The following is an 84,492-nucleotide window of genomic DNA, read 5'->3' as shown; positions in this document are numbered from 1 at the left end:
CGCGCACCGTGTCATTCCACTCCGCCAGCACCCGACGCCGCTCCGCCGCGTCGAGAATGTCGATTGCGCCAATCGGCCGACTGGGATCGTGTGCGATTGCCTCGACCAACCTCACGAGACGTTGCTGGTGAAAGGCGAGATCGTTCGAGGTGTAAAGGGCGGGATTGGCGTCGAAATCAATTCGAAGCCCTTTTCCATCTCCACGGTCGTAGACGAAAATTGCGAGGTCGTCGGCCGAGCCATTGGAGAGGTTGTGAGTCGTTGCGGAATGGCCGCCGAACCGGAGGTCGTAGTCGAATGGCTCGATATTGATGACAGTGGTAAAAAGGTGCCCGTTGGTGGAAAGCAGGCTAAGGTCCCGCCTGAGGTCCTCGTATCTGTAGGACTGGTGTCGAATCGCTTCGCGGACCTGCCTTCCCACATCGCGAATGAGTGCCGTCGCGCTCATGCTCGGACTCATCGCCAAACGTAGCGGCACGGCGTTGGCAACCATGCCGGGAACACGCCGCAGCCGTCCCTTGGGCCGGGCGGCAACCGGCAGGCCAACGACCAAATCGTCAATACCTGTCACGCGATAGAGATAGGCTGCGATCGCGGCGATCATGATCTGTGGGAGACTTGCGCCGCTGGCCTGCGCCGTTGCGCGCATCGCCTTCACGCTTCCAGCACCGAGATGGGTCGTCTGGCGGAGAAGGCCACCGACATTTTGCCTTCGCTGATCGGCAAGACTAAACGCAACCGGGCGATCGGCGAAGTGCTTCAGCCAATACTCGCGGTCGCGTGCAAATCGTTCGGAGCTCCGATACGCGGTCTCTTCTTCGAGGAGAAGCGCCAAAGGACCGAAAGTACCTTGTTCGGGAGCGCGTCCCTCGGTGAGAGCCGTGTAGATCTCGGCGACGCGCCGGGCGAAGAGCCCGCCGGTGAAACCGTCCATGACGATGTGATGGCTGCGATGATACCAGAAATAGTGATCCGCCGCGGCCTTGAACAATGCGCAGGTCCAAAGCGGCCCTGTCAGCAGATCGACCGGTTGGGTCAACTCTGCCATCATCCAGCTTTCTGCTGCCGCCCGCGGGTCAGGTTCGGAGCTAACGTCGATGAATGGAAAGGTCGTATCCAATCTGCGGGGAATCATCTGGCGAATTCCATCACTTCGCTCGATGAACCGCACTCGCACGGTTTCCGCTTCCATCCCGGCTTGCCGCAAGGCCGCCTCGAACAGCGGGGGATCAATCGGACCGTGTATCTCTATGGACTCCGCAAGATTGAATATCGAGTCCGGCGAACTGAACTTCTGCGCAAACCACATGCCCGTCTGAGCCGCGGAGAGTGGCAATACCTGTGAAGGTTCGTTGATCGCGTTCACGGCTTCCCCAACCATGTATTATGCCTTAGACGGATGATCGAGTCTGCGGCTATGCCGGATGGCTATCAGCGCGGGCTCTCGGAAGCATGTCCGTCCAGTTTGTGTCGATGTAGTCGATGCAGGCCCGGCGGCTGTTCTGTGCGTAGACCACGGACCAGCCGGCCGGAATCTCCGCAGCTGCGAGCCAGAGCGAATGTTGACCTTGGTCATTGAGCAGGACGACGAAGGTGCCGCCCTGATCATCGAAAGGGTTACTCACGTCTCGTGCTCCGATCTCGACTAGGGGATGACTTCAGTCGTGCGCCCACGATCAGGCCGCGGCTGCGTGCGCGAGGCCCACACGCGCTTCAAGCTGTCGAAGGATTTGTGTAGACACGTCAAGCTGTCCGGCCATGGCGATGGTGTTGCCGACTCGGCGCGCGGGGCCGAGGCGCTCGAGTCGCCAGCCAGCCCGCCGCAGGACTCGCTCCATACGCACGTCGACGACACAAGCGATCGTGTTTATGCCGTTCGACAAACTGAATTTCAGAACTCCGATCAGCAGATCGTAGGTCGCTTGTGATATGCCCGATTGAGTGCCGCCGGTGTTCCCGCTCACTGCAAATCGGCTGGCTTCCCACACGCGTTCTCCGCGAGGCACGGCTGCCTTGGTCACAAGGGACGCAAAGATATCGCGAAGCATATTCGGACCGGTCGTCGGCAGGAGGCGGACGCAACCGTTCAGGATGCCGTGTCTGTCCATCGAGAGCAGATAGCGAGGCCGCAAGGCGTCGTATTCGTCAACCTCAAGTTCGCCGCTTACGATGACGTCCCAACCGAGCCGGTCCTTGAAGACCGCCTTCCGAAGACGATGCATTTGATACAAACCGCTACCGCTGATGTGGCGTTCTGCATTGTCCTTCGTGACAATTCGTATCATTGGCGTCCTCGTGCCGTCCGTCAGGCTGGAGTATGACCCGGCGCCAACATCAGCTCGAGCTGTCTACCTTTGCAGGTATCCCGTGTTTGGGGACTGCCCTAGAGTCGGCGTCGGTAGCTCGCGAACATGCTGCGCTATGCACCGACGCGGCCACAACGGGTGGTGCCGACACGATAGACGGATGCGACACCAAGTGACCTCGAAGAGCGACGCTACGGAGAGCGACGCTATCAAGACGCGCATCTGCAAGCCCAGGCGCGGCCACTCCAAGGTCGCGGCACTTCGGACCGCTCGACGAACGGCTACATGCTGATGATGTCGTACGCCAGTCCCTTGGCGACCGCCTGTTGCACGGTCGCAACTCCGAGCTTGCGCTTGGCATTCTGGGTGTGAAAGACAACCGTTCGTCGGCTGACGTTTATGATTTCCGCTGTGTCCAAAGCGCTCTTTCCGCGAGCTGCCCATTGCAGGCAGACCCTCTCGCGCTGTGTCAGGTATGGGCGAGGCGATGACGTGGGCGATGGCGTTACGTCACGCAATTGCGCATACAGGTAGATCGCAATGAGATGCAGCTGATGGCGGTATTTCTCGACTTGGGATTCGAACGCCGGACGGGAATTGCCAGCCGAGAGCGTGAGTGTGGCAACTTTACCCTGGCGATCATGGATCGGAATCGTGACACCACGTCGAATGTTGAACTCGCTGGCCTCTTTTAGAAGCCCCTTCTGCCTGTTGGTCAGCCCTGCATCAAATCGATCAGCCGACCAAGCGAAGGGAAGCGTCGTTGTAACCGAGCGGGCGATCACCGGATCGATCCTGTCGTACCGATTTGCACAGTACCGCTCCACCCAGGAACTCGGATACGTCGTCATTGCCAGTGTATCGTCTTCGTCACCTCGCGGCGTGAAGCTTAGATAAGCGAAACATGGAAAGCCGTACTGATCCAAGGTCTGTCGCAATAGACGCTCGATTTCATGCGCGTTGTCGCATGTCGTCAGATTTTGAACGAATTGTTCAAATACCCTCATGTCGCACCCCCTTGCCTACGACAGCCGCGCCTTTCTTCGAGCTGATCCATAGCCGATTTGGGGGATACGGCGACACTTCTGGTCCCTGTTGGTGATGTTGCCGTCGGACCATTGCGTTGGCGGTGAAGATCATCGTGACTATTGACCGTTGGTTACTTACTTGAATTCGTGCCTTCCTGAGCTGCCACCACAGCATTCATAATGGTTTATGAACGAGGATAGGCTGCATAACGACTCTCCAAGCTTCACATCCCCACCATCAGACGAATCCGAAGCTAAGGATTCCGCCGAGCTCACGAACGATGCCCTGAAGTTGATAGTACCTCGACGCATTCAGAGGTTGCAAATGAAAATTACACGACAATCAGATTTGGAACAGCATTGCTGCGAGTTCTCGTAGCTGCGTCGCGAAGCCGCAGCCTATCGAGCTGACGAAAATCCAATTTTCTTTTCCATGAGCAGATCAGGCATCAGTTTGGTGGTGCTGCTGTCGGTGCTAACGAGATGCCGCGCGCGGGCTCGGCCTTAAGCGCGCCGGGTCACTCGCGACTGGACGCGCCTTGCAAAGATGCGGCTTCCCGCTATTGTCGCGCGATCGGACGGAAGCTTCCTGGTGCTGGCACCTAATGAGCTTGGTGTGAAATGGATTTTCAGCATTTCGAAATCGATGGTCTTGTTCTCATCGTCCCCTCAAGGCGTGGTGACCATCGGGGTTTTTTTTCGGAGACCTTCCGCAAGGATGATCTGAGGGCACACGGCGTGATGGACGATCTGGTCCAGGAGAACCATGTCTTCTCCGCCGAACGCGGGGTGCTGCGCGGACTTCATTTTCAACTGCCTCCCAAAGCCCAAGGCAAGCTCGTTCGTTGCGTCGGAGGATCGATCTTGGACGTGGCCGTGGACATCCGGCGAGGATCTCCGACCTACGGACGTCATGTAGCGATCGAGCTGTCTGCGGCGAACTGGAAGCAATTATGGGTACCGTCAGGATTCGCTCATGGCTATGTGACCCTAGAAGCACCAGTCGAGGTTATTTATAAAGTGACCGACTATTGGGCCCCGGATCTTGAGCGAGGGATCGCCTGGGATGATCCAGATCTTGCAATCGATTGGCGATTAGCAGGCGAGCCCATTTTGTCTAAGAAGGATCAGCAGAATCCGCGGCTCAGTTCCGTTATCTCTCCCTTCAAGAATGCGCAGGGGAGCCACTGAACATGCACGTTCTCGTCACGGGCGGAGCAGGATTTATCGGCTCGGCGGTTTGTCGGCATTTTGTTTTTGACCTTGGCCTCAAGGTCGTTGTCGTCGACAAATTGACCTATGCCGGCAATTTGGCCTCGCTTGCGCTGGTTGCCGAGCATCCCAACTATGCGTTCGAGAGGGCCGACATCTGCGATGCAGATGCCCTGCAGAAGATTTTCATCAAGCATAGACCGACTGCCGTCGTTCATCTTGCAGCAGAAAGCCACGTTGACAGGTCGATCACCAGCGCAAATGCATTTGTCCAAACAAACGTTGTAGGCACCTTCACCCTGCTGGAGGCCACGCGCCGCCATCTCGACCATAATCCCATGCTCGCCGATCGATTTCGGTTCGTCCACGTTTCGACCGATGAAGTTTATGGCTCGTTGGGAGAGACCGGACTTTTCACCGAACTTACGCGATATGATCCGAGTTCCCCCTACTCAGCGACGAAGGCCGCGTCTGATCATCTTGCAAAGGCCTGGCACAGAACCTATGAGGTGCCCGTCATTGTATCCAATTGCTCAAACAATTATGGGCCCTATCAATTTCCTGAAAAGCTCATTCCGTTGATGGTCCTCAACGCTCTGCACGGGGAGCCGTTGCCGGTTTATGGAAATGGTCTCAATGTCCGGGATTGGCTGTTTGTTGAGGATCATGCGCGCGCACTGGGCTTGATCCTCGAGAAGGGAGTTCCAGGCGAGACCTATAATGTCGGCGGTCGCAACGAACGCTCCAACATCGAGGTGATAAGACAGATCTGCGCATGCCTTGACGAGCTGCGCGGGCCCGCACATTCGCATGACGGCTCGATCACCTATACCGAGGATCGTCCAGGTCACGATTTGCGCTACGCCATCGACGCAACAAAGCTCGAAACGGCTCTGGGTTGGCGCGCTGAGGAGACTCTGGAAAGCGGCATCAAAAAGACGGTCAGATGGTATCTTGAGCATCCCGCTTGGTGGAGGCCGCTGCGCGAAAACGTTTACCGTGGCGAGCGACTAGGTCTTGGTCGACATTGAGCAGAACGATGCGTCTATATGTTATTGGGAGCGAAGGTCAGGTCGCTCGATCATTGCGGGAAGCTGCCGCAGCGAACCCCGACATCACGATCAGATGCTCCACTCGCTCCGACCTCGACCTGTTGCGCATCGAACAGATTGAAAGGACTTTGGCGGAGTTCTCGCCAGACATCGTTGTAAATCCTGCCGCCTATACCGCTGTCGATCGTGCGGAGACGGAACCGGATCTGGCCTACTCGATCAATTCCAAGGCAGCTGGTGCGGTCGCATCAGCAGCAAGTCGACTGGATGTTCCCGTCATCCATCTGTCGACTGATTACGTTTTCGACGGCAAGAATCCGGCTCCTTACGTCGAAACCGACGCGACTTCGCCGCAGAGCGTATATGGTCGATCGAAGCTCGCCGGCGAAGTCGCGGTGGCGTCTGCCGCCGATCGTTACCTGATCTTGCGAACTTCATGGGTCTACGCGCCCTATGGCAACAATTTCGTAAGGACTGTCATGCGGCTCGCCCGGCAACGGGATCGATTGGGTATCGTCAACGACCAGATCGGCTGCCCCACTTACGCGCCCGACATCGCCGATGCCATCATTGCCGTCGCTCGGCAGATCGCGGGTTCGGGCTGGCAGTCTGGTCATGGCGGCGTCACGCATCTGGCGGGTCCTGACGAAATGAGCTGGTTCGAGTTCGCCAGACGCATCGTCCTCGACCTCGCAACGAGACGAGATTGTCCAGCCCGTGTTGAGGCGATCTCGACGAAGGACTATCCGACGGCCGCTGTTAGGCCGGCGAATTCCCGTCTGAACTGCGACAGATTGAACTCTGTCTTCGGGCTGCGCCTGCCTCACTCATCGCAATCCTTGCGAATCTGCCTCGATCGCCTGTGCGATCCCGCTCACGCCAATTTGGAGTAGATCTTGAAAGGCATCATTCTGGCTGGCGGAACCGGCACCCGCCTCTATCCCATGACGTTGGTGGTGTCCAAACAGCTCCTGCCGATTTACGACAAGCCAATGATCTACTACCCGCTAACGACATTGATGCTGGCGGGTATCAGGGACATACTGATTATATCGACACCGGGCGATCTTCCGCTATTTCAGTCCCTGCTGGGCGACGGCGGGCAATGGGGACTGACGCTATCCTATGCCGTGCAACCCAAACCTGAAGGCCTGGCTCAAGCCTACATTATCGGGGCGGATTTTGTGCGCGGCGAATCGTCAGCCTTAATCTTGGGCGACAACATCTATTTTGGCCATGGTCTGCCAGACATGCTTGTCAGGGCCGCTGGCCGCCGGTTCGGTGCGACGGTCTTTGCCTATCATGTCGCCGACCCCGAACGGTACGGCGTGGTTGGCTTCGACAGCACAGGACAAGCAACTTCGATAGAAGAGAAACCCGCAACTCCAAAATCGAACTTTGCCGTGACGGGGCTATATTTTTATGATCCCCAGGTGGTCGAAATTGCCGCCAGCATTGTTCCCTCCGCGCGAGGGGAGCTTGAGATTACCGACGTCAACAGGGTCTATTTGGAACGAGGGCTGCTCGCTGTTGAGCAAATGGGCCGCGGCTTCGCTTGGTTGGATACTGGAACACCCGACAGTCTCATGGCCGCCGCGGACTTCGTCGCGACCCTGGAGAAACGGCAAGGCTTTCGCATCGCCTGTCCGGAGGAGATCGCGTTCAAACAGGGTTTCATCGAGCAGAAGCAGCTGGAGCGGCTGGGGGCAGCGCTCGGCAAGAGCGACTACGCCAGATACGTGCAGGCTCTCGCCAAGGCAGCTACTCTCTGATACGCGCGCGTTCCGAGATTGACGTTCGACGATTCGCGTTGATTGATGGCGCGCGCCGTGTGTTCGACAGGCCTCGGCGAGCTAGAAACGTGCTTCGCCGCAAACGTCTTGTGTCAACTTGTCCCGGAAGAGCCGTTTTGCAATCACTAGACCAGGTGTGGTGCCCTGCTGTGCTCGTCCCTTCTCATCCATGCTCTCGACGGCCCGACCCGCGGCTCGCTTGAATTACGCAAATGCCCAGTTGTCGAAGCTACGGTCCCTCGCGTGCACCGTAGCTTTATAAGCCAAGGTTCGAAAACCGCTTACTATTCAATGCTCTTGACTGACACCCCTTCCTCCAACGACCCGACGAGCCTCGCCGAGAAGGTCCGCCGATCCGCCCACCATCTTCCGGGGTTTCTGCTTTTGGTCGTGGGCCGGAGACCTTCTTCGGAGGGACTATGGGTGTATTTCCATCTCATCGATGGCACCTGGCTCGAGGCTAAGAACGCCCACTTCTAGGCCAATATCGGATCATGATGGATGGCTCATCATGGCACGACAATCTTCGGATCGAGCGCTACGACCGCACCTTGAGTTTAGCCGGGTCGACGCTCTTCTCTTTCGCCCACGCGGCCACGGTTGATCAAGAAATGTTCGAATAACCGAGTCGTGGTTGACGCAAGTTGACTCGCAATCGGGAGGACGCTTGATGCGGGTGCGCGGGCTATACGTCGCAATCAGCTCGTCGCAGTTCGGTTCTCGGTCAGAGAGCGAGCGGCGCTTCCGGGGCCGCACTTGCGGCTCTATCGAGGGCCGACAAGGGTCCTCGGAGGAGGCGCAGCCCAGGGAATTGTTTGTTTCGTCGCCCAAAATGGGATATATGGACCCTAGCTGTTCAGGTCTCGCGCCGAGGCCGCTTAAAGCTGCTGAATTGGTCTGCGCGCCGCAGATCGCCTGATCGACGGGACCCCAGCGCGCCGCTTGGGAAGTTCGAACATCCGAAACCCAATCAGACGAGGCCACTATGTGCGGCTTCTGCGACAATTGGCGTGCGCGAATTTCCGATAGACGACGCCGGCTCGAAAGCCTGAAATCGGCGCCCTCCCTGTACCCGATGGGCGCCTCCATTGACGCAGTCGGGGAGCTGCGACGGAAAATCGGCGTGTACGAAACATTGCTCGATCGGCCGCCTTGCGGGCCAGCCAGGACGTGAAAAACACGGCCTCCGCCCCTTTGGGCGGTGGCCGTTGCGCCGAGAACCTCCCAAGAACGATGAATCCAAGTCTGGGACTTATTCTGGGACTTTTGGACCGGAAATCCCGGATTGTTCGGGTTTTTGTTCCATTTTTGCGCTCGGTCGAGAAGCCGGAGATGGACTAAAATTCCTTTAGCTTCAATTGAGTTACGGGACCATTTCGCTCTCAAGCCGAAGCCGAGCCCGATATCTGGAATACTAGACGCAGCTGATGCCCCAGGCCCGATGAAGACGCAAACCTCGACCCGCCTGCTATTGGGTTGCGGGTTTTTGAGATTTCGGCGCCATGCGACTCTAGGCCTTACTACTCTGGTGTGTCCATCTTCGCCCTTTGCGCGGCGGGTTTTGGCGATAGCGCTCGTCTTGTCGGAGCCGACTGGAATATCGGAGGCGAGATGGTGGCGTGATCGTCGTCTCGGCCTTTGAACCGCCAACCGTCGTTGCCGGTCTCGACGATGTCGCAGTGATGGGTCAGCCGGCCAAGCAGCGCGGTTATCATCTTGGCGTCGCCGAACACGCTGAGCCATTCGCCGAAAGCAAGATTGGTGGTGATAATTACGGAGGCGTGCTCGTAGCAGCGCCCGAGAAAGGGAGCAGCGTCAAGCCGAGACCTACTTACTGCTAATTGGCTCGTCGACCGACGTCGTGCGCCGCCCCTCAGAATTCGACCACCGCTACAGGGTGAACGAACGTGGAAGCTCGTGAGGCGACGCCACGAAAAACGTCAATGTTCTCCGAGACCTTCGAGCAAGCAGGCCCGCTCATAACGGTCTGGTTGCAGGTTCGAGTCCTGCCGGGCCCACCAGCGATCTCAATGAACGGCTTGTGTGATTTTGCCATTGCGGGCTCGGCGCACCAGATACGTCCACTTTTCGTTCGTGCGGAAACACTGCCAAGTTCGGCGTCCGATGGCTCACAACGGCGACGTGCTGCCGTGGAGCTGGAAGCCGGCCGATCATGTCAAGATCTGAGGCCATGTGCAGCGGCCGGACGCTTACATCGGGCGTCTCTTCGCCTTCTTATTCGACATGATCGTCTCCTCTGTTCGATACTACACGGCTGCACATGAGCGGTCGACAACATAGCATTGGTCCGGCTTCCGTCGTGATCTCGCGGTGATGACATCTGGTGGTCCATCCGGGAGTCCGTGCTCAGCCCCGCCTGCCAAGCGGGCGCACATGTCCTCGTCAGGATCGCGGGGCAACACAGACACAATAGCGCGCTCGACCTCTCAATCGAGTTGTCATCGCCGGCAAGATAGCGTGCTCTCCGCATCCGCTTCGATCCACCAAACGTCTCTCCGCCGATCTGCGGAAACTCAGCCAATCTTCTGTCGTCGCACTGTCTGCGAGACGGCGCTCGCCAGAGCGGCGAGCGCCGTCGGGTTGTTCAAATTCTGCTCAGCCGCGGGCTCGTCGCTCCGTGCGTCGCAGAAACATCGCGCGGCGAATCCACCCGCATCGCCACGCCCTTGGGAATCGGGGAGGTCTTCACTACAACCATTCTCGCCCGAAATCGAACACCCCACCCTTTGCAGATCAATTACTTAGCTCGCCAAAAAATCGCAAATCCCGATCTTCGAGCGCGAATCCGCGAACTCGGGCTAGCTGTTCGCAGCGCAGGTTGCTCGCGATGAATCGCATAGCGAAGCTGGACGACGCTGCGAGCGCGCGCCTCTCGCCCGCTCTGCCAAATCTTCGTTGTTCATCGCCGGCCGTGGCCGCCGCCAAGGCCGGGAGGACTGCCGCCGCCCAGGCCGGGAGGACCGCCGCCGCCAAGGCCGGGAGGACCGCCACCGCCAAGGCCGGGAGGACCGCCGCCGCCAAGGCCGGGAGGACCGCCGCCGCCAAGGCCGGGAGGACCGCCACCGCCAAGGCCGGGAGGACCGCCACCGCCCAGCCCGGGAGGACCGCCGCCCGGCACAGTAGCGCCACCGCCCGGGACGTCCGAGCCGCCGGGCGTCGCGCCCGGAGCTTGCTCGGATCTCGTACCTTGGATCGAGTCACCCGGAAATTTGTTGACGGATTGGATGGATTCAACCCGCAAGCCACGGGAACTGTCAAAGGTGGCGTTCACGACCACGCGGGCATTACCTGAGGATGCGAAGCGACTATTGTCATGCGCGACATAGCCCGAGCCGAATTGCAGATAGCTGCCGACGCGGCGGACATAGCCTTCGATCGACAGACGGTTCGCGCCGAAGAAATCAGAGAGGTCGTCAGCCCTTATGCGCGAGATCTGCATCACGCCTTGCGTAACGCGGCCCTCAGCCTGAACACGTTGTCCGACGAGTGCGGCATCGGCGCCGTTGAGTCGCAACCCGCCTATTCGCAGGCCGCCGCGATCGCGTTCGAGTGGTCCGGAAACCCGCGTTGTCGCGTTAAGGCGTTGCTCGACCAGGCTTGAGACGATCACGCCGTCGATGCGGCGCACCCCGAAGACCGCGACATTGGCGCCCGGATGGCGCCAGCTTTCGTGGCCGGCCGCTATGATCCGCTGGCCCAGCACGGTCATCTCGCCGTCCCTGACGCTTTCGATCGGCCCCATCACCTCACTGACCACGTTGACGCCGCGGGTGATCAGCGAACCGTTCGCCTGCGGCAGCGCCAGCACCCGGGCCAGATGTCCGATCTTGAGCGCCTTCGCCGATACCGGTTCGCCATCGATCCGCACCGGGACGTTCGGCGCATAGCTGATGCGTTGGCCGTTGACGAAAATGCTGCCGAAACGCTGAATGACGCCAACAATGCCGGTGCCGCCGATGCCCTGATCGTGGCCACGCGTGATACCGGTGCCGCCGATACCCTGATCGCTGCCGCGGCGCACCTGTGCCCAGGCGGAGGACGATCCGGCAAGCCAGAGTCCCATAAGCAACGAGCGGCGCGAGATGACGGGCTGCTTGGTCATGACGAGCCGCCTTCGTCAGCATCACCATTCGCCGCGTCGTCCGGACCTTCGCTGTAAATGTAGATGCCGAAATTCCAGCGGTGGTCGCCGCCCTTGTCCCTGGCGAGCGCGCGGTTTGCTTCCCGGTTGGCGATCTTCAGGGCGTCCATGGCCAGTTCGCGCGAACGCCCTTCGAGACGTTTTGCGAGCTTGGCCGAAAGGCCGTCATAGTGCACCGCGCGTTCGAGGAAACGGGGTGCTGGCCCGGATACGTTTTCGGCGGCTGCCGCGATATGATCATGCAGGTTACGGCCGAGATAGTGCCATTTGCGCTCGTCATCGCCGCGCGGAACGAAGCCAGTATCCACCAACACGATCTCTTCATCGCCGTTGATGGTCACGAGCTCGCGGTCCAGCCATTCATCCAGCACTGCGCGCGGGCGGACATCCTTCGTGATCGAACTGACGAGCTGCTCGAACGAGGGCGCATCGCCACTGGCCATGCGCGGCAAGGGCAGCGGATCGCCGTTCGCGTCCGTGAACTCCGGAGCGGCGAGCCAGCGTGCCATGATCGCGCTGGTCAGCGACAGAGTGGCAGGCGTTTCATTGACCGGCGCACCGGCGCCGCGCAGCCGCGCAACCTCCTTGCGGTGAATTCCGGTGAGCAGACTCACGCGGCTGTCGGTCTGCTCCTTTCCCTCCAGGGCAAAGTCGTGCTCGGCAACATTGACGAAGAGTTCTCGCAACAGCTGAGCCAGCTCAGGAAATGTCATTCCGCCGCGGATGCATAGCCGCACCAGCGGGCGCAGCAGGCGCGCCAAGGGCGCGCGCAGGCTCGCCGCCGCAATCGGCTGATGCGAAGCCGACTTCGATTTCCGGGATTTGGCGTTCATGGCGAAATTGTAGCGGCGAGTCCCGTGGGATACAATCCCACTTTTCCGTCGAGATCAATTGACGTGTGAAATTTTCCCACATATAAGGGAGGCGCTCAGTCATGGAGAGTTCGGCCATGCTCGCTCCCTCTCGGCGCCTCTCGGTGCTTCACATCTTCAATGACTGCTATCCCGACCTGTTCGGCGGAGCCCCGTCGGTGATCCGCGACATATGCGCAGGACTGAAAGACGCGTTCACCGCCTGCGTGCTGGTCTGCTCCAAGTCGAACGGGCAACGGCGCATCGTCGTGAACGGCGTAACGATCGAGCGCGTGCGCTCGTTCGGCGATGTAGGTTCGCTTCCGGCCGCGCCGACTTATCCGCTGCGGTTATGGCGCCAGGTCGCCGATCACGATCTGCTCGCGCTTCATGCACCGTTTTCGCTCGCCGATCTCATGCTCGCCCTGGGGTTGGGCCGCGATCGACCTTTGGTCGTGCACTACCATGCGGACATCGTTTCGCATGCCGGACTGAGGTGGTTTATGAAGCCGCTGTTGCGCCGGACGCTGCGGCAGGCGGACGCAATCATCGTGTCCAATGCCATTCTGCTGTACAGCAGCCCGCTGCTGCAGGAATTCGCTGAGAAATGTCACGTCGTTCCGTTCGGCGTCGATGCCTCGAAGTACGATTGGCCGGAGCCGCGCGACAATGACGCTGCCGAACGCGATCGTGGACGGCTCGTGCTGGCTTGCGGGCAACTCGTTCCCTACAAGGGCTTCGATGTGCTGGTGCGAGCGGCGGTCGGCCACCGCTTTGAGGTCTGGATCATCGGCGAGGGTCCAGAACGGGCGCGGCTTGAACGAATGATTCATAGCCTCGGCGTCGCGGATCGCGTCCGCCTGCTTGGCTCCGCGCCGAAGGCCAAACTCGCCAGTCTCATGTGTACAGCGGACGTCTTTGTCCTGCCGTCCGTGACCAATGCGGAAACGTTTGGCATCGCTCAACTGGAAGCGATGGCGGCGGGACGGCCGATCATCAATACATGGCTTGACACGGCCGTTCCACGCGTGGCGCGCGACGGCATCGAGGCCATCACCGTTCCACCCGGCAATCATGTTCGGTTGGCGGAAGCGATCGAAACATTGCTCCGCGATCCGGAGCGGCGCTGGCGCATGGGCCATGCCGCCCGGCTTCGCGCAACGACGCAATATTCCGTCGACGCCTTCGGGAAAGGAATCGAAACCGTCTATCGCCATGCCGTGACGACCAAGGCATCAAGCCGGTCGACCCTGGCTTCATGCCCCGGAACAATCGGAACGGGTCCGGAAAATCGACATTGCTGAGACTGATTGTGCTGAAACTCGTCGTGCAGGCTCAGCTCGCGATCACGATCCGTGAATAGTCAGGAAGGAGCTACTTATGTACTCGCAAAGCATACCTCTCGTAGAGAATGCGTGGGACGGGCCTGCGCGCGATCCAAACGCCCGATTCGATCCGCGGATTGGAGGGCCCATGAAACCGCCTGGCCGTTCTCCTCGCCCCTCCGGCCTCAAGGACGACAATATCGCGAGCGACCAGCCGTCGATTGGCAGGCGAACACTCCACACCCTTGCCCGGCTCGTTATTGCAGTTCTCATCGGTATCGGCGCCACCCTTGCCTGGCAGTCCTACGGTAACGCAGCAAGGGACAAGGTGGTGGCCCGGGCTCCATCGCTGGGCTGGTTGTTATCCGTCTCGACGACGAAGTCGCCAGCCATTGCTGCAACTGTCCCGGACCCGATGCAGCAGCTTGAGCCCCTGGCGTTCAATCTCGATGTCGTGCGGCGCAGCGTCGAGCAACTCACCGCCAAGCAAGAACAGATGACCCAGAGCATTGCGACGCTGCAAGCTGTCGCAGACGACATCAGACAGAGAATGTCAACAACCCCGCCTTCGTCGCTGTCCCAGCAGCAGGCGGCCCCGATCCCGCAGCATAAACCCTCGCAACCCAGGGCACAGTCAGCGGCTGTGCAGTCGTCAGTGCCTCGTCCGCTGCCCTCTGCCGGACCACCCCTGCTCTCGCGCTGATGGCCCAGATTGCCGGCGGGCTTTTTTATTGATGGGACGTAGACGCGCGCGGCATGACGGTGCGTAAGCTGCGCCTCAAGTCACGTATCGTGAATTTGTCGATACCCGCTTCCTTGATCACGCGATTGACCATCGTTTTGAAGTCGGACATTTGGCGTCCGGACTTCATAAGCCTGCGAAACTGCTGGAGAATCGACGTTCAACGGCGGCCCCACGGCCTACTACCTTCCGCCTATGAGAGCCTGGCAGAGCTGATGCTGTAATCGCTCCCGATGCTTGCAGCGCGACTGCACATCTGGGGCTTGGCGCGCACGTGCCACAACAAAGAAATATGCGGAGGGAACTGATGAATTTCACGAGCAGGAGATTCTTGGCTGGCATCTCGACGGTTGCCTTCCTCGTCGCCGGCACGCTTGGCGTCCGCGCCAACGACTCGGCGCTGAAGGCCGCCGGCGCGCCCGGGGCCTGGGCGATGGCGGGCCATGATTACGGCAACACCCGGTTCAGCCCGCTCAAGGAGATCAACACCGAGAACGCCGGCAAGCTGTCGCTGGTCTATTCGTTCTCGCTGGCCTCGCTACGCTCGAACGAGGCCTCGCCGATCGTGATCGGCAACACGCTCTACGTCTCGACGTCGTGGGGGCCGAAATACGTCTATGCGCTTGATGCCGCGACCGGCGCGCGCAAATGGACCTATGAGCCGGACATTCCGGACGATACGCTGCAATATGCCTGCTGCGACGTGAACAGCCGCGGCATCTCCTATGCCGACGGCAAGCTGTTCGTCGGCCGGCTCGACGGCAAGCTGACCGCGCTCGATGCCGCCACCGGCAAGGAGCTGTGGGCGTCCAAGGTGGTCGACTACAAGCAGGGCTCGGTGATCACCTCGCCGCCGCTGGTCGTGCGCGACAAGGTCATCACCGGCTTCGGCGGCGGCGAGTACGGCGTGCGCGGCTCGCTGCAGGCCTACGACATCAACTCCGGCAAATTGGTCTGGCAGACCTTTACCGTGCCTGCGCCCGGCGAGCCCGGCAGCGAGACCTGGAAGGGCGACACCGGCCTGCATGGCGGCGGCGCGGCCTGGCTGGTCGGCTCCTACGATCCGAAGAGCGACACGGTCTATTGGGGCACCAGCAACCCCGGTCCTTGGAACACCGCTGTGCGCTCGACCGGCAATGGCGATTTCGGCAAGCTGACCAATCTGTATACGGCGTCCACGCTGGCGCTCGATCCGAACACCGGCAAGATCAAGTGGCACATCCAGACGACGCCTGCCGATGCCTGGGACTATGACGGCGTCAACGAGGCTATTCTCGCCGATCTCAAGGTTGGCGGTGCGGCTGTCCCGACGCTGATGAAGGCCGATCGCAACGGCTTCTTCTTCGTGGCCAACCGCGAGACCGGCAAGGTGATCTCGGCCGAGAAGTACGTCTTCGCCAACTGGGCGCAGAAATGGGACATCTCGACGTTGCGCGCGGTCGAGGATCCGAACAAACGGCCGGGCCCTGGACATCCCGTCAAGGACGTCTGCCCGAACCTGATCGGCGGCAAGAACTGGCAGCCGATGTCGTACAATCCGGACACCGGGCTGGTCTACATCCCGGCGAACAATGTCTGCATGGACTGGTCGGTCAGCGACGTCTCCTACAAGCGCGGTGTGTTCTATCTCGGTGCGGAATTCCCGACCAAGGAAGGCCCCGGCGGCTTCCTCGGTGAGCTCATTGCCTGGGATCCCGTGAACAACAAGAAGGTGTGGTCGATTCAGGAAGACCTTCCGTTCAACGGCGGCACGCTGAGCACCGCCGGCGGCTTGGTGTTCTCCGGCAATCTTCACGGCGACTTCCGCGCCATCGACGCCAAGACCGGCAAGATCCTGTGGAAGCGCAATCTCGGCTCCGGCATCGGCGCCGGTCCAGTGACCTACTCCGTCGACGGCAAGCAGTACGTCGCTGTCGTCGTCGGCCGCACCGCCTCGATCCCGGCGTTCCTGGGCGAGATCGGCAAGAAGATGACGAACGCGGCTCCCGAGGGCGGCGCCCTGTTCGTGTTCGCGGTCCAATAGCCGCAACGCTCGCGACGGCTGCGCGTGCCCCCGGCCGCGGGGACACGCGCAGCGTTTAGCCAATCCGCATCAAGCGGACGAAGACGGCCCGGCCGCGAGACCGAACCGTACAAACAGATAAACAAGACCCGAGGGATCGAGGATGCGCCTGAATCGCCGTCAGACTGGCTCGAAGTGGCGGGCCGCCGCCGAACTGGCAGCAAGCGCGACGGCACTCGTCGCCTTGGTGGCCTCCACCGTGCTGGCCGCATCGTCGGCGGGCCTGGCCAACGAGGCGGACCCGCTGCGGCTCTGCGCGGATCCGACCAATCTTCCATTCTCGAGCGACAATCCAACGCAGCCGGGATTCTACCTCGAGGTCGGCCAGGCGCTGTCACAGCAGCTCGGACGGCCCGTGACGTATGACTGGTACAAATCCTATTTCGGCAAGCGAACCGTGCGCGTGACGCTGCTCGGCAAGCAGTGCGACGCGATGATCGGCCTGCCGCTGTCCTCGGATTTCATGGGACCGACGGTGATCTTCTCGAAGAAGATCGCGACCGAGACCTACGCGCTTGTCAGCCGCGGAACGCTCGTCGTCCACAGCATCGACGACCTCCGAGGCAAGCGCGTCGCCGTGCAATACCAGACCACGCCGCAAAATCTGCTGGCCCAGCGCGACGACATCGAGAAGGTGACGGTGCTGACGCCGAACGAAGGCTTGGCGGCGCTGGCACAGGGCAAGGCCGACGTCGCCTTCGTCTGGGGACCGGTTGCAGGCTGGCTGAACAAGACGACCTACCAGAGCAGCTTCCGGATCCAGCCGGTCGAAGGCGACGGTCTGTCCTGGGATGCCGCGATCGGCTTTGCCAAGAGCTCCACGCAGTTGCGCGATCAGATCGACGCCGCCTTGCCGCAGCTCGCACCGCTGATAGCCGAGCTGGCTGGCAAATACGGGCTGCCGAGCGAACCACCGATCAGGCTCGGCGCGCTGCCTGGCCCAATCAAGCTGGCCTCGCTGGCCGGCCCTGCTCAGCTTCTCCGCCAGCCGGTCGCCGAGGCGGCCGTGATCAGGGTTTCGGACTCGGCTGCTGCGAGCGATTCCACGACCGAGGCGGTCAGCGCCGGCAAGGAGATCTTCAACGGCACCTGCGCACATTGTCATGGACCGGACGCCGTGCAGGCGGAACGGAAGATCGACCTGCGGCGGCTGCAGACCCGTTATGGCGAGGATATGCGCGACAAGTTTTGGACCACCGTGCATGAAGGCCGTCCGTCCAAGGGCATGCCGGCCTGGAAGGAGGTCTTTACCGACGAGCAGTTCGAGAGCATCTATGCGTTCCTGCGGACCGTGCAGTCGTCCGAAACGGCCAATTGAAGGAGGCGGACACCGGCCGCTCGATCTGCCGGATCACCCGGCGCGTACAGGGGGCAAGTGAGGGGGGGGGGGCGGACATGACGCGCTTTCTGATCATCGACGATCATCCGCTGTTTCGCGAAGCCCTCGGCAATGCGGTGCGTCTGGCGCATCCTGACGCCGAGATCTTCGAGGCGCTGTCGATTGCCGATGCGCTCAACACCCTCGCGCTAGAACCCGACATCGACCTGGCGCTGCTCGACCTGACGCTGCCCGATGCCGTGGGCTTCTCAGGATTCCTGCGGCTTCGTGCCACGCATCCCCGGCTTCCGGTCGCGATCGTCTCCAGTGATGAAGACCTCAACGTCGTGCGCGAGGCGCTTTCGCTCGGCGCCGCCGGCTATCTGCCGAAGTCGACCTCGAAGCGTGAGCTGACGTCCGCGATCGAGCGCGTGCTCAGCGGCTCGATCTCGGTCCCGAAGGACTTCGTGCCCGTGGCGGAGCGCCACGGCAACGGCTCCGCCCGCGCGCTGCAGGCGCGCCTCGAGGAGCTGACCCCACAACAGCTTCGCGTCCTCGACCTGATCAGGCGTGGCTATCAGAACCGGGAAATCGCGGGCGAGCTTCAGCTCGCGGAGTCGACCGTCAAGGCGCACATCACGGAGATCCTGAGAAAACTCCGCCTGTTCAGCCGCAACAAGGCCGTTATCGAGATCGGCAAGATCGCGCTGCCCGTTCCGGCCGACCGCCAGGGATCGCGCAACGTCTCGCGCAGAAAGCACCCGTAGCGCTATTGCTGCGCTGCAGGAGGTCGCGGCCGCCGCAGGCGTCGCACCGTTGATGGCGTCTTGGTCGTTGATTGAGGCCGACCGACGCGCTATCGCTGGTGCTCCGGCCCTGACGTTCTTTCGAAGACGCAGCGCGCGCACTGGTTTGAATGTCAGATCCGCGACAATGAACAAACCGGATCTCCGATCCGGCCGGGGGGTGACAGGCACGTGGCTCGATTGCTCATCGTCGAGGACCATCCGCTGTTTCGCGAGGCGCTGGAGAGCGCGATCCGCCCCGCTCTGGCTGATGCCGAGATGCGCGAGGCAACATCCATCGACATGGCCGTCGATCTTCTGTCATCGCCTCCGAGATTCGACCTGATCCTGCTCGACCTCTCAACACCCGGAACGACCGGGCTCTCCGGCGTGATCCGCATTCGCAAGACCGCGCCGCGCACACCGATCCTGGTGGTTTCCGCGCATCAGGACCCGCGCCTCGTCGCCCATGTTCTCGCGCTGGGTGTCTCCGGCTATATTTCGAAATCAACCTCGAAGCAGCAACTGGCCGACGCGATCAAGGCGGTGCTGCGCGGCGAAGTCCACGTTGAAGGTGGCTCCCTCTGCGCCGGCGTGCGCCGTGGCCGACTTCCCGCTCAAGATCTCCTGAAGCGTCTTCACGAGCTGACGCCGCAGCAGCTGCGCGTGCTCGACCTGATCCGCCGCGGACTGCAGAACAAGCAGATCGCCTTCGAACTCGGGATCTGCGAGACGACGGTGAAGGTCCACGTCTCTGAAATCCTGCGAAAGCTCCGCGTGATGAGCCGGACCAAGGCCATCATCGAGATGGAAAAGATCGACTTCGTGAACCTCATCAGCGGGCCACGCATGCCGGCGCGGGCGAGCGGCGTTGACGCGCTCATGACAGCAGGAACGACAACAGCGCGCGAAGCTCCGCAGGCCTGACCGGCTTGGTCAGGATCTCGAGCCCGTATTGGCTCGCTTCCCTGGCTGCATCTTCGGAATAGTCAGCGGTGACGATCATGGCCGCAACATCTCGGCTGAGGAATTGCCGGATGTCCCGGATGGCGGCAAGCCCGCTCTCGTCGCCATCCAGGTGAAGATCGGCGATGATCGCCTCGGGGGCCGCCCCGAGCGCACTCAGGCGCTGCAGCGCGTCCTTCGACGAGACCGTGGCCACGACGTCGCAGCCCCATTTTTCCAGCAGACCGACCATGGCATCGGCGGTGGCCAGGTCGTTTTCGATCAACAGGATCTTGGCGCCTTCGAGCCCGCCATAATCGTGCTCGACGTGCTCAGCAGGATGCGGATCCGGCGGTACGGCTGCCGGGTCCGCCCGGTCGAGCGCGAGCTTGAATGTGGATCCATGGCCAACCCGCGAAGCCAGCCTGACCTCATGGTCCAATGCATTGGCGAAGCGACGGACGATCGACAGGCCGAGCCCAAAGCCGGCCTGGTCCTCGGCGCTCGAATGACCGCGCTGGAATTCGAGGAAGATCGCTTCCTGCTGCGGCTTGGGAATGCCAGGGCCGGTATCGTAGACCTCGATGCGAACCCGGCCTGCCCCCGGTCCGCGCCGGCATCCCATGACGACGCCGCCTCGCCGCGTGTAGCGCAGAGCGTTCGCGAGGAGATTCTGCAAGATGCGCCGCAGCATCATAGCATCCGAGACCACCGCGACCGAGCAGGGACAAATGCGCAAGGACAACCCGCGTTTGGCCGCGATCGGGGCGAATTCGCGTTCGAGCGGCTCGAACAGGCTCGAGATCAGAACGGGCCTCACGTCGGGCCACAGGGCTCCGGCATCGAGCTTGGCAATCTCCAGCAGGGACCGCAGCAGATCTTCCAGCATGGCCAGCGAATGGTCGACCTGGCCGACCATGGCTGTGCCACGATCAGACGAGACTTCGTCCGCCAAGGTCGACAGCGTCAGCCGCGCCGCGTTGAGTGGCTGAAGCAGATCATGCGTGACGGAGATGAGAACCGAGGATTTCAGGGAGCTGGCCGCTTCGGCCTGCTGCTTGGCCCGAAACAGGTCCTTGTTGGCCGTTTCGATCGAACGCAGCGCATCGCGCAGCTGCTGCGTCCGCTCGCGCACCTGCTGATCGAGTGCGATCGCCGTTTCGAACAGTGAGAACGCATTGAACTGCTGGTCCATCGAGCGCTCGACCCGGGACATCAGTGCGGCATTGATCTTCCTGAGCTTGGCCGCCTCGCGCTGCAGGTCTTCCGGAGACCCGACGACAGTCATTGCTGCGCCCCTGGACGCTTGCCGATCGCGACGCCGGTCAACGTCTGATTGACGTGCATTGAACCGTACTGCTCACCATAGGTATGGAACCCGACGATCCGGTTATCGCGATAGAGCTCGGACATTTCCCGCGCGAACTGATGCTGCTCAGCGTCGAGACGACGGAGGATGCACTCGAAACCGATGAAGATCGAGACCTCGCCGATGTCGTCTCGAACCTCGGCCAGCATCTCGCGGGCGGCGGCCACGGAGTTGCGCGACCTTGCCGCCGTCAGCACCATTCCTTCGTCGATCGCGCAGAAGAACCGCAGCGAGCCGTCAGGGCTAACGCGCTGAATCGAGCGCGCGAAATAGGAGCCGCCGACGCGCACCAGCACCGGATGGGCTGCAAACAGGAATGGGTCGAGCTCGGAATCCGCGATGCCCACCGCGCGGCAATATTCCTCCGCCGCCGGCTCGGCATTGAGCTGCTTGACGATACGCTGTTCGAGATCGGCCTCCGTCACCACCATCTTGGTCGAGGTCGGCTCGAAATTGTCACATTTGAACAGCCGGAACGGCAATGACGTCCTGATCAGGATCAGCACCGCCATGTCCGTATGCGCTTTGCCGTCGTGAAAGACCCAGGTGCGCTCGAAGCGCAGACCATCGCCGGCCGACCCGCCGACCAAGGGGATATTGTCGAGCGACGCATAGATCGCCGACATGATCGCCTCTTCGCGCTGGCACATGCCGTCGATCAGGACGAGCCCGAACACGCCGTCATCGTCGCGACCGCCGTGCCGCGACAGATCCTGCCTCAACTGGACGCCAAGGCGGCGGCCCTCGTCGACGCGGAAGCCCGACAGCCCGAAGATGGGCTGTGCGAATACCGTGAAATCATCGGCGGCAAAGCCGAGAGCGACGACGCTGTTGTCGTCCCAGCCATCGGGCGACAGCTCTCCAGCCGTCGTACAACCATACACGGGGATGTCTGCGAGACGGGTCGTCACTTCCGCCATGAACGCGTTTGGGTCGTAGTGGGGCGACAGGAAGATCAGCACCATGGCCAAGCCGTCAGCCGGCACCTGGCCGCAGATGTCGGCCGCCGCGGCGGCCTCCGTCGCAGCCTTCGACTTCGCCGCAATCACGCCAGACGGACGCGCGGGCCGAGGATCGGCGTCTCCCACCGGGCACCTCCCAGAACGACACTTGGGTTTCGTGTTCGTGATCGTTCGTTTTTTTAGAAGATTAAGCCAATTGAGCAGCAACGGCAACTGCGCGGCTTGATCCAGAACAAGGACTTGGGCCGGGCTGTCGTCAGATCATCTGCACCGATCTGCTCACCGGCCTGGCCGCGGGGCTGGCCCGCGCCCGCTCCGGATCAAAAGGGAAGGATTCGCATGCTCCGCCGCATCGCTCTTGTCGTTGTTCTCGCAGGTCTGGCGTCGAGCGCCCAGGCGCTGGATGGAGATCCCGTCGCTGGGAAGGGCATCTTCCAGCGCATCTGCCAGAATTGCCACTCTGCCGAGATAGGCATCAACAAGGTCGGCCCGAGCCTCTGGAACATCGTCGGACGGCAACCGGCGGCTGTACCGGACTACGCCTACTCCGAGGGCATGAAAAAAAACAACGCGCCTTGGACCACGACCGCGCTGGATGCCTATATCGCCGATCCGCGCGGGGACGTTCACGGCGTCAAGATGTATTTCAAGGGATTGGCGGACGCGAAGGAGCGGGCCGACGTCGTCGCCTATCTGTCGACGCTGAAATAGCGCAGCCGGGGAAGCCTACGCTACCGCAAGGCCTCCTTACGCGTTAACTGCACTCGTTACAGAATCTGTACTCTGCTCTCCACGTTGACCCGCAAAGGGCGGCTGTTGCGGGGCAACACTCTCGCGTTTTCCTGCTTCCCGCGTCAGAACGCGGTTCGCCAGACTGCGGCCACTGGTATGCGATCGATTCCTGTCCGCCGACTGCTTCCGGATTAATATCTCAGGCCGGCACAACGGCGTCGCCGCCGATGGCACGGTCATTGTCGGCACCGACATCAATCCATCCGGCAACACCGAGACGATCATGCGCTGCAAGTGGCGGAAGGTCGTTATCTGACGGGGGAGTTTGACTGACACTCCCTCAGTTAGACTGGGCGGGACTTCCCAATCGCGAAGCTCAGCCGCTTGTGTGCAGGATGGCTCTACGGCCCAGGCAAGCCTCCAGCCGGTCTTTTCTTGAGGACTCAGGGTTTGCCAGCTCTCGGAAAATGCATTGTGTACCAATGATGGCTTCCGGACAACACGAGGTGGCCCCCTGATTGCCAAGTGATCTTAAGGTTCTCTAGGGAATCGAACCCCTGTTTCAGCCTAGAGAGGATGTTGCCCCCGACGGGCCGCACCAGAAACGATCCGAACAAACCGCAACGAACTCAATCGAAATCGAACGAGAACGCAGCAAAATCGACGAATCCGATCGATACCTTGCCGCTCATCCCGCGCGGCGCACTGCGCCCAGGTCGTGCATCGATCATGTCCCTCTGAATGAGGAGAGCGCGCGAGGAAGGCCGGACCTCGGCTGAGGCCCGGATCGCGATCTGCGATGGCGCAGGGGAACGCAGGGACACTCAACAATGAGCCGGGCCAGCTTTGTCCTTCAGGATCTCGCGGGCCGCGATCGCGATACGCCGGCACAGAGCCAACGCGGTCTCCCTGTCCTTCACATGGAAGATCTCGTCGCTGATCAGGCGGTCGGCGAGCCAGGCGCGGAAGGCCTGCTCGCTGTCCGCCGTGAACGTGCCGTCCTCATAGACGAATCCACTGAGGGGCCCCTCGATCACGTAATCCGTCTCATCGGCATGTTGCGAGGACCGCGCGCATTGCGCCCAGACGCGGCCTTCCTCGTCGACGACGGCCAACACGCCGTCATCGCGCTGTTCGACTTTCATTCCTACCTCCGCAGCGCGTGAACAAAGGCGAGCCTTCTCCACGCCATTGCGAGCGCAGCGACGCAATCCAGAGTCTTTCCGTAGAGGCAGTCTGGATTGCTTCGTCGCTGACACTCCTCGCAATGACGGAGGAGAGGTGGTGCGCTCTCTGTCCGCCCCGAGCCTGCCGCCTGCCCCCGGTCCGCGTGCCGCACGATACGGCCGCCGCCGGATCGCTAGCCCTGCCGCGGACAGTTGATCTCCTTGTAGACGGCGTCGGCGAACGCCTTGATGCCGGTGTTGATGCGCAAGGGCGAGGTCAGCGTCTGATAGGTGACGATGCCGCGCGTGATCGACAGCACCTTGTAGCTCTCGGCGATCTTCGTCTTGTAGCACTTGCCGACCTGGATGGCGTCCTCTGTCAATGGCATGCTGTCTCCCGTCGCATTGGCGTCCCGGACCTCACATCAAGAATCACGCCAGCGGCACGGTAGCTCGCGCCGCGGCCGGGACCGGCGGCCCGCGATCGACGGCCTTGAGCGCGTCGAGACATGCCAACAGCGCCTGCTGACCGTCGGCAACCGCCTCCTCAGCGTGGGCGCCGATGCCGATGACCCCGGGAATGTCAGGGAAGGTGACGAGAAAGCCGCCGCCATCCTCGGCGCCGAGCGCCGTGACCTCATAGGCATAGACGCGGGAATCGCTCATCGCGCCGCCTCGTCCATTCCGTCGATCATCGCCACGAAGGCCCGGACATGCGGCGGCCTGATCCTCGCCTTCAGCGGGATCGTCACGCAATTCGGGACCGCGGGATGCAGGAACACCTCGTGGGTGCCGGTGATCTTGCGAAACTTGATCGCGTATTGCGAGGCGATGATCTCGAAATCGACCGGCTTCCAGTCGCCGCCCGGACTAGCCCGCAGCGCATCGATGCGGCGCGACTGCGTCCGGCCCTGTCGGCTTTCCGACGCGTCGCCGGGCGTCGCTACGCCGTTGTCCCTCGCGGCGTCGTCCGTTGTGGCGCCGCGCCCCTCGGGAAGCACCAGTTGCAGGAAAGCCGCGATGAAGTCACCGACCGTGTCGCTGCGATGCGCCAGGCGCCAGTTCTGCGACAGCACGAGGCTGGCGCCGCTCGCTGCATTGTGGCGCGCAACGAGTTCGTCCATCATGGTCAGGACCCTGACGACGCTTAGATTGTAGGGCTCCTGGGTGAACTTCCGCGCGAGGTCGACGCGCTCCCGCCTGAGGCTCGCGTTCTCGATGAGCCAATCGATAATCGTGGCAGCCCAGAGCTCCCGGGCATTGCGCGACTCAGACATGGACCGTTCTCCAGGCACGCGGTCTCGACCAGCAAGCCGCGCGAGCGGCGAACCGACCGACCGAGATCACAATCCGACGGCATCGCCACACCGCATGCGCGTCGGACGTTCAACCGCTCGCGGAGATCGATACAAGACTTATGCCATGGGAAAGCAGGACATCAGGGGCCATCACGACGGCGCGTTCCGACCCAGCGGGGCGCAGGGGAGGTCTCGTCAGCCGGCTAGCCGTCACGCCAGATCGCCAGCGCGATCTGGCGCGCAGACGACCCTCGTGTCAGAGGATCAATCGGCCGATCTCACCACCACGGGCCGGCCAATGACCACCCAACGTCATAGCGGTGCCGCCAATATGGACGGGCCTCGTATGGACGACCGTAGTACGGCCCGTAGCCGACGCCGACATAGCCGTAGAGAGCTGCTGCCGCCCGTTCTCCTTCTCCGGCAGGAGACGGACAAATCTCCGCATCGCGGGACGTTCCGGGAGGAAACGCACGACGGCTGGGATCACCCTCGCCGCTTGCGGCCCTGCCCGGCCGAGGCCTGCTTGCGCAGACCCTGGGCCGCGCTGCCGACGATCTCGGAAATCTGCATCAGTTGCTTGGCGAGCGGGCTGGTCTTGCGCCAGACCATGCCGACCGTGCGCTGCGGCTGCGGATCGGCGAAGCGCGCCAGCGACACCGACGCCGAGCGCGTCTCGACGCCGACCGCCATCTCCGGAATCAACGTCACGCCCATGCCGGCGCCCACCATCTGCACCAGGGTCGACAGCGAGGAGGCATCGAGCATCTCGCGCGGCGCCTGCATGTTGCAGAACGACAGCGCCTGGTCGCGAAAGCAGTGCCCCTCCTCCAGCAACAGCAGCCGCATCTCGCGCAGCATCTCGCCACTCGGCACCGCCGCGCCTTCATATTCCGGCGGCCGCACCAGCAGGAAGTTCTCCGCGAACAGCGCGACCTCAGTCAGCGACGGCTCCGAGACCGGCAGCGCGACGATGGCGGCATCGAGGCGGCCCTCGACCAGCTCCTCGATCAAGGTCGGCGTCTTGGACTCGCGGACGTGGATGTCGATCTCGGGATGTTTGCGCGTCAGGCTCCCGATCACCTTGGGCAGCAGATAAGGCGCAATCGTCGGGATCATGCCGAGCCGGAGCCGGCCGGTGAGCTTGTCGCGCGAGGCGCGGGCGAAGTCGCCGAGCTCATCGACCGAGCGCAGGATCTCGCGCACGCGCTCGGCGAGCTGCTCGCCGAACCGGGTCAGCACGACCTGGCGGGCGTTGCGCTCCAGCAGCACGCCGCCGAGCGCCTCCTCCATCTCCTTGATCTGCATCGACAGCGCCGGCTGCGAGATCGCGCAGGCCTCGGCGGCGCGGCCGAAATGCCCCAGACGCGCCAGCGCGTCGAAATAGCGAAGCTGCCGCATCGTCAAATGTATCATCAGATTATCTTATCGATCAGCGCCGCGAAGTCAATTTTCCTGACCGCAATCTTGAGATGCGGAGGTAACGCACCGCGTCCATATGCGTTTGGACAGCGTCACACCACATCATCAGATAATCTTATCGTTATGATCATCAATCTCAATTTCCCCTGATCGAAGTAGCCGCGTAGGGTCCCGGCTCCCACCCCAGGGGGGAACCATGACGATCACGTCAGGAGGCAAACATGGATGACGTCAGCAAGTGCCCGTTCTCGGGCGGCTTGAAGGGATTTTCGAACAAGGATTGGTGGCCGAACCAGCTCAATCTGTCGGTCCTGCATCAGCACTCGAACCTCTCCGATCCGCTCGGCGAGGCGTTCGATTACTCCAAGGAATTCAAGAGCCTCGATCTCGACGCGCTGGTCAAGGATCTGCACGCGCTGATGACGGATTCGCAGGAATGGTGGCCGGCCGATTTCGGCCATTACGGTCCGCTGTTCATCCGCATGGCCTGGCACGCCGCCGGCACCTATCGCATCGGCGATGGCCGTGGCGGCGCCGGCACTGGTCAGCAGCGTTTTGCGCCGCTGAACAGCTGGCCGGACAACGCCAACCTCGACAAGGCCCGCCGCCTGCTGTGGCCGATCAAGCAGAAGTACGGCCAGAAGATCTCCTGGGCCGACCTGTTCGTGCTGACCGGCAACGTCGCGCTGGAATCGATGGGCTTCAAGACCTTCGGCTTCGGCGGTGGTCGCGCCGATACCTGGGAGCCCGAGCAGGACATCTATTGGGGCCCCGAGGGCAAGTGGCTTGCCGACGAGCGCTACAGCGGCGACCGCGAGCTCGCAGGCTCGCTCGCTGCCGTGCAGATGGGCCTCATCTACGTCAACCCGGAAGGCCCGAACGGCAATCCCGATCCGCTGGCTGCCGCGCACGACATCCGCGAGACCTTCGCCCGCATGGCGATGAACGACGAAGAGACGGTGGCGCTGATCGCCGGCGGTCACACCTTCGGCAAGACCCACGGCGCGGGTGATGCGTCGCTGGTCGGGGCCGAGCCGGAAGGCGCCGACATCGCGCAGCAGGGTCTCGGCTGGGCCAGCAAGTACGGCTCCGGCAAGGGCGGCGATACCATCACCTCCGGCCTCGAAGTGATCTGGACGACGACGCCAACCAAGTGGAGCAACAACTTCTTCTGGAATCTGTTTGGCTATGAATGGGAGCTGACCAAGAGCCCGGCCGGCGCGCACCAGTGGAAGCCGAAGCATGGCGCCGGCGCCAACACCGTGCCGGATGCGCATGACAAGTCCAAGCGCCACGCGCCGTCGATGCTGACCACCGACCTCGCGCTGCGGTTCGATCCGGCCTACGAGAAGATCTCGCGCCGGTTCATGGAGAACCCGGATCAGTTCGCCGATGCCTTCGCCCGCGCCTGGTTCAAGCTGACCCATCGCGACATGGGTCCGAAGGTGCGCTACCTCGGCCCGCTGGTGCCGAAGGAAGATCTGATCTGGCAGGATCCGGTGCCGCCGGTCGACCATCCGCTCGTGGACGACAACGACATCGCGTCGCTCAAGGCGAAGATCCTCGCCTCTGGCCTGTCGGTGTCGCAACTGGTGTCGACGGCCTGGGCCTCGGCCTCGACCTTCCGCGGCTCGGACAAGCGCGGCGGCGCCAATGGCGCGCGCATTCGTCTCGCTCCGCAGAAGGACTGGGCGGTCAACAACCCGGCTGAGCTCGCCAAGGTGCTCTCGACCCTCGAGGGCATCCAGAAGGAGTTCAACGCATCGGCCACCGGCGGCAAGAAGGTGTCGCTCGCCGACCTGATCGTGCTGGCCGGCAATGCCGGCGTCGAAGCGGCGGCCAAGAAGGCCGGCGTCGAGGTGACCGTGCCGTTCGTGCCCGGCCGCACCGATGCCTCGCAGGAGCAGACCGAAGTCGAGTCGTTCGCGGTGCTCGAGCCGAAATATGACGGCTTCCGCAACTATCTCAGCGGCCAGCAGTGGCTGTCGGGCGAGGAGCTGCTGGTCGACAAGGCGCAACTGCTCACTTTGACCGCGCCGGAGATGACCGTGCTGGTCGGCGGCCTGCGCGTGCTCGGCGCCAACGCCAACGGCTCCAAGCATGGCGTGTTCACGGCGCAGACCGAGACACTCACGAACGACTTCTTCGCCAACCTGCTCGACATGGGCGTGGTGTGGCGGCCGGTCGATCAGGGCGAGCACACCTTCGAGGGCCGCGACCGTAAGTCCGGCGCGATCAAGTGGACGGCCACCCGCGCCGACCTGATCTTCGGCTCGCACTCGCAGTTGCGGGCGCTGGCCGAGGTCTATGCGAGCTCGGATGCCAAGCAGAAGTTCGTCAAGGACTTCGTCGCCGCCTGGACCAAGGTGATGAACCTGGATCGGTTCGAGCTGAAGGCCTAAGTCGAGAAGCTGACTGACCGAGAATAATGCGAGGCGGCGCTTCAGTGATGAAGCGCCGCTTCTTTCATTTCGACATGCTTGCCAGTCGCAAGCCTGTCAGCGCGCCGCGGCCGAGCCGCCGCCATCGATCTGGCGGCCCATCAGCGCGATCGCCTTCTGATAGACGCCGGCGGCGTTCCAGGCCTCGATGGCGGCGAAGTTCGGCTCGCCCGGCTGATAGCCGGCGCCTGCCTTCCAGCCGTTGGCGCGCAGGAAGTTCGCGGTCGAGGCCAGCGCGTTGGCGGCGACGTCGAGATTGCCGACTCCGTAAGCGAGGATGTTCTTCGGCATGAATTGCGTCTGCCCGACCTCGCCATGCATCGAGCCGCGGGTGTTGCCCGAGAGCACGCCGCGGTCGATCAGCTTGAGCGCGGCATAGAGCTGGTCGGTGAAGAACTCCGGACGGCGGCAATCATAGGCGAGCGTCGCGATCGACGACAGCATGTGCTGATTGCCGCGCTGGCTGCCGAACGCGCTTTCCATGCCCCAGATCGCGATCAGGGGTCCGGGCGGCACGCCGTAGCGCTGCTCGATCGAGGCGAACATCGCCGCCTGCGACTGCTTGAGCTGGCGGCCGCGCGCGACGATCGCCGCAGCCCCGCGCTTGGCGAGGAACTGATCGAGCGAGAGCTGGAAGCTGCGCTGGCCGCGATCGGCGGCGACCGTCGCCGAGGCGTAGTTGGTCTGCATCAACGCGGCGATCGCGGTGCCGCCGACGCCCTTCGCCCTCGCCTCCTCGCTGAATTCGCGCTTCCACGCCTCGAACCCCGCCGGCGACGAGCCGCACTGCGCCGCCTGCGCAACGCCGCCGCAGGCTGCGAGCAGCGTCGCGGCGGTGAACGTGAAGGTGATCATGGCCCGCCGGTTGATCATTCAGACTCCTCTGGTCGCGTCCGCCGATGCGGCCTGCATCGTGACCCTGTCGGAACATCGGACGCCGCTGCGCGGCAATATCGGCCGCCCCTGGTTGAAACGGCGACAACCTATCGGAAATGGAAGAAAATCATAGCCGGCGGCGCGTGAGCCGCAGATGAACGCGCCGAGCGCCGCCTGCGATCGAGCAGCAGGACGATCGGCCCAGGCTGCCGTGCAGGTTCCAAGATCCAGCTCCCGCAATCGTGATCCGCGGATACGCGTCGATCGCCTTCGGGCTTGATCAAATCGCAATAACAATACTATACGGTTTCGTTTATTGAACGGATAGGTGGGACGTGCGATCGCGTTGGATCCGAGCGGCAGGGAGTCTGGCCGCGTTCTGCAGCCTGGCTCTCCTGCTCGGCGGCTGTGCCGCCGTTCAGCGCGCGGCCTATTCGGCCGACGATGCCAAACGCGCCACGATCGACGGCTTTCGCGCGATCCGGATGTGGGCCGATGCGCCGGCCGCGAGCTTCGACAACGCCGCGTTCAAGCCGCAGCCGCAACCGGGCAAGCCCTTCGCCTATCTTGCGCTGTCCGGCGGCGGCGGCGACGGCGCATTCGGCGCCGGCGTTCTCAACGGCTGGAGCGAAAGCGGCGCTCGTCCCGAATTCACGATCGTCTCGGGCGTCAGCACCGGCGCGCTGATCGCTCCGTTCGCCTTCCTCGGGCCAGCCTACGATGCGACGCTGAAGGAGATGTATACGAGCGGGCTCGCCAGCTCGTTCGCGGCCTCCCCCAACGCGCTCAACGCCGTGTTCGGCTCATCCCTGTTCGATGGGCAGCCGCTCCGCGACGCGATCAGCCACTACACGACGCCGGACCTGCTCGCGGCGATCGCCAGAGAACACGCCAAGGGCCGGAGACTGTTCGTCGTGACCACCGACCTGGACGCGGGGCGCCCGGTGTTGTGGAACATGGGTGAGATCGCCTCGGCGCGGACGCCGCGCGCGCTCGACCTGTTCCGGCAGGTCCTGACCGCGTCCGCCAGCGTTCCCGTGGCGTTTCCGCCGTCGCTGATCGCGGCCTCCTCCGACGGCAAGCCGATCGAGGAGATGCATGTCGACGGCGGTGTCTCGACCCAGGTGTTCACCTTTCCGGACCGTCTGCTGATGCAGCCCGAATCATCGCGGCGCATGACCTCAGCGAGGCCCGCCATCTACATCATCATGAACGGTCGGACGTCCACCGATTTCCAGCCGGTCGAAAACAGCGCCAAGGCGATCGCGATCCGCTCGCTGGCCATGAAGAGCAAACGCGAGATCCGGAGCTACCTCTCGGCCACCTATCAGTTCGCCCAGCACAATGGCCTGGCCTTCAACATGACGGCGATCGACCCGTCCGTCCCCGAGGGCCAAGGCGTCGGCTTCGACACCGACTACATGCGCTCGCTCTACACCCTCGGCTATGACGGCGCGCGCTCGGGTCGCTTCTGGACCCAGACGCCGCCGGCGCCGTTACCTTGACAACCGCGCCGCCGACAATTATAAAACGATACAGTTTCGTTTTATCGCAACCGTTTCCCAAGGGAATGCTCTACAAGCACCGACCGAGATCGGAGACAGCAGGCCGTCATGAAACGAATCATTCTGTTGACCTTGATCCTGCTGTCATGGACTCCCGTGGCGCATGCCGTCGCCGGAACCGGCATGCAGACGGAGGGGGATCCGCAAGCCTCCACCGATCCGGCGCTGAGCCAGGAGACGATTGATCGCGAGCTCGACAAGTTCAGGCGGACGGAGGTGTCACTGCACCAGGCGCTGCGAATCGCCGAAAGGATTCATCCTGGCTCCAAGACCGCGGACATCAGCTTCGAGGGTGGGCTCGACGCCCCCGTCTACAAGGTTCGAACCCTGCAGCGCGGACGGATCTGGGAATCCGACATCGACGGCACCACGGCAAAGGTGCGCAACAGCGTGCTGTTCTCGACCGTGGACGGACTGAGCGAAAGCGACCGTAACAGCCTGGCCGCCCTCACCACGGTCCGGCTCAAGATGTCGGATGCGATTCGGATCGCCGAGCGCTCGGCGGCCGGCCGGGCGATCAGTGGCGGCCTGATGAACAAGGACGGCAAGCTCGCCTTCATCGTGGTCGTCGTCAGCGGCAACGATCTCAAGCAGGTGACGCTCGAACCGTCATTGCTGCGGCGGCGCTGATCGCGCTGCTCAGGCCTTCGGCTGCAGCGCCAGGAAAATCTTGACCCGGTCACGGACGAAGCCGGGCAGCTCCCTGCGGATCGTCCGTTCGCTCTCGCCCATCAGCGAGCGCATGATCACCGGCATGACGATCAGGTCGATGAAGATCTCGGCGGAGGCCGCCGACGCCTTCGACGGCGTCCGGCGGGCGGTCATGGCCGAGACGCCGATCGTCTCGGCGAGCAGCGCCGCCACGGCATGGGTGGCGCGCTTACGCGAGACGTCATGAAACTGACAACTGAGATCGGGAAACCGGTAGGCCTCCCCGATCGTGACCCGTAACAATCCGAGCGATTCCTTCAGCGCGCGATCGACGATGGCGATGGCAAGTCCAACCAGCTTTTCCTGTGCAGTGCCGGCGACCGGCGTGTAGGCCCCGAGATTCATCACGTCGTTGATGGAGCGCTCGACGACGGCGGCAAACAAGGCGGCCTTGCCGGTGTATCGGGCATAAATCGTCGGCTTGCTGGCGGGAGCGCGTTCGGCGATCTCGTCGATGCTCGCGCCGTCAAAGCCGCGCTCGAGAAACACCGCGCGCGCAGCGTCCAGAATACGTTCCTCGATGTTTCCAGCCAGCGCCTTCGGCGGCCGTCCCACCCGCCCGCGAAACGCTTCCGTGCGTGCAACGTCCGTACGTTTCAATTTGGCCTGCGTGCGGGCCATACTCAACGACCTCGACTCGACATGAAGACATATCGTTAAGGGATTACACGTTCTTGTCGAGACGGCAATAGAACAACTACGCCACGCGGCTATGCGCATGGTGGCGTACATAATCGGCAATGCATCAGCACAGGCACCTCAAAATACCTCAGGCAACAAACTCCACGAGATCGTCGAGCACAGCGAGCGCACCGTCGAACGTGTCGTCATGAAAGTAGAGGCTGCGCGTGATCAGCACGGGAACGCCGGCGCGGGTCGCAGCCATCAACCCGTTACCGGAGTCCTCGATCGCGATGCAACTGGCCGCGGGTAGATCGAGCTGCGACAAGACCTCCAGGTAGACATCGGGCGCAGGCTTCTTGCGCGCGACATCGTCGGCCGCCACGACGGCGGCAAATCCTGCCTCCCAATCCACGCCCAACACGGGCGCCAGCAGGGCATCGATATTGGCGCGCGTGGTCGTCGTCGCGATCGCGAGCCGCTGCCCGCGTGCCGAGGCAGCCCCCAGCAGTGCTTCGACGCCCGGACGCAATGGGCATCCCTTGTCGGCCATCAGCGCGGCAAACCGCTCCGTCTTGATGCGATGAAGCCGGGCAATGACTGCGTCGCTCAGCGGCGGCCCCGTGCGCCGCCTCTGGTCGAAGGCGCGAATGCGCTCCTTGCCGCCGGCGACGCGCAGCAGCTCCTTGTAGATGCGGCGGCCCCAGTGCCAGTCGATGCCGACCGCGACGAACGCCTCGTTGAAGGCCTCGCGATGGATCTCCTCGGTCTCGGCCATGGTGCCGTCGACATCGAAGATCAGCGCGCCGGCGTCGGCGATGCGGCGCCTGAGATCGTCGAGCGGCGCGTTCATCACCAAAGCGAGACTCATGATTGCGCCTCCGCCCTGCCGTCGCCTGCGTCGGCGCCCTTGGCGAACACGCGACTCGCCAGCACGTCGCTGGCTTCGATCGACATCACGTCATCGGACGTCAGTACGCGGTCGAGCCGCGACACCAGCCGGTTGGCCTGGCGCAGGCGGATCCGATCCAGCGCGTTGCGGATCGAGCGCGCGTTCGAGAACAACGGTTGGGTGCGCCGGACGGCGATGTACTTTTCGAAAGCGGCGCGGGCCTCCGGGGTGAAGCGATAATTCTGCCCCTCCAGCATCATCTCGGAGATCGTCAGTAGCTCGGCTTCCGAATAGTCGGGGAAGTCGATGTGGTGGGCGATGCGCGAGCGGAAGCCGGGATTGCTCTGGAAGAACTTCTCCATCCGGTCGGCATAGCCGGCAAGAATGACCACGAGGTCCTCGCGCTGCGATTCCATGATCTGCAGCAGGATCTCGATCGACTCCTGGCCGTAGTCGCGCTCGTTCTCGGGACGGTAGAGATAATAGGCCTCGTCAATGAACAGGACGCCCCCCATCGCCTTCTTCAGCACTTCCTTGGTCTTTGGCGCGGTGTGGCCGATATATTGGCCGACGAGATCGTCGCGGGTGACACTGATGACGTGGCCGCGACGGACGAAGCCGAGCCGGTGCAGGATGCCCGCCATGCGCAGCGCGACCGTGGTCTTGCCGGTGCCGGGATTGCCGGTGAACGACATGTGCAGGGTCGGAAACGTCGTCGCCAGCCCCATCTTGCGGCGGATCCGCTCCATCATCAGCAGCGAGGCGATCTCGCGGATCCGCGTCTTGACCGGCGCGAGCCCGACCAGCTCACGGTCGAGCTGCTCCAGCACGGGCGCAATATCGACGCTCTCAAACTCGCGGCGCAGGTCGACGGTATCGACCGGCGTCGCCTGGGTGGTGTCCGCCTGCGTGGCCTGCATCATCCGCTCGTGCTCCGTTCGGGACGCTCGCATCAGATCGCCGTGCGTTCGATTGCGAACCTGGCAGCAACGAAGCAACGGCAGATAGAGTGATATGGCCGCTCCGGGCGGAGATCCCTGCCACGCCGCAGACCTGCAGGCGCAGCAGCGACCTCCGCCCGCCAGGGATCAGTAACGCTGGCCTTCGGGGCGCTCGGCCGCGTAGGACCGCGTCGAATAACGCTGATTGCGCCCGACGGTTTCCTGCCGGTCGAGCCGGAAGCCCGGCTCGTTCTGCGGCCGGTTGACGATGAAGGACAGCCGGGTCGACTCCCAGCCGTGGGTAGAGTCGAAGGCCGAGATGCGGATGTAGCGGTCGCCATAGATCTTCCGGCATTCGGCCAGCTCGCGCATGATGCCGGCGGCGTCACGCAGGTCGAACATCGGCAGGCCCCACATCTCCCAATAGGTGTTGCGGGGATGCGGATCGTCGGTGAACTCGATGTTCACGGCCCAATTCTTCTCGAGGCAATACTGGATCTGGGCGGTGATCTGCTCATCGGTCAGATCGGGTAGGAAAGAAAAGCAGCCTTGGGTCACGCGCATGTTGATGTCTCCTGATGTGGCTAATGCGGGCGAGCGGGCTCCGGCCCGCGTCGCGGCGGCGCATCGAATAATGACTAGGCGGCGGGAGTGACGGTCGGCACGAAGTCCGGCGAGTCGGTCGATTCGTAGTTGAAGGTGACGTCCTTCCAGATCTCCAGCGCCTCGCGCAGCGGCGTGCAGGTCTGCGCCGCCTTGGCCAGGATCTCCGGGCCCTCATGCACGTAGTCGCGGCCCTCGTTGCGGGCGAGGATCATCGCCTCCAGCGCGACGCGGTTGGCGGTCGCACCGGCGGCGATGCCGCGCGGATGGCCAATGGTGCCGCCGCCGAACTGTAGCACGACGTCCTCGCCGAGCAGGTCGAGCAACTGGTGCATCTGGCCGGCATGGATGCCGCCGGACGCCACCGGCATCAGCTTGTTCAGGCTGGCCCAGGGCTGGTCGAAGAACACGCCGTGCTCGAGCCGCATCGGATTAAAGTCCTCGCGGCAGATGTCGTAGTAGCCGCGTGTGGTGTTCGGGTCGCCCTCGAGCTTGCCGACCACGGTGCCGGCATGGATGTGGTCGACACCGGCGAGCCGCATCCACTTGGCGATGACGCGGAACGACACGCCGTGCGCGCGCTGCCGCGTATAGGTCGAGTGTCCTGCACGATGCAGATGCAGGATCATGTCGTTCTTGCGAGCCCACTTCGCCATCGACTGGATCGCGGTGTAGCCGATCACGAGGTCGATCATGACAACGCATGACCCGAGCTCCTTGGCGAACTCGGCGCGCTCATACATGTCTTCCATGGTCGCTGCGGTAATGTTGAGATAAGTCCCCTTCATCTCACCGGTGGCCGCCTGCGCCTTGTTGACCGCCTCCATGCAGTACAGGAAGCGCTCGCGCCAGTGCATGAACGGCTGCGAGTTGATGTTCTCGTCGTCCTTGGTGAAATCGAGCCCGCCCTTCAGCGCCTCGTAGACGACGCGGCCGTAGTTGCGGCCGGACAGGCCGAGCTTCGGCTTGACGGTAGCGCCCAGCAGCGGCCGGCCGAACTTGTCGAGCCGCTCGCGCTCGACGACGATGCCGGTCGCCGGCCCCTGGAACGTCTTCACATAGGCAACCGGCAGCCGCATGTCCTCCAGCCGCAGCGCCTTCAGCGGCTTGAAGCCGAACACGTTGCCGATGATCGAGGCCGTCAGGTTGGAGATCGAGCCCGGCTCGAACAGGTCGAGGTCATAGGCGATGTAGGCGAAGTAGCTGCCCGGCGAGCCCGGCACCGGCTCGACCCGGTAGCACTTGGCGCGGTACTTCTCGGCCGCCGTCAGGCGGTCGGTCCACACCACGGTCCAGGTCGCGGTCGAGGATTCGCCGGCGACCGCGGCGCAAGCCTCGGTCGGGTCGACACCGTCCTGCGGCGTGACGCGGAACAGCGCGATCACGTCGGTGTCCTTTGGCTGATAGGACGGCTCCCAGTAGCCCATGCGCTTGTATTCCATGACGCCGGACTTGTAGCGATCCTTGCCGCGCACCGTGATCGATGGGTCGTTCATGTGTTCCTCCTGAATGTTCGTTATGGCCGTGGATGTCAGGCAGCTTCAGTCATTCCCCCAACTCGCGGATCGAGTGCGCCGGAGCGGTAGCGCTTGGCCATTTCGGCGAGCGGAATGACCTTGATCCTGGATGCATTGCCGGCAGCGCCGAACTGCTCGAACCGCTCGCGGCACAACTCGCGCATCGAATCCATCGCCGGCTTCAGGAACTTGCGCGGATCGAACTCGACCTTCGACGACGCGCCGACCTTGCGGAAGATCGCGGTCATCGCCAGCCGGCAGTCGGTATCGATATTGACCTTGCGGACGCCATGGCGGATGCCGCGCACGATCTCCTCGACCGGGACGCCCCAGGTCTGCGGCATCTCGCCGCCGAACTGATTGAACATGTCCTGCAGCGCCTGGGGCACCGAGGACGAGCCGTGCATCACCAGATGCGTGTTCGGCAGCCGGCGATGGATCTCCTCGATCACGTTCATGGCGAGGATCTCGCCGTCCGGCTTGCGCGAGAACTTGTAGGCGCCGTGCGAGGTGCCCATCGCGATCGCCAGCGCATCGACCTTGGTGGCGCGGACGAAATCCACGGCCTGGTCCGGATCGGTCAGCAGCTGCTCGCGGCTGACTTTGCCCTCGAGGCCATGACCATCCTCCTGCTCGCCGCCGCCATGCTCGAGCGAGCCGAGCACGCCGAGTTCGCCCTCGACCGAGGCGCCGACCCAATGCGCCATGTCAGTGACACGGCGGGTAATGTCGACATTGTAGTCATAATCCGCCGCGGTCTTGGCGTCGGCCTTGAGCGACCCGTCCATCATGACAGAGGTGAAGCCGTACTTGATCGCGGTGGCGCAGGTCGCCTCGTCGTTGCCGTGGTCCTGGTGCAGGCAGAGCGGAATCTGCGGATACATCTCCTCCAGCGCGTCGATCATCTTCGACAGCATGATGTCGCCGGCATAGGAGCGCGCGCCGCGCGAGGCCTGGATGATCACGGGGGCGTCGACCGCCGCCGCCGCCTCCATGATCGCGAGCCCCTGCTCCATGTTGTTGATGTTGAAAGCCGGCACGCCATAGCTGCGCTCGGCAGCATGGTCCAGCAATTGTCTGAGCGTGATCCGCGCCATGTTGATCTCCGTCCCTGTTTCGATGTTCTATTCTGCGACGCGGCTCAGGAAGCCCGCGCCCGGATGATGTTGCGCATGGCCGCATCGGCGACCGCCGCAGGCGTGATGCCGAATTCGCGGTACAGCACCTCGGCCGGCGCCGAGGCGCCAAAGCCCTGCATGCCGACGAACTCGCCGGCATCACCGAGCCAGCGCGCCCAGTCGCCCTCGATCGCAGCTTCGACCCCGATGCGCGGCGCATGGCCGAGCACCTCGGCGCGATACTCTGCCGACTGCTTGCGGAACAACTCGAAGCACGGCGCCGACACCACCGCCGCCTGGACGCCTTCGGCCGCCAGCAGGCTGGCCGCCTCCAGCGCGATGGTCACCTCCGAGCCGGTCGCAATCAAAGTTACGTCGCGACCGGCCTCGGGCTCGATGACCACGTAAGCGCCGAGCGCTACCTTGTTGTGATCCGATGCCTCGGTGCGGAAGGCCGGCAAGGCTTGCCGCGACAGGCACAGCACTGACGGCGAGGTCTCCGCACGCAGCGCGCAATCCCAGGCTTCCGCCGTCTCGACCGCGTCGGCCGGGCGGAATACCAGGAGGTTCGGAATGGCCCGCAAGCTCGCGACATGCTCGACCGGCTGATGCGTCGGGCCGTCCTCGCCGAGGCCGATGGAATCGTGGGTCATGACGTGGATGACGCGGATGCCCATCAGCGCGGCCAGGCGAATCGCCGGCCGGCTGTAGTCGGCGAACGCGAGGAAGGTGCCGCCATAGGGAATGAAGCCGCCATGCAGCGCGATGCCGTTCATGGCCGCGGCCATCGCATGCTCGCGCACGCCATAGTGGATGTAGTTGCCGTCCATGGTCGCGGGCGTGACGGACTTGTGTGTCTTTGCCTTCGTGAGGTTGGAGTGAGTGAGATCCGCCGAGCCACCGAGCAGATTGGGCAGCACCGTCGCAATGACATCGATGACGTTCTGCGAGGCCTGGCGGGTGGCGATCTTCGGCCGCTCGGCCGTGAGCTGCGCGATGAACTGCGCCATGCGCTCGGTATAGGTGGCCGGAAGCTTCTTGTTCAGCGCGTCGTGGCAGGGCGACCGGTCCGCGGTGCACAGCTTGCGCGCACGCTCCTTCCAGGCCTGGCGCACGCTGCGGCCGCGCGCGCCGATCTCGCGCCAGCTCACCAGCACGTCGGCCGGCACCTCGAACGGACGGTGGGGCCAGTGCAGTGCCGCGCGGGTCTTCTCGACCTCCTCCGGCCCGAGCGGCGCGCCATGCGCCTTCTCCGAGCCCTGCCGTCCGGGTGAACCGAAGCCGATCGTCGTCCGGCACGCGATCATGCTGGGACGATCGCTCTGCCGCGCCGCTGCGATCGCCGCAGCAATCGCTTCCGGATCATGGCCGTCGATGCGGCAGGTCGTCCAGCCAGAGGCGGCAAAGCGCGCGAGCTGATCGTCGGAGCATGCCAGTCCGGTCGAGCCGTCAATCGAGATGCCGTTGTCGTCGAACAGCACGATCAAACGATTCAGCTTGAGATGCCCCGCGAGCGAGATCGCCTCGTGACTGATGCCCTCCATCAGGCAGCCGTCGCCGGCGATCACATAGGTGTAGTGATCGACCAGATCGTTGCCATAGCGCGCGTTCATCAGGCGCTCGGCGAGCGCCATGCCGACCGCCGTCGCGATGCCCTGCCCCAGCGGACCGGTCGTGGTCTCGACGCCCGGCGTGTGGCCATATTCCGGATGCCCGGGCGTCTTGGCGCCCCATTGCCGGAACTTCTTCAGCTCATCGATCGTGACCGCCTCGTAGCCGGTCAGATGCAGCAGCGCATAGAGCAGCATAGAGCCGTGTCCGGCCGACAGCACGAACCGGTCGCGATCGGGCCAGGCCGGATCGGCGGGATCGAACTTCAGGAAGCGCTGATACAGCACAGTGGCGACATCGGCCATGCCCATCGGCATGCCGGGGTGGCCCGACTTCGCCTTTTCGACGGCGTCGATCGCGAGGAAGCGGATGGCATTCGCCATCTCCGCATGGCTGGGATCGGCCTTGATATCGGTCTTGCTATCAGTCTTGGGGGCCAGCGTCTGCACGGCGGTGGCGGTCATAGCGTGCGCCTCTTTCGGTCCATCAGTTGCATGATCATGGGGGTGAGAATGAGCTGCATGGCGAGATCGAGCCTGGAACCATGGATCACGATCGAATTCGCGCGCGACATGAAGCTGCCCTGGATCATCGAGAGCAGATAGGGAAAGTCGATGCCGCGCGGATTCTTCAGACGGATGACGACCATCGACTCGTCGGGCGTGGGAATCCAGCGCGCGATGAAGGGATTCGACGTATCGACGGTCGGCACCCGCTGGAAGTTGATGTCGGTCTCGGAGAATTGCGGAATGATGTAGTTCACATAGTCCGGCATGCGCCGCAGGATCGTGTCGGTGACCGCCTCGGTGGTATAGCCGCGCGAGGCACGGTCGCGGTGCAGCTTCTGGATCCATTCGAGATTGATGACCGGAACAACACCGATCTTGAGGTCCGCATGCTGGGCAATGTTGACCGTCTCGGTGACGACAGCGCCATGCAGGCCTTCGTAGAACAGAAGATCGGACTCTTCCGGCAGCCGCGTCCAGTCGGTGAAGTTGCCGGGCCTTGTGTCGTAGAGCCGCGCCTCCTCCTCGTCATGGACGTAGTGGCGCGTCATGCCCGTGCCGGTCTCGGAGTAGTCGCGGAAGGTCTTCTCGAGCTCCTCGAACAGGTTGGTGTCGGGGCTGAAATGGCTGAAGTGCTTGTTGCCGAGTTCGGCCTCCTCGACCATCTTGCGGCGCATCTCCTCGCGATTGTAGCGATGGAAGGCATCGCCCTCGATGTAGGCCGCCTTGACGTTCTCGCGGCGGAAGATGTTCTCGAAGGTCTTCTTGACGGACGTGGTGCCGGCGCCCGACGAGCCCGTGATCGAGATGATGGGATGACGACGTGACATGACTTTTCTCCGGAAGGCGCGTTCGGCAGGCAGGCTCAGCGGAACAGGCCGCGCCGCGCGAACAGGGGCGCATCGCTGGTTTCGAACAGCGGCTCGACACCCTCATGCAGCTGGTCGACGTCGCGGACAAGGCGAACGTCGCCCATGATCAGCGGCGCGCGCTGATGCGGCGAGCGCGCCGACAGTTCGAGAATGCGCGAACGGCCGCTCGAGGCCGAGCCGCCGGCCCATTCCATGATCAGCGCCATCGGATGCGCCTCGTAGACCAGCCGCAGCCGGCCCTCACGATAGCCGGGGCGGGAGTCGGCCGGATAGAGGAACACGCCGCCGCGCATCAGGATGCGATAGGCCTCGGCGACCAGCGAGGCGATCCAACGCATGTTGAAGTCGCGGCCGCGCGGGCCCGCGGCGCCCGCCAGGCATTCGTCGACATAGTTGCGCACCGTCCCGCTCCAGTGCCGGCGGTTCGAGGCGTTGATGGCGAACTCCGGCGTATCCTGCGGGATGCGGATTCCGGACTTGGCGAGCATGAACTCGTGCAAGGTCGGATGCAGGACGTAGAGATCGACGCGGCGGTCGATCGCGAGCACCAGGCAGGTCTGCGGTCCGTAGACGAAAAAGCCGGCGGCACGCTGCGCGGTGCCGGGCTCGAAGAAGCTGGAGAGCACGTCGCGGCCGCGCGGCCGGATCGAGAAGATGGTGCCGACCGAGATGTTGTTCTGCAGGTTCGAGGAGCCGTCGAGCGGGTCGATCGCCACGCAAAGTGGGGCAGCAGCGTTGACCGTTTCCGGCCGATCGACCTCTTCGGACAGGATGCCCGCGACAGGAGCCCGGCGCAGCGCATCCCGCATCAGATTGTCGGCGACGATGTCGAGCGCCTTCTGGACGTCGCCGTCGGCGTTCACGGTGGCGGCGCCTTCGTCGACGCCGGACAGCGGCGCGATAGCGATCTGCCGCGCGAGCTCGCGCGCCGCCTCGGCCAGAGCCTCGATGACCGCGGCACAATCGGCGTCGGCACCCTGCGCCGCCAGATGTGCCTGCAATGTCTGATGATGATCCATGGGCCACTCCCTTGCCATCAGCCCATTCTTTGGAGAGCTTGATGCGTGCGGCACGAAGGGGTCGTGCCGCACCCCCATCAAGGCCCGGTTTGCGTGATTAGGGAAATTTCATTATCTTTGGATCGACAAAAGTTTTCCTTATATCGAGGGTTCCATGAGCCGGCGCTTCTCACGCGACCTCACCATTCGCCAGCTGCGCGCGCTCGCAGCCGTGCAGGAGTCCGGATCGGTCACCTCCGCGGCCGGCCGTCTTCACCTGACGCAGCCTGCGGTCACGCTGCAAATTCGCAACCTTCAGGAGCTCGCCGGCCTGCCGCTGATCCAGCGCACCACCGACGGCATGATTCTCACCGAAGCCGGACGCAGCGTGCTGGCGCTGGCCGAACGCGTCGAGGCGGCGCTGCAGGATTGCGAGCAGGCGCTCGACATTTTGGCGGGGCGCAGCGGCGGCAGGGTCGCGATCGGCGCGGTCAGCACGGCGAAATATTTCGTTCCCTTCGCCATAGCGGAATTCTCGCGACGGTTCCCCAAGATCGACGTCACCCTGCGGATCGGCAATCGCGACACCATCCGCGAAGCGCTCAGAGGATACGATCTCGACATCGCCATCATGGGACGGCCGCCGGCGGACATTCCCGTCGACATGCGGCCGATGGGCAAGCATCCGCATGTCATCGTCGCGCCGGCGGGGCACCGGCTCGCGCGCCGAAAACGGATCGCGGCCGCAGAGCTCGCGGGCGAGGTGTTCATCACGCGCGAGAGCGGCTCGGGAACCCGCATGCTGATGGAGACCTTCCTGGAGAAGCACGGTCTGCATCTCAAGACCAGCATGGAGATGGACAGCAACGAGACCATCAAGCAGGCCGTCATCGCCGGCCTCGGCATCGCCTTCATCTCGCAGCACACGGTGTCGCACGAGCTCGGCGAGGGCCGCCTGGTCACCTTGAAGGTGCCCGGACTGCCCGTGATCCGGCAATGGCATGCGGTACGGCGCGCCGACAAGCTGCTGCTGCCGCCGGCGCAGGCCATGCTGGATTTCCTCGGCAAGGAGGGCGCACGGTTCCTGCCCCGTTGACGGCACGGTGAGGGACCGGCGTGGTGGCACCGTGCGCGCGCACGTCGATGTGCGCGCGCACCAGACCTCACGCGGCCTGCGCCAGCCCCATCTCGGCCCAGATCGCCGAGAGTGCCGTCGGCCGAAATTGCCAACACGACCGTCGCAACCACACCCGCTCTCAGCATCCTGCGTTGTCGCGATTTTCCGAGTCCTCGCGCAGCTATCCCTTACAGTGATTAGTGCAATGAATACTTGTCATGCCATGTGTCGATGAAATGATCGCTGAAAACGAGCGGTCAAGCCGCAGTTTGAGCATGCGGCGGGCGCAGGGATACAGTTGGAAGTATGTACTTGTAAATAAGCCTTGACACTGAGGGCGCAGCATGGACTGTCGAGTCTCTCAAGACGTTAGCGGGATGCGACCTAGCGCCTTCAAGATGCGCGCCGACGGCGTCGGCCGTGGTCCTTGAGCGTCTCCAACGGGTGCCTAGACCATGGCCGAATTTCACGGTCCACGCGCCGACGTGACATTACTGCTCGACATGGACGGCGTGATCCGTGAGGCGACGCTGTCTCCCAACATGTCATCCGAAAATGTCGACGTGTGGCTTGGCCGTCCCTGGTCCGAGATCGTCGACGGTGCGAGCGAGAAGATCGAACGCATCATGCAGGACACCAAGCGGACCGGCATTTCCGCATTCCGCCAGATCACGCAGCGCTTCCCCAGCGGCCTCGAACTTCCGATGGAATTCACGACTGTACTGCTCGGCGGTCGGGCTGGCATGCTCGCGATCGGCAAGAACCTGCAGGCCGTGGCCGAGCTGCAGGCCCGGCTGATCTCGGCCCAGCAGACCATCGAGCGCGACTATTGGAAGCTGCGCGAGATCGAAACGCGCTACCGGCTCGTGATCGAGGATTCCAACGAGGCCGTACTGCTGACGAAGGTCCGGGATCTGCGCATCGTCGAAGCCAACCGGACCGCGGCCTCCGCGCTGGGGGCATCCGGCCGCCGCAGGGACAATCTGGTCGGCCGCGAGCTTCTGCAGGAGATTCCAGCCACTGACCGCGAGCTGGTTGAACAGATGCTGAGACGCGTGCGCGACCAGGGCAAGGCGCCCGGCATCGTGGTCCATCTCGGCGCAGAGGCCGTCCCCTGGATGCTCAGGGGATCCCTGATGACCAGCAATACCGGGCCGATGTTCCTGCTGCAGATGGCGCCGATCGGCAAGGCTGCGCAGCCTGGCCTCGTGCCGGACAATCCCGAAGCGCTGATCGACAGCCTCCCCGACGCCGTCATCAGCATCGACGGCGGTGGTGCCATCAAGCGCGCGAATCGCGCGTTTCTGGAACTGGTCGAGATCGGGTCGACGGAGGCGGTCATCGGCGAGAAGCTGAGCCGCTGGTTGACGCGCCCGGGCGCCGACCTTTCGGTCCTGATCTCCAACGTCGAGCGCCACGGCACCGTTCGGCTGCTATCCACGACGATCCAAGGCGAGCTCGGCACCGAAACGGAGGTCGAGATCTCGGCTGCGGCCTATGGTCTGGACGGCCATCCCCGGATTGCGCTGGTGCTGCGCAACGTCGCCAGGCGGCTGTTGCCGACTGCGGAGCATGACAACCTCAGGGTCGCGCTGGCCGCCCTGAACGAATCCGTCGGCAAGACTCCGCTGCGCAAGCTGGTGAAGAGCACGGTCGAGGTCGTTGAACAGCATTACGTCCGTGCGGCGCTCGAGCTCGCCAATGGGAATCGGACGTCGGCCGCCGAAATTCTTGGTCTCAGCCGCCAAAGCCTTTACGCCAAGCTCGATCGGTATGACCTCAGCCAACCAGAAGAAAGCGACGACGAGGAAACCGAAAAGGGGAGCTAGTTGCCCGCTGCGAGCGCGCGGACCGCGGTCGACTTGCCGGCGCCGCGATCGCCAAAGGCCAGCACGCCGCCGACCTTCGGATCGACGACAGCGATCATCAGCGTCAGCTTCATTTCGTCCTGGCCGACGATGGCCGAGAACGGAAGGCGATCCCCATGAGCTTCCCCTGCACCGCGACGAGTTCCCGTCGCGTTGTCAGCATGAGATCACAATCAGGGGCCGCACTTCAACCCGTGAGGAATGCACGCCCTCAGCGTGCCAGGCTCGGCAGGTCGAGGCCGTAGGCCTCGGCGCACGCGATAGCGTCCTCGTAGCCGGCATCGGCATGGCGCATCACGCCGGTGGCCGGATCGTTCCACAACACGCGCTCCAGCCGCCGCGCGGCGTCGGCCGTGCCATCGGCGACGATCACCATGCCGGCATGCTGCGAATACCCGATGCCAACCCCGCCGCCATGATGCAGCGACACCCAGGTCGCGCCGCTCGCGCAATTCAGGAGCGCGTTGAGCAGCGGCCAGTCCGAAACGGCATCCGAGCCGTCCTTCATCGCCTCAGTCTCGCGGTTCGGGCTCGCGACCGAGCCGGAGTCGAGATGGTCGCGCCCGATCACGATCGGCGCCTTCAATTCGCCACGGGCGACCATCTCGTTGAACGCAAGCCCGAGGCGATGACGATCGCCGAGCCCCACCCAGCAGATCCGCGCCGGCAGCCCCTGGAACTTGATGCGCTGCCTCGCCATGTCGAGCCAATTGTGCAGGTGCTTGTTGTCCGGCAGCAGCTCCTTCACCTTGGCATCGGTCTTGTAGATGTCTTGCGGATCACCCGACAGCGCAGCCCAGCGGAACGGGCCGATGCCGCGGCAGAACAACGGGCGAATATACGCCGGCACGAAGCCCGGAAAATCGAACGCGTTGGCGAGGCCCATGTCCTTCGCCATCTGGCGGATGTTGTTGCCGTAGTCGAGCGTCGGGATGCCCATGGCGTGGAAATCCAGCATCGCCTGGACGTGGCCGACCATCGAGGTCTTCGCCGCCTGCTCGACGGCCTTCGGCTCCGACGCGCGCTTGGCCTCCCACTCGGCCAGCGTCCAGCCCTTCGGCAGATAGCCGTTGATCGGATCATGCGCGCTGGTCTGGTCGGTGACGATGTCGGGGCGCACGCCGCGGCGCACGAGCTCCGGGAAGATCTCGGCAGCATTGCCGAGCAGGCCGACCGAGACCGCCTTCTTCGTCGTCGCGGCCTCCGCCATCAGCGCCAGCGCCTCGTCGAGCGTGGCGGCCTGGCGATCGAGATAGCCGGTGCGCAGCCGCATCTCGATGCGGCTCGGTTGGCATTCGACGGCGAGCATCGAGGCGCCAGCCATCGTGGCAGCCAACGGCTGCGCGCCGCCCATGCCGCCGAGGCCGGCGGTCAGGATCCACTTGCCCGAGAGATCGCCGTCGTAGTGACGTCGACCGACTTCGACGAAGGTCTCGTAGGTGCCCTGCACGATGCCCTGGCTGCCGATGTAGATCCAGGAGCCGGCCGTCATCTGGCCGTACATCATCAGGCCCATTTTATCGAGCGCGTTGAAATGATCGAGCGTCGCCCAATGCGGCACGATGTTGGAGTTGGCGATCAGGACGCGCGGCGCATCCGGATGGGTGCGGAAGATGCCGACCGGCTTGCCGGATTGCACGACCAGTGTCTGATCCGCCTCCAGCTTGCGCAAGGATTCGACGATGCGATCAAAACTGTCCCAGTCGCGCGCGGCGCGGCCGATGCCGCCATAGACGATCAGTTCGCTCGGCTTCTCGGCCACATCAGGATCGAGATTGTTCATCAGCATGCGCAAGGGCGCTTCGGTGAGCCAGCTCTTGGCGCTGATGTCGCTGCCAATGGGGGCGCGGATCACCCGCGCATTGTCCAGGCGTCGGTTCATGGGTCCCTCTCATCCAAGCTTGGGAAACGGATCGCGTCCGAGTGCATGCGTTGCAACCGTGGCCAACACACCGCCACCGACGAGCGCGGCCGCCTTGGCGAGATCGTCGGCCATGTAGCGGTCGTGCACCAGCGCCGGCACATGCGCGCGCAGCGCGGCAATGACAGCAGACAGCGCCGCGCTGGTGCCGTGCGGCGCTCGCAGCTCGATGCCTTGGGCGGCGACGAGCAGCTCGATGCCGATGATGGCAGCGAGATTGTCAGCCATGTCGTGCAATCGCCGCGCCGCATGCGCGGCCATCGAGACGTGATCTTCCTGGTTGGCGCTGGTCGGCGTGGAGTCGATCGAGCATGGCAGCGCGCGCTGCTTGTTCTCGGCGAACAGCGCCGCCGCGGTGACCTCCGCGATCATGAAGCCGGAGTTCAAGCCCGGCTCCGGCGTGAGGAACGGCGGCAGGCCGAAATTCAGCGCGGGATCGACCAGCGTGGCGATGCGCCGCTCGCTGATCGCGCCGAGCTCGGACAGCGCCAGCGCGATCTCGTCCGCAGCGAACGCCACCGGCTCGGCATGGAAGTTGCCGCCGGAGATGATCTCTCCGGTCCCGACCAGCACCAGCGGATTGTCGGTGACGGCATTGGCTTCGGTCACCAGCGTGTGCGCCGCCTGCGTCAACAGATCGAGCGCGGCGCCGGCGACCTGCGGCTGGCAGCGCAGGCAATACGGATCCTGCACCCGCTCGTCGCCTTCGAGATGCGACAGACGAATGGCGCTGCCGTCGAGCAGCTCCGTCAGCACGCGGCCGGCTGCGATCTGACCGGGATGACCGCGCAGCGCCTGGATTTCGGGGCGGAACGGCGCGGTCGAGGCCATCGCGGCATCGACCGACAGCGCGCCGGTCACCAACGCGGCGTTGAGCAGATCATGCGCGCGCAACAGGCCGGCGAGCGCATAGGCCGTCGAGAACTGCGTGCCGTTGATCAGCGCGAGGCCTTCCTTCGGCCCGAGGGTGACCGGCGTCAGGCCGGCGTGCGCCAGCGCCTCGCGCCCGGGCACCAGCCGGCCATCGTGGAAGGCCTGGCCCTCGCCGATCATGACCGCCGTCATGTGCGCGAGCGGCGCCAGATCGCCGGAGGCGCCGACAGAGCCCTGCTGCGGCACGAACGGAGACACGCCGCGCGCCAACATCGCCTGGAGCTGTTCGACGATCTCGCGCCGCACGCCCGAGGCGCCGCGGCCGAGCGAGATGATCTTCAGCGCCATCATCAGCCGCACGACCGGCTCGGGCGCCGCCGGGCCGACGCCACAGCAATGCGAGAGGATGAGGTTGCGCTGGAGCTGCGCGGTCTGATCGGGCGGAATGCGCTTCGAGGCCAGCTTGCCGAAGCCGGTGTTGATACCATAGACCGGCTCGGCGCCTTGCGCCGCCCTGGCGACGATCGCGGCCGCCGCATCGACATCAGGCCAATAGGAAGGCTCGAGCACGACCGCAGCTCCCGCATAGATCTGCGCGAGATCGTCGAGGCCGACGCGGCCGGGCGCCGCAATGATCGTGCTCATTCGCCCCTCCAGACACGCTGATGCAGCGGATTGAAGCCCATGCGGTAAACCAGCTCCGCCGGGCGGCTGATGTCCCAGATCGCGAGATCGCACCATTTGCCGGCGTCGAGCGTGCCGGTCTCAGCCGACAGACCAAGTGCGCGGGCGCCTTCGCGCGTCACTGCGGCAAGACACTCGTCGACGGTCATGCGAAACAAGGTCGCGGCCATGTTCATCGTGAGCAGCAGCGAGGTCAAAGGCGACGAGCCTGGATTGCAGTCGGTGGCGAGCGCGAGCTTCACGCCATGTTTGCGGAACAGCTCGACCGGCGGCTTCTGCGTCTCGCGGATGAAGTAGTAGGAACCGGGCAGCAGCACTGCGACCGTGCCGGCGCGCGCCATCGCGGCGGCGCCGGCATCGTCGGTGTGCTCGAGATGATCGGCCGAGAGCGCGCCGAATTCGGCGGCGAGCGCAGCGCCACCGAGATTGGACAGCTGGTCGGCATGCAGCTTGACCGGCAGGCCGAGCGCTTTCGCCGCGGCAAATACCCGCGACGTTTGCGCGTGAGAGAAGGCGATGTTCTCCATGAACGCATCGACGGCATCGGCGAGGCCCGACCTTGCGACCGCCGGCAGCATCTCATTGCAGACGAGATCGATGTAGCGGTCCTTGTCGCCGCCAGCCTCCACCGGCAGCGCGTGGGCGCCGAGAAAGCTGGTGCGCACGCCGACCGGCCGCCGGCTGCCGAGCGCGCGGGCTGCGGACAATTGCCGCAGCTCGGTTGCGGTTTCCAGGCCATAGCCGGACTTGATCTCGATCGTGGTGACGCCCTCGGCGAGCAGTGCATCGAGCCGCGGCAGAGCGCTTGCAACCAGCGCCTCCTCGCTGGCGGCGCGCGTTGCAGCGACGGTCGAGACGATGCCGCCGCCAGCGCGGGCGATCTCCTCATAGCTCGCGCCCGCCAAGCGCAGCTCGAACTCATGGGCGCGGTCGCCGCCGTAGACGAGATGGGTGTGACAATCGACGAGGCCCGGCGTGATCCAGCGGCCCTCGCAATCGATGCGCTCGGGCGCATCCGCATTGGCTGGAAAATCGGACTGCGGGCCGGCAAAGGCGATGCGGCCGCCGCGCGCGGCCACCACGCCCTGCTCGATCACGCCGAGGCCCGGCTGCCCCTCGCGCAGCGTCGCGAGCCGCGCATTGTGCCAGATCCGATCGAAGCGCTCGGCCATGCTGCTGCCTCCCAACTTCACGAAAGCTTGACGGGCGATATGTCTATACATAAACTCGCTTCCGCCGTCCTGTCCAGCGGGCTTATCGATCATGGCGTCACTGCACTTCGCATCCGCGCTTCTGCCCAAGGGTTGGGCCGAGGACGTGCAGGTCGTCATCAGCAACGGCACAATCGCGTCGGTCACCGCGGGCGTGCCTCCGACCTCCGCCGACGAGCAACATGAGGTCGCGATCCCCGGCATCGCCAGCCTGCACAGTCACGCGTTCCAGCGCGGCATGGCAGGGGTTGCCGAGATCAGCGGTCCTTCCACCGACACGTTCTGGACCTGGCGCGAGACGATGTATCGCTTCGCGCTGGCGATGAGCCCTGACGATGTCGAGGCGGTCGCGACGCTGCTCTATGTCGAGATGCTGGAGCGCGGTTTTACGCGGGTCGGCGAATTCCATTATCTGCATCATGATCGCGATGGCACGCCTTACGCCGACATCGCCGAGATGGCGGTGCGCATCGCCGGTGCAGCTCAATCATCCGGCATCGGCCTGACGCTGCTGCCGAGCTTCTATGCGCATGGCGGGTTCGGCGGCGCCGCGCCGCATGAGGGACAGCGGCGCTTCATCTGCGATGTCGATCGCTTCGAGAGGCTGCTCGCGGCGTCGCGCAGGGCTATCAGCACTCTTGCCGGCGCCAATCTCGGCATCGCGCCGCACAGCCTGCGCGCCGTCGCGCCGGATGAGCTGAGCACGCTGTTGCCGCTTGCGGACGGCGGCCCGATCCACATTCACGCCGCCGAGCAGGTCAAGGAGGTCGAGGACTGCCTGGCCTGGTCGGCGCAGCGTCCCGTGCAATGGCTGCTCGATCATCATGCCGTCGATGCTCGCTGGTGCCTGATCCACGCGACGCACATGACGCCGGATGAAACGGCGGCACTCGCGAGCAGCGGCGCGACGGCCGGCCTTTGCCCCATCACCGAAGCCAGCCTCGGCGACGGCATCTTCCCGGCGCGCGACTTCTTGCGCGCGCGTGGACGCATCGGCGTAGGCACCGACTCGAACGTGCTGGTCGGCGTGAGCGATGAGTTGCGCCAGCTCGAATACGGCCAGCGGCTGACGCATCGCGAGCGCAACGTGCTGACGTCAAGTCCGGATGCGTCGACGGGCCGCACGCTTCTCGATGCCGCGCTCGCCGGCGGCGCGCAGGCGCTGGCGCAATCTCTCGCCGGGCTGCAGGTGGGCGGCCGTGCCGACATCGTCACGTTCGATCTGACGCATCCTTCGCTCGCGGGGCGGACGCAAGATGCGCTGCTCGACGGCTGGATCTTCGCGACGTCGAACGACGCGATCGACTGCGTCTGGGCCGGCGGCGCCAAGGTCGTCCAGGGCGGCCACCATCGTTCGCGCGACACGGCCCGGCGCGGCTTCAACAGGGCCGTGCGGAGGCTGCTCGCATGAGCCTCGCCGAGGATCGCGCCAAGCCGGGAGCCGGTACGCTCTACAAGAAGATCCGGCACGACATCGAGCGCCGCATTCTGACCGGCGAATGGCCGCCGGGCCATCGCATCCCGTTCGAGCACGAGATCATGGAGCACTATGGTTGCTCGCGCATGACCGTGAACAAGGCGCTGTCGGAGCTTGCCCAGGCCGACCTGATCGAGCGGCGGCGGCGCGCCGGCACTTTCGTGCGGCGGCCGCAATTCCTGTCGGCCGTGCTGAAGATCCCCGACATCCGCGCCGAGATCGGCGCGCTCGGCCGCGCCTATGGCTACGAGCTGATCTCATCGACGCGCCGCACCGCCAACGCGGCCGATCGCGAGCGCCTCGGCGTCAAGACGCCATGCAAGGTGATCGCGATCCGCTGCCGGCACAGCGCCGACAATTTGCCATTCGCGATCGAGGATCGCCTGATCGACCTCGATGCCGTCCCCGACGCGGCCAAGGCCAATTTCAAGGTCGATCCGCCCGGCTCCTGGCTGCTACATCACGTGCCATGGACCGAAGCGGAGCATGCGATCAGCGCCATCGTCGCCGACGAGGCGATCGCCGATGGGCTCGACATCGCGATCGGCGCACCCTGCCTCGTGATCGAGCGGCACACCTGGCGCCAGAACCAGCCGCTCACAGCGGTGCGGCTGGTCTATCCCGGCGAGCAGCATCGGCTTGTGGCGCGGTTCAGGGGCAGCGAATGAAACGATCAAGCGCGCCCGGCCTGAGCACGAGATTTGCAAGCACGCTTGCAGACGCAGGCGGACCGCGCAGCCTTGACGGCGCGCGAGCCGCGCGACCAGTTTCCTCCCACCGCAAAGGACGATGACGATGCGCAGATTCGGGCTACTTGCAGTAACGGCCGCGCTCCTGACTTCGACGACCGCCTACGCCGATGACGTCAAGGTCGGCATCGGCATTTCCGGCTGGACCGGCTTCGCGCCGCTGACGCTGGCGAAGGAAGCCGGCATCTTCAAGAAGAACGGCCTCGACGTCACCATCAAGAAGATCCCGCAGAAGGATCGCCACCTCGCGATCGCCGCCGGCGACGTGCAGTGCGCGGCAACTACGGTCGAGACCTGGATCTCCTGGAACGCCAACGGCGTCGCCACCAAGCAGATCTTCCAGCTCGACAAGAGCTACGGCGCCGACGGCATGGCCGTGCGCAACGACATCGCTTCCATCAAGGACCTGAAGGGCAAGACCGTCGCCGCGTCTGCACCCGGCACCTCGCCCTATTTCGGGTTGGCCTGGATGCTCAAGAAGAACGGCCTCACGGTGAAGGACGTCACCATCGTGAACCTGGAGCCGGCCGCCGCAGCGCAGGCCTTCGTCGCCGGTCAGAACGACGCGGCGATGACCTACGAGCCGTATCTGTCGACGGTGCGCGCCGCTCCCGACAAGGGCAAGATCATCGCCACCACCCTCGATTATCCGATGGTGATGGACACGTTCGGCTGCACACCGAAGTTCCTGTCCGAGAACCCGAAGGCCGCCAAGGCGCTTGCCGACAGCTATTTCGAGGCGCTGGACATGATCGCCAAGGACCAAGCCAAGGCCTATGAGATCATGGGCGCGGACGTGAAGCAGACGGCTGAGCAGTTCGGCAACTCCGCCAAATATCTGCGCTGGCAGGACAAGGCCGCGAGCCAGAAGTTCTTCGAGACCGAGTTCAAGACCTTCAACAAGGAGGCCGCTGAGCTCCTGCTCGAGGTCGGCATCGTCAAGCAGATCCCGAAAATCGACGACCTCTACGACGCGAGCTTCATCAAGTAGCTCGGAGCTAAGCTCTGAGTGATCCGTCATTGCGAGCGTAGCGAAGCAATCCAGGGCGGGGTGCGACTCTGGATTGCTTCGTCGCTTCGCTCCTCGCAATGACGATGTGGAGAGATCATGCCCTCGTGAATTTATTCGAACCGACCACCAGCAGCCCGCGACACCGGGCGTACCGCCTCCACCACGAAAGCCTTTCTCCGTGATCCGACCTCTCGATCCCGTCAGCGCCAGGTCAAGAACAGCGCTCGGCCTCGCCTTCTTCGTCGTCTTCGTCGCGGCGTGGTCCCTGGCGACGTTCGGCGGCTACGTGTCGAAGACCTTCCTTGCCGATCCGCTGACGATGGTGCGCGAGGGCTGGGATCTGCTGACCAAGTTCGGCTTCCTCTATGACATCGGCATGACCGTCTGGCGTGTCGTCGGCGGGTTCGTGCTCGCGGCTGCCATCGCCGTCCCGCTCGGCCTACTGATGGGCGCCTACAAGCCGGTCGAGGCGTTCCTCGAGCCGTTCGTGTCCTTCGCGCGCTATCTGCCCGCCTCCGCTTTCATTCCGCTGTTGATCCTGTGGGCCGGCATCGGCGAGCTCCAGAAGCTTCTGATCATCTTCATCGGCTCGGTGTTCCAGATCATCCTGATGATCACCGTGACTGTCGGCAATACCAGACGCGATCTCGTCGAGGCTGCGTATACGCTGGGCGCCAGCGACCGCGGCATCATCGGCCGGGTGCTGCTGCCGTCCGCTGCGCCTGATATCGCCGAGATCCTGCGGCTCGTGCTCGGCTGGGCCTGGACCTACGTCATCGTCGCCGAGCTGATCGGCTCGTCTTCCGGCATCGGCCACATGATCACCGACAGCCAGGCGCTGCTCAACACCGGACAGATCATCTTCGGCATCATCGTCATCGGCCTGATCGGGCTGATCTCGGACTTCCTGTTCAAGACGTTCAACGCCTGGCTGTTCCCGTGGAAGCTCGCATGACCACGCTCGTCATCAACAACGTCACGCGCACCTTTCCGGCCCGCCAGGGCCATGCGCCGACACGCGCGTTGGAGCCGGTCGAGCTCACGATCGGCACCAACGACTTCGTCACCATCCTCGGGCCCTCCGGTTGCGGCAAGTCGACCTTGCTGCGCATCGTCGCGGGCCTCGATCAACCGACCAGCGGCAAGGTGCTGCTCGACGGCCGCGAGGTGACCGGTCCCGGCGCCGATCGCGGCATGGTGTTCCAGTCCTACACGCTGTTTCCTTGGCTCACCGTGCGCGAGAACATCGCCTTCGGCCTGCGCGAGCGCGGCGTGGCGGAGGCCGAGCGCAATGCCATCGCCGATCGCTTCATCCGACAGATCGGCCTCAAGGGCTTCGAGAACCACTGGCCCAAGCAGCTCTCCGGCGGCATGCAGCAGCGCTGCGCGATCGCGCGCGCGCTCGCCAACGATCCGAAGATCCTGTTGCTCGACGAGCCGTTCGGCGCGCTCGACAACCAGACGCGCGTGCTGATGCAGGAGATGCTGCTCGGCATCTGGGAGCGCGACCAGAAGACGGTGCTGTTCGTCACCCACGACATCGAGGAGGCGATCTTCCTCGGCAGCCGGGTGCTGGTGATGAGCGCGCGGCCCGGCCGCATCAAGGCCGACATCAAGATCGAGCTGCCGCATCCGCGCTCCTACAAGGTCAAGACCTCGCCGGAGTTCGTGGCGCTCAAGGAGCGGCTGGTCGAGGAGATCCGCGCCGAGGCGCTGAAGGTAGCGGCGGAGGCGTAATCCCCGCCGCGCCCGATCAGAACCGCTCGGGCCTGACCACCTCGACATCGGACACGGTGACGAGGCCGATCTGATGCTGGACCACGGCAAAGACGGCATCGAGCACGGCATCGACGCGGCCGCCATCGACGATGCACATGATCGCCGCCATCTGGCCGACCTCCGAGACCTGCCCGCCGGCCGACCAGGGGCCGGACTGGCCGCGCCCGGCGATCACCGGCAGCACGGAATAGCCGGTCACGCCGGCCTGGTCGAAGCGCTCGGTGACCCGGCGCAGCAGCGGCATCTCGATGATCAGATCGATGCGCTTCTTGGCGAATGTCTTCATCGTCTCCTCCCTCATTTCACGGCGCCGGCGAGCATCGTCGCAGCGCCGATATAGAGCGGAATGCCGACCAGCAGGTTGAACGGAAAGGTGATCCCGAGCGAGAGCGTCAGCGGGATCGCTGCATTGGCCTCCGGCAGCGCCAGCCGCAGCGCGGCGGGCACGGCGATGTAGGACGCCGACGCCGCGAGCGTCATCAGCACGGCGGCAGAGCCGGCCGATAGCCCGATGGCACTTGCGAGCAGAGCGCCCAGCGCTGCGCCGATCAGCGGCATCAGCACGGCGAAGCTGCACAGCGGCACGCTGAGATATTTGCGTCCGTGCTGCAGGCCGCGGCCTGCGATCAAGCCCATGTCGAGCAGGAACACGCAGAGGACGCCTGGGAAGAGATCGACCAGGAACGGCTTCACCGTCGCGAGCCCCTTGGTGCCGGTGATCATACCCACCACGAAGGCACCGAGCAGAGTGACCACCGAGCCGTTCAGCATCACCTCGCGCCACATCGAATGCCCGTCCCCCGTTTCAGTCTTGCGATGCGGACGCGCGAGCTGCAGCGCCGAGACGATCGCGGGCGTCTCCATCGCGGCCGCGACCGCGACCATGTAGCCCGCGAACGGCAACGACACGAGATTGAGCGCGCCGGTGACGGCGGCAAATGTCACCGCCGAGATCGAGCCGTAGTGTCCGGCCACGGCCGCGGCGTCGACCGGCGACAGCCGGCTCATTCGCGTCAGCAGCAGATAGGCCAGGATCGGCGTGAAATAGGACAGCAGGACACCGGCGCAGATCGCGGCGACCAGATCCCAGCTCATGCCGTGATGCGCGACCTCGACGCCGCCGCGGAAGCCGATCGACATCAGGAGATAAAGCGACAGCAGCTTCGCCACCGCCTCAGGCACAGTGAGATCGGACTTCGCCAGCGCGGCGGCGAGGCCGACCATGAAGAACAGTACCATCGGCGACAGTAGATTCTGAAACGCAAGTTCGGTCAGCCCCATGAAGCGCTACTCCGCATCGGGCGGACGGCCTCTGGTGCCGGCCTCCGCCCTCCAAGGGCGCCCCCAATGGGCGCCGGCCGCACTTGCAGCAAAGGGCGATAATTTGTAAAATTGATAATTGAAAGCTTTACCATTGTGTTTCTCAATCATGACCGCCCCATGCCGAAGACGTTGACCAATCTCGACATCGACCTCGTGCGCACCTTCGCGACCATCGCGCGGCTCGGCAGCTTCACCCAGGCCGCCGAGCGGCTCGGACGCCAGCAATCGACGATCTCGCTGCAGATCGGGCGGCTCGAAAGCGCGGTCAACGCCAAGCTGCTGGAGCGCTCGCCGCGCGCGGTGGCACTGACCACCGAGGGCAAGCTGTTCCTGGACTACGCGCAGAAGCTGCTCGACCTGAACGACGAGGCGGTGGCGCGGTTCGGGGAGCCGATGATGACCGGCGTGGTGCGGCTGGGGACGCCGGAGGATTTCGCGACCCGCCATCTGCCCGAGGTGCTCGCGCGATTCGCGCAGGCCTATCCGTCTGTCGCGCTCGAAGTCACCTGCGACCTGACGCTCAACCTGGTCGACCGCTTCCGCGCCGGCGATTTCGATCTGGTGCTGGTCAAGCAGGAGCCATCGGTGCGCGCCAAGGGCCTGCGCGTCTGGCGCGAGCCGCTGGTATGGGTGTCAGGCAGCCGCGACTTCCTGCATCACGGCGCGAAGGTGCCGCTGGTGGTGTCGCCGCCGCCCTGCGTCTACCGCAAGCGCGCCACCACGGCGCTCGACAGAGCGAGGAAGCCATGGCGCATCTCCTACACCTGCGCCGCCCTGTCCGGCGCGCATGCCGCAGTCAAGGCAGGGCTCGGGCTCGCGGTGCTGCCGAAGGATATGGTGCCGGCAGGCCTGCACGTGCTCGACGGCCATGACCTACCGGATCTCAAGGACACCGAGATCGCGCTGCTCGAGGTCAAGGGTCTGTCGCTGCCGGCGCAACGGCTGAAGCAGCACATCGTTCGCTCGCTCGAATAGCAACGTAGCGGCCGACGCGCTTCAACCATGGCACGAGGTGGAATGCGCTCATCAGCAGATACATCACCGTCATGTCGCCGAGCGGCGCGCCCGCCGGCATGGCCGTGCAGATCACGTCCGACCGGCCGTCACGCGCCATGGCGTTCAGCACGGCCATCAGCGCGAAGGTCGGCGCCGCAGCGAAGCGGAGACCATTGGCGATGTCGGGCATCGCGCGCATCCTGGAGTGGAAGAACGCCATGGCTTTGCTCCTGCGTGTCAGCGCTTGCCGTATTCGTCGCGGCGGCGCCACCACACGCCCTGCTCGTTGCGGCCCTTCGGCGCGCGATCGAGCCATTGATAGGCGCCCCACAGCCCATCGAGGCCGCGCGCATAGGCCGAATAGGTGTGATAGACGGCACCATCCTCAAGGATGAAGGCGCTCATGCCCGGCCGATCGCGCATGAAGGTCGCGCCATCCGTGCCGGTGCCGGCGGCGATCTCCGCCACCATCGCCGGCACGTCGCCAGCCCCGAGCGGAGGACTGGTGCGGTAGTTGTAGTCGGTGCCGCCCCGGCGCTGCTGCTCCTCGGTGATCGCGACGTTGAAGTCGAAGTTGAAGTCGCTGCTCGCCGATGACGCCCACGGGAAGGTCCAGCCCATCCGCGCCTTGTACGCCTTCAGCTTCGCCAGCGGCGCGCGTGACACCGCCCACAGCATCACGTCGTGATTGGCGAGATGGACCTGGAAGCCGTTGAAGCCGTCGGCAATCATCGAGCAGGACGGGCAGCCGGCCTGGAAGTCGGGTCCGAACATGAAGTGATAGACGAGCAGCTGCGAGCGCCCCCTGAACAGGTCGGGCAGCGCGGCGGGTCCGTCCTCGGTGTCGAAGCGATAGGCCTTGTCGACGCGCACCCATGGCAGGGCCTGGCGGCGCTCCGCCAACTCGTCGCTGCGGCGGGTGAGTTCCTTCTCGGCTTGCAGCAGGTCGAGCCGGGCCTTCAACCAATCTTCGCGCGTCCCGGTGATATGCATGGTCATGATCGTCATCCTTTTGCGTGTTGACCGCAGCTCAGACTAGGATCGGTACGGGAGGGGCCGGGAGTGACAAGTATGGCGGGATTTGCATGGACTCGCTGATCTCAGCGGCGGCGCAGGCACTCGCTGCGGGCGATCCGCTCGGCGCATTGAACCGGGTTGCGTTGCGCGATGATCCCCCGGCGCTGGCGCTGCGCGGCATCGCGATGGCGCGGCTTGGCGATTTCGGGCGCGCGAAGGCGCTGCTGCGGCAGGCCGCGCGAAGCTTTGGCCCCAAGGCAGTTCTGGCCCGCGCCCGCTGCACCGTCGCAGAGGCCGAGATCGCACTCGCAGCGCGCGATCTCGGCTGGCCGACCAAGTCGCTCGCAGCGGCGCGTGAGACCCTGGAGCAGCAGGGCGACCGCGCCAATGCCGCCTATGCGCGCAGCCTAGAGATCAGGCGCATGATTCTGATCGGGCACCTCGATGACGCCGAGCGCAGCCTCGCCGAGCTCGATCCCTCGCCGCTGCTGCCGGCCGCACGCACGATCTACGAGCTGATCGTCGCCGGACTGGCCTTGCGCCGTCTACAAACAAAGACCGCGCGATCGGCGCTCGAGCGCGCGACGCGGTCGGCGCGGCAGGCCCGCATTCCGGAGCTCCAGGCGGAGATCGAGCGGGCCTCGTCGGCGCTGTCGGCGCCGGCCGCGCGGATGATCCTGCGCGGCGAGGAACGCCTGCTGCAGCTCGACGACGTCGAATCGCTGTTCCGGTCGGATGTGCTGATCGTCGATGCCTGCCGATTGGCGGTACGCCGGGCGAGCCAGATCGTGTCGCTGGCGCGGCGCCCGGTGCTGTTTGCACTCGCCCGGCGGCTGGCCGAGGGGGTCCCCGATGATGTGCCGCGGGCCGCACTGATCGCGCATGCATTCCGCGGCAAGGAAGCCGACGAGTCGCACCGCGCCCGCCTGCGCGTCGAGATCGGACGGTTGCGCCAGCTCCTCCATGGCCTGGCCGATATCAATGCCACGCGCGACGGCTTTGCCCTGGTGCCGTGTCGCGATCACGACGTCGTCGTCCTCGCACAGCCGATCGAGGACGACAATGCCACCGTGCTTGCTTGCCTCGCCGACGGTGAGGCATGGTCAAGCTCCGGCCTTGCGCTGGCGCTGGGCGCGAGCCAGCGAACCGTGCAGCGTGCCCTCGATGGACTGGCATCGTCCGGCAGGGTCCAGTCGTTCGGTCGGGGCCGCGCGCAACGCTGGACCTGCCCCGTCGTGCCGGAATTCGCGACCGCGTTGTTACTCCCGGCGTGGTCGTCGCTCGACTAGCGTGGGTCCATCGGAAAAAGTGGGATGTCAGACATGACACGAGCAACCGCAGAGATCATTCGCGAGTACGGCCCGTTCGACGACGCCGAGCGCGTCAACGGCGTCAGCTATGACGGTCGGCAGGTGTGGATCGCGACCGGCAACAGCATCAAGGCGTTCGATCCGGCCGACGGCGCGGTACGGAAGTCATTGGATATCCCCTCGCATGCCGGCACGGCGTTCGATGGCCGGCACCTCTATCAGATTGCCGAAGATCGCATTCACAAGGTCGATCCCGATAATGGCCGCGTGCTCGCGACGATCCCGGCGCCGTCGGGAGGCGGGGACTCGGGGCTCGCCTGGGCCGAGGGATCGCTCTGGGTCGGCGCCTATCGCGATCGCAAGATCCACCAGATCGATCCCGCGACCGGGCAAATCCTGCGCAGCATCCCGTGCACGCGTTTCGTCACCGGCGTCACCTGGGTCGATGGCGAGCTTTGGCATGGCACCTGGGAAGACGACGTCAGCGACATCAGGCGCATCGATCCCGCGACCGGCGAGGTGCTCGACCAGCTCGACATGCCTGCTGGCACCGGCGTCTCCGGCATGGAATCCGACGGCGGCGAGACGCTGTATTGCGGCGGCGGCGGCAGCGGCAAGGTCCGCGCCGTCAGGCGGCCGAAGCGGTCGCGAGGGTGAGCCGGCAAATCGACCCGCGGACGGCGTAGCGAAGGGAAGGCAGCCCTATTTCCCGATCGACGTATAGGCCGCCTTGCGGAAGTTGGCGTTGGCTTCCTCGCGGGTCTGCAGCTGCTGGCCACCGCCGCCACCGGCCGGCTTGGTCGGCGTGACCACCGAGAACAGGACGAAGCCGCCGGCCTTGCGCGGGAAGATGAAGTATTCGGCGATGTCCGACTTCTCGCTGTCCTCGCAGGAGGACATGCCGCGGAACACGACGGCGCTGTCGACCAGTTCGCTGTTGCGCGCCGAGATGAACTTGCCCTTGCAGTCGCGCGCGTCGTTGCCGATGATCGTGGCGGCGACTTCGAGGCCGTCGACATTCCGCTGCGGCGGCACGATCCGAACGAACCCGGTGGCGTTGTCGGCCTTCCAGGCGACCCCGCCCGATGTCAACCACACTGGCCGTTCGCCCCCGCCCAGAATGGCCGGATGCGACAGCGCGGCTTTGAGAATGAAGTTGGAGGCGATCTGCATCGCTTCCAATTGCAACTCGGGAGAGTCCTCCGACGCCCGCGCCGGCTGCGTGCTCGTCGTCGCGGTGGCGGCGGGCGGCGCTCCCTGACGCTGCGCCGAGGGAGCGCCGTGCTGCACGGTGAAATTCGTCGCGGCCGCCATTCCGCCGGCATTGATCATGCGCACGCAATTCGCCAGCGACGGCAGCAGCACGGACGTGCCGTTCAGATCGAACTGGAACAGATTGCCCTGCGCGAAGGCCGACATCGTCCGTGCCGCCCTGAACGCCTTGATCAGGCTGGAGTCGTTCGGCATCGGCACGACGACCATGTTGGCCGACCATACCGAGCCCTCGACATTGTAGGAATTGCGCCCATCGAAGCTGAGCACGATGGGAAACTTCTGCCCCTGCGAGAGCGACCAGCCGGGATGGATGAAGGCGAGAGCCCAGTTGAAGGTCGGCAGCGCCAGAACACCGAAATTGATGCCGCTCTTGTAGCTGGCGGAAGCGATGCAGCTCGAGAATTTTCCGGTGTTGTCGTCGGTGTAGGCGCCGCCCGACCAGCCCGCGACGGAGATGGAGCCGTAAGGCCCCTTCGCATGCGCAGGCTCATTCAACGCAGCTGTCGCCAGCGCCAGGAGCGAAAGCATCGTTCCAACGATCGTACGCCGCACCGTCATCCCAGTTCCCCGTTTTCGCCGCATTGTTGCAATTCCCGCGGCTACGTCAAGTAGCAGCGAAGAACGTGCGACTACCCCAGGGATTGCGAGGCCGACCGGCCTCGTGCCCACGAAGGCACAACATGTCGCGGACGTCCTCCACAGCCCTTCATGGGAGCGTCATCGAACTCCGCTAGCGCTTGCCGGGTCTCACGCAGGCCAAGGGCTTCCTCGAAAGGGTTTCCTCGACATGACCACCACGCTGCCGGTGCTCGGCGCCGCCCTCTCCGTCAAGTCCATTCCGGCTCATCGCGACTGGCTGCTCCAACGTCAACGCGATCTCGAGATCCAGGACTTCTTCCGCGCGGACCTTCTCGACAGCGACTGGCGCAGCACCGCCAAGGAGATCAAGTCGATGCTGGACGGGCACACCGGTCGGCTCGGCATCCACGGCCCGTTCTGGGGCTTCAAGATCGACAGCCACGACCCGATGATCCGCCGCGCCGTGACCAAACGCTTGCTGCAGGGGCTCGAGGTCGCCGAATTTCTCGGCGCCACCCAGATGGTGATCCACTCGCCGTACACGACCTGGGATGCCAACAACATCGACATGCTGCCGGACAATCGCGAGGCGCTGATCGAGCGTGTCAGGGCGACCTTGACCGACGTCATTGCCTCTGCCGAGCAGGCCAACTGCGAGATCGTGATCGAGAACATCGAGGACAAGAACCCGCAGGATCGCGTTGGACTTGCGAAGGCGCTGGGCAGCAGCAAGGTGCGGGTCTCGCTCGACACCGGCCATGCCAACTACGCGCACCATTCGACCGGCGCGCCGCCCGTCGACTACTACGTCGATTCTGCCGGCGACATGCTGACCCATGTCCATCTGCAGGACACCGACGGCTACGCCGACCGCCACTGGGCGCCGGGCGAAGGCAATATCCGCTGGGTCGCCGTGTTCCGCGCGCTCGCCCGACTCAATTCCAACCCGCGCCTGATCCTCGAACTGCGCAACCATGATCACGTCAAGGCCGGCGCAGCGTATCTCGCCTCGCTCGAGCTCGCTCAATAAGCCAACGCATCCTCATTTCTCGGACAACCTCAGACCACAGAGATATTGCCATGACCAAGCTCACCCGCCGCGGCCTGCTCGGCGCCGGCGCCGCGATCGGCGGCAGCTTCATCCTGCCGCGCGTCTCGATCGCGCAAGCCGACACCCGTCCCTCGGTCACCATCGCCGTGCAGAAGGTGACCAACTCGAACGTGCTCGACGTGCTGCGCGAGCAGTCCAATGTCGGCGAGCGCGTGTTCTACTCGTCGCTGTGGGAAGGCCTGATCTCCAAGAACTTCCGCGGCAATCTCGAAGCCGTTCCCGGCCTCGCCACCGAGTGGAAGCGCATCGACGACCAGACCGTCGAATTGAAGCTGCGCCAGGGCGTCAAGTTCCACAATGGCGACGAGATGACGGCCGAGGACGTCGTGTTCTCGTTCAGCCGCGAGCGCATGTTCGGCGACAGCGAGGCCAAGAGCCGCAGCACCATCAAGGCATTCGAGAAGATCCCGGCGCCGCGCCCCGGCAAGGAGCTGCCGCCGGACGTCATCGGCGTGGCCCGCCGCATCTGGCCGGATCTCGTCCGCGTCGATGCGATCGACAAATACACCGTGCGCTTCGTCAACGCGACGCCTGACGTGACCATCGAAGGCCGCCTGATGCGCTACGGCTCGGACATCATGAGCCGGCGCGGCTGGGAGGAAGCCGCGAGCTACCTCGACTGGGCGCGCAAGCCGATCACGACGGGTCCCTACAAGATCGTCGAGTTCAAGCCCGACGTGTCGCTGACCCTTGAAGCGCACGATGAATATTGGGGCGGCCGCCCGCCGCTGAAGCGCATCCGCTTCCTCGAAGTGCCGGAGGTCGCGAGCCGCATCAATGGGCTTCTCTCCGGCGAATATCAGTTCGCCTGCGACATCCCGCCGGACCAGATCGCCGGCATCGAGAAGAACGCGGCGTTCGAGGTCCAGGGCGGCACCATCCTTAACCACCGCCTCACCGTGTTCGACAAGAATCATCCGCAGCTCGCCAATCCGCTGGTGCGGCGCGCCTTCACCCATGCGATCGACCGCCAGGCGATCGTCGACAGCCTGTGGGCCGGCCGCACCCGCGTGCCGAAGGGTTTGCAGTGGGAGTTCTACGGCGACATGTTCGTCGCCGATTGGAGCGTGCCAGCATTCGATCCCAAGCTGGCGCAGGACCTGCTGAAGCAGGCCGGCTACAAGGGCGACCCGATCCCCTATCGCCTGCTGAACAACTACTACACCAACCAGGTCGCGACCGCGCAGGTGCTGGTCGAGATGTGGCAGGCGGTCGGCCTCAATGTGCAGATCGAGACCAAGGAGAACTGGTCGCAGATCCTGGAGCGCGGCCCGACCCGCGCCGTGCGCGACTGGTCCAACTCGGCCGCGTTCAACGATCCGGTTTCGTCGCTGGTCGCCCAGCATGGCCCCAACGGCCAGCAGCAGCAGGTCGGCGAATGGAGCAACGACGAGCTGAACCGGCTGTCGGAGTTCTTGGAGACCTCGACAGATCGCGACGCTCGCAAGAAGGCGTTCCGCCGCATGCTGGAGATCGCCGAGCGCGAGGACCCGGCCTACACGGTGCTGCACCAGAACGCGACCTTCACCGCCAAGCCGAAGTCGATCAAGTGGAAGGCCTCGCCGGCCTTCGCGATGGACTTCCGCATCGGCAACTACGGAGCGTGATGCCGTGGCGCCGCTGATCAGCATCTCCGGCCTCAGGGTCGCGTTCGACGGCACGCCCGTGCTGCATGGCATCGATCTCGACATCCGCAAGGGCGAGGCCGTCGGCCTCGTCGGCGAGTCCGGATCCGGCAAGTCGGTGACGTGGCTCGCGGCGCTCGGCCTGTTGCCGGTCAAGGCGAAAGTGTCCGGATCAGCCAAGCTCGAAGGCCGCGAGCTGCTGGGTGCTGATGGCGGGGTGCTCGACCAGGTGCGTGGCCGGCGCATCGCGATGATCTTCCAGGATCCGGCGAGCGCGCTCAATCCGGTGCTCACGATCCGCCGCCAGTTGTGCGAAAGCCTCGCGCTGCATCGCGGGCTGCGCGGCGAGGCCGCGCGGGCCGAGGCGCTCAGGCTGCTCAATCTCGTCGGCATTCCCGATGCGGCGCGGCGGCTGTCGGCTTATCCGCACGAGTTCTCCGGCGGCCAGGTCCAGCGCATCATGATCGCGATGGCGCTCGCCGGCCAGCCCGACCTCCTGATCGCCGACGAGCCGACCACCGCGCTCGACGCCACGATCCAGGCGCAGATCCTCGATCTGTTGTCGGCCATCCGGCGCGAGTTCAACATGGCGATGGTCCTGATCAGCCACGACCTCGGCGTCGTCGCCGAGAATTGCGACCGCGTCTGCGTGATGTATGCGGGCCGCATCGTCGAGCGCGCCCCGGCGACGAGGCTGTTCGATGATCCCTGGCACCCCTACGCGCAGGGCCTGATCGGCGCGCTGCCGCCGCTCGATGGCATCAGGCGGCGGCTGCAGGCCATTCCCGGCACGGTCCCTGATCCGGGCGCGCTGCCGAGCGGTTGCGCCTTCGCGCCGCGCTGCACGTTTGCCGGCGACGGCTGCCATGCCGGCGTGCCGCCGCTGGCGCCGATCGAGCCGGACCGCGCGGTGGCCTGTCTGCGGCCGCAGCGTCTGCCGGTGGAGCTCGCCGCCGAATGACCGCGCCGCTGGTCGAGGTCCACGGGATCTCGCGCACCTACCGGATGAGGTCCGGCCTGTTCGGGCGTCCTGCATCGGTCCACGCCGTTGACTGCTTGAGCTTTGCGATTGCGAAGGGCGAGACGCTCGGCATCGTCGGCGAATCCGGCTCCGGCAAATCCACCACCGGGCGCATGGTGCTCGGACTCGAGCCGCCCGACCAGGGCAGCGTGCGCTTCGGCGGCGCGCCGATCGCAGCACTAGGCTCGGCGGCCTGGCGCGCGCAGCGCGCGCGCATGCAGATGATCTTCCAGGATCCGCTCGGCGCGCTCGATCGCAGGCTTGCCGTCGCCGAGCAGATCCGCGAGCCGCTCGACATCCATGACATCGGGACCAAGCCAGAGCGCGAGGCGCGCGTGCGCGAGCTGCTGCACGCCGTCGATCTCAACGACAGCCATGGCCGGCGCTATCCCGGCGCACTGTCCGGCGGCCAGCGTCAGCGCATCGTGCTCGCTCGCGCACTGGCGACCAGGTCGGACTTTCTCGTCTGCGACGAGCCGGTCAGCGCGCTCGACGTCTCGATCCAGGCGCAGGTGGTCAACCTGCTCGTCGATCTGCAGGCGCGGCTCGGGCTGACCATGCTGTTCATCAGCCACGACCTGCGCGTCGTCAGGCAGATCAGCACCAAGGTCGCGGTGATGTATCTCGGCCGCATCGTCGAATATGGCGATGCCGACGATCTGTTCGCGCGGCCCCAGCATCCCTATACGCAGGCGCTGGTCTCGGCCTCCCCTGCTCCGGGACGCCGCAGCACCAACCGCATCGTCCTGACCGGCGATCCGCCGAATCCGGCCGCGCGCCCCTCCGGCTGCGCCTTCCATCCGCGCTGCAGCCGCGCGACCGCCCGCTGCGCCAATGAGGTGCCCGCGCTCACCGCGCTGGATCAACAGCGCCAGGTGGCTTGCCATCTCGTGACGGGGCCACAGTCACAGACCCAGGATGCCGCGTGATGCTGCGCTATTTCGCGATCCGCGTGTCGCGCGCGCTGCTGACGATCGCACTCGTCGTCACCTTCGCCTTCATCGTGCTCAGGCTGTCGGGCGATCCCGCGCTGATGATCATGGGGCCGGAAGCGCCGCCCGAGGTCATCGCCGCGTTTCGCAAGGCGTGGGGCCTCGATCATCCGATCTGGATGCAATATCTCGACTACTTCAAGGCAATCGGCCAGGGCGAGCTCGGACGCTCGATGCGCGACGGCCGGCCGGCGATCCAGCTCGTCATCGAGCGCGTCCCGGCGACCCTGGCGCTGACCATCCCGGCGTTCCTGGTGAAGGTGTTGCTCGGCATTCCCGCCGGCATCTATGCAGCGCTTCACCGCGGCTCAGCCATCGACCGCGCCGTGATGATCACGGCGGTGGCCGGCTTCACGGTGCCGAGCTTCGTGCTGGCGCTGATTCTGGTGCTGATCTTCGCCGTCCAGCTCGGCTGGCTGCCGTCGGGCGGGCAGGACTCCTGGCGTCATGCCATCCTGCCGATCGTGACGCTGGGCTTCGGCGGCGCTGCGGTGCTGGCGCGGTTCACGCGTAGCGCGATGCTCGAGATCCTCGGCCAGCCCTATATACGGACCGCATCAGCCAAGGGCGTGCCCTGGCGCCGGGTCATCACCGACCATGCGCTGCCGAACGCCGCGATCCCGACCGTCACCATCCTCGGCTTCATGGTCGGCAGCCTGATCGCCGGCGCGGTCGTGGTGGAAAGCGTGTTCTCGTGGCCGGGCGTCGGCCGGCTGCTCGTCGTCGCCGTCGCCAATCGTGACCTCGCGGTCGTGCAATGCATCCTGCTGCTGGTGGCGATGACGATGGTCACGTCGAACCTGATCGTCGATTTCCTCTACGGCCTGCTCGATCCGCGGCTGCGCAGCAAGGGAGCGGAGGCATGACCGACGTCGCGATGAAGGCACCTGCCGCGCGGCGGCTGAGCTGGCCCGACGTTCCCGTCTCCGTCACGATCGCCGCGTGCTGGATCGCGGCAATGCTGCTGCTGGCCGTCTTCGCCGACCAGTTCGCACCTTATGGCTTCACCAAGTTCGACCTGCGCAATCGCCTGGCGCTGCCCGGCAACGCCGCGCATTGGCTCGGCACCGACGAGCTCGGCCGTGACGTGCTGTCGCGTCTGATCGTCTCGATCCGGATCTCGCTCCTGATCGCATTCGGCGCCACCGCGATCTCCGCCATCGCCGGCACCACGCTCGGCTTTCTCGCCGCGCATTTTCGCGGACTGGTCGAGCAGTTCGTGCTGATGCTGGCGGACTTCCAGGCCAGCATGCCGTTCCTCATCCTCGCGCTTGCCGTGCTCGCCTTCTTCGGCAACTCGCTGCCGCTCCTGATCGGGCTGATGGGCCTGTTCGGCTGGGAGCGCTATGCGCGCATCGCGCGCGGGCTCGCCATCTCGGCCAATGCGCAAGGCTATGCCGCCGCCGTGCGCCAGCTCGGCGCGACGCCGCAGCGCGTGTATCTCAAGCACATCCTGCCGAACATCGCCTCGACCCTGATCGTGTCGATGACGCTGGTGTTTCCGGAAGTCATCCTGCTGGAGTCCGGCCTCTCGTTCCTCGGGCTCGGCGTGCAGCCGCCGATGACGAGCCTCGGCAACATGGTCGGCTATGGCCGCGAATATCTCACGCGCGCGCCGTGGATCATGCTGGCGCCGGCGATCATCATCGTCGTGACCACGCTTGCGGTGTCCGTGATCGGCGACTGGCTGCGTGACCGGCTCGACCCGACGCTGCAATAGCTGCACTCAGCCGCGGGCTTCCTTGGTCGCAGAGGCGGCCTGTTCGCAGATGATCACCGCGTTGCCAGCCGGCTCGCCCGCCAGCGCCGTCCATTTCGATGCTTCCTGCAGCCAAAGGTCGCGGCGTGCCGGATCGCGTGCGGCTTCCTCATGGCAGCTCGACGCCGCCGCCAAACATGCCGATTTCCTGTCCATGCGCCAAGGTCCGACAGATCAACCCCAAATGCGTTAACACAGGATAGCGCGATCTGAGGTTGTGATCGACTTCGCATGATTGTCCTGCCGGCAGGTTACACATAGCGCATCGGCAGCGAATGATGTGCGTGGCAGGCGGCCACCGCGGCATGGCCGAACGCGACCGAGATCTGGTGTAGGTCGGTGACGACGTCGCCGATACCATAAAGCCCGTCGACGCCGCAGCGCTGCTTGGCGTCCACCTCCAGAAAATCCTCGGCCGTGTGTCGCGCGCCCATCCGGATGGCGAGCTCCGAGCGGACCTCAGCCCCCAGCGCGGGATAGATAACCTCGAAGTGTTCGCTGGCGCCATCCGCGAACGCCGCCTCGATGGCACCGCTCCGGCGCTGAAGCGACTGGAGAGGCGGCATCACGCGAACCCCGGCCGCGGCCAGCTGCTGCCGCGCTGCGTCGTTCTGCGCGTCATCGCTCGGGATCAACGTGATGTCGGCGCTGTAGACACGCATGAACAGCGCCTTGCCTGCAGCATGACCGAGTGCACCGACGATCGCGATCTTGCGGCCGGCTGCCTCGTAGCCATCGCAGACAGGGCAGTAGCGCAGCTCACCCTGGCGAACCGCCTCGATCCAGTCGGGAAGAGGAAACTGCCTGTCGACGATCCCCGTCGCCAGAATCACCCGCTGCGCGGCGATTGCGCCGTCAGCATATGTCGCGACGACGTCGGCGCCGGTCCTGTCGAGCGATGTCACCGTGCCGCGGATGATCGGAACGCGGAGGTCCTCCACCTGATGCTCCATCCGCGCGAGCAGCTCATGTCCCGAAATGCCGTCAGGAAAGCCAGGTAGACTATGACTGCGGGGAATCAGGGCTGCCCGAGATGCGCCGCTGTCGATGATCACGACGTCCCGTCGGAACCGCGCCAGATAGATCGCGGCCATCAGGCCGGTCGGCCCGCCGCCGACGACGAGAACTTCGGTGCGCATCGCAGCCCCTCGCCCTTCTTGACAGCTCGGCCGCGTCTGCCGCGAACCCGTTGTTCGTCCCATGCGCGCGACCGCTGCCGAACCGCAGGTTCCTGAGCGCTCGGTCGACGCCGACACCCGAAATTCTACGCAGCCAGCGGTCCTAAGTTCCCCCCCCGGGCTCCGGAGCGAAATTCGCTCGGCCATAATCCGGAACACACAAGGAACTTTTTTTGGGCAACGGAACTTAACCTATGTCACTGCCATGCCGCGGCGATAGTGGCAAAATTTGACACCTAAGGTTGCGTTTCGGGGAGAATCGATGCGATTTGAGAATTCAACCGACGAAAGTCTGTTGGCCTATTATGAGAGTATCCGAAAGCAAGTTGCCGCTGATAGTCGGATCGGGGGACCCTATCGGCTCATCGGAGACCGGGCCAAGCAATACGCCCAGGAGCTTCAGGCTGAAATGCGACGACGGCAGATGCGCTTTACGCCCATCGAATGGCCGAACTGATCTGTAGAATTAATGGTGTCGTTCGTGGAGAGATACCCGTCACGCGACCGCACATATGGATGGACCGGCGATGCCCTCTTCCACAAGGGGAGAGGGCACCGCATTGCGCAGGAATTATTTCGCAGCCAAGCAAAACGGGCTCACGATCATTCCCACGACCAGCTCGCGAAATCGTTCTCGAACTGAGGCACGTCCTTCCAGACGCCCTTCAGCTTCTTGTTGATCACCGTGATCCACTGCGGCTGGAACAGGAAGCCGGCGGCCGCATCCGTTGCCAGCATGCGCTGGGCGTCGCCGAGCAGCTTGGTGCGCTCCGCCTCGTTCGGCGTGTCGACGATCTTCTGATACAGCTTGTCGAAGGCCTCGGACTGATAGCCGAAGTAGTAGTTCTTATCGGTGAACTTCACGAGATCGAACGGCTCGACATGCGAGACGATGGTCAGGTCGAAATCATGCGGTCCGTTGAACACCTGTGACAGCCACGCCGCCCATTCGAGATTCTCGATCTTGGCGACGATGCCGACCTTGGCCAATTGAGCCGCGAGCACCTCGCCGCCCTGGCGCGCATAGGCCGGCGGCGGCAGCCGCAGCGACAGTTGCAGCGGCGTGGCGATGCCGGCTTCCGCCAGCAGCTTCTTGGCCTTCTCCGGGTCGTAGGGATTGATGTCGGTGGTGTCGACATAGCCGAGCGAGCCCGGCACGTAGAAGCTTCCGATCGGCGTACCCAGGCCGTCGACGGCGCCTTCGATCATCGCCTTGCGATCGATCGCGGCAAGGATCGCGCGGCGGACGCGGACGTCGTCGAGCGGCTTCTTCTTGTTGTTGATGGTGACGATGGTCTTCGCCTTTGAGCCGCCGATCAGCACGGTGAAGCGCGGGTCGGACTTGAACTGCGGCAGCGTGCGCGCCGACGTTCCGCGCGGAAAGGCATCAACGTCGCCCGACAGCAGCGCCGCTACCTGCGCCGCCGGATCGGAGATGAAGCGGATCGTCACCTTGGACAGCTTCACGGCTGCGGCGTTGCGATAGTCCGGCCATTTGTTCAAGCTCAGGGACGAGCCCTTGGCCCAGCTACCCAGCGTGTACGGCCCAGTACCGACCGGCTGCGTCGCGTTGGTCGGCGCGCTCTTCGGCTCGACGATCGCGGCTGTGGCCTGTCCGAGCAGGAACGGCAGGTTGGGCTCGGAATATTTGAGCTTGACCTCGATCGTCTCGGCATCGGGCGCGTTGACCGCCTCCATCGCCTGGAACAGCGCCTTGTCCTTGTTGGTGCTGTTCGCGGCGCCGGCGCGCTCGAACGAGAACTTCACGGCGGCGGAATCGAACGCCTCGCCGTTCTGGAATTTCACGCCCTTGACGAGCTTGAAAGTGTAGCTCTTCAGATCCGACGAGGCCTGCCAGCTCGAGGCCAGCAGCGGCGACACCGAGCCGTCCTCGTTGATCTTGGTCAGCGTCTCATAGACGTTGTAGAGCGTGACCTCGGCGATGGCCGCGGCGGCCGCGCTGGTCGGATCGAGCCCCGGCGGCTCCAAGGTCATGCCGACGACGACGCTGTCCTTCTTGCTTTGTGCCGAGGCCGGCACAGCGGTGGCCGCGACGAGCGCGGCCAATGCGACGATGGATAGTCTTTTCAACATTGTTCGTTTCTCCCGGACGGAACCAAGTTACGCGTCAAAGCGGCTTCGAGACAAGAGGCTGGTGTTCTGCGGCGACGAGCGCCGGCAGCGCCATCACGCTTTCCGCCTTGTGGCAGGCAGCGGAATGCAGCCCCGTGAGCGCCCGCAGGGAGGGTGCCGTCGCCCGGCACTGGACATCAGCGAGTGGACAGCGCGGCGCGTAGGCGCATCCGGCCGCGCCGAGGGATTGCGACGCGATCGCGACGCTCTCGCGCCGGCGCCGGATCGCGCCGGCCTGCGCCCGCGGCACGGCGTCGAGCAGCGCCCGGGTGTACGGGTGCGCGCACTGGCCGAACAGATCCTCGGGCCGTCCGCGCTCGACGATGCGCCCGAGATACATCACCGCGACCTCGTCGCAGAGATAGTCGACGACTGCCAGATCATGACTGATCAGCACATAGCTGAGGCCGAATTGCTCCTGCAGGTCCTGCATCAAATTGAGCACCTGCGCCTGCACCGAGACGTCGAGCGCGCTGACAGGCTCGTCGGCGACGATCAGCTTCGGCTGCGTGATCAGCGCCCGCGCGATCGCGATGCGCTGACGCTGGCCGCCGGAGAACTCGTGCGGATACTTGTCCATGTCGGCGTCGCGCAATCCGACCTGCCGCAGCACCGTTGCCACGCGCGTGCGCAGGCTGTTGCGATCCGGGCTTTCCAAGGCGGTCAGCGGCTCGGCGACGATGCGCGCGATGATCTGGCGCGGATCGAGCGATCCATATGGGTCCTGAAACACCATCTGGAAATCGCGACGGGCCCGCCGCAGCTCATCCACCGAGAGGCGGTTGAGATCGCGCCCGGACATCAGCACCGATCCCGATGACGGCCGCTCCAATGCCATGATCAGCCGCGCCAAGGTCGACTTGCCGGAGCCGGACTCGCCGACGATGCCGAGGCTCTTACCCGGCATCAACGTCAGCGACACGCCGTTGAGCGCGAGCACCTGGCCCGGCGGCCGCAGCAGGCTCTCGCGCGGCAGCGTATAGCGCTGCACAAGATCCCTGACCTCGAGCAGCGGCGTCTCGCCAGCTCCTTGCGATGCCGTGCTCAAGCGACAACTCCCACCGGATCACGCGCAAGCGCGACATCGGTCCGGATGCAACGGACGCCATGACCGATGCCGATCTCGATCGCCGGCGGCAGCGCCGCGCGGCAGGCGTCGACGACCAGCGCACAGCGATCGGCGAACGGACAGCCGGCCGGCAGATCGGCGAGCTCCGGCACGGTACCGGCGATGGTCGCAAGCCGCGTACCCTTGCGGGCCCCGAGCCGCGGCCGCGCGCGGAACAGGCCCTGCGTGTAGGGATGGCCCATGCGCGAGAACACCGCATCGGTGCTGCCGCTCTCGACCACCGTGCCGCCATACATCACGATCATACGCTGCACATTCTCGGCGATGACGCCAAGGTCATGCGAGATCAGGATCATCGCCATGCCCTGCTCGGCCACGAGATCGGCGATGAGGTCGAGGATCTGGCGCTGGATGGTGACGTCGAGCGCGGTGGTCGGCTCGTCGGCGATGAGCACGTCGGGCTTGCAGGCCAGCGCCATCGCGATGGTGACGCGCTGGCGCTGGCCGCCGGAGAACTGGTGCGGATAGGCGTCGTAGCGTCGGGTGGGGTCCGGCAGACCGACGCGGTCGAGCAGCGCGATCGCCTGACGTTTCGCTTCAGTCGCGGAGCAGCCGGTATGTCGCTGCAGCGGCTCCGCCACCTGGTGGCCGATCGTATGCATCGGGTTGAGCGCGGTCATCGGCTCCTGAAAGATCATGCTGATGCGGTTGCCGCGCAGCTTGCAGTAATCGGCATCGGGCAATCCGACCAGCTCGCGGCCATCGAGCTTGATGCTGCCGCTGACGACAGCGCTGTCAGGCAGAAGCCCGAGCAGAGCGAGCGCCGTGATCGACTTGCCGCAGCCGGACTCGCCGACGATGCCCAAGGTCTCGCCGCGCCGGAGCGCGAACGACACCTCGCGCACCGCTTGCGCCGGGCCGCGGCTGGTGTTGAGCCGGATGCCGAGACCGCTGACATCGAGCAGAGGTTGATCGCTCGCCATCATCGCTGCCTCGCCAGCCGAGGGTCGAGCAGATCACGCAGGCCGTCGCCGAGCAGGTTGAGGCCGAGCACCGCGAGCGCGATGGCGGCGCCGGGGTACACGGCGAGGCTCGGCGACTGGAACAGCAAGGTCTGCGCATCGTTCAGCATGCGCCCCCAGGACGGCTGCGGCGGCTGGGTGCCCAAGCCGAGATAAGACAGCGCCGCCTCCGCCAGGATCGCCAGCGCAAACTGGATCGTCGCCTGCACGATCAGGATCGACAGGATGTTCGGCAGCACGTGCTCGATGGTGATGCGGAAGCGGCCCTTGCCGGCAGCGCGTGCCGCCAGGATGAACTCGCGCGCCCAGACAGCACCGGCCTGGCCGCGGGTGACGCGCACGAACACCGGGATCTGGAAGATGCCGATCGCGGTGATCGAGGTCACCATGCCCGGGCCGATCACAGCCGCCAGCATGATCGCCGACAACACCGCCGGAAAGGCGAAGGTGAAATCGCTGAAGCGCATGATCAGCTCCTCGGTCCAGCCGCGCTGCGCGGCTGCGATTAGGCCGAGGCAGACGCCGCAGGTGAGACCGATGCCGACGGCGATGATGCCGACCAGAATGGTCGCTCGCGCGCCGACCAAGAGCAGCGAGACGATATCGCGGCCGAGCACGTCGGTGCCGAGCCAATGCGCTGATGACGGCGGCCGCAGCTTCGAGGCGACGTCGATCTCATAGGCCGACCACGGCGTCCACACCAGCGACAGCAGCGCAGCGCCGAGCACCAGCAGACACAGCAGCGCGCCGACGATGAAGCTGCGATGGCGCAGCGCGCGGCGCCAGAACGCGCTCGGCGCGGGGGCCGTGCCGGCTGCGGCTTGAACGATCACGGACGAACTCACAGCTCGTGCACCTTGATGCGCGGATCGATCACCGCATACAGCACGTCGACCACGAAGTTGACGACGATCACCATCGCCGCCAGCAGCATGACGCAATTGCGCACGACGATGAGATCGCGATTGGCGATCGACTGGAAGATGAGACGCCCCAGGCCCGGCAGATAGAACACGTTCTCGATCACGATGGTGCCGGCCAGCAGGTTTGCGAATTGCAGGCCCATCACGGTGAGCACCGGGATCATCGCGTTGCGCAAGACGTGCTGCCACAGCACCTCACGCTTCGTCAGGCCCTTGGCGCGCGCGGTCCGGACGAAATCCTCGCGCAGAACGTCGAGCACCGCAGAGCGCGTCACCCGCGCCAGGATCGCGGCCTGCACCACCGCCAGCGCCACGGCCGGCAACAGCAGCGCGCGCAGCCCCGGCCAAGTGCCGTCCTCCCAGCCGGGGAAGCCGCCGGCCGACAGCCATTGCAGCTTCACCGCAAACAGGAGGATCAGGAGGATCGCGAACCAGAAGTTCGGCAAGGCGATGCCGATCTGGGTCAGGGACATCACGCCGACATCGCCGAGGCGGTTGTGATTGGCGGCCGTGTAGATGCCGGCCGCGAGCGCCAGCACGGTCGTGAGTCCCATGGCCAGGATCGCGAGCGGAATCGTCATCGCCAGCCGCTCGCGGATCAGTTCGGCCACCGGCGTGCCATAGGCATAGCTGTTGCCGAGATTGCCGCTCAGCATGCCGCCGATCCAGTGCAGGTAGCGCCAGGCCAGCGGCTGATCCAGCCCGAGCTTGACCGTCAGCGCCCTGACCGCGTCGGGCGAGGCATCCGCGCCCATCAGCATCTGGGCGGCGTTGCCCGGGAGCGCGTCGAGCACCAGGAATATGATCAGCGACGCGCCGACGAGGGTCGCCAGCAAGGTCAGGCAGCGCCGCAGCAGAAAAACGCTCATTCGCGCCGGGACTCCAGTTTTCGGCGGCCGCACGTTCCACAGCTTTCGGCTCCGATGCAAGCCTGTTGCCTGCATGATTGCCATTGCCCGGCGCAGGACATCTTCGCAGGCCACACCGGCCACGGTATCGTCGGCTTGATCCCGGTCAACGGCGGAGCGCCGGCGACCGCCATCATGCGGCTGATCGCAACAACGCAAGGGCCCCTCTCGATCATGACCATCCGTCCGAGCTTTCTCTGGGGTGCCTCGACCTCGGCCTTCCAGATCGAGGGCGCAGCCCATCTCGACGGCCGCGCCGACAGCATCTGGGATGTCTTTCTGCGCGCGCCGGGCCGCACCAAGACCAACGACACGGCCGAGACCGCATGCGACCATTATCATCGCTACGCCGGCGACGTGGTGCTGATGCAAGAGCTCGGCCTCAACGCCTATCGCTTCTCGATCTCCTGGCCGCGGGTGCTGCCGCAAGGCCGCGGCGCGGCCAACGAAGCCGGCCTCGCCTTCTACGACCGCCTGATCGACGCCCTGCTTGCCGCTGAGATAGAGCCGTGGCTCTGTCTCTACCACTGGGACCTGCCGCAGGCGCTGGAGGCGCTCGGCGGCTGGCAGAACCGCGACATCGCCGGCTGGTTCGCCGACTATACCGCGCTGGTCGCGCGGCGCTATGGCGACCGGGTCAAGCGCTTCGCCACCTTCAACGAGCCCTGCGTGTTCACGCTGTTCGGCTACGGCCTCGGCTGGCATGCCCCTGGCTTGGCCGACAAGACGGCGCTGCACAAGGCGATCCATCACGTCAATCTCAGCCATGGCCGCGCCGTCGACGTGCTGCGCAAAGACGTCGCCGGCGCCTCGATCGGCGCGATCCACAACCGCCAGCCCTGCTATCCCTGCACCAGCAAGCCGGCGGACGCTGCAGCGGCGCTGCGGCTCGCAGCCTATTGGAACGACGCTTTCCCGTTCCCGCAAGCGTTTGCCAGCTACCCGCCGGAGCTGGCGGAGGCCGTCGCGCCATATGTCGCGCCCGGCGACATGGCGCAGATCGCACGGCCCGTCGACTGGTTCGGGCTCAACCACTACTCGCCGCATTACGTGAGGGCTGACACCAACCTGATCGGGGCGAGCTTCGGGCCGGCGCCCGACACCGTGCCGCGCAGCGCGATCGGCTGGCCGGTCGTGCCCGGTGCGTTCCACGACACGCTCCTGGATATCCACCAGCGGTTCCAGCTTCCGATCTACGTGCTTGAAAACGGCACCGCAGCTGCCGACGTCCTCGGCAATGATGGCCAGGTTCATGACGTGGACCGGATCGCCTATCTCAAGGCCTACACTGCCGCCATGGAACAGGCGATGAAAGAAGGCGCCGACGTCCGCGGCTATTTCGTGTGGTCGCTGCTGGATAATTTTGAATGGGGGGCGGGCTATTCGCAGCGTTTCGGCATTGTCTATGTCGACCACACCACGCAGCGTCGCATTCCCAAGGCGTCTGCGCGATGGTATGCGGACATGATCGCGGCCCACCGGACCTCCGACGGGCCGTACAACCGGGCGGAAGACTGAGGCATGAGCGATCGCGTTCTTCTGGGCGATATCGGCGGCACAAATGCGCGCTTCGCGCTGCTCGACGATGGCGTGGTCGGCGAGGTCGAACACCTGAAGGTCGCGGACTTCGCCACCATTGCCGATGCGATTACCGCGTTCCTGTCGCGGCACGCAGAAGGCGGAGCCCCCTCCGCGGCCGTGCTCGATATCGCCGGGCCGATCGAGCGCAATCGCGGCATGCTGACCAACAGCACCTGGGCCATCGACGGCGCCGAGCTGGCCGCGCAATTCAATCTCCGCTCGGCGAAGCTGCTGAACGATTTCGAGGCCGTCGGCTGGTCGCTGCCGGCGCTCCGGCCGGATGATCTGTATCCGCTCGGCGGCAGCGCGGCCGTCGCCGGCGCGCCGATGCTGGTGATCGGCCCGGGCACCGGGTTCGGCGCGGCCTGCTATCTGCCGGGCGGCGGCCGTCCCACGGTTGCCGTCACCGAGGCGGGTCACGCCACCTTGCCGGCCACCACCGCGCGCGAGGCCGCGGTGCTGGCCAAGATGCGCGAGCACTTCGGCCATGTCTCGATCGAGCGCGCGCTGTCCGGCAGGGGTCTCGAAAACGTCTATCATGCCATCGCGGCCGTCGACGGAGCCTCGGTGCCGAAGCGCGACGCCGCCGCCATCACCAGCGCCGCGCTCGACGGCAGCTGCGCCACCAGCCGCGCCACGCTCGACATGTTCTGCGCCTGGCTCGGCGCCGTCGCCGGCAACCTCGCGCTCACCTTCTGCGCCCGCGGCGGCGTCTACATCGCCGGCGGCATCCCGCCGAGGTTTCCGGACTACTTTGCCAAATCCGATTTCCGCCGGCAGTTCGAGAGCAAGGGACGCTATGACAGCTATCTGCGGCCGATCCCGGTGCACATCGTCACCAAGCCCGACATCAGCTTCCTCGGTCTCAAATCGTTCTTCGAGGCCAGCATTACCGCGAGCGGCGGCTCCCCGACGCACTGAGATCGAATGAGCGACATCGTCACGATCACGCCGAACCCGGCCGTCGACGTCTCGACGACCGTCGAGAAAATCGTGCCGGTGGCCAAGCTGCGCGGCACGACGCAACAGCGAGATCCCGGTGGTGGCGGTATCAACGTCGCCCGTGTCATCGCCCGCCTCGGCGGCGACGTCACCGCGCTCTATCCGGTCGGCGGTCCGACCGGCCTGCTGCTGAAGCAGCTCGTCGAGAAGGAAGGCGTCGCCAGCCGCACCTGGGCGACGGCCGAGGACACGCGTGAGGACTTCTTCGTCCAGGAGCGCGTCAGCGGCCAGCCCTATCGCTTCATCCTGCCGGGTCCGACGCTGACCGAGGCCGAATGGCAGGCCGGCCTTGCCTTGCTCGCAGCCCAGGATCCTTTCCCCCGCTTCGTCATCGGCAGCGGCAGCCTGCCGCGCGGCGTCCCGACCGACTTCTACGCGCGCGCTGCGACGCTTGCACGATCACGCGGCGCGCAATTCGTGCTCGACACCTCGGGTCCAGCTTTGGCCGCGGCGGTTGCCGGCGGCATCGACCTGATGAAGCCGTCGCTGCACGAGATGCAAGAGCTGGCCGGCGGCGCGCTGCCCGATGCAACGGCGTGGGAGAAAGCCGCCCACGCGCTGGTCGCGAGCGGCAAGGCCGGCACCGTCGCGCTGACCATGGGTCATCTCGGTGCCCTGCTGGTGACCCGCGACCGCGTGCTGCGCGCTCAGCCGCTGACGATGGTGCCGGTCAATGCAGTCGGCGCCGGCGACAGTTTTCTCGGCGCGCTGGTCGCGAAGCTCGCCGCGGGCGAGTTGCTCGACGACGCGTTTCGCTTTGCGGTCGCCGCAGGTGCTGCGGCGCTGCTGCGCACCGGCACCGCGCTGTGCGATCCCGCCGACGTCAGCCGTCTGCAGGCTGACGTGCGGCTCGAGACGGCGTGACATCGCTCTCCGCATCACCGTTGAGCCGATCGAGCGAGAGCAGCAACCCGCCGACGCGCTCCAGCGACGACATCCACTCGGCGAGGCGGTTGAAATTGTCCACCATCCAATTGAACGACCCCTGCACCAGCGTGAACGCAGCGGCTGCCTGGGTGAGTTCGCCCAGGGTCATCTGATCGCCGAGGAACTTCGGCGCGCACAGCACGAGGCCGATGATCGGCGCGAGCAGCGTATTCAGATGAGACACCAGGGTGTTGCGCATCAGCTGCCAGCACAGCCGCTTCCATTGCTGGATCGTGCGGTCGAGCGCCATCCACAGCCCGGCAATGACGCTGCGTTCCTCCTGCTTGGGCGCGATGCCTTCGCCGATGTCGCGCAAGTGATGGGCCGCGGTGATCAGCTCCGACTCGGCCTGGTTCTTGGTCTGGATGACGCGCGTGAGCGGCGAACCGACCCACAGCATGGCCCCGGTCACCAGCCCGGAATAGATGACGACGCTGACCACCAGGTAGCCTGGAATCCACAACTGCTGCCCGCCCACGACGAAGCCGATGGATCCGCCGACCTGCCACAGCACCTGGACGAACACGACCGCCGTCAGCAGCGAGGAGATCACACTGACCACGAAGTCGATCGGCGCATCGGTGGCGATGCGGACGTCCTCGGCAATGCGATACTCCGGAATCTTCAGATCGCCCTGCACCGTCGCGAGCCGCGCATAGCGGTCGTTCTCGACCCAGTAATTGATCACCTTGGCGCTCAACCATTGCCGCCAGCTGCGTTGCATCACCATGCGGCCCCACACCGAGACGATCGCCAGCACGACGCTCGCCAGACAAAGCGGAATGAGCAGAGCGGCCTGCTGCCGCAGCCGCGTCGGATCGCGGCCCTCCAGCGCGTCGAAGAAATCCCTGTTCCAGTAATTGAAGCGGAACTGCACGTAGAGCTGGAGCACCACGAGGACGACCAGGGCGACGCAAAGCAGCCAGACCCGCCACGCCGTCGATCCGAGCCAGAATTGCCGCGCCGTGAGCCAGAATCGCGACCATTCGCGATTGCCGTCCTCGTTCTGGTCGTCGGAGATCATTGGTGATCCGGATGGAGGTGATCGATGGGTTTTAGCAAACATCCTCGCCTATGGTGGAACCGTTGTCATCCCGCGATTTAAGGAGCTCGCGGAGCGCCCTGCTTGATCTTGCGCAAGGCAGCCGCCGCCCGCCGCGACAAACTGACGTTTGCGTTGCGATGCGGGAGATGACCGATGACGGCACCTAGCTATATCCGCTGGTTCAAGGATCTCCGCATCGAGGACGTGCCGGGCGTCGGCGGCAAGACGGCGTCGCTCGGCGAGCTGTATTCGGCGCTGGCGTCGCACGGCGTGCGCGTGCCCAACGGCTTCGCACTGACGGCGGCCGCCTATCGCGATGCGCTGCGCGCGGCCGGAGCCGACGACGAGCTACGGAGGCTGCTCGCCGGCCTCGACAAGCGCCGCATTGCCGACCTCGCCAAGCGCGCGGCGAAGGCCCGCGCGATCGTGTTCGCGGCGACCGACCGTGACGACCTGCGCCACGAGGTCGCAGAGGCCTACAAGCAGTTGGAGCAGGAGTATGGCCGCGGCGTCGCGGTTGCCGTGCGCAGCTCGGCCACCGCCGAGGACCTGCCGAATGCGAGCTTCGCAGGCCAGCACGAGAGCTTTCTCAACATTCGCGGCGCGAAGGATCTGTTCGAGGCGTGCCGCCGCTGCTTCGCCTCGCTCTATACGGACCGCGCGATCTCCTACCGCATCGACAACGGCTTCGACCACGACAAGGTCGCGTTGTCGGTCGCCGTGATGAAGATGGTGCGCTCGGACCGCGCCGCGAGCGGCGTGATGTTCTCACTCGACACCGAAAGCGGCTTTCGCGATGTCGCCTTCATCACCGGGGTCTACGGCCTCGGCGAGACCATCGTGCAGGGCACGGTCGATCCGGACGAATTCTACGTCCACAAGCCGACCTTCGCGGCCGGCTTCCGCAGCGTGCTGTCGCGCCGGCTCGGCGCCAAGGACAAACGGATGGTCTATGCCAAAGCCGGCGCAAAGCCCGGCGCGCGCAGTCGTGGCCCCACGACGCGCACCGAGGCGACGCCGCCGGCTGACAGGGCGAAATTCTGCATCAGCGATGCCGACGTGCTGGAGCTCGCGCAGGCCACCATCGTCGTCGAGGAGCACTACTCGCAGAAGGCCGGCAGGCCGACACCGATGGACGTCGAATGGGCCAAGGACGGCCGCGACGGCGCGCTCTACATCATCCAGGCGCGGCCGGAGACGGTGGCCTCGCAGCGGCGGCCCGAGGCGATCGAGACCTACGTTCTGAAGAAGACCGGCAAGGCGCTGGCAACCGGCCGCGCCGTGGGCGAAAGGATCGCCACCGGCAAGATCCGCCTGATCCGCACTCCCAAGGATCTGAACGCGTTCCGCCCCGGCGAGGTGCTGGTCGCCGCATCGACCAGTCCGGACTGGGAGCCGGTGATGAAGACCGCGGCGGCGATCGTCACCGATCATGGCGGCCGCACCTGCCATGCCGCGATCATCGCCCGCGAGCTCGGCGTGCCGGCCGTGGTCGGCACGGAGGATTTCAGCAAGCACGCGAAGACCGGAACGACCGTCACCGTCTGCTGTGCGGAGGGCGATGCCGGCCATGTCTACGACGGCGCACTGCCGTTCGATGTCGAGCGCCTGGCGATCGACAGCCTGGAGAAGCCGCGCACGGAGATCATGGTCAATCTCGGCAATCCCGAACTGGCCTTCAAGACCGCGCTGCTGCCGAACGATGGCGTCGGCCTCGCCCGCATGGAGTTCATCATCAACCAGGCGATCGGCATCCACCCGATGGCGCTGGCGACGCCCGCAAAGGTGACCGCGGCAAAGGACCGCGCGACGATCAAGCGCCTGACTGCGCGCTACAAGAAGCCCGCCGACTTCTTCGTCGAGCGGCTGTCGGAAGGCGTCGGCACCATCGCCGCGGCGTTCTACCCACGACCGGTGATCGTGCGCCTCTCAGACTTCAAGACCAACGAATATGCCAGCCTGATCGGTGGCTCCGATTTCGAGCCGAAGGAAGAGAACCCCATGCTCGGCTTCCGCGGCGCCTCGCGCTATGCGCATCCCGCCTACGCCGCCGGCTTCGCGCTGGAATGCGCGGCGTTGAAGCGCGTGCGCGACACGATGGGGCTCGCCAATCTGAAGATCATGATCCCGTTCTGCCGCCGCGTCGAGGAGGCGCGCAAGGTGATCGCGGCGATGGCCGGGCACGGCTTGGTGCGTGGCGAGAACGGGCTCGAGATCTACATGATGTGCGAGATCCCGAACAACGTGATCCTGATCGACGAGTTCGCCAAACATTTCGACGGCTTCTCGATCGGCTCCAATGATCTCACCCAGCTCACGCTCGGCGTCGACCGCGATTCCGATATCGTCGCGTTCGATTTCGACGAGCGCGATCCCGGCATGCTGGCGATGCTGAGGATGGCGGTCGAAGGCGCGCATCGCAACCGTCGCCATGTCGGCATCTGCGGCGAGGCGCCGGCCAACTATCCCGAAGTGGCGCGCTATCTGGCCGAACTCGGCATCGATTCGATCAGCGTCAATCCGGCGAGCGTCGTGCGCACCATGGAGATCGTCCGCACTGCGGAGCGGGAGCTTGCCTCGCGCACGCCGCAGGCGCTGGCGAGCTGATCATGGCCGAAGCTCAAGAGCTGGTCTTGAAGAAGTCCAGCACGGTCGAAGCGCCGCCCATGACGTCGCCGCCGCCATAGAGGCTTGCCAGGAACGTGCCGCGATGGCTGGCGCCGGTGACCGCTGTGCCTTGCGCAAAGCGGCCGTCGGCCGCCAGCGGCATCTTGACTAGGCTCGGCGGCAGCGCCTCGTCGAGAAGGCCGTAGTAGAACCGCATCGGGGCGTCATAATCCCAATAGGTCGAGCTGTTGCCGGCCAGGCGGCGGAGGAAGCGGCTGTTGGTCTCGTGGGTGAAGCGCTCGAAGAAGCCGTCGACCAGCAGGTCCGAGGGCTGCGGCACCGACCTGCTGAACGTCTCGTCCATGCTGTAGTCGGCCCAGTATTTCTCGGCCAGCGCGAGGTGTTGCGGCTTGATCGCGGTCTTGAACAGGTCGCCGAGCCGGTAATACTGGCGATAGCTGCCCAGGAGGACGATGACGCACGGCGTGATCCAAATCGGCTGCTTCGGATAGGTGCTGTCAGTCGACGCGCTGCCCGGTTCGGCCGACACCCAATAGCGCATCGAATCCGCAAGATTATTGAACGGACTTTGCGTTGCGCTCGCCGCCACCGCGACGCGCCGCCGCTGCAGCTCCTGGCCCAGCCATTGCGTGTTCAAGGCACCCTGCGACCAGCCGTTCAGGAACAGCCCGGTCTTTCGCAGGCCGAGATGATCGAGCGCGAGCAGGCCCGCGTTCAGCACGTCCAGGCAGCACTGCACGGTCGCGTCCTTCACCGCATAGGCCTCGCCTCGCCCCCGGCGATACGGTCCCTTGCCGAGATAGTCGGCCGCGATCAATGCAAAGCCGTTGCCGACCAGGCGCTGGACGTTGAACAGCGTCTCGATCGAATCGACATTGTCGCGCGGTTCGTAGTTCGGATCGGCCAGTCTGACGAGATTGGACGGGACCTGATCGAACGACAGGATGGTGCCGTGCTGCCACGACACGACCGGCAGTGCGCCCTTGTGATCGGCGGGCAGCGCGAGCAGGCCGCTGACCTTGACGCGCTCACCGGTCTCGGGGACGCGCGTGTAGGTCGTCAGCCGGCGCAGTTCGACGTCGACCCGCGCCCCGTGCTTCTCGGCCGAGAATGGCGGCAAGATATTGTGCTCATTGAAGACGGCGTGGAGCTTCGCTGCAAGCGCATCGAGCCGGTCCTTGCTGACCCGCACCGGCCGGCCGAGGCTTGCGCCGTCACGTGGTTGCGCGATCACCGGGCCGGCTGAGAACGATACGGCCGCAGCGCCGAGGCCGAGGCCGGCTGAGGCCAGCAGCCTTCGGCGGGATGGCCGGCCGGCCAAGGCTGCAGAGCCGAGCTCCGGCCCGGTCAGTTTGGCCATCGGCTGGGCCAACGCCTCTTCGGATCCCGCGACCAGGGTATCCAGGCCGATCATTCGCCGCTTCATCACGTCCCTCCGAGCCGACTACAGCCGAAGGTAGTTCGCAAAGCCTAGCACTTGTTAAATGGTGCAGCAATCGGACCTGAATGTTTCGACAGTCGGCCGCACTGTCGAGCCTGAAGCGGCCGCGTCGCGGCTCGCCTCCGCACGTCAAGCGCAGCCATGCGAATGATTTGCGATGGCGTTCTCGGCGCACACCAGGAAGAGATCACGAGGAGGAGATGAAGGCTTACCGCGCCGCTTCGAAACCTCCGAGCACTGCGGTCAGGTTCTGGCCGAGAATGTCCGAGAGGTAGCCCCCCTCCTGCACGAACACCGTGGGCAGGCCGAGCCGCGCGATCGCGCCGCCGATGCGGCGGAAACCCGGCGTCGTCACGGAGAGCCCCTTGAGCGGATCGTGCTCGGAGGCATCGAGACCGAGCGCGACCACGAGCGCGCCGGGCGCGAACGCATGGATCGTCTTGGCCGCGGTCTCGAACGCCTTGAGATAGGTGTCGTCGCCGCTCTTCAGCGGCAGCGGAATGTTGAGGTTGGCGCCAAGGCCCGCGCCTGCGCCGCGCTCATGCGCATAGCCCCAGACGAACGGGTAGTAATGCGTGGGGTCGGCGTGGATCGAGATGGTGAGCACGTCGGGCCGCTCGTAGAAGATGCCCTGCGTGCCGTTGCCGTGGTGGACGTCGACGTCGAGGATGGCGACCCGCTCGTGGCGCTGACGCAGATGCGCGGCTGCAATGGCGGAGTTGTTCATGAAGCAGAAGCCCGAGGCCATGTCCCGATAGGCATGGTGGCCCGGCGGCCGGCACAGCGCATACGCCGCATCCTCGCCATCGAGCAGCAGTTGCGCCGCGGTCGCAGCCACGTCGGTCGCGGCGCAGGCGCCTTCCCACGTCCCCGGCCCGATCGGCGCCGAGGTATCGGTCGTGTGCCAGCCCAGCCGCCCGACGATGTGCGTCGGATAGGTGGCGGCATTGCGAACGGGATGGATGTTCGGAATCATCTCCGCACCGGCATCGCCGAGCGCGGCCCACGCGTCCCACGCCTCTTCCAGGAAATTGAGGTATTCCGGACTGTGCACGCGCGCGCGAGCTTCCTGGCCGAAATGAATCGGCGCGACCAACTCGTGATGGCCGGCCTTCAATCCCGCAAGCAGACGAT

76 protein-coding genes and 2 pseudogenes (1 of these 78 only partly in view) are annotated in these 84,492 nt (G+C 64.8%); 35 read left to right on the top strand and 43 right to left on the bottom strand.

Annotation, left to right across the window (positions count from 1 at the left end):
• From QX039_RS21175 to QX039_RS21160, 4 genes are all read right to left on the bottom strand, one after another.
• On the bottom strand, window positions 1–1,366 hold a 1,366-nt coding region (locus QX039_RS21175), incomplete at its 3' end, for a condensation domain-containing protein (RefSeq protein ID WP_315733676.1).
• Between the two features lie 49 nt (window positions 1,367–1,415).
• Window positions 1,416–1,625: an MbtH family protein gene (locus QX039_RS21170; RefSeq protein ID WP_315774298.1), complete on the bottom strand. Its 210-nt coding sequence runs from the start codon at window positions 1,623–1,625 to the stop codon at window positions 1,416–1,418.
• A 51-nt stretch (window positions 1,626–1,676) separates the two neighbouring features.
• Entirely contained in the window at window positions 1,677–2,285 is a 609-nt protein-coding gene (locus QX039_RS21165) for an acyl-homoserine-lactone synthase (RefSeq protein WP_315733680.1), read from the bottom strand.
• Window positions 2,286–2,587: 302 nt separating this feature from the next.
• The gene (locus QX039_RS21160) at window positions 2,588–3,313 is read right to left on the bottom strand and encodes a LuxR family transcriptional regulator (RefSeq protein WP_315774297.1); all 726 of its coding nucleotides are present in this window, start codon (window positions 3,311–3,313) and stop codon (window positions 2,588–2,590) included.
• Between the two features lie 642 nt (window positions 3,314–3,955).
• Here QX039_RS21160 and rfbC point away from each other — a divergent pair.
• Genes rfbC through rfbA form a run of 4 tightly spaced genes read left to right on the top strand, consistent with a single transcriptional unit; the run spans window position 3,956 to window position 7,370 of the window.
• The gene (gene rfbC, locus QX039_RS21155) at window positions 3,956–4,525 is read left to right on the top strand and encodes a dTDP-4-dehydrorhamnose 3,5-epimerase (protein WP_315774296.1); all 570 of its coding nucleotides are present in this window, start codon (window positions 3,956–3,958) and stop codon (window positions 4,523–4,525) included.
• 2 nt (window positions 4,526–4,527) lie between these two features.
• Complete coding sequence (gene rfbB, locus QX039_RS21150) at window positions 4,528–5,577, top strand: dTDP-glucose 4,6-dehydratase (RefSeq protein WP_315774294.1); 1,050 nt, start codon at window positions 4,528–4,530, stop codon at window positions 5,575–5,577.
• An 8-nt stretch (window positions 5,578–5,585) separates the two neighbouring features.
• Entirely contained in the window at window positions 5,586–6,491 is a 906-nt protein-coding gene (gene rfbD / locus QX039_RS21145; protein WP_315774292.1) for a dTDP-4-dehydrorhamnose reductase, read from the top strand.
• A 3-nt stretch (window positions 6,492–6,494) separates the two neighbouring features.
• Window positions 6,495–7,370: a glucose-1-phosphate thymidylyltransferase RfbA gene (rfbA, locus tag QX039_RS21140; RefSeq protein ID WP_315774291.1), complete on the top strand. Its 876-nt coding sequence runs from the start codon at window positions 6,495–6,497 to the stop codon at window positions 7,368–7,370.
• Between the two features lie 1,541 nt (window positions 7,371–8,911).
• Here the strand turns inward: rfbA and QX039_RS33085 are convergent.
• From QX039_RS33085 to QX039_RS21125, 3 genes and pseudogenes are all read right to left on the bottom strand, one after another.
• A pseudogene (locus QX039_RS33085) lies at window positions 8,912–9,163 on the bottom strand (ATP-binding protein); the annotation flags it as partial.
• 1,148 nt (window positions 9,164–10,311) lie between these two features.
• Window positions 10,312–11,514, bottom strand: coding sequence for a hypothetical protein (locus QX039_RS21130; RefSeq protein ID WP_315733693.1), 1,203 nt, complete (start codon window positions 11,512–11,514; stop codon window positions 10,312–10,314).
• Window positions 11,511–12,386 (bottom strand): DUF6502 family protein, encoded by an 876-nt coding sequence (locus tag QX039_RS21125; protein ID WP_315733695.1) that lies wholly within the window; start codon window positions 12,384–12,386, stop codon window positions 11,511–11,513. Before QX039_RS21125 ends, QX039_RS21130 begins: the two co-directional genes overlap by 4 nt.
• Window positions 12,387–12,487: 101 nt before the next feature.
• On the opposite strand from QX039_RS21125, the gene QX039_RS21120 reads away from it, so the two are divergent.
• The 6 genes from QX039_RS21120 (at window position 12,488) to QX039_RS21095 (ending at window position 19,563) form a co-directional block, all read left to right on the top strand.
• On the top strand, window positions 12,488–13,708 hold the full coding sequence (locus QX039_RS21120; RefSeq protein ID WP_315733698.1) for a glycosyltransferase: 1,221 nt from the start codon (window positions 12,488–12,490) through the stop codon (window positions 13,706–13,708).
• A 169-nt stretch (window positions 13,709–13,877) separates the two neighbouring features.
• Complete coding sequence (locus QX039_RS21115; RefSeq protein WP_315733700.1) at window positions 13,878–14,432, top strand: hypothetical protein; 555 nt, start codon at window positions 13,878–13,880, stop codon at window positions 14,430–14,432.
• Window positions 14,433–14,802: 370 nt separating this feature from the next.
• Entirely contained in the window at window positions 14,803–16,494 is a 1,692-nt protein-coding gene (locus QX039_RS21110) for a PQQ-dependent methanol/ethanol family dehydrogenase (protein ID WP_409998923.1), read from the top strand.
• A gap of 142 nt (window positions 16,495–16,636) precedes the next feature.
• Window positions 16,637–17,851 (top strand): c-type cytochrome, encoded by a 1,215-nt coding sequence (locus QX039_RS21105; protein ID WP_315733704.1) that lies wholly within the window; start codon window positions 16,637–16,639, stop codon window positions 17,849–17,851.
• A 77-nt stretch (window positions 17,852–17,928) separates the two neighbouring features.
• Window positions 17,929–18,618 (top strand): response regulator transcription factor, encoded by a 690-nt coding sequence (locus tag QX039_RS21100; protein ID WP_315733706.1) that lies wholly within the window; start codon window positions 17,929–17,931, stop codon window positions 18,616–18,618.
• A gap of 210 nt (window positions 18,619–18,828) precedes the next feature.
• Window positions 18,829–19,563 (top strand): response regulator transcription factor, encoded by a 735-nt coding sequence (locus tag QX039_RS21095; RefSeq protein ID WP_315733708.1) that lies wholly within the window; start codon window positions 18,829–18,831, stop codon window positions 19,561–19,563.
• Here QX039_RS21095 and QX039_RS21090 read toward each other — a convergent pair.
• Entirely contained in the window at window positions 19,517–20,869 is a 1,353-nt protein-coding gene (locus QX039_RS21090) for an ATP-binding protein (RefSeq protein WP_315733710.1), read from the bottom strand. The genes QX039_RS21095 and QX039_RS21090 overlap by 47 nt on opposite strands.
• Window positions 20,866–22,038: an FIST N-terminal domain-containing protein gene (locus tag QX039_RS21085; protein WP_315733712.1), complete on the bottom strand. Its 1,173-nt coding sequence runs from the start codon at window positions 22,036–22,038 to the stop codon at window positions 20,866–20,868. Before QX039_RS21085 ends, QX039_RS21090 begins: the two co-directional genes overlap by 4 nt.
• Before the next feature lie 213 nt (window positions 22,039–22,251).
• Between QX039_RS21085 and QX039_RS21080 the strand changes: the two genes are divergently transcribed.
• Window positions 22,252–22,623: a c-type cytochrome gene (locus QX039_RS21080; protein ID WP_315733714.1), complete on the top strand. Its 372-nt coding sequence runs from the start codon at window positions 22,252–22,254 to the stop codon at window positions 22,621–22,623.
• A gap of 845 nt (window positions 22,624–23,468) precedes the next feature.
• Here the strand turns inward: QX039_RS21080 and QX039_RS21075 are convergent.
• The 5 genes from QX039_RS21075 to QX039_RS21055 form a co-directional block, all read right to left on the bottom strand.
• Window positions 23,469–23,789, bottom strand: coding sequence for a hypothetical protein (locus QX039_RS21075; RefSeq protein WP_315733716.1), 321 nt, complete (start codon window positions 23,787–23,789; stop codon window positions 23,469–23,471).
• 215 nt (window positions 23,790–24,004) lie between these two features.
• Entirely contained in the window at window positions 24,005–24,199 is a 195-nt protein-coding gene (locus QX039_RS21070) for a hypothetical protein (RefSeq protein WP_315733718.1), read from the bottom strand.
• 43 nt (window positions 24,200–24,242) lie between these two features.
• Window positions 24,243–24,476 carry a type II toxin-antitoxin system HicB family antitoxin gene (locus QX039_RS21065; RefSeq protein ID WP_315733720.1) on the bottom strand — a complete coding sequence of 78 codons (234 nt, stop codon included), beginning with the start codon at window positions 24,474–24,476 and terminating at the stop codon, window positions 24,243–24,245.
• Window positions 24,473–25,087 carry a hypothetical protein gene (locus QX039_RS21060; protein WP_315733722.1) on the bottom strand — a complete coding sequence of 205 codons (615 nt, stop codon included), beginning with the start codon at window positions 25,085–25,087 and terminating at the stop codon, window positions 24,473–24,475. The genes QX039_RS21065 and QX039_RS21060 overlap by 4 nt, the downstream gene beginning before the upstream one ends.
• 507 nt (window positions 25,088–25,594) lie before the next feature.
• On the bottom strand, window positions 25,595–26,524 hold the full coding sequence (locus QX039_RS21055; protein ID WP_315733724.1) for a hydrogen peroxide-inducible genes activator: 930 nt from the start codon (window positions 26,522–26,524) through the stop codon (window positions 25,595–25,597).
• 227 nt (window positions 26,525–26,751) lie between these two features.
• Between QX039_RS21055 and katG the strand changes: the two genes are divergently transcribed.
• Window positions 26,752–28,932, top strand: coding sequence for a catalase/peroxidase HPI (katG, locus tag QX039_RS21050; protein ID WP_315733726.1), 2,181 nt, complete (start codon window positions 26,752–26,754; stop codon window positions 28,930–28,932).
• 96 nt (window positions 28,933–29,028) lie between these two features.
• Here the strand turns inward: katG and QX039_RS21045 are convergent, their stop codons facing one another.
• The gene (locus QX039_RS21045) at window positions 29,029–29,844 is read right to left on the bottom strand and encodes a lytic transglycosylase domain-containing protein (RefSeq protein WP_409998861.1); all 816 of its coding nucleotides are present in this window, start codon (window positions 29,842–29,844) and stop codon (window positions 29,029–29,031) included.
• 338 nt (window positions 29,845–30,182) lie between these two features.
• On the opposite strand from QX039_RS21045, the gene QX039_RS21040 reads away from it, so the two are divergent.
• Window positions 30,183–31,352: a patatin-like phospholipase family protein gene (locus tag QX039_RS21040; protein ID WP_315733728.1), complete on the top strand. Its 1,170-nt coding sequence runs from the start codon at window positions 30,183–30,185 to the stop codon at window positions 31,350–31,352.
• 108 nt (window positions 31,353–31,460) lie between these two features.
• Window positions 31,461–32,042, top strand: coding sequence for a PepSY domain-containing protein (locus QX039_RS21035; RefSeq protein ID WP_315733730.1), 582 nt, complete (start codon window positions 31,461–31,463; stop codon window positions 32,040–32,042).
• 9 nt (window positions 32,043–32,051) lie between these two features.
• Here the strand turns inward: QX039_RS21035 and QX039_RS21030 are convergent, their stop codons facing one another.
• The 9 genes from QX039_RS21030 to QX039_RS20990 form a co-directional block, all read right to left on the bottom strand.
• Entirely contained in the window at window positions 32,052–32,744 is a 693-nt protein-coding gene (locus QX039_RS21030) for a TetR/AcrR family transcriptional regulator (protein ID WP_315735638.1), read from the bottom strand.
• 148 nt (window positions 32,745–32,892) lie between these two features.
• Window positions 32,893–33,615 carry an HAD-IA family hydrolase gene (locus QX039_RS21025; protein WP_315733732.1) on the bottom strand — a complete coding sequence of 241 codons (723 nt, stop codon included), beginning with the start codon at window positions 33,613–33,615 and terminating at the stop codon, window positions 32,893–32,895.
• A complete protein-coding gene (cbbX, locus tag QX039_RS21020) occupies window positions 33,612–34,556 on the bottom strand; it encodes a CbbX protein (RefSeq protein ID WP_315735640.1) in 945 nt (314 codons plus the stop codon). The genes QX039_RS21025 and cbbX overlap by 4 nt, the downstream gene beginning before the upstream one ends.
• Before the next feature lie 168 nt (window positions 34,557–34,724).
• The gene (locus QX039_RS21015; RefSeq protein ID WP_315733734.1) at window positions 34,725–35,141 is read right to left on the bottom strand and encodes a ribulose bisphosphate carboxylase small subunit; all 417 of its coding nucleotides are present in this window, start codon (window positions 35,139–35,141) and stop codon (window positions 34,725–34,727) included.
• Window positions 35,142–35,215: 74 nt separating this feature from the next.
• Complete coding sequence (locus QX039_RS21010) at window positions 35,216–36,676, bottom strand: form I ribulose bisphosphate carboxylase large subunit (RefSeq protein ID WP_315733736.1); 1,461 nt, start codon at window positions 36,674–36,676, stop codon at window positions 35,216–35,218.
• Window positions 36,677–36,711: 35 nt separating this feature from the next.
• Complete coding sequence (gene fba, locus QX039_RS21005; protein ID WP_315733737.1) at window positions 36,712–37,794, bottom strand: class II fructose-bisphosphate aldolase; 1,083 nt, start codon at window positions 37,792–37,794, stop codon at window positions 36,712–36,714.
• Window positions 37,795–37,838: 44 nt separating this feature from the next.
• Window positions 37,839–39,890: a transketolase gene (tkt, locus tag QX039_RS21000; protein WP_315733739.1), complete on the bottom strand. Its 2,052-nt coding sequence runs from the start codon at window positions 39,888–39,890 to the stop codon at window positions 37,839–37,841.
• Window positions 39,887–40,762 (bottom strand): phosphoribulokinase, encoded by an 876-nt coding sequence (locus tag QX039_RS20995; RefSeq protein WP_315733741.1) that lies wholly within the window; start codon window positions 40,760–40,762, stop codon window positions 39,887–39,889. Before QX039_RS20995 ends, tkt begins: the two co-directional genes overlap by 4 nt.
• Window positions 40,763–40,797: 35 nt before the next feature.
• On the bottom strand, window positions 40,798–41,841 hold the full coding sequence (locus QX039_RS20990) for a class 1 fructose-bisphosphatase (RefSeq protein WP_315733743.1): 1,044 nt from the start codon (window positions 41,839–41,841) through the stop codon (window positions 40,798–40,800).
• Window positions 41,842–41,977: 136 nt separating this feature from the next.
• Here QX039_RS20990 and QX039_RS20985 point away from each other — a divergent pair, with 136 nt between their 5' ends.
• Together QX039_RS20985 and ppsR are read left to right on the top strand one after the other, a co-directional pair.
• Window positions 41,978–42,898: a LysR family transcriptional regulator gene (locus QX039_RS20985; protein WP_315733745.1), complete on the top strand. Its 921-nt coding sequence runs from the start codon at window positions 41,978–41,980 to the stop codon at window positions 42,896–42,898.
• Between the two features lie 476 nt (window positions 42,899–43,374).
• The gene (gene ppsR, locus QX039_RS20980; protein WP_315733747.1) at window positions 43,375–44,748 is read left to right on the top strand and encodes a transcriptional regulator PpsR; all 1,374 of its coding nucleotides are present in this window, start codon (window positions 43,375–43,377) and stop codon (window positions 44,746–44,748) included.
• A gap of 5 nt (window positions 44,749–44,753) precedes the next feature.
• Here ppsR and QX039_RS20975 read toward each other — a convergent pair.
• The 4 genes and pseudogenes from QX039_RS20975 to hutI form a co-directional block, all read right to left on the bottom strand.
• Window positions 44,754–44,891, bottom strand: a pseudogene (locus QX039_RS20975) (magnesium chelatase ATPase subunit I); the annotation flags it as partial.
• Between the two features lie 107 nt (window positions 44,892–44,998).
• Entirely contained in the window at window positions 44,999–46,669 is a 1,671-nt protein-coding gene (gene hutU / locus QX039_RS20970) for a urocanate hydratase (RefSeq protein WP_315733749.1), read from the bottom strand.
• 9 nt (window positions 46,670–46,678) lie between these two features.
• Entirely contained in the window at window positions 46,679–48,226 is a 1,548-nt protein-coding gene (gene hutH / locus QX039_RS20965) for a histidine ammonia-lyase (RefSeq protein ID WP_315733751.1), read from the bottom strand.
• Window positions 48,223–49,437, bottom strand: coding sequence for an imidazolonepropionase (hutI, locus tag QX039_RS20960; protein ID WP_315733753.1), 1,215 nt, complete (start codon window positions 49,435–49,437; stop codon window positions 48,223–48,225). Before hutI ends, hutH begins: the two co-directional genes overlap by 4 nt.
• A gap of 91 nt (window positions 49,438–49,528) precedes the next feature.
• On the opposite strand from hutI, the gene QX039_RS20955 reads away from it, so the two are divergent.
• The 5 genes from QX039_RS20955 (at window position 49,529) to QX039_RS20935 (ending at window position 54,451) form a co-directional block, all read left to right on the top strand.
• Window positions 49,529–50,887, top strand: a complete 1,359-nt coding sequence (locus QX039_RS20955) for a formimidoylglutamate deiminase (protein ID WP_315733755.1) — start codon at window positions 49,529–49,531, stop codon at window positions 50,885–50,887.
• The gene (gene hutC, locus QX039_RS20950; protein WP_315733757.1) at window positions 50,884–51,621 is read left to right on the top strand and encodes a histidine utilization repressor; all 738 of its coding nucleotides are present in this window, start codon (window positions 50,884–50,886) and stop codon (window positions 51,619–51,621) included. The genes QX039_RS20955 and hutC overlap by 4 nt, the downstream gene beginning before the upstream one ends.
• Before the next feature lie 127 nt (window positions 51,622–51,748).
• Complete coding sequence (locus tag QX039_RS20945) at window positions 51,749–52,693, top strand: ABC transporter substrate-binding protein (protein WP_315733759.1); 945 nt, start codon at window positions 51,749–51,751, stop codon at window positions 52,691–52,693.
• A gap of 202 nt (window positions 52,694–52,895) precedes the next feature.
• Window positions 52,896–53,669 carry an ABC transporter permease gene (locus QX039_RS20940; RefSeq protein ID WP_315735642.1) on the top strand — a complete coding sequence of 258 codons (774 nt, stop codon included), beginning with the start codon at window positions 52,896–52,898 and terminating at the stop codon, window positions 53,667–53,669.
• Complete coding sequence (locus QX039_RS20935; RefSeq protein WP_315733761.1) at window positions 53,666–54,451, top strand: ABC transporter ATP-binding protein; 786 nt, start codon at window positions 53,666–53,668, stop codon at window positions 54,449–54,451. The genes QX039_RS20940 and QX039_RS20935 overlap by 4 nt, the downstream gene beginning before the upstream one ends.
• 16 nt (window positions 54,452–54,467) lie before the next feature.
• On the opposite strand, the gene QX039_RS20930 is transcribed toward QX039_RS20935, so the two are convergent.
• Window positions 54,468–54,779: a DUF190 domain-containing protein gene (locus QX039_RS20930; RefSeq protein ID WP_315733763.1), complete on the bottom strand. Its 312-nt coding sequence runs from the start codon at window positions 54,777–54,779 to the stop codon at window positions 54,468–54,470.
• An 11-nt stretch (window positions 54,780–54,790) separates the two neighbouring features.
• Window positions 54,791–55,774 carry a sodium-dependent bicarbonate transport family permease gene (locus QX039_RS20925; RefSeq protein WP_315733765.1) on the bottom strand — a complete coding sequence of 328 codons (984 nt, stop codon included), beginning with the start codon at window positions 55,772–55,774 and terminating at the stop codon, window positions 54,791–54,793.
• A gap of 159 nt (window positions 55,775–55,933) precedes the next feature.
• Here QX039_RS20925 and QX039_RS20920 point away from each other — a divergent pair, with 159 nt between their 5' ends.
• Window positions 55,934–56,791: a LysR substrate-binding domain-containing protein gene (locus tag QX039_RS20920; RefSeq protein ID WP_315733767.1), complete on the top strand. Its 858-nt coding sequence runs from the start codon at window positions 55,934–55,936 to the stop codon at window positions 56,789–56,791.
• Here QX039_RS20920 and QX039_RS20915 read toward each other — a convergent pair.
• Together QX039_RS20915 and QX039_RS20910 are read right to left on the bottom strand one after the other, a co-directional pair.
• Window positions 56,730–57,032: a hypothetical protein gene (locus QX039_RS20915; protein ID WP_315733769.1), complete on the bottom strand. Its 303-nt coding sequence runs from the start codon at window positions 57,030–57,032 to the stop codon at window positions 56,730–56,732. The genes QX039_RS20920 and QX039_RS20915 overlap by 62 nt on opposite strands.
• Before the next feature lie 17 nt (window positions 57,033–57,049).
• Complete coding sequence (locus QX039_RS20910) at window positions 57,050–57,811, bottom strand: DUF899 domain-containing protein (protein WP_315733771.1); 762 nt, start codon at window positions 57,809–57,811, stop codon at window positions 57,050–57,052.
• Window positions 57,812–57,897: 86 nt separating this feature from the next.
• Here QX039_RS20910 and QX039_RS20905 point away from each other — a divergent pair, with 86 nt between their 5' ends.
• Window positions 57,898–59,118, top strand: coding sequence for a helix-turn-helix domain-containing protein (locus tag QX039_RS20905; protein WP_315733773.1), 1,221 nt, complete (start codon window positions 57,898–57,900; stop codon window positions 59,116–59,118).
• A gap of 33 nt (window positions 59,119–59,151) precedes the next feature.
• On the top strand, window positions 59,152–59,796 hold the full coding sequence (locus QX039_RS20900) for a PQQ-binding-like beta-propeller repeat protein (protein WP_315733775.1): 645 nt from the start codon (window positions 59,152–59,154) through the stop codon (window positions 59,794–59,796).
• Window positions 59,797–59,841: 45 nt separating this feature from the next.
• Here QX039_RS20900 and QX039_RS20895 read toward each other — a convergent pair whose 3' ends face one another.
• A complete protein-coding gene (locus QX039_RS20895) occupies window positions 59,842–60,972 on the bottom strand; it encodes a hypothetical protein (RefSeq protein WP_315733777.1) in 1,131 nt (376 codons plus the stop codon).
• Window positions 60,973–61,201: 229 nt separating this feature from the next.
• Here QX039_RS20895 and QX039_RS20890 point away from each other — a divergent pair, with 229 nt between their 5' ends.
• From QX039_RS20890 to QX039_RS20865, 6 genes are read left to right on the top strand one after another with little or no spacing between them, the layout of a single operon-like run.
• A complete protein-coding gene (locus tag QX039_RS20890; RefSeq protein WP_315733779.1) occupies window positions 61,202–62,023 on the top strand; it encodes a sugar phosphate isomerase/epimerase family protein in 822 nt (273 codons plus the stop codon).
• A gap of 50 nt (window positions 62,024–62,073) precedes the next feature.
• Complete coding sequence (locus tag QX039_RS20885; RefSeq protein WP_315733781.1) at window positions 62,074–63,711, top strand: ABC transporter substrate-binding protein; 1,638 nt, start codon at window positions 62,074–62,076, stop codon at window positions 63,709–63,711.
• 4 nt (window positions 63,712–63,715) lie between these two features.
• The gene (locus QX039_RS20880; RefSeq protein WP_315733784.1) at window positions 63,716–64,690 is read left to right on the top strand and encodes an ABC transporter ATP-binding protein; all 975 of its coding nucleotides are present in this window, start codon (window positions 63,716–63,718) and stop codon (window positions 64,688–64,690) included.
• A complete protein-coding gene (locus QX039_RS20875) occupies window positions 64,687–65,679 on the top strand; it encodes an ABC transporter ATP-binding protein (RefSeq protein WP_315733786.1) in 993 nt (330 codons plus the stop codon). The genes QX039_RS20880 and QX039_RS20875 overlap by 4 nt, the downstream gene beginning before the upstream one ends.
• Window positions 65,679–66,608 carry an ABC transporter permease gene (locus QX039_RS20870; RefSeq protein WP_315733788.1) on the top strand — a complete coding sequence of 310 codons (930 nt, stop codon included), beginning with the start codon at window positions 65,679–65,681 and terminating at the stop codon, window positions 66,606–66,608. Before QX039_RS20875 ends, QX039_RS20870 begins: the two co-directional genes overlap by 1 nt.
• 11 nt (window positions 66,609–66,619) lie before the next feature.
• Window positions 66,620–67,462, top strand: coding sequence for an ABC transporter permease (locus QX039_RS20865; protein WP_409998864.1), 843 nt, complete (start codon window positions 66,620–66,622; stop codon window positions 67,460–67,462).
• Between the two features lie 6 nt (window positions 67,463–67,468).
• On the opposite strand, the gene QX039_RS20860 is transcribed toward QX039_RS20865, so the two are convergent.
• Together QX039_RS20860 and QX039_RS20855 are read right to left on the bottom strand one after the other, a co-directional pair.
• Window positions 67,469–67,636, bottom strand: coding sequence for a hypothetical protein (locus QX039_RS20860; RefSeq protein WP_315733792.1), 168 nt, complete (start codon window positions 67,634–67,636; stop codon window positions 67,469–67,471).
• A 116-nt stretch (window positions 67,637–67,752) separates the two neighbouring features.
• Complete coding sequence (locus tag QX039_RS20855; protein WP_315771909.1) at window positions 67,753–68,640, bottom strand: NAD(P)/FAD-dependent oxidoreductase; 888 nt, start codon at window positions 68,638–68,640, stop codon at window positions 67,753–67,755.
• 301 nt (window positions 68,641–68,941) lie between these two features.
• Between QX039_RS20855 and QX039_RS20850 the strand changes: the two genes are divergently transcribed.
• On the top strand, window positions 68,942–69,136 hold the full coding sequence (locus QX039_RS20850; RefSeq protein ID WP_315733794.1) for a hypothetical protein: 195 nt from the start codon (window positions 68,942–68,944) through the stop codon (window positions 69,134–69,136).
• 146 nt (window positions 69,137–69,282) lie between these two features.
• Here QX039_RS20850 and QX039_RS20845 read toward each other — a convergent pair whose 3' ends face one another.
• Genes QX039_RS20845 through QX039_RS20825 form a run of 5 tightly spaced genes read right to left on the bottom strand, consistent with a single transcriptional unit; the run spans window position 69,283 to window position 74,695 of the window.
• Entirely contained in the window at window positions 69,283–70,773 is a 1,491-nt protein-coding gene (locus QX039_RS20845; RefSeq protein WP_315733796.1) for an ABC transporter substrate-binding protein, read from the bottom strand.
• 34 nt (window positions 70,774–70,807) lie between these two features.
• A complete protein-coding gene (locus QX039_RS20840; protein WP_315733798.1) occupies window positions 70,808–71,860 on the bottom strand; it encodes an oligopeptide/dipeptide ABC transporter ATP-binding protein in 1,053 nt (350 codons plus the stop codon).
• Window positions 71,857–72,867 carry an ABC transporter ATP-binding protein gene (locus tag QX039_RS20835; RefSeq protein WP_315733800.1) on the bottom strand — a complete coding sequence of 337 codons (1,011 nt, stop codon included), beginning with the start codon at window positions 72,865–72,867 and terminating at the stop codon, window positions 71,857–71,859. The genes QX039_RS20840 and QX039_RS20835 overlap by 4 nt, the downstream gene beginning before the upstream one ends.
• Complete coding sequence (locus tag QX039_RS20830; RefSeq protein ID WP_409998139.1) at window positions 72,864–73,736, bottom strand: ABC transporter permease; 873 nt, start codon at window positions 73,734–73,736, stop codon at window positions 72,864–72,866. Before QX039_RS20830 ends, QX039_RS20835 begins: the two co-directional genes overlap by 4 nt.
• 8 nt (window positions 73,737–73,744) lie before the next feature.
• On the bottom strand, window positions 73,745–74,695 hold the full coding sequence (locus QX039_RS20825; protein WP_315733804.1) for an ABC transporter permease: 951 nt from the start codon (window positions 74,693–74,695) through the stop codon (window positions 73,745–73,747).
• A 213-nt stretch (window positions 74,696–74,908) separates the two neighbouring features.
• On the opposite strand from QX039_RS20825, the gene QX039_RS20820 reads away from it, so the two are divergent.
• Genes QX039_RS20820 through QX039_RS20810 form a run of 3 tightly spaced genes read left to right on the top strand, consistent with a single transcriptional unit; the run spans window position 74,909 to window position 78,181 of the window.
• On the top strand, window positions 74,909–76,252 hold the full coding sequence (locus QX039_RS20820; RefSeq protein WP_315735647.1) for a GH1 family beta-glucosidase: 1,344 nt from the start codon (window positions 74,909–74,911) through the stop codon (window positions 76,250–76,252).
• Window positions 76,253–76,255: 3 nt separating this feature from the next.
• Window positions 76,256–77,236, top strand: a complete 981-nt coding sequence (glk, locus tag QX039_RS20815) for a glucokinase (protein ID WP_315733807.1) — start codon at window positions 76,256–76,258, stop codon at window positions 77,234–77,236.
• A 6-nt stretch (window positions 77,237–77,242) separates the two neighbouring features.
• Window positions 77,243–78,181: a 1-phosphofructokinase family hexose kinase gene (locus QX039_RS20810; RefSeq protein ID WP_315733809.1), complete on the top strand. Its 939-nt coding sequence runs from the start codon at window positions 77,243–77,245 to the stop codon at window positions 78,179–78,181.
• Here the strand turns inward: QX039_RS20810 and QX039_RS20805 are convergent.
• Window positions 78,141–79,268 carry an SbmA/BacA-like family transporter gene (locus QX039_RS20805; protein WP_315733811.1) on the bottom strand — a complete coding sequence of 376 codons (1,128 nt, stop codon included), beginning with the start codon at window positions 79,266–79,268 and terminating at the stop codon, window positions 78,141–78,143. The two genes, QX039_RS20810 and QX039_RS20805, sit on opposite strands and share 41 nt — an antisense overlap.
• Before the next feature lie 174 nt (window positions 79,269–79,442).
• Between QX039_RS20805 and ppsA the strand changes: the two genes are divergently transcribed.
• Window positions 79,443–81,896: a phosphoenolpyruvate synthase gene (gene ppsA / locus QX039_RS20800; protein ID WP_315733813.1), complete on the top strand. Its 2,454-nt coding sequence runs from the start codon at window positions 79,443–79,445 to the stop codon at window positions 81,894–81,896.
• Window positions 81,897–81,909: 13 nt separating this feature from the next.
• Here the strand turns inward: ppsA and QX039_RS20795 are convergent, their stop codons facing one another.
• Window positions 81,910–83,343, bottom strand: a complete 1,434-nt coding sequence (locus QX039_RS20795; RefSeq protein WP_315733815.1) for a lysophospholipase — start codon at window positions 83,341–83,343, stop codon at window positions 81,910–81,912.
• 223 nt (window positions 83,344–83,566) lie between these two features.
• Window positions 83,567–84,492 carry the 3' portion of a histone deacetylase family protein gene (locus QX039_RS20790; protein WP_315733817.1) on the bottom strand. The gene runs 100 nt beyond the window's last position, so the window shows 926 of its 1,026 coding nt (coding positions 101–1,026); the start codon falls outside the window, past its right edge; the stop codon is at window positions 83,567–83,569.

The organism is Bradyrhizobium sp. SZCCHNR1043 (genome assembly GCF_032489675.1).
Lineage (GTDB): Bacteria > Pseudomonadota > Alphaproteobacteria > Rhizobiales > Xanthobacteraceae > Bradyrhizobium.
The sequence above is the reverse complement of the archived record's forward strand: the minus strand, read 5'-3'. Positions and strand labels throughout refer to the sequence as shown.

What these genes read in the sequence shown, in the direction of transcription:
- QX039_RS20895 (WP_315733777.1), bottom strand. Translation starts at nt 60,972, where the DNA reads ATGACGGTGCGGCGTACGATCGTTGGAACGATGCTTTCGCTCCTGGCG.
- QX039_RS21035 (WP_315733730.1), top strand. Translation starts at nt 31,461, where the DNA reads ATGAAACGAATCATTCTGTTGACCTTGATCCTGCTGTCATGGACTCCC.
- QX039_RS21055 (WP_315733724.1), bottom strand. Translation starts at nt 26,524, where the DNA reads ATGATACATTTGACGATGCGGCAGCTTCGCTATTTCGACGCGCTGGCG.
- QX039_RS21120 (WP_315733698.1), top strand. Translation starts at nt 12,488, where the DNA reads ATGGAGAGTTCGGCCATGCTCGCTCCCTCTCGGCGCCTCTCGGTGCTT.
- QX039_RS20920 (WP_315733767.1), top strand. Translation starts at nt 55,934, where the DNA reads ATGCCGAAGACGTTGACCAATCTCGACATCGACCTCGTGCGCACCTTC.
- QX039_RS21060 (WP_315733722.1), bottom strand. Translation starts at nt 25,087, where the DNA reads ATGTCTGAGTCGCGCAATGCCCGGGAGCTCTGGGCTGCCACGATTATC.
- ppsR (WP_315733747.1), top strand. Translation starts at nt 43,375, where the DNA reads ATGGCCGAATTTCACGGTCCACGCGCCGACGTGACATTACTGCTCGAC.
- QX039_RS20865 (WP_409998864.1), top strand. Translation starts at nt 66,620, where the DNA reads ATGAAGGCACCTGCCGCGCGGCGGCTGAGCTGGCCCGACGTTCCCGTC.
- QX039_RS20835 (WP_315733800.1), bottom strand. Translation starts at nt 72,867, where the DNA reads ATGATGGCGAGCGATCAACCTCTGCTCGATGTCAGCGGTCTCGGCATC.
- katG (WP_315733726.1), top strand. Translation starts at nt 26,752, where the DNA reads ATGGATGACGTCAGCAAGTGCCCGTTCTCGGGCGGCTTGAAGGGATTT.
- QX039_RS21025 (WP_315733732.1), bottom strand. Translation starts at nt 33,615, where the DNA reads ATGAGTCTCGCTTTGGTGATGAACGCGCCGCTCGACGATCTCAGGCGC.
- QX039_RS20925 (WP_315733765.1), bottom strand. Translation starts at nt 55,774, where the DNA reads ATGGGGCTGACCGAACTTGCGTTTCAGAATCTACTGTCGCCGATGGTA.
- QX039_RS20845 (WP_315733796.1), bottom strand. Translation starts at nt 70,773, where the DNA reads ATGTTGAAAAGACTATCCATCGTCGCATTGGCCGCGCTCGTCGCGGCC.
- tkt (WP_315733739.1), bottom strand. Translation starts at nt 39,890, where the DNA reads ATGACCGCCACCGCCGTGCAGACGCTGGCCCCCAAGACTGATAGCAAG.
- QX039_RS20930 (WP_315733763.1), bottom strand. Translation starts at nt 54,779, where the DNA reads ATGAAGACATTCGCCAAGAAGCGCATCGATCTGATCATCGAGATGCCG.
- QX039_RS21100 (WP_315733706.1), top strand. Translation starts at nt 17,929, where the DNA reads ATGACGCGCTTTCTGATCATCGACGATCATCCGCTGTTTCGCGAAGCC.
- QX039_RS20990 (WP_315733743.1), bottom strand. Translation starts at nt 41,841, where the DNA reads ATGGCAAGGGAGTGGCCCATGGATCATCATCAGACATTGCAGGCACAT.
- QX039_RS20885 (WP_315733781.1), top strand. Translation starts at nt 62,074, where the DNA reads ATGACCAAGCTCACCCGCCGCGGCCTGCTCGGCGCCGGCGCCGCGATC.
- QX039_RS20875 (WP_315733786.1), top strand. Translation starts at nt 64,687, where the DNA reads ATGACCGCGCCGCTGGTCGAGGTCCACGGGATCTCGCGCACCTACCGG.
- QX039_RS20870 (WP_315733788.1), top strand. Translation starts at nt 65,679, where the DNA reads ATGCTGCGCTATTTCGCGATCCGCGTGTCGCGCGCGCTGCTGACGATC.
- QX039_RS20810 (WP_315733809.1), top strand. Translation starts at nt 77,243, where the DNA reads ATGAGCGACATCGTCACGATCACGCCGAACCCGGCCGTCGACGTCTCG.
- QX039_RS21080 (WP_315733714.1), top strand. Translation starts at nt 22,252, where the DNA reads ATGCTCCGCCGCATCGCTCTTGTCGTTGTTCTCGCAGGTCTGGCGTCG.
- QX039_RS20890 (WP_315733779.1), top strand. Translation starts at nt 61,202, where the DNA reads ATGACCACCACGCTGCCGGTGCTCGGCGCCGCCCTCTCCGTCAAGTCC.
- QX039_RS21115 (WP_315733700.1), top strand. Translation starts at nt 13,878, where the DNA reads ATGAAACCGCCTGGCCGTTCTCCTCGCCCCTCCGGCCTCAAGGACGAC.
- QX039_RS20855 (WP_315771909.1), bottom strand. Translation starts at nt 68,640, where the DNA reads ATGCGCACCGAAGTTCTCGTCGTCGGCGGCGGGCCGACCGGCCTGATG.
- QX039_RS21090 (WP_315733710.1), bottom strand. Translation starts at nt 20,869, where the DNA reads ATGACTGTCGTCGGGTCTCCGGAAGACCTGCAGCGCGAGGCGGCCAAG.
- hutH (WP_315733751.1), bottom strand. Translation starts at nt 48,226, where the DNA reads ATGAGCACGATCATTGCGGCGCCCGGCCGCGTCGGCCTCGACGATCTC.
- QX039_RS20995 (WP_315733741.1), bottom strand. Translation starts at nt 40,762, where the DNA reads ATGTCACGTCGTCATCCCATCATCTCGATCACGGGCTCGTCGGGCGCC.
- QX039_RS20905 (WP_315733773.1), top strand. Translation starts at nt 57,898, where the DNA reads ATGGACTCGCTGATCTCAGCGGCGGCGCAGGCACTCGCTGCGGGCGAT.
- QX039_RS20955 (WP_315733755.1), top strand. Translation starts at nt 49,529, where the DNA reads ATGGCGTCACTGCACTTCGCATCCGCGCTTCTGCCCAAGGGTTGGGCC.
- QX039_RS21010 (WP_315733736.1), bottom strand. Translation starts at nt 36,676, where the DNA reads ATGAACGACCCATCGATCACGGTGCGCGGCAAGGATCGCTACAAGTCC.
- fba (WP_315733737.1), bottom strand. Translation starts at nt 37,794, where the DNA reads ATGGCGCGGATCACGCTCAGACAATTGCTGGACCATGCTGCCGAGCGC.
- QX039_RS20795 (WP_315733815.1), bottom strand. Translation starts at nt 83,343, where the DNA reads ATGAAGCGGCGAATGATCGGCCTGGATACCCTGGTCGCGGGATCCGAA.
- QX039_RS20910 (WP_315733771.1), bottom strand. Translation starts at nt 57,811, where the DNA reads ATGACCATGCATATCACCGGGACGCGCGAAGATTGGTTGAAGGCCCGG.
- QX039_RS21015 (WP_315733734.1), bottom strand. Translation starts at nt 35,141, where the DNA reads ATGCGCGTGACCCAAGGCTGCTTTTCTTTCCTACCCGATCTGACCGAT.
- rfbD (WP_315774292.1), top strand. Translation starts at nt 5,586, where the DNA reads ATGCGTCTATATGTTATTGGGAGCGAAGGTCAGGTCGCTCGATCATTG.
- QX039_RS20985 (WP_315733745.1), top strand. Translation starts at nt 41,978, where the DNA reads ATGAGCCGGCGCTTCTCACGCGACCTCACCATTCGCCAGCTGCGCGCG.
- QX039_RS20805 (WP_315733811.1), bottom strand. Translation starts at nt 79,268, where the DNA reads ATGATCTCCGACGACCAGAACGAGGACGGCAATCGCGAATGGTCGCGA.
- QX039_RS21105 (WP_315733704.1), top strand. Translation starts at nt 16,637, where the DNA reads ATGCGCCTGAATCGCCGTCAGACTGGCTCGAAGTGGCGGGCCGCCGCC.
- QX039_RS20935 (WP_315733761.1), top strand. Translation starts at nt 53,666, where the DNA reads ATGACCACGCTCGTCATCAACAACGTCACGCGCACCTTTCCGGCCCGC.
- QX039_RS21160 (WP_315774297.1), bottom strand. Translation starts at nt 3,313, where the DNA reads ATGAGGGTATTTGAACAATTCGTTCAAAATCTGACGACATGCGACAAC.
- cbbX (WP_315735640.1), bottom strand. Translation starts at nt 34,556, where the DNA reads ATGCAGGCCACGCAGGCGGACACCACCCAGGCGACGCCGGTCGATACC.
- QX039_RS20850 (WP_315733794.1), top strand. Translation starts at nt 68,942, where the DNA reads ATGCGATTTGAGAATTCAACCGACGAAAGTCTGTTGGCCTATTATGAG.
- QX039_RS21125 (WP_315733695.1), bottom strand. Translation starts at nt 12,386, where the DNA reads ATGAACGCCAAATCCCGGAAATCGAAGTCGGCTTCGCATCAGCCGATT.
- hutI (WP_315733753.1), bottom strand. Translation starts at nt 49,437, where the DNA reads ATGGCCGAGCGCTTCGATCGGATCTGGCACAATGCGCGGCTCGCGACG.
- QX039_RS21130 (WP_315733693.1), bottom strand. Translation starts at nt 11,514, where the DNA reads ATGACCAAGCAGCCCGTCATCTCGCGCCGCTCGTTGCTTATGGGACTC.
- QX039_RS20915 (WP_315733769.1), bottom strand. Translation starts at nt 57,032, where the DNA reads ATGGCGTTCTTCCACTCCAGGATGCGCGCGATGCCCGACATCGCCAAT.
- QX039_RS21165 (WP_315733680.1), bottom strand. Translation starts at nt 2,285, where the DNA reads ATGATACGAATTGTCACGAAGGACAATGCAGAACGCCACATCAGCGGT.
- QX039_RS21075 (WP_315733716.1), bottom strand. Translation starts at nt 23,789, where the DNA reads ATGAAAGTCGAACAGCGCGATGACGGCGTGTTGGCCGTCGTCGACGAG.
- glk (WP_315733807.1), top strand. Translation starts at nt 76,256, where the DNA reads ATGAGCGATCGCGTTCTTCTGGGCGATATCGGCGGCACAAATGCGCGC.
- ppsA (WP_315733813.1), top strand. Translation starts at nt 79,443, where the DNA reads ATGACGGCACCTAGCTATATCCGCTGGTTCAAGGATCTCCGCATCGAG.
- QX039_RS20825 (WP_315733804.1), bottom strand. Translation starts at nt 74,695, where the DNA reads ATGAGCGTTTTTCTGCTGCGGCGCTGCCTGACCTTGCTGGCGACCCTC.
- hutC (WP_315733757.1), top strand. Translation starts at nt 50,884, where the DNA reads ATGAGCCTCGCCGAGGATCGCGCCAAGCCGGGAGCCGGTACGCTCTAC.
- QX039_RS21045 (WP_409998861.1), bottom strand. Translation starts at nt 29,844, where the DNA reads ATGATCAACCGGCGGGCCATGATCACCTTCACGTTCACCGCCGCGACG.
- QX039_RS20945 (WP_315733759.1), top strand. Translation starts at nt 51,749, where the DNA reads ATGCGCAGATTCGGGCTACTTGCAGTAACGGCCGCGCTCCTGACTTCG.
- hutU (WP_315733749.1), bottom strand. Translation starts at nt 46,669, where the DNA reads ATGAACCGACGCCTGGACAATGCGCGGGTGATCCGCGCCCCCATTGGC.
- QX039_RS20820 (WP_315735647.1), top strand. Translation starts at nt 74,909, where the DNA reads ATGACCATCCGTCCGAGCTTTCTCTGGGGTGCCTCGACCTCGGCCTTC.
- rfbC (WP_315774296.1), top strand. Translation starts at nt 3,956, where the DNA reads ATGGATTTTCAGCATTTCGAAATCGATGGTCTTGTTCTCATCGTCCCC.
- QX039_RS21030 (WP_315735638.1), bottom strand. Translation starts at nt 32,744, where the DNA reads ATGGCCCGCACGCAGGCCAAATTGAAACGTACGGACGTTGCACGCACG.
- QX039_RS20900 (WP_315733775.1), top strand. Translation starts at nt 59,152, where the DNA reads ATGACACGAGCAACCGCAGAGATCATTCGCGAGTACGGCCCGTTCGAC.
- rfbB (WP_315774294.1), top strand. Translation starts at nt 4,528, where the DNA reads ATGCACGTTCTCGTCACGGGCGGAGCAGGATTTATCGGCTCGGCGGTT.
- QX039_RS21070 (WP_315733718.1), bottom strand. Translation starts at nt 24,199, where the DNA reads ATGCCATTGACAGAGGACGCCATCCAGGTCGGCAAGTGCTACAAGACG.
- QX039_RS21065 (WP_315733720.1), bottom strand. Translation starts at nt 24,476, where the DNA reads ATGAGCGATTCCCGCGTCTATGCCTATGAGGTCACGGCGCTCGGCGCC.